Origin of the sequence: Streptomyces sp. NPDC014656, from assembly GCF_043084305.1 — a bacterium.
GTDB lineage: Bacteria > Actinomycetota > Actinomycetes > Streptomycetales > Streptomycetaceae > Streptomyces.
Map to the genome: position 1 here is coordinate 112,350 of NZ_JBIBZN010000014.1, position 111,757 is coordinate 224,106.

At 73.8% G+C, this 111,757-nt stretch carries 105 protein-coding genes and 1 tRNA gene (2 of these 106 only partly in view); 38 read left to right on the top strand and 68 right to left on the bottom strand.

What is annotated here, in order from left to right:
• The 8 genes from tmk to ACF1ED_RS28090 all read right to left on the bottom strand — a co-directional run.
• Positions 1-488 carry the 5' end (the start) of a dTMP kinase gene (gene tmk / locus ACF1ED_RS28055; RefSeq protein WP_391765065.1) on the bottom strand. It extends 2,896 nt beyond the left edge of the window, so the window shows 488 of its 3,384 coding nt (coding positions 1-488); it begins with the start codon at positions 486-488; its stop codon lies off the left edge, out of view.
• 172 nt (positions 489-660) lie between these two features.
• Complete coding sequence (gene topA, locus ACF1ED_RS28060) at positions 661-3,489, bottom strand: type I DNA topoisomerase (RefSeq protein WP_391765067.1); 2,829 nt, start codon at positions 3,487-3,489, stop codon at positions 661-663.
• Between the two features lie 312 nt (positions 3,490-3,801).
• Complete coding sequence (locus tag ACF1ED_RS28065; RefSeq protein ID WP_391765069.1) at positions 3,802-3,999, bottom strand: hypothetical protein; 198 nt, start codon at positions 3,997-3,999, stop codon at positions 3,802-3,804.
• A 183-nt stretch (positions 4,000-4,182) separates the two neighbouring features.
• Entirely contained in the window at positions 4,183-5,727 is a 1,545-nt protein-coding gene (locus ACF1ED_RS28070) for a methyltransferase (RefSeq protein WP_391765071.1), read from the bottom strand.
• Between the two features lie 127 nt (positions 5,728-5,854).
• Positions 5,855-6,514 (bottom strand): small secreted protein, encoded by a 660-nt coding sequence (locus ACF1ED_RS28075; RefSeq protein WP_391765073.1) that lies wholly within the window; start codon positions 6,512-6,514, stop codon positions 5,855-5,857.
• A 162-nt stretch (positions 6,515-6,676) separates the two neighbouring features.
• Positions 6,677-9,010: a sodium-translocating pyrophosphatase gene (locus ACF1ED_RS28080; RefSeq protein WP_391765075.1), complete on the bottom strand. Its 2,334-nt coding sequence runs from the start codon at positions 9,008-9,010 to the stop codon at positions 6,677-6,679.
• Between the two features lie 386 nt (positions 9,011-9,396).
• On the bottom strand, positions 9,397-9,855 hold the full coding sequence (locus ACF1ED_RS28085; protein ID WP_391765077.1) for an ATP-binding protein: 459 nt from the start codon (positions 9,853-9,855) through the stop codon (positions 9,397-9,399).
• 12 nt (positions 9,856-9,867) lie between these two features.
• Positions 9,868-10,221, bottom strand: coding sequence for an STAS domain-containing protein (locus ACF1ED_RS28090; protein WP_030749286.1), 354 nt, complete (start codon positions 10,219-10,221; stop codon positions 9,868-9,870).
• 80 nt (positions 10,222-10,301) lie between these two features.
• Here ACF1ED_RS28090 and ACF1ED_RS28095 point away from each other — a divergent pair, with 80 nt between their 5' ends.
• The gene (locus ACF1ED_RS28095) at positions 10,302-12,827 is read left to right on the top strand and encodes a DEAD/DEAH box helicase (RefSeq protein WP_391765079.1); all 2,526 of its coding nucleotides are present in this window, start codon (positions 10,302-10,304) and stop codon (positions 12,825-12,827) included.
• On the opposite strand, the gene ACF1ED_RS28100 is transcribed toward ACF1ED_RS28095, so the two are convergent.
• From ACF1ED_RS28100 to ssd, 7 genes are all read right to left on the bottom strand, one after another.
• The gene (locus ACF1ED_RS28100) at positions 12,721-13,248 is read right to left on the bottom strand and encodes an Rv3654c family TadE-like protein (RefSeq protein WP_391765081.1); all 528 of its coding nucleotides are present in this window, start codon (positions 13,246-13,248) and stop codon (positions 12,721-12,723) included. The genes ACF1ED_RS28095 and ACF1ED_RS28100 overlap by 107 nt on opposite strands.
• Positions 13,134-13,499 (bottom strand): TadE family type IV pilus minor pilin, encoded by a 366-nt coding sequence (locus tag ACF1ED_RS28105; protein WP_391765083.1) that lies wholly within the window; start codon positions 13,497-13,499, stop codon positions 13,134-13,136. The genes ACF1ED_RS28100 and ACF1ED_RS28105 overlap by 115 nt, the downstream gene beginning before the upstream one ends.
• Positions 13,486-13,707 carry a DUF4244 domain-containing protein gene (locus ACF1ED_RS28110; RefSeq protein WP_391765085.1) on the bottom strand — a complete coding sequence of 74 codons (222 nt, stop codon included), beginning with the start codon at positions 13,705-13,707 and terminating at the stop codon, positions 13,486-13,488. Before ACF1ED_RS28110 ends, ACF1ED_RS28105 begins: the two co-directional genes overlap by 14 nt.
• Before the next feature lie 44 nt (positions 13,708-13,751).
• Positions 13,752-14,351 carry a type II secretion system F family protein gene (locus tag ACF1ED_RS28115; protein ID WP_391765087.1) on the bottom strand — a complete coding sequence of 200 codons (600 nt, stop codon included), beginning with the start codon at positions 14,349-14,351 and terminating at the stop codon, positions 13,752-13,754.
• A gap of 202 nt (positions 14,352-14,553) precedes the next feature.
• On the bottom strand, positions 14,554-15,405 hold the full coding sequence (locus ACF1ED_RS28120) for a type II secretion system F family protein (protein WP_391765262.1): 852 nt from the start codon (positions 15,403-15,405) through the stop codon (positions 14,554-14,556).
• A gap of 5 nt (positions 15,406-15,410) precedes the next feature.
• Positions 15,411-16,628 carry a TadA family conjugal transfer-associated ATPase gene (locus ACF1ED_RS28125; RefSeq protein WP_391765089.1) on the bottom strand — a complete coding sequence of 406 codons (1,218 nt, stop codon included), beginning with the start codon at positions 16,626-16,628 and terminating at the stop codon, positions 15,411-15,413.
• On the bottom strand, positions 16,625-17,743 hold the full coding sequence (gene ssd / locus ACF1ED_RS28130; protein ID WP_391765091.1) for a septum site-determining protein Ssd: 1,119 nt from the start codon (positions 17,741-17,743) through the stop codon (positions 16,625-16,627). The genes ACF1ED_RS28125 and ssd overlap by 4 nt, the downstream gene beginning before the upstream one ends.
• A gap of 462 nt (positions 17,744-18,205) precedes the next feature.
• Between ssd and ACF1ED_RS28135 the strand changes: the two genes are divergently transcribed.
• Positions 18,206-19,060, top strand: coding sequence for an HAD family hydrolase (locus tag ACF1ED_RS28135; protein WP_391765093.1), 855 nt, complete (start codon positions 18,206-18,208; stop codon positions 19,058-19,060).
• Positions 19,061-19,393: 333 nt separating this feature from the next.
• Here ACF1ED_RS28135 and ACF1ED_RS28140 read toward each other — a convergent pair whose 3' ends face one another.
• Positions 19,394-20,212 carry an oxidoreductase gene (locus tag ACF1ED_RS28140; RefSeq protein ID WP_391765095.1) on the bottom strand — a complete coding sequence of 273 codons (819 nt, stop codon included), beginning with the start codon at positions 20,210-20,212 and terminating at the stop codon, positions 19,394-19,396.
• Between the two features lie 102 nt (positions 20,213-20,314).
• Here ACF1ED_RS28140 and ACF1ED_RS28145 point away from each other — a divergent pair, with 102 nt between their 5' ends.
• On the top strand, positions 20,315-21,298 hold the full coding sequence (locus ACF1ED_RS28145) for an ATP-binding protein (protein WP_391765097.1): 984 nt from the start codon (positions 20,315-20,317) through the stop codon (positions 21,296-21,298).
• Positions 21,299-21,626: 328 nt separating this feature from the next.
• On the opposite strand, the gene ACF1ED_RS28150 is transcribed toward ACF1ED_RS28145, so the two are convergent.
• Positions 21,627-22,955: a hypothetical protein gene (locus tag ACF1ED_RS28150; protein ID WP_391765099.1), complete on the bottom strand. Its 1,329-nt coding sequence runs from the start codon at positions 22,953-22,955 to the stop codon at positions 21,627-21,629.
• A gap of 268 nt (positions 22,956-23,223) precedes the next feature.
• On the opposite strand from ACF1ED_RS28150, the gene ACF1ED_RS28155 reads away from it, so the two are divergent.
• The 6 genes from ACF1ED_RS28155 (at position 23,224) to ACF1ED_RS28180 (ending at position 31,622) form a co-directional block, all read left to right on the top strand.
• Positions 23,224-25,632, top strand: a complete 2,409-nt coding sequence (locus ACF1ED_RS28155) for a SulP family inorganic anion transporter (RefSeq protein WP_391765101.1) — start codon at positions 23,224-23,226, stop codon at positions 25,630-25,632.
• A 486-nt stretch (positions 25,633-26,118) separates the two neighbouring features.
• Positions 26,119-28,131 carry an acetate--CoA ligase gene (gene acs, locus ACF1ED_RS28160; protein ID WP_391765103.1) on the top strand — a complete coding sequence of 671 codons (2,013 nt, stop codon included), beginning with the start codon at positions 26,119-26,121 and terminating at the stop codon, positions 28,129-28,131.
• A gap of 314 nt (positions 28,132-28,445) precedes the next feature.
• Entirely contained in the window at positions 28,446-29,828 is a 1,383-nt protein-coding gene (gene nhaA, locus ACF1ED_RS28165; RefSeq protein WP_391765105.1) for a Na+/H+ antiporter NhaA, read from the top strand.
• Between the two features lie 53 nt (positions 29,829-29,881).
• Positions 29,882-30,379 carry a phage holin family protein gene (locus ACF1ED_RS28170; protein WP_391765107.1) on the top strand — a complete coding sequence of 166 codons (498 nt, stop codon included), beginning with the start codon at positions 29,882-29,884 and terminating at the stop codon, positions 30,377-30,379.
• Positions 30,376-31,311, top strand: a complete 936-nt coding sequence (locus ACF1ED_RS28175; protein WP_391765109.1) for an alpha/beta fold hydrolase — start codon at positions 30,376-30,378, stop codon at positions 31,309-31,311. Before ACF1ED_RS28170 ends, ACF1ED_RS28175 begins: the two co-directional genes overlap by 4 nt.
• 119 nt (positions 31,312-31,430) lie before the next feature.
• Positions 31,431-31,622 carry a hypothetical protein gene (locus tag ACF1ED_RS28180; RefSeq protein WP_030749239.1) on the top strand — a complete coding sequence of 64 codons (192 nt, stop codon included), beginning with the start codon at positions 31,431-31,433 and terminating at the stop codon, positions 31,620-31,622.
• A 6-nt stretch (positions 31,623-31,628) separates the two neighbouring features.
• On the opposite strand, the gene ACF1ED_RS28185 is transcribed toward ACF1ED_RS28180, so the two are convergent.
• The 3 genes from ACF1ED_RS28185 to nth form a co-directional block, all read right to left on the bottom strand.
• Entirely contained in the window at positions 31,629-32,828 is a 1,200-nt protein-coding gene (locus ACF1ED_RS28185) for a MarP family serine protease (RefSeq protein WP_391765111.1), read from the bottom strand.
• Between the two features lie 69 nt (positions 32,829-32,897).
• Positions 32,898-33,602: an NUDIX hydrolase gene (locus ACF1ED_RS28190; RefSeq protein ID WP_391765113.1), complete on the bottom strand. Its 705-nt coding sequence runs from the start codon at positions 33,600-33,602 to the stop codon at positions 32,898-32,900.
• Positions 33,603-33,666: 64 nt separating this feature from the next.
• On the bottom strand, positions 33,667-34,758 hold the full coding sequence (nth, locus tag ACF1ED_RS28195; protein WP_391765264.1) for an endonuclease III: 1,092 nt from the start codon (positions 34,756-34,758) through the stop codon (positions 33,667-33,669).
• 270 nt (positions 34,759-35,028) lie between these two features.
• Between nth and ACF1ED_RS28200 the strand changes: the two genes are divergently transcribed.
• Positions 35,029-35,703 carry a Crp/Fnr family transcriptional regulator gene (locus tag ACF1ED_RS28200; RefSeq protein ID WP_030495802.1) on the top strand — a complete coding sequence of 225 codons (675 nt, stop codon included), beginning with the start codon at positions 35,029-35,031 and terminating at the stop codon, positions 35,701-35,703.
• Positions 35,704-35,769: 66 nt separating this feature from the next.
• Here the strand turns inward: ACF1ED_RS28200 and ACF1ED_RS28205 are convergent, their stop codons facing one another.
• The 5 genes from ACF1ED_RS28205 to ACF1ED_RS28225 all read right to left on the bottom strand — a co-directional run bounded on the left by ACF1ED_RS28205 (position 35,770) and on the right by ACF1ED_RS28225 (position 39,204).
• Entirely contained in the window at positions 35,770-36,657 is an 888-nt protein-coding gene (locus ACF1ED_RS28205) for a prohibitin family protein (protein WP_391765115.1), read from the bottom strand.
• 104 nt (positions 36,658-36,761) lie between these two features.
• Positions 36,762-37,592: an MBL fold metallo-hydrolase gene (locus ACF1ED_RS28210; protein ID WP_391765117.1), complete on the bottom strand. Its 831-nt coding sequence runs from the start codon at positions 37,590-37,592 to the stop codon at positions 36,762-36,764.
• Positions 37,589-38,452 carry an NUDIX hydrolase gene (locus ACF1ED_RS28215; RefSeq protein ID WP_391765119.1) on the bottom strand — a complete coding sequence of 288 codons (864 nt, stop codon included), beginning with the start codon at positions 38,450-38,452 and terminating at the stop codon, positions 37,589-37,591. Before ACF1ED_RS28215 ends, ACF1ED_RS28210 begins: the two co-directional genes overlap by 4 nt.
• 129 nt (positions 38,453-38,581) lie before the next feature.
• On the bottom strand, positions 38,582-39,052 hold the full coding sequence (locus ACF1ED_RS28220) for a RidA family protein (RefSeq protein ID WP_391765121.1): 471 nt from the start codon (positions 39,050-39,052) through the stop codon (positions 38,582-38,584).
• Entirely contained in the window at positions 39,049-39,204 is a 156-nt protein-coding gene (locus ACF1ED_RS28225; protein ID WP_158821993.1) for a DUF4177 domain-containing protein, read from the bottom strand. Before ACF1ED_RS28225 ends, ACF1ED_RS28220 begins: the two co-directional genes overlap by 4 nt.
• A 123-nt stretch (positions 39,205-39,327) precedes the next feature.
• On the opposite strand from ACF1ED_RS28225, the gene ACF1ED_RS28230 reads away from it, so the two are divergent.
• Positions 39,328-40,293: an ArsA family ATPase gene (locus ACF1ED_RS28230; protein ID WP_391765123.1), complete on the top strand. Its 966-nt coding sequence runs from the start codon at positions 39,328-39,330 to the stop codon at positions 40,291-40,293.
• A 32-nt stretch (positions 40,294-40,325) separates the two neighbouring features.
• On the top strand, positions 40,326-41,753 hold the full coding sequence (locus ACF1ED_RS28235; RefSeq protein WP_391765125.1) for an ArsA-related P-loop ATPase: 1,428 nt from the start codon (positions 40,326-40,328) through the stop codon (positions 41,751-41,753).
• A 282-nt stretch (positions 41,754-42,035) separates the two neighbouring features.
• On the opposite strand, the gene ACF1ED_RS28240 is transcribed toward ACF1ED_RS28235, so the two are convergent.
• The gene (locus tag ACF1ED_RS28240) at positions 42,036-42,380 is read right to left on the bottom strand and encodes a WhiB family transcriptional regulator (protein WP_351843979.1); all 345 of its coding nucleotides are present in this window, start codon (positions 42,378-42,380) and stop codon (positions 42,036-42,038) included.
• A 386-nt stretch (positions 42,381-42,766) separates the two neighbouring features.
• Here ACF1ED_RS28240 and ACF1ED_RS28245 point away from each other — a divergent pair, with 386 nt between their 5' ends.
• On the top strand, positions 42,767-44,995 hold the full coding sequence (locus ACF1ED_RS28245) for a transglycosylase domain-containing protein (protein ID WP_391765127.1): 2,229 nt from the start codon (positions 42,767-42,769) through the stop codon (positions 44,993-44,995).
• Positions 44,996-45,192: 197 nt separating this feature from the next.
• Here the strand turns inward: ACF1ED_RS28245 and ACF1ED_RS28250 are convergent, their stop codons facing one another.
• Positions 45,193-45,657, bottom strand: a complete 465-nt coding sequence (locus ACF1ED_RS28250) for a GatB/YqeY domain-containing protein (protein WP_391765129.1) — start codon at positions 45,655-45,657, stop codon at positions 45,193-45,195.
• 74 nt (positions 45,658-45,731) lie between these two features.
• Between ACF1ED_RS28250 and ACF1ED_RS28255 the strand changes: the two genes are divergently transcribed.
• The 7 genes from ACF1ED_RS28255 to ACF1ED_RS28285 all read left to right on the top strand — a co-directional run bounded on the left by ACF1ED_RS28255 (position 45,732) and on the right by ACF1ED_RS28285 (position 51,745).
• Complete coding sequence (locus ACF1ED_RS28255; protein ID WP_391765131.1) at positions 45,732-46,670, top strand: metallophosphoesterase; 939 nt, start codon at positions 45,732-45,734, stop codon at positions 46,668-46,670.
• A 41-nt stretch (positions 46,671-46,711) separates the two neighbouring features.
• Positions 46,712-47,395: a Pr6Pr family membrane protein gene (locus ACF1ED_RS28260; RefSeq protein WP_391765133.1), complete on the top strand. Its 684-nt coding sequence runs from the start codon at positions 46,712-46,714 to the stop codon at positions 47,393-47,395.
• A gap of 38 nt (positions 47,396-47,433) precedes the next feature.
• Positions 47,434-47,507 (top strand) — tRNA-Pro (locus tag ACF1ED_RS28265).
• A 79-nt stretch (positions 47,508-47,586) separates the two neighbouring features.
• Positions 47,587-48,645 (top strand): PucR family transcriptional regulator, encoded by a 1,059-nt coding sequence (locus ACF1ED_RS28270; RefSeq protein ID WP_391765135.1) that lies wholly within the window; start codon positions 47,587-47,589, stop codon positions 48,643-48,645.
• A 137-nt stretch (positions 48,646-48,782) separates the two neighbouring features.
• Positions 48,783-49,286 (top strand): hypothetical protein, encoded by a 504-nt coding sequence (locus tag ACF1ED_RS28275; RefSeq protein WP_391765137.1) that lies wholly within the window; start codon positions 48,783-48,785, stop codon positions 49,284-49,286.
• A gap of 106 nt (positions 49,287-49,392) precedes the next feature.
• Positions 49,393-50,952, top strand: coding sequence for an SPFH domain-containing protein (locus ACF1ED_RS28280; RefSeq protein WP_391765139.1), 1,560 nt, complete (start codon positions 49,393-49,395; stop codon positions 50,950-50,952).
• 76 nt (positions 50,953-51,028) lie between these two features.
• The gene (locus ACF1ED_RS28285) at positions 51,029-51,745 is read left to right on the top strand and encodes an alpha/beta fold hydrolase (RefSeq protein WP_391765141.1); all 717 of its coding nucleotides are present in this window, start codon (positions 51,029-51,031) and stop codon (positions 51,743-51,745) included.
• A gap of 114 nt (positions 51,746-51,859) precedes the next feature.
• Here the strand turns inward: ACF1ED_RS28285 and ACF1ED_RS28290 are convergent, their stop codons facing one another.
• Complete coding sequence (locus ACF1ED_RS28290) at positions 51,860-52,738, bottom strand: glycosyltransferase family 2 protein (RefSeq protein ID WP_391765143.1); 879 nt, start codon at positions 52,736-52,738, stop codon at positions 51,860-51,862.
• A gap of 357 nt (positions 52,739-53,095) precedes the next feature.
• Here ACF1ED_RS28290 and ACF1ED_RS28295 point away from each other — a divergent pair, with 357 nt between their 5' ends.
• Positions 53,096-54,265 (top strand): serine/threonine-protein kinase, encoded by a 1,170-nt coding sequence (locus ACF1ED_RS28295; RefSeq protein ID WP_391765266.1) that lies wholly within the window; start codon positions 53,096-53,098, stop codon positions 54,263-54,265.
• A 97-nt stretch (positions 54,266-54,362) separates the two neighbouring features.
• Here the strand turns inward: ACF1ED_RS28295 and ACF1ED_RS28300 are convergent, their stop codons facing one another.
• From ACF1ED_RS28300 to ACF1ED_RS28310, 3 genes are all read right to left on the bottom strand, one after another.
• Complete coding sequence (locus ACF1ED_RS28300) at positions 54,363-54,644, bottom strand: hypothetical protein (RefSeq protein ID WP_391765145.1); 282 nt, start codon at positions 54,642-54,644, stop codon at positions 54,363-54,365.
• 152 nt (positions 54,645-54,796) lie between these two features.
• Complete coding sequence (locus ACF1ED_RS28305; protein ID WP_391765147.1) at positions 54,797-55,810, bottom strand: YdcF family protein; 1,014 nt, start codon at positions 55,808-55,810, stop codon at positions 54,797-54,799.
• A 168-nt stretch (positions 55,811-55,978) separates the two neighbouring features.
• Positions 55,979-57,385 carry a tetratricopeptide repeat protein gene (locus ACF1ED_RS28310; protein ID WP_391765149.1) on the bottom strand — a complete coding sequence of 469 codons (1,407 nt, stop codon included), beginning with the start codon at positions 57,383-57,385 and terminating at the stop codon, positions 55,979-55,981.
• A gap of 214 nt (positions 57,386-57,599) precedes the next feature.
• Here ACF1ED_RS28310 and ACF1ED_RS28315 point away from each other — a divergent pair, with 214 nt between their 5' ends.
• The 3 genes from ACF1ED_RS28315 (at position 57,600) to ACF1ED_RS28325 (ending at position 59,934) form a co-directional block, all read left to right on the top strand.
• Positions 57,600-58,592, top strand: a complete 993-nt coding sequence (locus ACF1ED_RS28315) for an Lrp/AsnC family transcriptional regulator (protein WP_391765151.1) — start codon at positions 57,600-57,602, stop codon at positions 58,590-58,592.
• 222 nt (positions 58,593-58,814) lie between these two features.
• Entirely contained in the window at positions 58,815-59,114 is a 300-nt protein-coding gene (locus tag ACF1ED_RS28320; protein ID WP_391765153.1) for a DUF6191 domain-containing protein, read from the top strand.
• A gap of 70 nt (positions 59,115-59,184) precedes the next feature.
• Complete coding sequence (locus tag ACF1ED_RS28325; RefSeq protein ID WP_391765155.1) at positions 59,185-59,934, top strand: SURF1 family protein; 750 nt, start codon at positions 59,185-59,187, stop codon at positions 59,932-59,934.
• Positions 59,935-60,012: 78 nt separating this feature from the next.
• On the opposite strand, the gene ACF1ED_RS28330 is transcribed toward ACF1ED_RS28325, so the two are convergent.
• From ACF1ED_RS28330 to ACF1ED_RS28355, 6 genes are all read right to left on the bottom strand, one after another.
• Complete coding sequence (locus ACF1ED_RS28330; RefSeq protein ID WP_391765157.1) at positions 60,013-61,308, bottom strand: hypothetical protein; 1,296 nt, start codon at positions 61,306-61,308, stop codon at positions 60,013-60,015.
• Complete coding sequence (locus ACF1ED_RS28335; RefSeq protein ID WP_391765159.1) at positions 61,305-62,042, bottom strand: SigE family RNA polymerase sigma factor; 738 nt, start codon at positions 62,040-62,042, stop codon at positions 61,305-61,307. Before ACF1ED_RS28335 ends, ACF1ED_RS28330 begins: the two co-directional genes overlap by 4 nt.
• Before the next feature lie 351 nt (positions 62,043-62,393).
• The gene (locus ACF1ED_RS28340; RefSeq protein ID WP_031008796.1) at positions 62,394-63,662 is read right to left on the bottom strand and encodes an aspartate kinase; all 1,269 of its coding nucleotides are present in this window, start codon (positions 63,660-63,662) and stop codon (positions 62,394-62,396) included.
• A 127-nt stretch (positions 63,663-63,789) separates the two neighbouring features.
• Positions 63,790-64,446, bottom strand: a complete 657-nt coding sequence (locus tag ACF1ED_RS28345; protein WP_043221194.1) for a DUF5063 domain-containing protein — start codon at positions 64,444-64,446, stop codon at positions 63,790-63,792.
• A gap of 56 nt (positions 64,447-64,502) precedes the next feature.
• Positions 64,503-65,102 carry a recombination mediator RecR gene (recR, locus tag ACF1ED_RS28350; RefSeq protein ID WP_033202382.1) on the bottom strand — a complete coding sequence of 200 codons (600 nt, stop codon included), beginning with the start codon at positions 65,100-65,102 and terminating at the stop codon, positions 64,503-64,505.
• Between the two features lie 58 nt (positions 65,103-65,160).
• Positions 65,161-65,496, bottom strand: coding sequence for a YbaB/EbfC family nucleoid-associated protein (locus tag ACF1ED_RS28355; protein ID WP_391765162.1), 336 nt, complete (start codon positions 65,494-65,496; stop codon positions 65,161-65,163).
• A 289-nt stretch (positions 65,497-65,785) separates the two neighbouring features.
• Here ACF1ED_RS28355 and ACF1ED_RS28360 point away from each other — a divergent pair, with 289 nt between their 5' ends.
• Entirely contained in the window at positions 65,786-66,490 is a 705-nt protein-coding gene (locus tag ACF1ED_RS28360) for an SLATT domain-containing protein (RefSeq protein ID WP_391765268.1), read from the top strand.
• Between the two features lie 37 nt (positions 66,491-66,527).
• Here the strand turns inward: ACF1ED_RS28360 and ACF1ED_RS28365 are convergent, their stop codons facing one another.
• From ACF1ED_RS28365 to ACF1ED_RS28375, 3 genes are all read right to left on the bottom strand, one after another.
• Positions 66,528-67,178, bottom strand: coding sequence for a hypothetical protein (locus ACF1ED_RS28365; protein WP_391765164.1), 651 nt, complete (start codon positions 67,176-67,178; stop codon positions 66,528-66,530).
• A 149-nt stretch (positions 67,179-67,327) separates the two neighbouring features.
• On the bottom strand, positions 67,328-68,041 hold the full coding sequence (locus ACF1ED_RS28370; protein WP_391765166.1) for a GntR family transcriptional regulator: 714 nt from the start codon (positions 68,039-68,041) through the stop codon (positions 67,328-67,330).
• Positions 68,042-68,154: 113 nt separating this feature from the next.
• Positions 68,155-69,516 carry an aspartate aminotransferase family protein gene (locus ACF1ED_RS28375; RefSeq protein ID WP_391765168.1) on the bottom strand — a complete coding sequence of 454 codons (1,362 nt, stop codon included), beginning with the start codon at positions 69,514-69,516 and terminating at the stop codon, positions 68,155-68,157.
• A 167-nt stretch (positions 69,517-69,683) separates the two neighbouring features.
• Between ACF1ED_RS28375 and ACF1ED_RS28380 the strand changes: the two genes are divergently transcribed.
• The 3 genes from ACF1ED_RS28380 (at position 69,684) to ACF1ED_RS28390 (ending at position 71,678) form a co-directional block, all read left to right on the top strand.
• Positions 69,684-70,277, top strand: a complete 594-nt coding sequence (locus ACF1ED_RS28380) for a DJ-1/PfpI family protein (protein ID WP_391765170.1) — start codon at positions 69,684-69,686, stop codon at positions 70,275-70,277.
• Positions 70,274-70,741 carry a MarR family winged helix-turn-helix transcriptional regulator gene (locus ACF1ED_RS28385; protein ID WP_391765172.1) on the top strand — a complete coding sequence of 156 codons (468 nt, stop codon included), beginning with the start codon at positions 70,274-70,276 and terminating at the stop codon, positions 70,739-70,741. The genes ACF1ED_RS28380 and ACF1ED_RS28385 overlap by 4 nt, the downstream gene beginning before the upstream one ends.
• 196 nt (positions 70,742-70,937) lie before the next feature.
• A complete protein-coding gene (locus tag ACF1ED_RS28390; RefSeq protein WP_391765174.1) occupies positions 70,938-71,678 on the top strand; it encodes a hypothetical protein in 741 nt (246 codons plus the stop codon).
• Positions 71,679-71,683: 5 nt separating this feature from the next.
• On the opposite strand, the gene ACF1ED_RS28395 is transcribed toward ACF1ED_RS28390, so the two are convergent.
• Positions 71,684-72,565, bottom strand: coding sequence for a glycoside hydrolase family 19 protein (locus ACF1ED_RS28395; RefSeq protein ID WP_391765176.1), 882 nt, complete (start codon positions 72,563-72,565; stop codon positions 71,684-71,686).
• Positions 72,566-72,770: 205 nt separating this feature from the next.
• Positions 72,771-73,712: an NADP-dependent oxidoreductase gene (locus ACF1ED_RS28400; protein WP_391765178.1), complete on the bottom strand. Its 942-nt coding sequence runs from the start codon at positions 73,710-73,712 to the stop codon at positions 72,771-72,773.
• A 284-nt stretch (positions 73,713-73,996) separates the two neighbouring features.
• Here ACF1ED_RS28400 and ACF1ED_RS28405 point away from each other — a divergent pair, with 284 nt between their 5' ends.
• From ACF1ED_RS28405 to ACF1ED_RS28415, 3 genes are all read left to right on the top strand, one after another.
• Complete coding sequence (locus ACF1ED_RS28405; protein ID WP_391765180.1) at positions 73,997-75,553, top strand: PstS family phosphate ABC transporter substrate-binding protein; 1,557 nt, start codon at positions 73,997-73,999, stop codon at positions 75,551-75,553.
• A gap of 62 nt (positions 75,554-75,615) precedes the next feature.
• Positions 75,616-77,544 carry a serine/threonine-protein kinase gene (locus tag ACF1ED_RS28410; RefSeq protein WP_391765182.1) on the top strand — a complete coding sequence of 643 codons (1,929 nt, stop codon included), beginning with the start codon at positions 75,616-75,618 and terminating at the stop codon, positions 77,542-77,544.
• Positions 77,545-77,671: 127 nt separating this feature from the next.
• Positions 77,672-78,502 (top strand): oxidoreductase, encoded by an 831-nt coding sequence (locus ACF1ED_RS28415; protein ID WP_391765184.1) that lies wholly within the window; start codon positions 77,672-77,674, stop codon positions 78,500-78,502.
• An 84-nt stretch (positions 78,503-78,586) separates the two neighbouring features.
• Here the strand turns inward: ACF1ED_RS28415 and ACF1ED_RS28420 are convergent, their stop codons facing one another.
• Positions 78,587-79,870, bottom strand: a complete 1,284-nt coding sequence (locus ACF1ED_RS28420) for an adenylosuccinate synthase (RefSeq protein WP_391765186.1) — start codon at positions 79,868-79,870, stop codon at positions 78,587-78,589.
• 143 nt (positions 79,871-80,013) lie between these two features.
• On the opposite strand from ACF1ED_RS28420, the gene ACF1ED_RS28425 reads away from it, so the two are divergent.
• The gene (locus tag ACF1ED_RS28425) at positions 80,014-80,820 is read left to right on the top strand and encodes a diacylglycerol kinase (RefSeq protein WP_391765188.1); all 807 of its coding nucleotides are present in this window, start codon (positions 80,014-80,016) and stop codon (positions 80,818-80,820) included.
• 64 nt (positions 80,821-80,884) lie between these two features.
• On the opposite strand, the gene ACF1ED_RS28430 is transcribed toward ACF1ED_RS28425, so the two are convergent.
• Entirely contained in the window at positions 80,885-81,406 is a 522-nt protein-coding gene (locus ACF1ED_RS28430) for a GbsR/MarR family transcriptional regulator (protein ID WP_391765190.1), read from the bottom strand.
• 75 nt (positions 81,407-81,481) lie between these two features.
• Between ACF1ED_RS28430 and ACF1ED_RS28435 the strand changes: the two genes are divergently transcribed.
• Together ACF1ED_RS28435 and ACF1ED_RS28440 are read left to right on the top strand one after the other, a co-directional pair.
• Entirely contained in the window at positions 81,482-82,381 is a 900-nt protein-coding gene (locus ACF1ED_RS28435; protein ID WP_391765192.1) for an ATP-binding cassette domain-containing protein, read from the top strand.
• Positions 82,378-83,946, top strand: coding sequence for an ABC transporter permease (locus ACF1ED_RS28440; RefSeq protein ID WP_391765194.1), 1,569 nt, complete (start codon positions 82,378-82,380; stop codon positions 83,944-83,946). The genes ACF1ED_RS28435 and ACF1ED_RS28440 overlap by 4 nt, the downstream gene beginning before the upstream one ends.
• 5 nt (positions 83,947-83,951) lie before the next feature.
• On the opposite strand, the gene ACF1ED_RS28445 is transcribed toward ACF1ED_RS28440, so the two are convergent.
• The 17 genes from ACF1ED_RS28445 to ACF1ED_RS28525 form a co-directional block, all read right to left on the bottom strand.
• Positions 83,952-85,151 (bottom strand): cytochrome P450, encoded by a 1,200-nt coding sequence (locus tag ACF1ED_RS28445; RefSeq protein WP_391765196.1) that lies wholly within the window; start codon positions 85,149-85,151, stop codon positions 83,952-83,954.
• Positions 85,152-85,179: 28 nt separating this feature from the next.
• Positions 85,180-85,842, bottom strand: coding sequence for a response regulator (locus tag ACF1ED_RS28450; protein ID WP_391765198.1), 663 nt, complete (start codon positions 85,840-85,842; stop codon positions 85,180-85,182).
• Positions 85,839-87,119 carry a sensor histidine kinase gene (locus tag ACF1ED_RS28455; protein WP_391765270.1) on the bottom strand — a complete coding sequence of 427 codons (1,281 nt, stop codon included), beginning with the start codon at positions 87,117-87,119 and terminating at the stop codon, positions 85,839-85,841. The genes ACF1ED_RS28450 and ACF1ED_RS28455 overlap by 4 nt, the downstream gene beginning before the upstream one ends.
• A gap of 149 nt (positions 87,120-87,268) precedes the next feature.
• A complete protein-coding gene (locus tag ACF1ED_RS28460) occupies positions 87,269-88,027 on the bottom strand; it encodes a hypothetical protein (protein ID WP_391765200.1) in 759 nt (252 codons plus the stop codon).
• Positions 88,028-88,284: 257 nt separating this feature from the next.
• On the bottom strand, positions 88,285-89,154 hold the full coding sequence (locus ACF1ED_RS28465; protein WP_391765202.1) for an alpha/beta hydrolase family protein: 870 nt from the start codon (positions 89,152-89,154) through the stop codon (positions 88,285-88,287).
• Positions 89,155-89,288: 134 nt separating this feature from the next.
• Complete coding sequence (kynU, locus tag ACF1ED_RS28470) at positions 89,289-90,536, bottom strand: kynureninase (protein WP_391765204.1); 1,248 nt, start codon at positions 90,534-90,536, stop codon at positions 89,289-89,291.
• Positions 90,529-91,392 (bottom strand): tryptophan 2,3-dioxygenase family protein, encoded by an 864-nt coding sequence (locus ACF1ED_RS28475; protein WP_391765206.1) that lies wholly within the window; start codon positions 91,390-91,392, stop codon positions 90,529-90,531. Before ACF1ED_RS28475 ends, kynU begins: the two co-directional genes overlap by 8 nt.
• Before the next feature lie 121 nt (positions 91,393-91,513).
• Entirely contained in the window at positions 91,514-92,410 is an 897-nt protein-coding gene (locus tag ACF1ED_RS28480) for a DUF3152 domain-containing protein (protein WP_391765208.1), read from the bottom strand.
• Between the two features lie 195 nt (positions 92,411-92,605).
• Positions 92,606-93,019, bottom strand: coding sequence for a DUF3151 domain-containing protein (locus ACF1ED_RS28485; protein ID WP_383453822.1), 414 nt, complete (start codon positions 93,017-93,019; stop codon positions 92,606-92,608).
• A gap of 36 nt (positions 93,020-93,055) precedes the next feature.
• Entirely contained in the window at positions 93,056-94,507 is a 1,452-nt protein-coding gene (locus ACF1ED_RS28490) for an MFS transporter (protein WP_391765209.1), read from the bottom strand.
• Positions 94,508-94,585: 78 nt separating this feature from the next.
• Entirely contained in the window at positions 94,586-95,755 is a 1,170-nt protein-coding gene (locus tag ACF1ED_RS28495) for a MalY/PatB family protein (RefSeq protein WP_391765211.1), read from the bottom strand.
• Between the two features lie 68 nt (positions 95,756-95,823).
• Entirely contained in the window at positions 95,824-96,846 is a 1,023-nt protein-coding gene (gene fbaA / locus ACF1ED_RS28500; protein WP_391765213.1) for a class II fructose-bisphosphate aldolase, read from the bottom strand.
• A gap of 232 nt (positions 96,847-97,078) precedes the next feature.
• Positions 97,079-97,627, bottom strand: a complete 549-nt coding sequence (gene pyrE, locus ACF1ED_RS28505) for an orotate phosphoribosyltransferase (protein ID WP_359529726.1) — start codon at positions 97,625-97,627, stop codon at positions 97,079-97,081.
• Positions 97,628-97,652: 25 nt separating this feature from the next.
• Positions 97,653-98,444 carry an aldose 1-epimerase gene (locus ACF1ED_RS28510; RefSeq protein ID WP_391765215.1) on the bottom strand — a complete coding sequence of 264 codons (792 nt, stop codon included), beginning with the start codon at positions 98,442-98,444 and terminating at the stop codon, positions 97,653-97,655.
• A gap of 131 nt (positions 98,445-98,575) precedes the next feature.
• Positions 98,576-99,412, bottom strand: coding sequence for an SRPBCC family protein (locus ACF1ED_RS28515; RefSeq protein WP_391765217.1), 837 nt, complete (start codon positions 99,410-99,412; stop codon positions 98,576-98,578).
• Positions 99,413-99,486: 74 nt separating this feature from the next.
• Positions 99,487-101,172, bottom strand: coding sequence for a polyamine aminopropyltransferase (locus ACF1ED_RS28520; RefSeq protein WP_391765219.1), 1,686 nt, complete (start codon positions 101,170-101,172; stop codon positions 99,487-99,489).
• Positions 101,173-101,247: 75 nt separating this feature from the next.
• Positions 101,248-101,766 (bottom strand): DUF2617 family protein, encoded by a 519-nt coding sequence (locus ACF1ED_RS28525; RefSeq protein WP_391765221.1) that lies wholly within the window; start codon positions 101,764-101,766, stop codon positions 101,248-101,250.
• A 610-nt stretch (positions 101,767-102,376) separates the two neighbouring features.
• Between ACF1ED_RS28525 and ACF1ED_RS28530 the strand changes: the two genes are divergently transcribed.
• The gene (locus ACF1ED_RS28530) at positions 102,377-103,555 is read left to right on the top strand and encodes a pyridoxal phosphate-dependent aminotransferase (RefSeq protein ID WP_391765223.1); all 1,179 of its coding nucleotides are present in this window, start codon (positions 102,377-102,379) and stop codon (positions 103,553-103,555) included.
• A gap of 60 nt (positions 103,556-103,615) precedes the next feature.
• Here ACF1ED_RS28530 and ACF1ED_RS28535 read toward each other — a convergent pair whose 3' ends face one another.
• Positions 103,616-104,152: a YbjN domain-containing protein gene (locus ACF1ED_RS28535; RefSeq protein ID WP_391765225.1), complete on the bottom strand. Its 537-nt coding sequence runs from the start codon at positions 104,150-104,152 to the stop codon at positions 103,616-103,618.
• Positions 104,153-104,351: 199 nt separating this feature from the next.
• Positions 104,352-106,937 (bottom strand): ATP-dependent chaperone ClpB, encoded by a 2,586-nt coding sequence (gene clpB / locus ACF1ED_RS28540; protein ID WP_391765227.1) that lies wholly within the window; start codon positions 106,935-106,937, stop codon positions 104,352-104,354.
• Positions 106,938-107,064: 127 nt separating this feature from the next.
• Here clpB and ACF1ED_RS28545 point away from each other — a divergent pair, with 127 nt between their 5' ends.
• Positions 107,065-107,469, top strand: a complete 405-nt coding sequence (locus ACF1ED_RS28545) for a pyridoxamine 5'-phosphate oxidase family protein (protein WP_391765229.1) — start codon at positions 107,065-107,067, stop codon at positions 107,467-107,469.
• 253 nt (positions 107,470-107,722) lie between these two features.
• Here the strand turns inward: ACF1ED_RS28545 and ACF1ED_RS28550 are convergent, their stop codons facing one another.
• The gene (locus ACF1ED_RS28550; RefSeq protein ID WP_391765231.1) at positions 107,723-108,052 is read right to left on the bottom strand and encodes a (2Fe-2S)-binding protein; all 330 of its coding nucleotides are present in this window, start codon (positions 108,050-108,052) and stop codon (positions 107,723-107,725) included.
• A complete protein-coding gene (locus tag ACF1ED_RS28555) occupies positions 108,049-108,267 on the bottom strand; it encodes a hypothetical protein (protein ID WP_391765233.1) in 219 nt (72 codons plus the stop codon). Before ACF1ED_RS28555 ends, ACF1ED_RS28550 begins: the two co-directional genes overlap by 4 nt.
• Before the next feature lie 133 nt (positions 108,268-108,400).
• Between ACF1ED_RS28555 and ACF1ED_RS28560 the strand changes: the two genes are divergently transcribed.
• Together ACF1ED_RS28560 and ACF1ED_RS28565 are read left to right on the top strand one after the other, a co-directional pair.
• Positions 108,401-109,381, top strand: coding sequence for a helix-turn-helix transcriptional regulator (locus tag ACF1ED_RS28560; protein ID WP_391765234.1), 981 nt, complete (start codon positions 108,401-108,403; stop codon positions 109,379-109,381).
• Positions 109,382-109,386: 5 nt separating this feature from the next.
• Positions 109,387-109,857, top strand: a complete 471-nt coding sequence (locus tag ACF1ED_RS28565) for a hypothetical protein (RefSeq protein WP_391765236.1) — start codon at positions 109,387-109,389, stop codon at positions 109,855-109,857.
• A 144-nt stretch (positions 109,858-110,001) separates the two neighbouring features.
• Here ACF1ED_RS28565 and ACF1ED_RS28570 read toward each other — a convergent pair whose 3' ends face one another.
• The 3 genes in view from ACF1ED_RS28570 to grpE are tightly spaced (at most 34 nt apart) and all read right to left on the bottom strand, a layout consistent with a single transcriptional unit that may run on beyond the window.
• Positions 110,002-110,469 carry a heat shock protein transcriptional repressor HspR gene (locus tag ACF1ED_RS28570; protein WP_391765238.1) on the bottom strand — a complete coding sequence of 156 codons (468 nt, stop codon included), beginning with the start codon at positions 110,467-110,469 and terminating at the stop codon, positions 110,002-110,004.
• Between the two features lie 4 nt (positions 110,470-110,473).
• On the bottom strand, positions 110,474-111,652 hold the full coding sequence (gene dnaJ, locus ACF1ED_RS28575) for a molecular chaperone DnaJ (RefSeq protein WP_391765240.1): 1,179 nt from the start codon (positions 111,650-111,652) through the stop codon (positions 110,474-110,476).
• A 34-nt stretch (positions 111,653-111,686) separates the two neighbouring features.
• Positions 111,687-111,757, bottom strand: the 3' portion of a protein-coding gene (gene grpE, locus ACF1ED_RS28580) for a nucleotide exchange factor GrpE (RefSeq protein ID WP_391765242.1). Its footprint extends 544 nt past the window's final position; 71 of the gene's 615 nt are visible here — the last part of the coding sequence; the start codon falls outside the window, past its right edge — the gene reads right to left on this strand; the stop codon is at positions 111,687-111,689.

The window sequence follows — 111,757 nt, forward strand, 5'->3', positions numbered from 1 at the left end:
GTGCCGAGCAGGAACCACAGGGCGTTGTCGGGGGTCCAGTCGATCCACAGGGGCGCGACGACGAGCAGCGCGATCCGCAGTCCGTCGGCGCCGAGCATGGTCCACCGCCGGTCGAGGGCGGCGCCGGGCGCGGTCAGGGTGGTGAGGGGGCCGAGCAGGACGGCGCCGAAGAGGACGGTGGCGAGCAGCCGGGCGCCGACGACGGCGGCCACGGCGAAGGCGGGCCCCCGCCCTCCGCCGCCGAACGCGCCCTCGGCGAGCGCGGCCTGGAGGCCGAGCAGGACGAGGACGAGGAGGGCGAGCGCGTCGCCCACCCCGCCGACGGCCTGGGCGCTCCACAGCCGGCGCAGCGGCTGGTGGCGGACGAGGGCCCGTACGGCGCGCTCCCGGGAATCCGCGACGAGGGCCGCGTCGAAGACGGGGGCGGCGCCGGGGGCGGGTGCGGCTTCGGAGTCGCCCAGAAGCTCTGGCTGCTCTGCTCGCGTCATCCGTCCACCCTATCCGGACGGCCTGGCTCACCGGGCCCACAGTCGAACATATGGAGGAAGGGCGGGAGCACCGGCTCCCGCCCTTCCTCACGACCCGACCGTCCGGACGGCTCCGGCCCTCTCCGGACCGGTCCGACCCGCTCCGCTCCGATCCGGTCCGATCCGCTCCGGACTACTCCGGCTTGGCCGCCGCGGTCTTCTTCGCGGCGGCGGTCGTCTTCTTCGCCGCAGCCGCCGTCGTGGTCTTCTTCGCCGCGGTCTTCTTGGCCACCGTCGTCTTCTTCGCGGCCGTCTTCTTGGCCGCGGCCTTCTTCGCCGGGGCCTTCTTGGCGGTCTTCTTGGCCGGGGCCTTGGCGCGCTTCTCGGCGAGCAGCTCGTAGCCGCGCTCGGGCGTGATCGTCTCGACGCTGTCGCCGGTGCGCAGGGTCGCGTTGGTCTCGCCGTCGGTGACGTACGGGCCGAAGCGGCCGTCCTTGACGACCACGGGCTTCTCGCTGACGGGGTCGGTGCCGAGCTCCTTCAGCGGCGGCTTGGCGGCGGCCCGGCCACGCTGCTTGGGCTGGGCGTAGATCGCCAGCGCCTCCTCCAGCGTGATGGAGAAGAGCTGGTCCTCGCTGGTCAGCGACCGCGAGTCGGTGCCCTTCTTGAGGTACGGGCCGTACCGGCCGTTCTGCGCGGTGATCTCGACGCCCTCGGCGTCGGCGCCGACCACGCGCGGCAGCGACATCAGCTGGAGGGCCTCCTCCAGGGTGACGGTGTCCAGGGACATCGTCTTGAAGAGGGAGGCGGTGCGCGGCTTGACCGCGTTCTTGCCGGTCTTCGGGGTGCCCTCGGGGAGGATCTCGGTGACGTACGGGCCGTAGCGGCCGGCCTTGGCGACGATCTGGTGGCCGCTGACCGGGTCGGTGCCCAGCTCGAAGTCGCCGCTCGGCTTGGCGAGCAGCTCCTCCGCGTACTCCACGGTGAGCTCGTCGGGCGCGAGGTCGTCGGGGACGTCGGCCTTCTGGTAGCCCTCCTGCTCCCGCTCGCCGCGCTCGACGTAGGCGCCGTAGCGGCCGACGCGGAGCACGATGCCGTCGCCGACGGGGAAGGAGGAGATCTCCCGGGCGTCGATGGCGCCGAGGTCGGTGACGAGCTCCTTGAGGCCGCCGAGGTGGTCGCCGTCGCCGTTCCCGGCGTCGGCGGCGCCGCCCATCGCGGCCTCGCCCTCGCCGAAGTAGAAGCGCTTCAGCCACGGCACGGACTGGGCCTCGCCGCGGGCGATGCGGTCGAGGTCGTCCTCCATGCGGGCGGTGAAGTCGTAGTCGACGAGCCGGCCGAAGTGCTTCTCCAGCAGGTTGACCACGGCGAAGGAGAGGAAGGACGGCACGAGGGCCGTGCCCTTCTTGAAGACGTAGCCGCGGTCGAGGATGGTGCCGATGATCGAGGCGTACGTCGACGGGCGGCCGATCTCGCGCTCTTCCAGCTCCTTGACCAGGGTGGCCTCGGTGTAGCGGGCGGGCGGCTTGGTGGCGTGGCCGTCGGCGGTGATCTCCTCGGCGGAGAGCGCGTCGCCCTCGGCGACCTGCGGGAGGCGCCGCTCGCGGTCGTCGAGCTCCGCGTTCGGGTCGTCGGCGCCCTCCACGTAGGCCTTCATGAAGCCGTGGAAGGTGATCGTCTTGCCAGAGGCCGAGAACTCGGCGTCGCGGCCGTCGGCGGAGGTGCCGCCGATCTTGACGGTGACCGAGTTGCCGGTGGCGTCCTTCATCTGGGAAGCGACGGTCCGCTTCCAGATGAGCTCGTAGAGCTTGAACTGGTCGCCGGTCAGACCGGTCTCGGCCGGGGTGCGGAAACGATCGCCCGAGGGGCGGATCGCCTCGTGCGCCTCCTGCGCGTTCTTGACCTTGCCGGCGTAGACGCGCGGCTTCTCCGGCAGGTAGTCGGCGCCGTACAGCTGCGTCACCTGGGCGCGGGCGGCGGTCACGGCGGTGTCGGAGAGCACGGTGGAGTCCGTACGCATGTAGGTGATGAAGCCGTTCTCGTACAGCTTCTGCGCCACCTGCATGGTCGCCTTGGCACCGAAGCCGAGCTTGCGGCTGGCCTCCTGCTGGAGGGTGGTGGTGCGGAAGGGCGCGTACGGGGAGCGGCGGTACGGCTTCGACTCGACCGAGCGGACCGAGAAGCGGGTGTCGGCGAGGGCGGCAGCGAGCGCGCGGGCGTTCGCCTCGTCGAGGTGGAGCACCGCCTCGCTCTTCAGCCGGCCGTCGGCGCCGAAGTCACGGCCCTGTGCGACGCGCTTGCCGTCGACCGCCGCGAGGCGCGCGACCAGCGTGGACGGGTCGGAGGCGTCGCCGGCGCGGCCGGTGGAGAAGGTGCCGGTGAGGTCCCAGTACTCGGCGGAGCGGAAGGCGATGCGCTCGCGCTCGCGCTCGACGACGAGCCGGGTGGCGACGGACTGCACGCGGCCCGCCGACAGCTTCGGCATGACCTTCTTCCACAGGACCGGCGAGACCTCGTAGCCGTACAGCCGGTCGAGGATGCGACGGGTCTCCTGGGCGTCAACCATGCGCTGGTTGAGCTCGCGCGGGTTGGCGACGGCCTCGCGGATCGCGTCCTTGGTGATCTCGTGGAAGACCATCCGGTGGACGGGGACCTTGGGCTTGAGGACTTCCTGGAGGTGCCACGCGATGGCCTCGCCCTCGCGGTCCTCATCGGTGGCGAGGAAGAGCTCGTCGGACTCGGCCAGCAGGTCCTTGAGCTTCTTGACCTGCGCCTTCTTGTCCGCGTTGACGACGTAGATCGGCTGGAAGTCGTGCTCGACGTCGACGCCGAGGCGGCGGACCTCTCCGGTGTACTTCTCCGGCACCTCGGCGGCGCCGCTGGGGAGGTCACGGATGTGCCCGACACTCGCCTCGACCACGTAGCCGGGGCCGAGGTAGCCCTTGATCGTCTTCGCCTTGGCAGGCGACTCGACGATGACGAGTCGGCGGCCGCCGTGTGCGGTCTCGCTGGTCGGGGACAACTTCGCTCTTCTCTCCGGTCGACACTCTCCAGGCCCGGTGCGGGCCCGTGCGGCCCAGGGCTGGCCTGTACGGCGCTGGCGGCGCCACCGCAGCGCCGGTACGACGCTGGGCGCGCACGGCAACGCCACGGACGGTGACGCTCCCGTCGCTGCGGAGTGTGACGGTACAACCCGCCCCCGTGTCAAACAGGGAAAGCCCGCAACGGCCACTCGAACGGTAACCCGACTCCTGCCCTTCCTGCCGCCCGGACTGCCGGACCGGCGGGGCGGCCGGGTGTGGAGCGCGTCTCAGCGGGCGGCGCGGGCGGCGGTTCAGAGGCGGCCGAAGCACCAGACGCCGAGGGCGAGGAAGGCCGCCCCGGCCAGGCCCCCGAAGACGGCGGCGGCCCGGGGCGCGACGCCGAGCGCGACGGGCTCGCCGTGCCGGACGCGGACCGTGGTCCACAGCAGCAGCGCGCCTCCGAACAGCGCGAACGCCGTCCCCGCGAAGATCGCCGGCCCGCTCTCCATGCCCGTACCCGCTTCCCGTCCCGGCGCCGTACCCGCTCGGTGTGTCTCTCCCCGAGGTGTCCTCAGAGGGAGGCTGACAGCTTCCGGCGTCAGGGACGCGAATTCCGGGTGAACGACGCGGGCCGGGCCGTCCGGTTTCACGAAGATGGCCGGTAGTGCCCCACTACTCCGTCACCCTCCTCCTTACTTCTCCTCCGCCGGAAGCAGGGACTCCGGGGTGAGGAAGCCCTCCTCGACGAGGAGGCGGATGGCCTGCGGGGTGCGGTCCCGCAGCAGCACCGGGTCCTCGCCCATGAGCTGGGCGATCGCGTCGAGGATCCGGCCGGCGCTGAGGGAGCCGTCGCAGACGCCCGCGAAGCCCGCGCCCACGTGGTCGACCCGGGTGGCGCGGCGCATGCCCCGGTTCTGCCGGAGGACGACGTGCTCGGGGTCCTCCGCGCCGGGCAGCCCGACCTGCTCCTGGACCACCTCGGGGGCGAGGGTGAAGCTGTCCGCGAGCAGCGCGGCGTCGTCACGGGTCCGCAGGTAGTCCTGGCGCTCGAAGTGGGCGCGGACGGCCGGGCCGAGCGGCTGCTCCACGGGGTGCGGCCACTCCTCGATCACGATCGACGGCTCGGCCTCGCCCGCGGCCACCGCCGGATCGCGCCGCAGGGTGATCCAGCCGAAGCCGATCGACCGGGTCCCGCTCGCCTCGAAGGCGTCCAGCCAGCGGTCGTACGCCGCCCGGTACGCCTCGGGGTCGCCCCGGTGGTCGCCGGCGTCCCGCAGCCACAGCTCGGTGTACTGGGTGACGTCCTGCACCTCGCGCTGGACGATCCAGGCGTCGCAGCCGCGCGGCACCCAGGAGCGCAGCCGGTCCTGCCACTCCTCGCCGTCGACGTGCTGCCAGTTGGCGAGGAACTGCGCGTACCCGCCGTCGTTCAGCCGCTCGCCGGCCTGCTGGACGAGGGTGCGGCACAGGTCGTCGCCGCCCATCCCGCCGTCCCGGTAGGTGAGTCCGGAGCCGGGGGAGATCACGAACGGCGGGTTGGAGACGATCAGGTCGTACGTGTCGCCGTCCACCGGCTCGTACAGCGAGCCCTCCAGGAGCTCGGCCTCGCGGGCCCCGGAGAGGGCGAGCGTCAGCCGGGTGAAGTCCAGCGCCCGCGGGTTGAGGTCGGTGGCGGTGACCAGGGTGGCGTGCCGGGCGGCGTGCAGGGCCTGGATGCCGGAGCCGGTGCCGAGGTCGAGCGCGGTGGCGACCGGCGTGCGGACGGTGATGCCCGCGAGGGTGGTGGAGGCGCCCCCGACGCCGAGGACGACCCCCTCCTCCTTGCTGCCGATGCCGCCGGCGCCGCCGACGGCGCAGCCCAGGTCGGAGACGATGAACCAGTCCTCGCCGTCCGGGCCGCCGTACGGCCGCACGTCGACGGTCGCGCGCACGGCGCCGTCCTCCCGGACCACCCAGCCGTCGGCCAGGGCCTCCTCCAGCGGGAGCGCGGCGGCGGCCGGGCCGGACGCGACGGCCTCCTGGAGCAGGAAGAGCCGGACGAGGGTCTCCAGCGGCGAGTCGCCGCGGGTGGCGCGCAGGGCGGGCACGGTCTCGCTGCGGGCGAGTGCCGCGTAGGCGGGGGCGCCGAGCAGGTCGAGCAGGCCGTCGGCGGTGAAGTCCGCGGCGAGCAGGGCCTCGCGCAGTCGGGCGGCGTGCGCGGGCACCGGGAGGCTGGTGGTCAGGCTGGTCGTACTCACGGGTTCCATTGTGACGGCCGCCGCCGACAACCCGGTCACCGACAGCCCGACGGCGCGGGACGGCGCGACGGCGGGACGGCCGGCCCGGGAACGACCCGGGCCGGCCGGGGGAACACCTGTGCGGGGGTTACGACTCCGAGGAGGCGGAGGCGGATGCCTTGGCCTTCGGCGAGGCGGAGGTGGTGGGCGTGGCCGTGGCGCCCGCCTTCGGGGAGGCGGATCCGGTCGGCGTCCTCGGGACCGACGGGGTCGGCTTCTGGCAGCCCGGCTGCTTGGCCATGGCCTGGCCCAGCTCGCCGTTCTCCAGGTTGGCCAGCGCGTTCTGGTCCATCTTCTCGATCTTGGTGAGGCCGTCGGCGACGTCCTTCAGCCCCTCGGCGAACTTCTGCTGGTTCGTCGGGTCGAGCGCGTCGACCTGCTTCTTCAGCCCGTCGTAGGCGACGGCGGTCGCGTTGAGCTCCGCGATGACGTCCTTCTGGACCTTCTCGCCGTTCTCGATCGGCGGGACGCCGGCGGTCTCGACCGCCTTGGCCAGCGCCCGGTCCGCGTCCGCGATGTCCTTGAAGGCCTTGGAGTCCGCGGCCTGGATCTCCGCCGGACGGCTGTCGGCCGCGGTCGAGATGATGATCTGGTGGGCGTCGGCCCGCTTCTGGATCTGCGGCTTCGCCTGGTCGCAGAACGACTTGGCCCAGTCGTTGGCCTTGTCGCCCTCGTCCTCGCTGCAGCCGGACAGCACGAGCACCAGTACCGCACCGCCGGACAGCGCTGCCGCAAGCTTCTTGTTCACCGGATCGGTCCCTTCCAAGACTCTCGGCCCCGGAACATACACGCCGCGCGGGCGACTTCCACCTTTCGTACGAGTGATTCCTCCCGTGTTGAATCCGTTTGACCCAAGCGGCACCAGGGCTCCGGGCATCCCGCCCCTCCCGGAAATGAGACGGACGCCACGTCAGGCCACGGCCACCGGGCGCCGTTTGGAGGCCCAGACGGCGACGACCACCACGAGCAGCGCCAGGACCGCGATCCCGGCCCGCGCCCAGGCGTTCGCGTCCTCGCCGTAGCCGAAGCGCACGACGGCCGGGGCGATCAGCAGGGCCACGAGGTTCATCACCTTCAGGAGCGGGTTGATCGCCGGTCCCGCGGTGTCCTTGAACGGGTCGCCGACGGTGTCGCCGATCACCGTCGCCTCGTGCGCCGGGCTCCCCTTGCCGCCGTGGTTGCCGTCCTCGACCAGCTTCTTCGCGTTGTCCCAGGCGCCTCCGGAGTTGGCCAGGAAGACCGCCATCAGCGCGCCGGTGCCGATCGCCCCGGCGAGGTACGCGCCGAGCGGGCCGACGCCGAGCGCGAACCCGACCGCCACCGGGGCGGTGACGGCGAGCAGCCCGGGCGTGGCGAGTTCGCGCAGCGCGTCCTTGGTGCAGATGTCGACGACCCGCCCGTACTCCGGGAGTTCGGTGCCGTTCATGATTCCCGGGTGCTCGCGGAACTGCCGCCGCACCTCGTACACCACCGAACCGGCCGACCGGGAGACCGCGTTGACGGCCAGTCCGGAGAAGAGGAAGACGACCGCCGCGCCGAGGATCAGCCCGACGAGGTTGTTGGGCTGCGAGATGTCCATGGAGAGGGTGAGTTCGCCGGCCCGGGCGCCGACCTCGGCGACCGAGGTGGCGATGGCGTCCCGGTACGAGCCGAAGAGCGCGGCGGCGGCGAGGACGGCCGTCGCGATCGCGATGCCCTTGGTGATCGCCTTGGTGGTGTTGCCGACGGCGTCCAGCTCGGTGAGGACCTGCGCGCCGGCGCCCCGCACGTCCCCGGACATCTCGGCGATGCCCTGCGCGTTGTCCGCGACCGGGCCGAAGGTGTCCATGGCGACGATCACGCCGACGGTGGTGAGCAGTCCGGTGCCGGCGAGTGCGACCGCGAAGAGCGCCAGCATCACGGAGGCCCCGCCGAGCAGGAACGCGCCGTAGACGGCGAGGGCGATGAGCAGCGCCGCGTACACGGCGGACTCCAGGCCGATGGCGACGCCGGCGAGGACGACGGTGGCCGGACCGGTGAGCGCGGAGCGGCCGATGTCCTGGACGGGGCGCCGGCCGGTCTCGGTGAAGTAGCCGGTGAGCCGCTGGATGAGCGCGGCGAGCACGATTCCGATGGCGACGGCGACGAGGGCGAGGACCCGCGGGTCACCGTCGTGGCCGGTCAGCCCCGGCTCGGTGACGCCGGCCAGTCCGGCGTAGGACGACGGCAGGTAGACGAAGGCGGCGACGGCGACGAGGACGAGGGAGACGACCGCGGAGACGAAGAAGCCGCGGTCGACGGCGCGCATCCCGCCGCGGTCGGAGCGCCGGGGCGCGACGGCGAGGATGCCGATGACGGCGGTGAGGACTCCGATGGCGGGCACGACCAGCGGGAAGACCAGGCCGTGGTCGCCGAAGGCGGCCTTGCCGAGGATGAGGGCGGCGACCAGGGTGACGGCGTACGACTCGAAGAGGTCGGCGGCCATGCCCGCGCAGTCGCCGACGTTGTCGCCCACGTTGTCGGCGATGGTGGCGGCGTTGCGCGGGTCGTCCTCGGGGATGCCCTGCTCGACCTTGCCGACCAGGTCGGCGCCGACGTCGGCGGCCTTGGTGAAGATGCCGCCGCCGACCCGCATGAACATGGCGATGAGGGCGGCGCCGAGCCCGAAGCCCTCCAGGACCTTGGGCGCGTCGGCGGCGTAGACGAGGACGACGCAGGCGGCGCCGAGCAGCCCGAGACCGACCGTGGACATGCCGACGACCCCGCCGGTGCGGAAGGCGATCCGCATCGCCCGGCGGGCGGCCTCGGCCGGGTCACGGCCGGGCTCGCCGGGGCCCGGGGACGCCTCCCGCGCGGCGGCCGCGACCCGGACGTTGGCCCGGACCGCGAGGCGCATCCCGACGTACCCGGTGACCGCCGAGAACAAGGCCCCGACCAGGAAGAACAGCGAACGCCCGGCCCGCTGCGACCAGGAGTCGGCGGGCAGCGCCATGAGCAGGAGGAAGACGACGACGGCGAAGAGGCCGATGGTGCGCAGCTGGCGGGCGAGATAGGCGTTGGCGCCCTCCTGCACGGCGGCGGCGATCCGCCGCATCGCCGGGGTGCCCTCGTCGGCCTTGAGCACCTGCCGGCCGAAGAGCCGGGCGGTGACCAGTGCGGCGAGGGCGACCCCGGCGACGACGGCGACGATCGTCCGGTTCCCGCTGGTGAGCACCGCCGCGGCGAGGACGGCGGGGGCCTGGGCCAATTCCGGTTCCGGGTGCATGGGCACGGATCATAGGCAGCCGAAGCAGGACAAACCGCCTCCCGTAGGCGGCACCCCGCCGGAATCCATCGATTGCCCCGAGCCCCCACGCAAAAGAGGCCGCACGGGGCGGGGCGGACTGGGGGGGCAGGGTGGGCTGGGACGAGGCGGGCTGGGGCAGGGCGGGCCGGACTGGGACGGGCTGGGGCGGCCCGAGGCGAGGCCGGGCTGGGGCGGGCCCGGGCCAGGCGAGGCGAGGCGAGCGAGGCGGGCCGGAGCGAGGCGAGGCGGGCCAGGGGCATACGGGAAGAGGCCCCGCCATGGGCGGGGCCTCTTCCGGCACGTCTACATCTGCGTCCCGTGGCGCGCCCGCGCCTCGGGCGCGGGACGGACGGGACGGAACGGGGTCAGGACAGGACGTCCGCGTCCGTATCCGCCGGCGTGGTGGGCCAGCTCATCCGGATGGTGCCACCGTCCTCGCCGGCGGTCACCTCGACGTCGTCGACGAGCCCGCGGATCACCGCGAGACCCATCTCGTCCTCACCGTCGGCGTCGTCGGACTCCCCGGCCGGGGCCTCGGCGCGCGCGCCGGGGACACCGGCCGCCGCGCCCGCGACCGGCACTTCGTCACCGACCTCGATGGAGAACGTCTTCTCCTCCTCGGTCAGCACGACCCGGATGGGCGTGACGACGCCGTTGCCACGGTGCAGCCCGACGGCGCGGGAACACGCCTCGCCGACGGCGAGGCGCACCTCGTCGAGGACCGCCTCGTCCACCCCGGCCCGACGGGCGACCGCGGCCGCCACCAGGCGGGCCGTACGCACGTGCTCGGGCTGGGCGCTGAAGCGGAGTTCAACGGTGGCCATGGGATCCCCCGGTCAGTCGACCGCGTTGACGGCCTCGTCGACCGACGTGTGGATCGGGAAGACCTTGGTGAGGCCCGTGATCCGGAAGATCTTGAGGATGCGCTCCTGGTTGCAGACCAGACGCAGCGAGCCCTCGTGCGCGCGCACGCGCTTCAGCCCACCGACGAGCACACCGAGTCCGGTGGAGTCGAGGAAGTCCACTCCCTCCATGTCGACGACCAGGTGGTAACTGCCGTCGTTCACCAACTCGACCAACTGCTCGCGCAGCTTGGGCGCGGTATAAACATCAATCTCGCCACCGACCTCGACGACCGTACGGTCGCCGCCAGCTCCGGGCACAGTGCGAGTCGACAGGGACAGGTCCACGGATCCTCCAGCACCTTGCTATCGGGCGTTCGCCCCTCTGAGTCTCCCGGGCGGAGTCAGAGAACGAATCGCCAGCCGCGATGGCATTCAATCACTTACCAGCAGCCATGCACGACGCCTTGGGAGCATTGTCCGTCACGCCGGTGACACACTCGGTGCCGATGGCCAAGAATCACCGCACCGCTCGACCCGCCGGGGACACGGGCAGCCGCCCCTCCCCGCACCGGATCCTCGAACGGCTCACCCCGGGCGAGAGCCGCGCCGCGCGCATCACTCATATGGAGCACATGCCCGCTCGGACGGGACGGCATGCCGTCTGGCCGGACCGGATCCGTCCCGAAGTGATCGCCGCGGTCCAGGAGGCCGGGATCGACCATCCCTGGGCCCACCAGGCCGAGGCCGCCGAGCACGCCCTCGACGGCGAGTCCGTGGTGATCGCCACGGGAACCGCCTCGGGCAAGTCGCTCGCCTACCTCGCCCCCGTGCTCTCCACCCTCCTCGACGGCGCGGAGGCCGCGAACGGGCGCGGGACGACCGCCCTCTACCTCTCCCCCACCAAGGCACTCGCCGCCGACCAGCGGCGCGCCGTCCGGGAGCTCGCCGCCCCGCTCGGCAACCGGATCCGCCCCGCCGTCTACGACGGCGACACCCCGGTCGAGGAGCGGGAGTGGGTCCGCCAGTACGCGAACTACGTCCTCACCAACCCCGACATGCTGCACCAGGGGATCCTCCCCGCCCACCCCCGCTGGTCCTCCTTCCTGCGCTCGCTGCGCTACGTCGTCATCGACGAGTGCCACACCTACCGGGGCGTCTTCGGCTCCCACGTCGCCCAGGTCCTGCGCCGGCTGCGCCGGGTCTGCGCCCGGTACGGCTCCGATCCGGTCTTCCTCCTCGCCTCCGCCACCTCCGCCGACCCGGCCCGCGCCGCCGGCCGCCTCACCGGACTGCCCGTCACGGAGGTCTCCGACGACGCCTCCCCGCGCGGCGAGCTGCTCTTCGCCCTGTGGGAGCCGCCCCTCACCGACCTCCACGGCGAGCGCGGCGCGCCGGTCCGCCGCACCGCCACCGCCGAGACCGCCGACCTCCTCACCGACCTCACCCGGCAGGGCGTCCGCACGGTCGCCTTCGTCCGCTCCCGGCGCGGCGCCGAACTGATCTCGGTGATCGCCCAGGAACGGCTCGCCGAGACCGACCGGGCCCTCGCCCGCCGGGTCGCCGCCTACCGGGGCGGCTACCTGCCCGAGGAGCGGCGCGCCCTGGAGCGGGCCCTGCACTCCGGGGAACTCCTCGGCCTCGCCGCCACCACCGCCCTGGAGCTGGGCGTGGACGTCTCCGGCCTCGACGCCGTCCTCATCGCCGGCTACCCCGGCACCCGGGCCTCCCTGTGGCAGCAGGCGGGCCGGGCGGGCCGCTCCGGCGAGGGCGCCCTCGCCGTGATGATCGCCCGCGACGACCCGCTGGACACCTTCCTCGTCCACCACCCGGAGGCGATCTTCGACCAGCCGGTCGAGTCGACCGTCCTGGACCCCGACAACCCCTACGTCCTCGCCCCCCATCTGTGCGCCGCCGCGTCCGAACTCCCGCTCACCGAGACCGACCTCGCCCTCTTCGGTCCCGCCGCCCCCGGCCTCATGCCCCAGCTGGAGGCGGCCGGGCTGCTGCGCCGCCGCACCGGCGGCTGGTACTGGACCCGCCGTGAGCGGGCCGCCGACCTCGCCGACATCCGGGGCGGCGGCGGCAGCCCGGTCCGGATCGTGGAGGAGGGCACCGGCCGGCTCCTCGGCACGGTCGACGAGGCCGCCTCCCACACCGCCGTCCACCAGGGCGCCGTCCACCTCCACCAGGGCCGCACCTACCTGGTGCGGAAGCTGGACCTGGAGGACTCCGTCGCCCTCGTCGAGGAGGCCGTCCCGCCGTACTCGACCACCGCCCGCGACACCACCTCCATCCGCGTCCTGGAGACCGACTCCGAGATCCCCTGGGGCGCGGGCCGCCTCTGCTACGGCTCCGTCGAGGTCACCAACCAGGTCGTCTCCTTCCTGCGCCGCCGGCTGATCACGGGCGAGGTGCTCGGCGAGACCAAGCTCGACCTGCCGCCCCGCACCCTGCGCACCCGGGCCGTGTGGTGGACCGTCACCGAGGACCAGCTCGACGCCGCCCGGATCACCCCGGAGATCCTCGGCGGCGCCCTGCACGCCGCCGAGCACGCCTCGATCGGCATGCTGCCGCTCTTCGCCACCTGTGACCGCTGGGACATCGGCGGGGTCTCCGTCCCGCTCCACCCGGACACCCTGCTGCCGACCGTCTTCGTGTACGACGGGCACCCGGGCGGCGCCGGGTTCGCCGAACGCGCCTTCCACACCGCCCGGGCCTGGCTCTCCGCCACCCGGCAGGCGATCGCCTCCTGCGAGTGCGAGGCGGGCTGCCCCTCCTGCATCCAGTCCCCCAAGTGCGGCAACGGCAACGAGCCCCTCCACAAGCGGGGCGCCGTCCGCCTCCTCACGGAACTCCTCCGGGAGGCCCCGCAGGCGCCCGGGCCGGAGGAGGCCCCACCGGAGCCCGGGCCGGAGGAGGGCCCAGCGGGCCGGGTCCCGCCCGGGCCCTGACCGTCGGGGCCCACGCCCCGCGGACCACCCGCGCCGTCACCTCCGCCTCGGCGCCCGTCACCCCGCAGCGGACCAGCTCGGCGCCCTGCGCGGCGGCCACCCGGCCGGCCGCCGCGCACGCCTCCGCCTCGCCCCACAGGGCCCGGTCGGCGGCGGCGAGGGCCGCGAGGTCGGCGGCTCCGCCCGCCCGGTGCCGAGCGGCCACCGCCTGCCCGAGCGCCAGCACCGCCCCGAAGAGCACGCACAGGGCGCAGGCCGCGAAGGCCGTCCACACGCTCGCGGCACCCCGGTCTCCGCGTCCCCGCCTCACACCGGCCCACCTCCCCCGACCGAGTCCTCGGCGAGGGTCGCGGCCCCGGCCCGCAGGGTCACGCCGAGGCCGCCCGGCCCGGGCGCGGCGGACTCCACCGTCACCCGCCACAGGTCGCCCTCCCGCGCCACCGCCACCCGGGCCCCCTCGGGAGCCGTCGCCCGGGCCACGGCCGCCACGACCGCCGCGGGCTCCGACCTGGCCGCCGCCCGCGCCCCGGCCCTGGCGGCGTCCACGCACCGGATCTGCGCGGCGGACGCGGCCAGCGCCCACAGCAGCGCCATCGCGAAGAGCGCCAGCACCGGCAGCACGACCGCCGCCTCCACGGTCACGAAGCCCCGGTCCCGCTCAGAACGGCGCATCGAGGGCCTTCGTGACCATCGCCTGCAAGGCGCCCGAGACGCTCCCGCTCGTCATGACCCCGTAGAACAGGGCCGCCACTCCCGCCGCCGTCAGCAGCCCCAGGGCGTACTCGACGGTGCTCATGCCGGTGTCGGTCCGCAGGGCCGCCCGCCGGGTCGTCCAGAACCCCCGCAGCGCCTTCCGCGTCCACCTGTACGTCGTACCCATCTCCACTCTTCCTTCCGTTCGGTCGCTTCGTGTCATGTCGTCGTTCAAGGGCCGAGCAGGCCCCGCGCCAGGCCGATCACCACGGGGGCCACCCCGACCGCGAGGAACGCGGGCAGGAAGCACAGCCCCACCGGGGCGCTGATCAGCACCTGGGCCCGGCGGGCCCGTGCGGTGGCGGTGCGGGCGGCTGCGGCCCGCAGCACGGCCGCGTGCCGGGCCACCGCGTCCGCGGCGGGTGCTCCGGAGGCGCCGGCCCGTTCCAGGCAGCGCGCGAGCCCCTCGGCGCCCGGTATCGCGCCGAACGCCGCCCACACCCGGGCCGGTTCGCCGCCGAGCCGGAGCTCGGCGGCGGTCCGCAGCAGCCGCTCCCCGAGCGGGCCGCCCATCGACCGTCCGACGGCCTCCGCCGCCTCTCCGGGCCCGGCGCCGGCCGAGGCGCAGGCGGCCAGCAGATCGGCTGCCAGCGGTAGTTGACGCACGGCTTCGCGCTCCACGGCCGCTTCCCGGGAGACGGCGGCCCGCCGCAGCCACCACCGGGCGCCGAGCATTCCGCCCGCGCCCGCCGGCAGCACCGCCACCGCCCCGAACAGCGCCCCCGCGCAGAGCGTCGCGCCGACGACCGCGGCCCACACCGGGACCGGCACCGCCCGGAGCCCGGCCGCCAGCCGCGCCCTCCGATGCTCGGACGCCCCTGTGGGCTTCCCTGCGGGCCCACCGCCCGCGGCTGCCGTCAGCCCGCCGAGGCGGCGCCGGGCGCCCCTCACGCGCCGCTCCCGTGCCAGACGGAGCCAGGCCCTGCCGAGCAGCCAGCAACCCAGGAGCAACAGCGGCCCTGACCGCGTCAGTTCACTTCGCACCGCCGCCTCCCCGCACGATCCGCGCGGCCCACCACAGCCCGGCCGCCTCCAGCGCGCCTCCGAGGAGGAGGCAGGCCCCGCCGGCGGGGGTGTGGAGCATGACCCGCAGCGGGTCGGCGCCCAGGGCCGCGCCCATGCCGATCCCCGCCACCGGGAGGACGGCGAGCACGGCCACCGTGGCCCAGGCCCCGGCCAGTTCGGCCCGCAGCCCCTCGCGCCGCTCGTGCTGCTCGCGCAGGGCCGTCTCCAGCCGGCCGAGACCGGCGGCCAGGCCCGCGCCGCTGTCGACGGCCACCTGCCAGCAGGCCGCCAGCCCCGCGAGCCCCTCGGCGCCCTCCCGGCGGGCCGCCCTCCGCAGCGCCTCCGGCACGTCACCGCCGAAGCCGAGCGCGGCGAGCACCCGCGCCTCCTCCGGGCCGAGGGCGTCGGTGCGGCGGGCCGCGTAGGCGAGGGCCCGGCCGGGCTGGGCGCCCGCCCTCAGCTCACCGCCGGCGGTCTCGCACAGCGCCACCACCCGTCCGGCGAGCGCCTCGCGCTCCTTGCGCCGGCCCGCCGCCCGCAGCCGTCGTCGCGCGAGCGGGACGGCCAGCACGCCGGCGGCCAGCGGCAGCAACGACTCCCCCAGCAGCGCGATCAGCCCCGCGACGGGCAGGCACAGCCACTCGGGCCGCGCCCGGGCCGCCGCCCACCGGCGGGCCAGGGCCTCCCGGCGGCCGGCGCCGCGTCCGGCCCCCTCCCCCGGGAGCAGGGCCCGCGCCCGCAGGACGGCCCGGCGGTGCCCCACCGTCCGCCACCCGGCGAGCAGGGCGGCCGGGAGGAGCCAGAGCCCGGAGTGCGACACGGCCGTCACGAGGCACCTCCGACGAGCGAGCGCAGCCGGGGCCAGCCCCGCTCCCGCTCGAAGCCGGCCGGGTCCCAGCGGAGTGCGGGCACCGTGCGCACCAGGCCCTCCCGGTCCCGCTCCAGGACGTGGACCTCGGCGATCCGGCGCCGCCCGTCGGGGTCCCGCACCAGGTGCAGGACGGCGGACAGGCCCGCGCCCAACTGGCTGTGCAGGGCGGCCCGGTCGAGTCCCGCCGCGGTGCCGAGCGCTTCGAGCCGGGCGGGGACGTCGGAGGCCGTATTGGCGTGAAGCGTGCCCGAGCCGCCCTCGTGTCCCGTGTTCAGGGCCGCGAGCAGGTCGACGGCCTCGCCGCCGCGGACCTCGCCGACCACCAGCCGGTCGGGCCGCATCCGCAGGGCCTGGCGGACCAGGTCCCTGAGGGTGACGAGTCCGGCGCCCTCCTGGTTCGGCGGCCGGGCCTCCAGGCGCACCACATGGGGGTGGTCCGGGCGCAGCTCGGCCGAGTCCTCCGCGAGGACGATCCGCTCCCGCTCGCCGACCAGGCCGAGCAGGGCCGCGAGGAGCGTCGTCTTCCCGGTGCCGGTGCCCCCGCTGACCAGGTACGACACCCGGGCGTCGATCAGTGCGCGCAGGATCCGGTCGCCGCCGGGCGGCACCGTCCCGGCGGCGGTCAGCTCCTCCAGGGTGAAGGCCCGGGGGCGCACCACCCGCAGCGAGAGGCAGGTGGAGCCCACGGCGACCGGCGGGAGGACCGCGTGCATGCGGGTGCCGTCGGGCAGTCGCGCGTCCACCCACGGCCGGGCGTCGTCGAGGCGGCGTCCGGCCACCGCCGCGAGCCGCTGGGCGAGCCTGCGGACGGCGGCGGCGTCCGCGAAGACGACGGGAGCCCGCTCCAGGCCGGCGCCCCGGTCGACCCACACCCGGTCGGGCGCGGAGACGAGCACGTCGGTGACGTCGGGGTCGGCCAGCAGGGCCTCCAGCGGCCCCGCGCCGGTGAGTTCGCAGCGCAGTTCCTCGGCGGCGCCCAGCACCTCGGCGTCCCCGAGGAGCCGTCCCTGGGCCCGCAGGGCGGCCGCCACGCGGGCCGGGGTCGGCTCGGCGCCGCTCGCCGCGAGCCGCTGGCGCACGGCGTCGAGCAGCCCCGCTCCGCCCGTCCGGGCGGCCGGACCGCCACCGGGGACGGTCGCCGTCCCGCCCTCCAGCGCGCCCGCCGCGGTCATGCCGCACCGCCGGCGGGCAGCGCGCGCTCCCAGAAGGCGGCGCAGAAGCGGCCCAGCGGTCCGCGGGGTTCGGCGCCGGGCGGGCCGCCGGTGTCCTGGTCCGCCAGGATGCCGGGGTCGTAGGGGAGTTCACCGGCGAGCGGCAGCCGCAGGGCGTCGGCGACCCAGCGCTCGTCGAGCCCCGCCGCGTACGGCCCCCGGACCACGGCCCGCAGGTCGCGGACGGCCATGGAGAGGGTGCCGGTGATCCGATGGGCCGCGGCGACCGCCCGCAGTTCGCCGGGGACGACGAGGAGTCCGAGGTCGAGCTGGGCCAGGGCCTCGGCGCCGGCCTCGTCGACGGCGCGCGGCAGGTCGACCACGACCACCCCGCCCCCGCGGCGCGCGGCGGCGAGCACGGACCGGACCGCGTCGGGCGGCACGGCTCCGGTGGGCTCCCGGCCCCAGCTGAGCACCCGCACGCCCCGGGCGGCGGGCAGCGACTCCTCCAGGGCGCCGCCGGCCAGCCGTCCCTTGGAGGCGGCGAAGTCGCCCCACCGCCTGCCCCGCTCCCGCTCGGCGCCGAGGAGCACGTCGAGGCCCCCGCCGAGCGGGTCGCCGTCGACGAGCAGGCTCCGCCTTCCGGTGCGGGCGGCGGCGAGCGCGAGCCCGCAGGCCAGGGTGGATGCGCCGGCGCCGCCCCGGCCTCCGATGACGCCGACGGTCAGCGCCGTGCGGCCGACTCCTTCGGCGGCGTCGGCGATCCGCTCGACGAGCAGGGACTCGGCGCCCGGCAGCCGGAGCACGCTGTCCGCGCCGAGCTCGACGGCGAGCCGCCACACCTCCGGGTCCTCCTGGGCGCGCCCGACCAGGACGACCCCGGGCCGGCGCACGGAGCCCCGGCAGCGGGCTGCCGCGTCCTCCCCGACCAGGACGAGCGGGGGATCGCTCCAGCTCGCCCGCCGCTCGGGCACCCGGTGGTGCACCTCGGGCTCGACGCCGGCCGCGGCGCAGAGCCGCAGCAGGTCGTCGAGGAGGACGACGTCCTCGGTGACGATCAGCGGGCCGGGGCCGCGCACTCCCCGCCCGTCCCGCGCCGCGTCCTCGTGATCCGTTCCTCCCGTGCGGGAAGTCATCGGTTCCTGCATCGCGCACGCTCCTCTCGTGATTCCTGCGGGCCGCGAACTTCGCGACGGGAATCACCGTGAGGCCGTACGGGAAATCGTGCGGACTCCACCGAAAAACTGTGGACAATCCACTGCCTGTGAATAACTCGACCACCCGCACGAGGGCTGCCCGGAACGCAGTCCGACGGCTACGCTGAGTGACGAATCGGGAGGCCGCCGCGTCCGGAACGACTGTGCGGATGAGGGCGCGAGAGAGGGGAGCGAGCGATGGCTCGGCGTATGAAAACGGCTCCGGACATGCGACGACCCCCGCCGGGGGGGAGAGCGGGGGTCGTCTCTCCGGCCGACTCGGGGGGGGAGGAGCCGGACCGGGTTAGCACGGTCGCGAACGATCCGTGACTTCCATGGTGTACCCGAGAGCCTTCTCAGGCAAACCCACGCGCCCCAGCGTACGCCGAATGGCGGGCACCTATGCTCAGCGTTGTGGAAAACCACTCCTTGCCGCGCACAGCCGCCTTCTTTGACCTGGACAAGACGGTCATTGCGAAGTCCTCGACGCTGACCTTCAGCAAGTCCTTCTACCGGGGCGGTCTCATCAGCCGCCGCGCCGCCCTGCGGACGGCCTACATCCAGTTCGTGTTCCTCGTCGGCGGGGCCGATCACGACCAGATGGAGCGGATGCGCGAATATCTTTCCGCGCTCTGCAAAGGCTGGAACGTGGCCCAGGTCAAGGAACTCGTCGCCGAGACCCTGCACGACCTGATCGACCCGATCATCTACGACGAGGCCGCCTCCCTCATCGAGGAGCACCACGCCGCCGGCCGCGACGTCGTGATCGTGTCCACCTCCGGCGCCGAGGTGGTCGAGCCGATCGGGGAGATGCTCGGGGCCGACCGCGTCGTCGCCACCCGGATGGTGGTCGGCGAGGACGGGTGCTTCACCGGGGAGGTGGAGTACTACGCCTACGGCCCGACGAAGGCCGAGGCGGTCCGCGAGCTGGCGGAGTCGGAGGGGTACGACCTCTCCCGCTGTTACGCCTACAGCGACTCGGCGACCGACATCCCCATGCTGGAGGCCGTCGGGCACCCGTACGCGGTCAACCCGGACCGGACGCTGCGCCGCGAGGCGGTCGCCCGGGAGTGGCCGGTGCTGGCCTTCGACCGGCCGGTGCGGCTGAAGCAGCGGCTGCCGGCGCTCCGGATGCCGCCCCGTCCGGCGCTCATGGCCGCCGCGGCCGTGGGCGCGGCGGCGGTCACCGCCGGGCTCGTCTGGTACGCCGCCCGTCGGCGTCACAGGGCCGCCGCGGCGGTCCTCGCCGGGCCCTGACCGCTCGTCCCGGTTTCAGGCGGTACGGAAACCACGCGAAGAAGCGGATCCACCACTTTCGCTTACCGGCTGACAGGAGTAGAAAGGAATCAGGCCCGCGAGACCTGGGACATCCGAGAGGATCACCTGTTGAGCATCAAGGCCCCACGGACCTGACGCACAAAAACCTGGCACCCACGCGACGTCGACCCGTCGATTACGGGCCAGCCGCACCAGGCGAAGGGCAAAGCACCCCGCCTGATGGGCACATATCGAGGACGCTTGGTAACTGGGTGGACGTGCCAGCGGCGGTACTGATCATCGGTACCGCCGCAACCCATGTCCGGGGTCTTCTCAGGCCGCGCCGCGCTGGAGCGCCTCGCAGACCGCCGTCGACTCCCTGACCCCGAGCCCCACCGATCGCCCGCAGTGCGCGATCCAGCCGCCGACGCCCTCGGGGGTGCCGGTGAGGTATCCCTCGAAGGCGGCCGCGTAGGCGGCCCGGCCCTGCTCCGCGTGGCCGACCTCGGCGGGGCAGATGCCCTTCGGGTCGAGGCCGCTCCCCTCCAGGACGATCCGCTCCGCGGCGCGGGCGACCAGGCCGTTGTGCGAGGTGAAGGGGCGCAGGGCGAGCAGTTCGGCGTGGACCACCGCGGAGACGACCAGCGCGGGGGCCTCGCTTCCCGCGACGACGAGTTCCGCGAGGCCGTCGAGCCGGGCGGCGACCTCGTCGGGGCCCGGCAGCGGGGCCTCGATCAGCGGCTCGGCCACGGTCTCGCCGAGCCGGCGGGGGCGGCCCGTCGCATCCTCCTGCTCGCCCGCGGCGACCAGGTGCAGCCGGGCCAGCACCCGCAGCGGCGACTGGCGCCAGATGGAGAGCAGCTGGCCCGCCTCGGCGCTCAGGCGCAGGGCGGCGCCGACGGTGCGGGCCTCGGGGTCGGCGCTGAAGTCGGTCCTGCGGCGGACCTCCTCCAGGGCCCAGTCCGCGCCGGCCAGCGCGGCCGAGCCGCGGGCGCCGCGGAGCGCAGCCTCGGAGGCGATCTCGTTGCTGCGGCGGCGCATCACGCGGTGGCCGTAGACCCGGTCGACGGCCTTGCGTACGGAGTCCACCGCGTCGGCGACGCCCGGCAGGGAGCCGAGGGCGGCCAAGGGGTCAGAGGCGTGCGTACTCATAGGTAAGGAGGCTACGCGCCCCGGCGTCCCGCCCCACGAAGGAGTGGTCTTCTTCATAGACCGCGACCACACGCCGCGTTCATGCCACTACGCTAGGTGAACATGAAGATCGCTTTCGTCGGGAAGGGCGGCAGCGGCAAGACGACGCTGTCCTCGCTCTTCGTCCGCCACCTCGCCGCCACGGAGTCGCCGGTCATCGCCGTCGACGCGGACATCAACCAGCACCTGGGGGCCGCGCTCGGCCTCACCGAGGCGGAGGCGGCCGCCCTGCCCGCGATGGGCGCGCACCTGCCGCTCATCAAGGAGTACCTGCGCGGCAGCAATCCGCGGATCGTCTCGGCCGAGACGATGATCAAGACGACACCGCCGGGGGAGGGCTCGCGGCTGCTGCGGGTCCGCGAGGACAACCCGGTGTACGAGGCGTGCGCCCGTCCGGTCCGGCTCGACCCCGGCGAGGTGCGGCTGATGGCGACGGGCCCGTTCACCGAGGCGGACCTCGGCGTGGCCTGCTACCACTCGAAGGTCGGCGCGGTGGAGCTGTGCCTGAACCACCTGGTGGACGGGGCCGGCGAGTACGTGGTCGTCGACATGACGGCCGGCTCGGACTCCTTCGCCTCGGGCATGTTCACCCGCTTCGACATGACCTTCCTGGTCGCCGAGCCGACCCGCAAGGGCGTGTCGGTGTACCGCCAGTACAAGGAGTACGCGCGGGACTTCGGCGTCGCGCTGAAGGTCGTCGGCAACAAGGTGCAGGGCCCGGACGACCTGGACTTCCTGCGCCAGGAGGTCGGCGAGGACCTGCTCGTCACGGTCGGCCACTCGGACTGGGTCCGCGCGATGGAGAAGGGCCGTCCGCCGCGCTTCGAGCGGCTGGAGCCCGAGAACCACCGCGCGCTGCGGACCCTGCGGGAGGCGGCGGACGACTCGTACGCCCGCCGCGACCGGCACCGCTACACCAGCCAGATGGTCCACTTCCACCTCCGCAACGCGGAGAGCTGGGGCAACGCGAAGACCGGGGCCGACCTGGCGGCGCAGGTCGACCCCGACTTCGTCCTCGGCGAACCGGCCACCGCGGCGGCCCACTGAGCCACCCGGCACCCACCGAACCGGACCGGGCCGGACCACCACCCTCCGCCGACGAACCCGGCAGACCACCGCCGGACGGAGTCCGGCACGCCCCCCCGAAGCCCGGGAGGCGCCCCGGCGCCGAGCGGTGCGAGCGGGGGCCGCCGGAAGAGGGGGCCGGGGCCGACCTGGCGGCGCAGGTCGACCCCGACTTCGTCCTCGGCGAACCGGCCACCGCGGCGGCCCACTGAGCCACCCGGCACCCACCGAACCGGACCGGGCCGGACCACCACCCTCCGCCGACGGCTCCGGCGCTCCTCGCGAAGCAGCCGTCGGCGGCGGCGGGGGGTTAGCCGCGGGCGGGCTGCTGCGCCGGGGCGGCGGCGGGGGCCGGGGGCCGGGCCGCCAGGAAGGCGGGCCAGCCGCCGGCGGGGGCTTCGCCGACCTTCAGGGTGCGCATCTTGGCGATGACGGCGGGGTCCTGGGCGTCGAGCCAGTCCGCGAGCTGGCGGAAGGAGACGCACTTGACGTCCTTCTGGACGCAGACGGTGGCGATGGTCTCCTCGATGGCGCGCATGTAGGTGCCGCCGTTCCAGGACTCGAAGTGGTTGCCGATCACGACCGGCGCCCGGTTGCCCCGGTAGGAGCGCTCGAAGGCCTGGACGAGGCCGTCACGCATCTGGTCGCCCCAGTAGCGGTGCATGCCGGGGTCGCCCTGGGTCGTGCCGGGCGACTGGTTGACCATGAAGTTGTAGTCCATCGACAGGGTCTGGAAGGCGCGGCCGGGCACCGGGACCAGGTGCATGGAGAGGTCCCAGAGGCCCTCGTCCTTCTTCGGCCAGATCTGGTCGTTGACGCCACTGGTGTCGTAGCGGAAGCCCAGTTCGGCGGCCGCCTTCACGAAGTTCGCGCGCCCCTCCAGACAGGGCGTGCGGGCGCCGACGAGCTCCTTGTCGTAGTCGAAGGGGAGCGGCTGCTCGGCGCGCAGGCCGGCGTTGGTCTTCCAGTTCTTGACGAAGGACTTGGCCTGCCGGATCTCGCTCTTCCACTCCTCCACGGACCACGTGCCCACGCCGCCGTCGGCGCCGCAGAAGTGCCCGTTGAAGTGGGTGCCGATCTCGTTGCCCTCCAGCCACGCGCCGCGCAGTTCGCGGACGGTGTCGCGGATGCCCTCGGTGTCGTTGAAGCCGATGTCGGAGCGGCCGGCGGAGTGCTGGGGCGGGTCGTACATCGCCCGCTTCTCCTCCGGCAGGAGGTACACGCCGCTGAGGAAGTACGTCATGGTCGCGCCGTACTTCTTGCCGACGTTCCGGAAGTGCGAGAAGAGCTTCTGGCTGTCCTCGCCGGCGCCGTCCCAGGAGAAGACCACGAACTGCGGCGGGGCCTCGCCGGGCTTCAGCTTCTTCCAGACCGGCTGGTGGGGCTGGGCGCCGGTGTAGGCGGTGGAGCCGTCGCCGATCAGCCGGACGGCGCTCTCCGGCGCGGCGGCGGGATCCTTCTTGGCGCCGGCCCCGGCCCCGGCTTCGGCACCGGCCCCCGCGCCGGTGGCGCCCTCGGCACCCGGGCCGGAGGGGGCCGGCTCCGAGCAGCCGGCCAGACCGCCGACCAGGGCGACGGTGAGGGCGCCGGCGGCCAGCGCCTTCCTCCGGAACGTACTTCCTCGCACGGCGGCTGACATCCGCCCACCTCTCCTCTGGCGACTACCGGTCTGGCGACATGAACTGCGAGCTGCGAGCCACGAGCTGCGAGCCACGAGCTACGAGCGGCGTCAACGTCGCACCCGGCCGGCCGGAGCGATGAAACGACAAGCGGCAATACGCGGCCCATTCACCGGAACCGGTGAACCATTGCCCTGTTTGCCCCGAAAATAATGCCGGAGACTTTACTCTCCATTACGATTCGTTTACTCAGAGTTGAGGTACCCGTTCGGCCCCGGAGGAGACCGGATGACCCTCTGCACCCCCGCCCGCACGCCCAACCGACCCCGCGTCCAGCGGCCCCACAGCCCACCCGGAGGCGCCCGCCGCCTCCGCCCCGCCGGCGCGGACGTCTCCGCGTCGATCGCCGTCTTCCTGATCGCGCTGCCGCTCTCCCTCGGCATCGCCCTCGCCACCGGAGCCCCGCTCCAGGCAGGCCTCGTCGCCGCCGCCGTCGGCGGTCTGGTCGCCGGCCGCCTCGGCGGTTCCCCGCTCCAGGTGAGCGGGCCCGCCGCCGGCCTCACCGTCGTCACCGCCGAGCTGATCCAGCGGTACGGCTGGCGCACCACCTGCGCCATCACGGTCCTCGCCGGCCTCGCCCAGCTCGCCCTGGCCGCCCTGCGGGTGGCCCGCTCGGCGCTCATGGTCTCGCCCGCCATCGTGCACGGCATGGTGGCCGGCATCGGCGTCACCATCGCGCTGGCCCAGCTCCACATCGTCCTCGGCGGCACCCCGCAGAGTTCCGCCGTCTCCAACGCCCTTCGTCTGCCCGCCCAGTTGGCAGACGCCAGACCCGCCGCGCTCGTCATCAGCGGGCTGACCATCGCCGTCCTGCTCGGCTGGCCCCGCCTCCCCGGCCGCGTCGGCCGGTCCCTGCGGAAGGCCCCTGCCGCCCTGGTCGGCGTCGGCGGCGCGACCCTGCTCGCGCTGGCCGCCGGACTCACCGTGCCCCGCGTCGACCTGCCGTCCTGGAGCAGCCACGCGCTCCCCGGGCTTCCCGACGGGCCGGTCCTCGGCATCGCCGCCGGAGTCCTGACGATCACCTTGGTCACCAGCGTGCAGTCGCTGCTCTCGGCCGTCGCCGTCGACAAGCTCGTCGCCGCCCGCCCCGACCGGGGCAAGGGAGTTCCGCGCTCCGACCTCGACCGCGAGCTGGCCGGCCAGGGCGCGGCCAACATGGTCTCCGGGGCACTCGGCGGCCTCCCGGTCGCCGGGGTGGCGGTCCGCAGCGTTGCCAACGTCTCGGCGGGCGCGGTCAGCCGCGCCTCCACCATGCTGCACGGCCTGTGGATCGTGCTCGCCGCGCTGCTGCTGGTCCCCGCCATCGACCTGATCCCGCTGGCCGCGCTCGCCGCGCTGGTCATGGTGGTCGGCATCCAGATGGTGAGCATCACCCACATCCGTACGGTGACCCGGCACCGCGAGGTCGCGGTGTACGCGGTGACCGTGACCGGGGTCGTCCTGGTCGGCGTGCTGGAGGGCGTCGCCCTCGGCATCGCGGTCGCGGTCGCGGTCGCCATGTCCCGGCTCGCCCGGACCCGGATCACCCGGGAGGACCGCGACGGGCGCCAGTTGCTGCGCGTGCGCGGCCAGTTGACCTTCCTCGCGGTGCCCCGTCTGAGCCGGGCGCTGCACCAGATCCCCGCCGGTTCGGAGGTGACCGTGGAGCTGGACGGCTCGTTCATGGACCATGCCGCGTACGAGACGCTGAACGACTGGACGGCCGGTCACCGGGCGCACGGCGGCAGGGTGGAGCTGACCGGCCCCACCGGAGGCCGCATCACCGGCTCCTCCGCAGGCCACGCCCCCGGCGCCGACACCGACGCCGAATCCGATACGGACGGCGGGCCCGACGCCTCCCCGCACGCCTCCCCGCACGCCTGCTGCCGCCCCTGGACCCCCTGGCACAACCACCAGTGCGCCGAGCGGCCCGCGCCGCCCGTCGCCCCGGCCGAGGAGCCGCCGGTCCGGACGGGGCACCAGCTCGCCCACGGCATCGGCAAGTTCCAGCGGAACACCGCGCCACTGGTCCGCGACGAGCTGGCCCGGCTGGCCCGGGAGGGCCAGACCCCCTCGCAGCTCTTCCTCACCTGCGCCGACTCCCGGCTGGTCACCAGCATGATCACGTCCAGCGGCCCCGGCGACCTCTTCACCGTGCGCAACGTCGGCAATCTGGTGCCGCTACCCGGCGAGGAGAGCGGGGACGACTCGGTGGCGGCGGCGATCGAGTACGCGGTGGACGTGCTGCGGGTGCAGTCGATCACCGTCTGCGGCCACTCCGGCTGCGGCGCCATGCAGGCCCTGCTCGGCGCCGGGCCGGACGAGCCCGCGACCCCGTTGCGCCGCTGGCTGCGGCACGGCCGGCCGAGCCTGGAGCGGATGGCGAGCCGCCGCCACGCGTGGGCGAGGATCTCCGGTCGGCTGCCGGCCGACGCGGTCGAGCAGCTGTGCCTCACCAACGTGGTGCAGCAGCTGGAGCACCTGCGGGCGTACGAGTCGGTGGCCCGGCGGCTCGCGGACGGCAGCCTCACCCTCCACGGGATGTACTTCCACGTGGGCGAGGCACAGGCGTACCTCCTCTCCGGCGACGAGGTGCGCGGCTACGACGACGTCTTCGACAGCGTCCCCCCGGCGATCCTGGCGGCCAAGGCCTCCTGACCCCCGGGTCTCCGGCCGGCACCGGGCCCTCATGGCAGGACTCCGGCCGACACCAAGCCCGCAGGCCAGGGTCCCGGCCGACACCAAGCCCACGCGCCGGAGTTCCGGCCGACACCGAGCCCGCGCCAGGGCTCCGGCCGGCACCCGCCCCGCGTGGCAGGGCTCCAGCCGACACCGGGCCCGCAGGCCAGGGTCCCGGCCGACACCAAGCCCACGCGCCGGAGTTCCGGCCGACACCGAACCCACGCGCCGGAGTCCCGGCCGGCACCGAGCCCGTGCCAGGGCTCCGGTCGGCACCCGCCCCGCGTGCCGGGGCTCCGGCCCCGCGCCCGGGTCCGCGCGTCCTGAACCTTTCCCGGCGCGCGTCCGTGAGACTGTGTGGCCCCTCCGTCCCTCCGCTCGGGAAGGAGGGGCCCCCGTCCGTCAAGACACTCACAGGTCTAAACCAATTACCCGGGAACTCTTGTCACCCGGGGTCTCGGGCTGATGAGGTATGACACGGGACACATACGCACAGAGGACGCCCTGGGAAAGGGAGATGTCGTGAGCAACGAGAGCCTGGCCAATCTGCTCCGGGAAGAGCGCCGCTTCGCGCCGCCCGCCGAGCTGGCCGCGCACGCCAACGTGACGGCGGAGGCGTACGAGCAGGCCGAGGCGGACAGGCTGGGCTTCTGGGCCGAGCAGGCCAAGCGCCTGACCTGGGCCACCGAGCCGACCGAGACCCTCGACTGGTCGAACCCGCCGTTCGCCAAGTGGTTCGCCGACGGCGAGCTCAACGTGGCGTACAACTGCGTCGACCGGCACGTCGAGGCCGGTCACGGCGACCGCGTCGCCATCCACTTCGAGGGCGAGCCGGGCGACAGCCGCGCGATCACCTACGCCGAGCTCAAGGACGAGGTCTCCAAGGCCGCCAACGCCCTGACCGAGCTGGGCGTCGGCAAGGGCGACCGGGTCGCCGTCTACCTGCCGATGATCCCCGAGGCCGCGATCACGATGCTGGCCTGCGCCCGCGTCGGCGCCGCCCACTCGGTCGTCTTCGGCGGCTTCTCCGCCGACGCGGTGGCCTCCCGCATCCAGGACGCCGACGCCAAGGTGGTCGTGACCGCCGACGGCGGCTACCGCCGCGGCAAGCCGTCCGCCCTCAAGCCGGCCATCGACGAGGCCGTCGCCAAGTGCCCGACGGTCGAGCACGTCCTGGTGGTCCGCCGCACGGGCCAGGACACCGCCTTCACCGAGGGCCGGGACGTCTGGTGGCACGACGTCGTCGAGCGCCAGTCCGCCGAGCACACCCCCGAGGCGTTCGAGGCCGAGCAGCCGCTCTTCATCCTGTACACCTCCGGCACCACGGGTAAGCCGAAGGGCATCCTGCACACCTCCGGCGGCTACCTCACCCAGGCCGCGTACACCCACCACGCCGTCTTCGACCTCAAGCCGGAGACCGACGTCTACTGGTGCACCGCCGACATCGGCTGGGTCACCGGCCACTCGTACATCGTCTACGGCCCGCTGGCCAACGGCGCCACCCAGGTCATGTACGAGGGCACCCCCGACACCCCGCACCAGGGCCGGGTCTTCGAGATCGTGCAGAAGTACGGCGTCACCATCCTCTACACGGCGCCGACGCTGATCCGCACGTTCATGAAGTGGGGCGACGACATCCCCGCGAAGTTCGACCTGACCAGCCTGCGGGTGCTGGGCTCGGTCGGCGAGCCGATCAACCCCGAGGCCTGGGTCTGGTACCGCAAGCACATCGGCGCCGACCGCTGCCCCATCGTGGACACCTGGTGGCAGACCGAGACGGGCGCGATGATGATCAGCCCGCTGCCCGGCGTCACCGAGACCAAGCCGGGCTCCGCCCAGCGCCCGCTGCCGGGCATCTCCGCCACCGTCGTCGACGACGAGGCGCACGAGGTGCCGAACGGCGGCGGCGGCTACCTGGTGCTCACCGAGCCGTGGCCGTCGATGCTCCGCACCATCTGGGGCGACGACCAGCGCTTCATCGACACCTACTGGTCCCGCTTCGAGGGCAAGTACTTCGCCGGCGACGGCGCCAAGAAGGACGACGACGGCGACATCTGGCTGCTCGGCCGCGTCGACGACGTCATGCTCGTCTCCGGCCACAACATCTCGACCACCGAGGTCGAGTCGGCGCTCGTCTCCCACCCGGCGGTGGCCGAGGCGGCCGTCGTCGGCGCCGCCGACGAGACCACCGGCCAGGCGATCGTCGCCTTCGTCATCCTGCGCGGCACCGCCAGCCAGGACGACAGCCTCGTCGCCGAGCTGCGCAACCACGTGGGCGCCACCCTCGGCCCGATCGCCAAGCCCAAGCGGATCCTCCCGGTGGCCGAGCTGCCGAAGACCCGCTCCGGCAAGATCATGCGCCGCCTGCTGCGGGACGTGGCCGAGAACCGCGAGGTGGGCGACGTCACCACCCTGGCCGACTCCTCGGTCATGTCGCTCATCCAGACGCAGCTGCCCGCCGCCTCCGACGAGGACTGAGCACCGCGGCCGGTTCGCGAGGAGGCCCGCCCCGACACCCCGGGGCGGGCCTTTCCGCGTCCCCGCCCCGCGTCCCGGCGCCTCCGCCCCCCGTTCCCGCCCCGCGTCCCGGCGCCTCCGCGCCGCGTCCCCGCCCGGCGCTCCGCCCGGCGCGACGAAGGGTGCATACCGCCCTAAAGTAATCCTCGCCGGACACGCCCCGGGCTCGTTAGGTAAGGTAAGGACCGCGTCAGGAACGCGACAGCAAGACCCAGGTGCGCCGGGAAGTCTGGTCGGCATGTGCTGTGTGCTGCCCACCCGACCGGAGGCTTCCCGTGTCCACCGACCGCACGTTCCTCGGCCGGCTCTCCCTCCCGGAGCGCCGCCACCTCGCCGACGCCCTGCGCACCGAGACCGTCGGCGGCGTGCTGCTGCTCTTCGCCGCCGTCGCCGCGCTCGTCTGGGCCAACACCTTCCACGACAGCTACGAGGCCGTCTCCGGCTTCCACATAGGCCCCGCCTCCCTCGGCCTCGACCTCTCGATCGAGCACTGGGCCGCCGACGGCCTCCTCGCGGTCTTCTTCTTCGTCGCCGGCATCGAGCTCAAGCGCGAACTGGTCGCGGGCGAACTGCGCGACCCGAAGGCCGCCGCCCTCCCCGTCATCGCGGCGATCTGCGGCATGGCCACCCCGGCCCTGGTCTACGTCCTGGTCAACGCCGTCGGCGGCGGCTCCCTGGACGGCTGGGCCGTGCCCACCGCCACCGACATCGCCTTCGCGCTCGCCGTCCTCGCCGTCATCGGCACCTCGCTCCCCTCCGCGCTGCGCGCCTTCCTCCTCACCCTCGCGGTCGTCGATGACCTCTTCGCGATCCTGATCATCGCGGTCTTCTTCACCAGCGACCTGAACTTCGCCGCCCTCGGCGGCGCCTTCGCCGGCCTCGCCCTCTTCTGGTTCCTGCTCCGCAGGGAGGTCCGCGGCTGGTACGTGTACGTCCCGCTGGCCCTGGTCGTCTGGGCGCTGATGTACAACAGCGGCGTCCACGCCACCATCGCCGGCGTCGCCATGGGCCTCATGCTCCGCTGCACCACCCGCGACGGCGAGGAGCACTCCCCCGGCGAGCACATCGAGCACCTGGTCCGGCCGCTCTCCGCGGGCGTCGCCGTCCCCCTCTTCGCGCTCTTCTCGGCCGGCGTGGCCATGTCCAGCGAGGCGCTGCGGGACGTGTTCACCCAGCCCGTCACCCTCGGCGTCGTCCTCGGCCTGGTCGTCGGCAAGGCGGTCGGCATCTTCGGCGGCACCTGGCTGACCGCCCGCTTCACCAGGGCGGAGCTCAACCCCCAGCTGGCCTGGCCGGACGTCTTCGCCGTGGCCACCCTCGCCGGCATCGGCTTCACCGTCTCCCTCCTCATCGGCGAACTCGCCTTCGCGGGGGACCCGGCGCTCACCGACGAGGTGAAGGCCGCCGTCCTCATGGGCTCGCTCATCGCCGCCGCGTGCGCCGCGCTCCTGCTCAAGCTGCGCGTCCGGAAGTACCAGCTCCTGGTCGCCGAGGAGGACCGGGACGACGACGAGGACGGCATCCCGGACGTGTACGAGGAGGGCACCGAGGCGTACCACCTCCGGATGGCGGAGATCCTGGAGCGGAAGGCCGCGGAGCACCGCGAGCGCGCCCGACTGGCGGGGGCACCGCGCGACGGGGCCGACCGTCCGGCATGATCTGAGGCGGACCGTACAAGAGACTCGGACCGTACAAAAGGAGAGGGAGAGCGATGAGCGACCCGTTCGACGGAACCGAGCGCAGCCTCGGCCAGCTGGTCGCCTCGGCGACCGCCGAGATGTCCGCACTGGTGCACGACGAGATCGCCCTGGCCAAGGCCGAGCTCCGACAGGACGTGAAGCGCGGTGGCATCGGCGCCGTCCTCGGCATCGGCGCGGTGGTCGTGCTGCTGTTCTCGCTGCCGATGCTGAGCTTCGCGCTCGCCTACGCCATCAACACCTGGACCGGCGGGCACAACGGCAACGGCGGCTGGAACCTCGTCTGGTGCTTCCTGCTGTCCTTCGCCTTCAACGTGATCGTCGCCGCCCTGCTCGGGCTGATCGGCTGGTCGCAGTTCAAGAAGGTCAAGCCGCCGGAGAAGTCCATCGCCTCCGCCAAGCAGACCGCCGCGATCATGCAGAACGTGAAGCCGCACCCCCGTCCGGAGGGCGTCCCGGCCGCCGAGGTGACGATGGCCAAGGCCCAGTCTGTGGCACGCTCGTCCGTATGACCCTCCCCGACAGCAGCGCCCCCGGCGGCGGGCCCGTACGCCTCGACGGTCCGTGGACCCACCGTGACGTCGCGGCCAACGGCGCCCGCTTCCACATCGCCGAGATGGGCGACGGCCCCCTGGTGCTGCTGCTGCACGGCTTCCCGCAGTTCTGGTGGACCTGGCGCCACCAGCTGCCGGCGCTCGCCGAGGCCGGCTTCCGGGCGGTCGCGATGGACCTGCGCGGGGTCGGCGGCAGCGACCGCACCCCCCGGGGCTACGACCCCGCCAACCTGGCCCTCGACATCACCGGCGTGGTCCGCTCGCTGGGCGAGCCGGACGCCGCGCTCGTCGGCCACGACCTGGGCGGCTACCTCGCCTGGACGGCCGCCGTCATGCGGCCCAAGCTGGTCCGCCGGCTCGTGGTGTCCTCGATGCCGCACCCCCGCCGCTGGCGCTCGGCGATGCTCTCCGACTTCTCCCAGTCCCGTGCCGGTTCGCACGTCTGGGGCTTCCAGCGGCCGTGGCTGCCGGAGCGTCAGCTGGTGGCGGACGACGCCGAGCTGGTGGGGCGTCTGATCCGGGAGTGGTCGGGCCCGCGCCCGGTGGAGGACGAGGAGGTCGACGCGTACCGGCGGGCGATGCTCGTGCCGTCCACGGCGCACTGCTCGATCGAGCCGTACCGCTGGCTGGTCCGCTCGCTGGCCCGCCCCGACGGCATCCAGTTCAACCGGCGCATGAAGCGGCCGGTCCGGGTGCCGACGCTGCACCTGCACGGCTCGCTGGACCCGGTGATGCGGACCCGCAGCGCGGCCGGTTCGGGCGAGTACGTGGAGGCGCCGTACCGCTGGCGGCTCTTCGACGGCCTGGGGCACTTCCCGCACGAGGAGGACCCGGCCGCCTTCACGACGGAGCTCGTCAACTGGCTGAAGGACCCCGAGCCCGACCGCTGAGCACGGGGCGCGACCGCGCCCGCACGGGCGTGCGACGAACGGCCATGTGCCCGGCGCATACTCCAATTGGCGGGCCCCGGAGCGGTTACGGGCCCCGGACCCCGGGCACACGTCCCGGTATGGGCTGGACGCACGACTACGGTGACACGGCACGCGACCGCCGCTCCGCCTCCGGGCCGGGCTCCCGTGAGCGGGGAGGACCGCCGGACCAGGGCCGCGCTCCCGGCGGGCAGGTCGGGATCTCACGCATCCTCAGGCGGCGGGCCCGCTGGGTGTCGGCCCGGCTCCGCCACCCGCGCGACACCGCGTAGGGGGCATCAGAGGGCGCAGTTGTCGGTGTCCACCTGCTGGTTGGCGGTGCGGCCGCGCTCGATGTCGTCGCGGATCTCCTTGACCGTCAGCGCGTATCCGGTGTTGGCGTCGTCGCGGGAGCGGGCGAAGATCACGCCCGAGACCGTGCCGTCCTCGGTGAGCAGCGGGCCGCCGGAGTTCCCCTGACGGACCGTCGTGTACAGCGAGTAGACCTCCCTGCGCACCTCGCCCCGGCGGTAGAGGTCGGGGCCGACGGCGCTGATCCGGCCGCGGACGCGGGCGGAGCGGACGTCGTACGAGCCGTTCTCGGGGAAGCCGGCGACGATGGCGTCGTCGCCGCTGTGCGCCTCCCGTTCGGTGAAGCGCAGCGGGGTGGCCTTCAGGTCCGGCACGTCGAGGACGGCGATGTCCCGGTGCCAGTCGTAGAGCACCACCTTGGCGTCGTACATCCGGCCCTCGCCGCCGATCTGCACGGTGGGCTCGTCGACGCCGCCGACCACGTGCGCGTTGGTCATCACCCGGCGGTCGGAGAAGACGAAGCCGGTGCCCTCCAGGACCTTGCCGCAACTCGGGGCGGTGCCGACCACCTTGACGATGGAGCGCTGGGCGAGGGTGGCGACGGGGCTGCCGGCGAGCGCCGGGTCCGGGGGGAGCACCTCGGTGATGGGCTCGTTGGCGTAGGGGCTGAAGACCTGCGGGAAGCCGCTGCGGGCGAGGGTGTTGGTGAAGTCGGCGAACCACTCGTCCGCCGGGTCGGGCATCGCCTCGTTGAGCCCCTGGAGCACCTTGGAGTCGCGGACCTCCCTGGCCAGGGTGGGCATCGAGGTGCTGCCCAGCGCCAGGCCGATCAGCCAGGCGACGAGCAGCATGGCGACCACGTTGACCAGCGCGCCGCCGGTGGCGTCGAGGGCGCGGGCCGGGGACCAGGTGATGTGGCGGCGGAGCTTGTTGCCGAGGTGGGTGGTGAGCGCCTGGCCGACGGAGGCGGAGACGATGACCCCCATCACGAAGATCACGGTGACCGAGGTGGAGACCTCGCTCTTGTCGGTGAGCTGGTCCCACAGGATCGGCAGCAGCCACATGGCGACGAACCCGCCGCCGAGGAAGCCGGTCACGGAGAGGATGCCGACCACGAAGCCCTGGCGGTAGCCGATGATCGCGAACCACACGGCCGCGAGCAGCAGCAGGATGTCCAGCACGTTCACGGTCCTCAGCCTCGCAGGTTCGTTCTTCCGGTCGCCGTTTCGTCTCCGGTCGCCCGGGGGGTCAGCCTGTCATGACCGCCAGTCGAGCGGGACCTTCCGCGAGGTGTCCCAGGGACGCTCCCAGCCCGCGAAGTGCAGGAGCCGGTCGATCACTCCGGCGGTGAAACCCCAGACCAGAGCGGACTCGACGAGGAAGGCGGGGCCCGCGTGGCCGGCCGGGTGGACGGCGGTGGCGCGGTTGGCCGGGTCCGTGAGATCCGCCACGGGCACCGTGAAGACCCGGGCGGTCTCGGCGGGGTCGACGGCGCCGACGGGGCTCGGCGCGCGCCACCAGCCGAGCACGGGCGTGACGACGAAGCCGCTGACCGGGATGTAGAGCCGGGGCAGCACGCCGAAGAGCTGGACGCCGGCCGGGTCGAGGCCGGTCTCCTCCTCGGCCTCGCGCAGGGCGGCGCGCAGCAGTCCGCCGTCGGCCGGGTCGCCGTCCTCGGGGTCGAGGGCGCCGCCGGGGAAGGAGGGCTGTCCGGCGTGCGAGCGGAGGCTGCCGGCCCGCTCCATGAGCAGCAGCTCGGGCCCGCGCTCGCCCTCGCCGAAGAGGACGAGCACGGCGGACTGCCGTCCCGCTCCGCCGGCGGGCGGCAGGAAGCGGCTCAGCTGTTCGGGCGCGACGGTGCGCGCGGCGCGGTCGACCGGCACGAGCCAGTCGGGCAGGCCGTCCCGGTCCAGCAGGCCGCCGGTGCCGGGGCCGTAGATCTCTTCGTCCGTGCGTGTCATGGGCACCCCCGTGTCGTCCAACGCCGTCGTCGTGTCCCTTCGTTCCCGGATGGGCGTGCCGTGCTCACTCCGCTCCGGAGGGGCGCTGTGCGGCCCCCGGGGCCACGCCGGGCGCGGGCGGTGCCGGACGGCCGGGGTAGTCGGCGGGCGGGTTGAGCCGCTGGCCGGGGAAGCCGCCCTTCTCGTACTTGAGCAGCTTCGCCGCCTTCTCCGGGTCGGTCTCGCCCTCGCCGTAGGAGGGGCAGAGGTGGGTGATCGGGCAGGCGCCGCAGGCGGGCTTGCGGGCGTGGCAGATCCGGCGGCCGTGGAAGATCACCCGGTGCGAGAGCATCGTCCAGTCGCTCTTCGGGAAGATCTCCGCGATCTCGGCCTCGATCCTGACCGGGTCGTCGGAACCGGTCCACCCGAAGCGGCGGGCGAGGCGCATGAAGTGGGTGTCGACGGTGATCCCGGGGACGCCGAAGGCGTTGCCGAGGACGACGAAGGCGGTCTTGCGGCCGACGCCGGGCAGCTTGACCAGGTCCTCCAAGCGGCCGGGGACCTCGCCGTCGTGCTCGTCCCGGAGGGCGGCGGCCAGGCCCATGATCGACCTGGTCTTGGCGCGGAAGAAGCCGGTCGGGCGGATCAGCTCCTCGACCTCCTCGGGGACGGCCGCGGCCAGGTCCTCGGGGGTCGGGTACCGGGCGAAGAGCGCGGGGGTCGTCTGGTTCACCCGCAGGTCGGTGGTCTGCGCGGAGAGGACCGTGGCGACCAGCAGCTCGAAGGGGTTGCGGAAGTCGAGCTCGGGATGGGCGTACGGGTACACCTCCGCGAGCTCCCGGTTGATCCTCCGCGCCCGCCGCACCATCCCGAGCCGCGACTCCGGCCTGCCACCGGCGACGGCCGTTTTGGCCACGGGCTTCTTGGCTGCGGCCTTCTTCGCCGCGGGCTTCTTGGCTGCGGCCTTCTTCGCCGCAGGCTTCTTCACCGCGGGCTTCTCGGCTGCGGCCTTCTTGGCTGCGGCCTTCTTCGCGGCGGTCTTCTTCGCCGCGGGCTTCGAAGCGGCGGGCTTCGGGGCGGTCTTCTTCGGGGTCGCCGGGTTCGCGGGCGCCGGCTTCGAAGGGCCGTTCGCACGCGGGGAATCAGTCCGATTCGTCCCGTTCGACCGCTTCGACACGCCGTGTTCGCCCACAGCGGAATTACCTTCGGCCGGCACTCTCCCAGCCCCCTTGGCCTGCGTTCTCACCGGTGAGTTGGACACCCGGCCAGCCTAGGGGCCGGGGCCGACATCCGCCCCGCTCGGCACCGATCGGCCCCCGATCGGGCCCCTGACGTTCGGCAATGGCGTCCGGTGCGTCAAACTTGTTGTGATTGATCGCACTGTTTGGCACGTCCGGCATCATGGGAGCCAGGTTCCCGTGAGCAGGTCGACAGTAGGAGTGAACTCGTGGACGACGTTCTGCGGCGCGCCCCGCTCTTCGCGGCGCTCGATGACGAGCAGGCCGCCGAGCTGCGCGCCTCGATGAGTGAGGTGACGCTCGCCCGTGGCGACGCGCTCTTCCACGAGGGCGACCCCGGTGACCGCCTGTACGTGGTCACCGAGGGCAAGGTGAAGCTGCACCGCACCTCCCCCGACGGCCGCGAGAACATGCTGGCGGTCCTCGGCCCCGGCGAGCTCATCGGCGAGCTGTCCCTCTTCGACCCGGGCCCGCGCACCGCGACCGCGACGGCGCTGACCGAGGTCAAGCTGCTCGGCCTCGGCCACGGCGACCTCCAGCCCTGGCTGAACGCCCGGCCCGAGGTCGCCGGCGCCCTGCTGCGGGCCGTCGCCCGCCGGCTGCGCAAGACCAACGACCAGATGTCCGACCTGGTCTTCTCCGACGTGCCGGGCCGGGTCGCCCGCGCGCTCCTCGACCTGTCGCGCCGCTTCGGCGTGCAGTCGGAGGAGGGCATCCACGTCGTCCACGACCTCACCCAGGAGGAGCTGGCCCAGCTCGTCGGCGCCTCCCGCGAGACCGTGAACAAGGCGCTCGCCGACTTCGCCCAGCGCGGCTGGCTGCGCCTGGAGGCCCGCGCCGTGATCCTGCTGGACGTGGAGCGCCTCGCGAAGCGCTCGCGGTAACCACGCGCGCGTACGCACGGAGAAGGGGGCCGCCCGGTCGAACCGGGCGGCCCCCTTCCGTACGGCTCAGCGCTTCGAGCCGTCCACGATCACCGGGGCCGAACCGGCGCCGTTCCCGCAGGGCACCGCGTAGACCGGGTTCTTGGCCGCGGCCTCCTTGAAGGCGTCGATGCACTGGTTCGCGAGGACCTTGTCGGTCAGCGAGTCGTTGAGGATCTTGTTGGCGCGGGCGATGCCCTCCGCCTCGATGCGGCGCCGGTCCGACTCCGCCTTGGCCGTACGGGCCGCCTCCAGGGCGCGCTCGGTGGCCTGCTGCTGCTGGATCTTGCGGTCGATCTGGCCCTGGAGCGCGTCCGAGGGCTTCACGTTCCGCAGGTTGACCGTGGTGACGACGATGCCGCGCGGCTCAAGGCGCTCCGTGATGAGCTTGGCGATCTCGGCGTTGATCTTCTCGCGGTCGGAGGCGTACCCCTGCTCGCTGCTGTAGCGGGCGAAGACGTTCCGGACGATCTCGCGGCTGTCCGGGTAGACCAGCCGCTGCTGGATGGCGTCCTCGCTGCCCGCGAGCTTGTACAGCTCGACGGCCTTGGCCGGGACCACGGCCCACTTCACCGTGACCTCGGCGTACATGACGCCGCCCTGCGAGGAGCGGACCTCGACCACGTCCTTGTCGGAGAGGTTGAGGTCGACCGGGCGGGTGGAGAAGGTGGTGACGTCGGTGAACGGCGACTTCACGTGCATGCCGGAGGTCATCGGCGACCCGACCTTGCCGAAGGCGACCGGCACGCCGACCTCGTACGCGCTGATCACGTACGTCATGCTCACGATCACCGAGAAGACACCGGCGACGAGCGCGCCGGCGGCTCCCAGCTTCCAGCCGGTCGAGTCCTGCGACCGGCCGACGAACCAGAGCACCACCGCGACGATGACCAACAGGATGGCTATGACGAACATGGGCATTCCCCCCGAGAGCTGCGGCCTGATGTAAGCGGAGCGTAAGACACTCGGGGGAGCCGGAGGGTTCCCGGGGTACCGGTCGGGTTCCCCGGGGCGCCGGGTCAGATCGCGCCGCGCTCCCGGAGGTACTCCAGCTGTGCCCGTACGGACAGTTCCGCCGCGGGCCACAGCGAGCGGTGCACGTCCGCGTACACGTGCGCCACGACCTCCGGCGCCGTCCGGTGCCCGAGCTCCACCGCGGCCTCCACCTGCGCCAGCCGGCCCGCCCGGTGCGCCAGGTAGAAGTCCACGGCCCCCTGGGCGTCCTCCAGGACCGGCCCGTGGCCCGGCAGGACCGTGTGGACGCCGTCGTCGACGGTCAGCGAGCGCAGCCGCCGCAGCGAGTCCAGGTAGTCGCCGAGGCGCCCGTCCGGGTGCGCCACCATCGTCGTGCCGCGCCCCAGGATCGTGTCGCCGGTGAGCACCGCGCGGTCGGCCGGCAGGTGGAAGGAGAGCGAGTCGGAGGTGTGGCCGGGCGTCGGCACCACCCGCAGCTCCAGGCCGCCGACGGTGACCACGTCGCCCTCCCCCAGGCCCTCGTCGCCGAGGCGGAGCGCCGGGTCGAGCGCGCGGACGGACGTGCCGGTCAGCTCGGCGAAGCGGCCCGCGCCCTCGGCGTGGTCCGGGTGACCGTGCGTCAGCAGGGTGAGCGCGATCCGCTTGCCCAGCTTCTCGGCGGTGTCGATCACGTGCCGGAGGTGGCCCTCGTCGAGCGGCCCCGGGTCGACGGCGACGGCCAGTCCGGAGCCGGGCTCGGAGAGGAGCCAGGTGTTGGTGCCGTCCAGGGTCATCGCGGACGGGTTGGGCGCGAGCACGTTCACGGCCCGCTCGGTCGCGGGCCCGGAGGTGACGAGCCCCCGGGGCTGGCCCGGCAGGGCGGCGGCGTCGGTCACGCGGCGCCTCCCCCGACCCGCTTGGTGAACTCCTCGTGGCCGGGCCAGGTGAGCACCACCTGGCCGCCCTCCACGCGCGCGTGGGCGAGGACCGGCGTCATGGACTGCTTCCCGGCCGCCGTGAGCGCCTCCGCGGCCGTGGCGCAGGGCTGGAGGGACCTCAGGGTCGCGATGGTCGGCGGCATCATGGTCAGCTCGCCCCGGTCATAGCCGTCCGCCGCGTCGGCCGGGCGGATCCACACGGTGCGGTCGGCCTCCCCGGAGACGTCCCGGGTGCGCTGCCCGGCCGGCAGGACGGCCACGAAGAACCAGGTGTCGTAGCGGCGCTGCTCGAACTCGGGGGTGATCCAGCGGGCCCACGCGCCGAGCAGGTCGGAGCGGAGCGCGAGGCCGCGCCGGTCGAGGAAGTCGGCGAAGGACAGTTCGCGGGCGACCAGCGCCCGCCGGTCACGCTCCCAGTCCTCGCCGGTGGTGTCGCCGACGACGGTGTCCGCGGTCTCGCCGGCGAGCAGCACGCCCGCCTCCTCGAAGGTCTCGCGGACGGCGGCGCAGACCACGGCCTGGGCCTGCGCGGGCTCGTCGAGGCCGAGCCGCTCCGCCCACTCCTCCAGCGCGGGCCCGGCCCAGCGCACCGGCTGCTCGTCGCGCGGGTCGACCCCGCCGCCGGGGTAGGCGTACGCGCCGCCGGCGAAGGCCATGGAGGTGCGGCGGCGCAGCATGTGGACCTCGGGGCCCGCGCCGGCGTCCCGCAGCAGGAGCACCGTGGCGGCGCGCCGGGGCGTCACCGGCACCAGTTCACCGGCGGCGAGGGCGCGGATGCGGTCGGGCCATTCCGGCGGGTACCACTGACCATTCGACATGGGCGGATGCTATGCGCAACGAACGGAATGCACGAGAGCCGGCCGCCCCGGGAAGGGACGGCCGGCTCTGTGTACGGGGCTGCCGCGAGGCCCCGGACGGACCTCCGCCGGGGCTCGGTCAGACGCCGGTCAGACCTCGGTCAGCTCGACCTGGACCTCGACCTCGACGGGGGCGTCGAGCGGCAGGACGGCGACGCCGACGGCGCTGCGGGCGTGCACGCCCTTGTCGCCGAGGATCTCGCCGAGCAGCTCGCTGGCGCCGTTGACGACGCCGGGCTGGCCGGTGAAGTCCGCGGCGGAGGCGACGAAGCCGACGACCTTCACGACCCGCTTGATCCGGTCGAGGTCACCGGCGACCGACTTCACGGCCGCGAGCGCGTTCAGCGCGCAGGTGGCGGCGAGGGCCTTGGCCTCCTCGGCGGTCACCTCGGCGCCGACCTTGCCGGTCACCGGAAGCTTGCCCTCCACCATCGGGAGCTGGCCCGAGGTGTAGACGTACACGCCGGACTGCACGGCCGGCTGGTAGGCGGCGAGCGGGGGGACGACCTGGGGCAGCTTCAGGCCCAGCTCGGCGATCCGCGCCTCGACGGCCCCGCTCACGACTGCGGCCGCTTCATGTAGGCCACGAGCTGCTCCGGGTTGGGCCCGGGCACGACCTGGACGAGCTCCCAGCCGTCCTGGCCCCAGTTGTCGAGAATCTGCTTGGTCGCGTGCACCAGAAGCGGCACCGTGACGTACTCCCACTTGGTCATGGGCCCGACTGTAGCCGCTGCGGCGGGGTGCTCCGCCGAGGCTCCCCCTAGGGCCCGGGCTCGGGGGCTTCTCCGGGGCGGTCCGCTGATTGGGCGGGCCCGCCAGTGGTTAGGCTCGACAACGTGAGCAGGCTCCAGGTCGTCAGCGGCAAGGGCGGTACCGGTAAGACGACGGTCGCCGCCGCCCTCGCCCTCGCCCTCGCGACGGAGGGGAAGCGCACGCTCCTCGTCGAGGTCGAAGGCAGACAGGGCATCGCACAGCTCTTCGAGACGGAGGCGCTTCCCTACGAGGAGCGCAAGATCGCCGTGGCTCCGGGCGGCGGCGAGGTGTACGCGCTGGCGATCGACGCCGAGCGCGCCCTCCTCGACTACCTCCAGATGTTCTACAAACTGGGCGGCGCGGGCCGGGCCCTGAAGAAGCTCGGGGCGATCGACTTCGCGACGACGATAGCCCCGGGGGTGCGGGACGTCCTGCTCACCGGGAAGGCGTGCGAGGCGGTCCGCCGGCGGGAGCGGGACGGCCGCCCGGTCTACGACCACGTGGTGATGGACGCGCCGCCGACCGGCCGCATCACCCGCTTCCTGAACGTGAACGACGAGGTGGCCGGGCTGGCCAGGATCGGCCCGATACACAACCAGGCGCAGGCCGTGATGAAGGTCCTCAAGTCCCCCGACACGGCGGTGCACCTGGTGACCCTCCTGGAGGAGATGCCGGTCCAGGAGACGGCGGACGGCGTCGCCGAACTGCGCGCGGCGGGGCTGCCGGTGGGCCGGGTGGTGGTGAACATGGTCCGCCCGCAGGTGCTGGACGAGGCGGCGGTGCGGGCCGTCTCCGGCGACCACCGCGAGGCGGTCGCGCGGACGCTGGTGTCGGCCGGGGTGGCGGGCGGCGCCGCGCTGGTGGAGCCGCTGCTCGACCAGGCGGCCGAGCACGCCCGCCGGGTGGAGCTGGAGCGGGAGCAGCGGGCGGTCCTGGACGGCATCGGCCTGCCCGCGTACGAGCTGCCGTACCTGGGCGACGGGGCGGACATCGCGGGCCTCTACCGCCTGGCGAAGGAACTGCGGAGGCAAGGGGTGGGTGCGGCGTGACGGAGAGGACCCCCCATCCGGAGAGGACCCCCATGCCGGAGAAGAGGACCGGGGCGGAGAAGGATTCCGGGGCGGGGAAGGCCGCGGCCGCCGCCGGGGGCGGGCTCGACGCCGTGCCCGTCCTGGAGATCGATCCGATCCTCGACGACCGGGGCACCCGGATCATCGTCTGCTGCGGATCGGGCGGCGTCGGCAAGACGACCACGGCGGCGGCGCTGGGCGTGCGGGCGGCGGAGCGGGGCCGGCGGGTGGTGGTCCTCACCATCGACCCGGCCCGCCGGCTGGCCCAGTCGATGGGCATCGACGCGCTCGACAACACCCCGCGCAAGGTCGACGGCATCAAGGGGTCGGACGGCGGCGAACTGCACGCCATGATGCTGGACATGAAGCGGACCTTCGACGAGATCGTCGAGGCGCACGCGGATCCCGCGCGGGCGCGGGCGATCCTGGAGAACCCCTTCTACCAGTCCCTGTCGGCCGGATTCGCCGGTACGCAGGAGTACATGGCGATGGAGAAGCTGGGCCAGCTCCGGGCCCGGGACGAGTGGGACCTGATCATCGTCGACACCCCGCCGTCCCGGTCGGCCCTGGACTTCCTGGACGCGCCGAAGCGGCTGGGGTCCTTCCTGGACGGGAAGTTCATCAAGCTGCTGATGGCGCCGGCGAAGGTGGGCGGCCGGGCCGGGATGAAGTTCCTCAACGTCGGCATGTCGATGATGTCGGGGACGCTGGGGAAGCTGCTCGGCGGTCAGTTCCTGGGGGACGTGCAGACCTTCGTCGCCGCGATGGACACGATGTTCGGCGGCTTCCGGACGCGGGCGGACGCCACGTACCGGCTGCTCCAGGCGCCGGGCACGGCCTTCCTGGTGGTCGCGGCTCCGGAGCGGGACGCGCTGCGGGAGGCGGCGTACTTCGTGGAGCGGCTGGCCTCGGAGGGCATGCCGCTGGCCGGTCTCGTCCTCAACCGGGTCCATGGCAGCGGTGCGGCCCGGCTGTCGGCCGAGCGGGCGCGGGCGGCCGCGGAAAATCTTGACGAGGGCCGCATTGTGGATCAGGGGCCCGGGAAGACTGGACTGCGTGGCGTCCCGGCCACGTCGTCCGAGCCGTCGCACCCCGCCACCGCCGCCGACTCCTCCGCACGTCCTTCCGCCACGCCCCCTTCCGCCGCACGTCCTTCCGTCGCACCCGAGGCCGCCCCCACGGCCGACGCGGCCGAAGAGCACAGCAGCACCGACCACGGCACCGATCCGGATCTCGCGGGGCTCACCGCGGGTCTGCTCCGGCTGCACGCCGAGCGGATGCGGGTGCTCGCGCGCGAGCAGCGCACGCGGGACCGCTTCACGGCCCTCCACCCCGAGGTGGCGGTGACCGAGGTGGCCGCCCTGCCCGGCGATGTGCACGACCTCGCCGGGCTGCGGGCCATCGGTGAGCGCCTCTCCTCCCCGCGCGACCGGCCCTGACGGGACCTCACACGGCGAGCCTCACGACACGGAAGCCCCACCGCACGGGCACCCCGCAGCACGGGCACCCCGCAGCACAGGGGCCTCACCGCACGGGGAGCTCACGGCACACGGGCACCCGCGACACAGGGGCCTCACGTCACGCGGGCCTCATCACGCGCGGGCCTCACGTCACGCGGGAGCCTCACGTCACGCGGGCCTCCTCACGCCGGAGTCTCACGGCGCGGGGGCCTCACCGCACGGGATCCCGCCTCGTGGGTGGGGCGACCGGCTGGGCGGGGCCTAGCCGACCGCGGCGTACTCCGCGTACGTGGCGTCGTCCTCCATGGCCACGGGCAGCAGGCCCGCGCCGCGCTCGTACTCGGTGCGGGCGGTCTCCAGGAGCCGCCGCCACGAGGTGACCGTGGGGCGCCGGCGCAGCAGGGCGCGGCGCTCGCGCTCCGTCATGCCGCCCCACACACCGAACTCCACGCGGTTGTCCAGGGCGTCGGCGAGGCACTCGGTGCGTACCGGGCAGCCGGTGCACACCGCCTTCGCCCTGTTCTGTGCCGCTCCCTGCACGAAAAGTTCATCCGGATCGGTAGTGCGGCAGGCCGCCTGCGCACTCCAGTCAGCTACCCAGCCCATACCGGCGCCGTCCTCTCCCGAATCGAGGCTCCCCCACGGCGGCAGCGGCATATTCACCGCTGCCAGTTGGGACGTTACGGAAGGCAGGGACAGCGCAACACCCCCTTCGGGCCCAATCTTGAATGGCCCGAACGGACTATGCGTACGCGTCAGATCACCCAGGGGAGTGAGCGAAGGACATGCGTGTGTTATAGGGCACTTCCCGACACACGCGCCGGAATCGGACAGACGATTCCCGCGCATTCGGGGACGCGGGAACTCGTGCCGGAAATCAGGCGAATGTCACGCACGGGGGTTGATGCCGGACCGCACTCCTGTGACAGTTGGGAGCAGCTTAGGCCAAGGCATATACGTGTGTCCGGCGATTGAGAACGTAGGCTGCCCCCATGGCAAAGAAGCGCTCGGGCGGTGGTCTGACCGGGACCCAGCAGGCCGCCAAGTTCCTCGGTGTCAGTGTGCTCTCCGGAGCCGTGCTGGCGGGCATCGCCCTGCCCGCGGCCGGCGCACTGGGTCTGGCGGCGAAGGGGACGGTCGAGGGGTTCGACGAGATCCCCTCCAACCTGAAGACCCCGCCGCTCAGTCAGCGCACCACGATCCTGGACTCCAAGGGCGGGCTGATCGCCACCGTCTACTCCCGGGACCGCAAGGTGGTGCCGCTGGAGAAGATCTCCCCCTACATGCAGAAGGCGATCGTCGCGATCGAGGACGCGCGCTTCTACGAGCACGGGGCGATCGACCTCAAGGGCGTGCTGCGCGCGATCAACAAGAACGCGCAGTCGGGCGGGGTCTCCGAAGGCGCCTCCACGCTCACCCAGCAGTACGTGAAGAACGTCTTCGTCGAGGAGGCCGGTGACGACCCGGAGAAGGTCGCGCAGGCCACCCAGCAGACGATCGGCCGCAAGGTCCGCGAGCTGAAGTACGCGATCCAGGTCGAGGAGGAGCTGGGCAAGAAGAAGATCCTGGAGAACTACCTCAACATCACGTTCTTCGGGCAGCAGGCGTACGGCATCGAGGCCGCCTCGCAGCGCTACTTCTCCAAGCCCGCGGCCAAGCTGACCCTGGGCGAGTCCGCGATGATGGCCGGCCTGGTGCAGTCGCCGAGCCGCTTCGACCCCATCAACGACCTCCAGGAAGCGACCAAGCGGCGCAACATCGTCCTCCAGCGGATGGCGGACGTCGGCGACATCAGCCAGGCCGAGTTCGAGAAGGCCAAGGCCGCGCCGATCAAGCTGAAGGTGAAGACGCCGAGGAACGGCTGCATCACCGCCGTGGACGGCGCCGGCTTCTTCTGCGACTACGTCCGCAAGACGATCCTCAGCGACCCGGTCTTCGGCAAGACCGCGGAGGACCGCCAGAAGCTGTGGAACCTGGGCGGTCTGACCGTCCGGACCACGCTCGACCCGAAGGCGCAGGCGGCGGCGAACGAGGCCGCGGTGGCCAAGGTGAACAAGGACGACGGGGTCGCGACCGCCGTCGTGCAGGTGCAGCCCGGCACCGGCAAGATCCTGTCGATGAGCCAGTCCCGCCCCTACGGCCTGGACCAGAAGCAGCACCAGACCACGCTCAACCTCGCCGTCGGCAGCAAGATGGGCGGCACCACGTACGGCTTCCCGGTCGGCTCGACCTTCAAGCCGATCACCGCGGCCGCGGCCCTGGAGAAGGGGCTGAGCCCCGCCCAGAGCTTCGACACGCCGTGGAAGATCACGATGAAGGAGAGCGACTACACGCGCTGCGACGGCAAGCCGTCCGGCTACGCGGACTGGTCCGTGCAGAACGAGCTCAAGACGGAGAAGGGGGCGTACGACATGACGAGCGCCCTCGGGAAGTCGATCAACACCTACTTCGCCAAGCTGGAGCAGATGGCCGGCCTCTGCGAGACGCTGACCATGGCGAAGAAGGTCGGTTACGAGCGCGAGCTGGGCAAGCCGATCAAGCAGAGCCCGTCCGCGACCCTCGGCTCCCTGGAGAGCACGCCGCTCGACATGGCCAACGTCTACGCGACCTTCGCCAACCGCGGCATCTACTGCGTCCCGGTGGTCATCGACTCCATCAAGGCCGCCAACGGCGACAAGCTGAACGTGCCGCAGACCAAGTGCACGCGGGCGATGTCCGACCGCACCGCCGACACGATCAACCAGATGCTGAAGGGCGTCGTCGAGGACGGCACCGGTACCCGGGCGGGCCTGAGCGACCGGGACAACGCGGGCAAGACCGGTACCACCGAGGGCCGCAAGGACGCCTGGTTCGTCGGCTACACCCCGGACCTGTCCACCGCCGTCTGGGTCGGTGACGACGTCGGCAAGCGCGACGAGATGTTCGACCTCACCATCGGCGGCGAGTACTACGAGAAGGTCTGCGGCGGCTGCCTCCCGGGCCCGATCTGGCGGATCGCCATGACCGGCGCGCTCGGTGACGAGGCCCCGTCCTTCGTGGACATCAAGGTCCCGCGGGCCGAGAAGCCGAAGGAGAAGAAGAAGCCGGAGGACGACAAGCCCGCCGACCGGGAGGACGACAAGCCGGCCGACAAGCCGGTCGTCCCCTTCCCCGACATCACGCTCCCCGACCTGACGGGCGGGGACACGGGCCGGGGCGGCCACGGCCGCGGCAACCGCTAGGACACGAGAAGGGCGCCCCACCGGAGAGATCCGGTGGGGCGCCCTTCTCGTGATCCGGGGCCGTGATCCGGGGCCGTGATCCGGGGCCGTGATCCGGGGCCGCGGCTGGGAGCCGCAGCCCCGGATCAGTGGGCCGGAGCCGCAGCCGTGGGCCGCGGCTGGGAGCCGGGAGCCGAACCAGTGGGCCGGAAGCGGCCTCAGCCCGCGAGGAGCTTCTTCACCGAGGCGGCGACGCGGCCGCCCTCGGCCTGGCCCGCCACCTTCGGGTTCACGATCTTCATGACGGCGCCCATGGCGCGCGGCCCCTCGGCGCCGGCGGCCCTCGCCTCCTCGACGGCGGCGGCGACGATGCCGTCCAGCTCCTCGTCGGATAGCTGCTTCGGCAGGTACGCGTCGAGCAGGACGCCCTCCGCCCGCTCGCGCTCGGCGGACTCCGCGCGACCGCCCTGCTCGAAGGCGTCCGCGGCCTCGCGCCGCTTCTTCGCCTCCTTGGCGATCACCTTCTGCACCTCGTCCTCGGAGAGCTCGCGCTTGGTCTTGCCCGCGACCTCCTCCTTGGTGATCGCGGCGATGGTCAGCCGCAGGGTCGACGAGCGCAGCTCGTCGCGGTCCTTGATCGCGGCGTTGAGGTCGTCCTTCAGTCGTGCCTTGAGCGTGGTCATGGCAGCAAGTGTCGCAGGTGCCCACGGCACCCCGCCCGTCCATTTCCACGCCGCGGGTCTGGAACGATGGGGGGATGCGCGCACGGTACGGGATCCCCCTGAAGATCACGGCAGGCGTCGCGGCCACGGCCGCGGCCGGACTCGTCTACGCGGCGGGGTTCGAAGCCCGCTCCTTCCGGCTCCGCCGGATCACCGTCCCCGTCCTGCCACCGGGCATGGACGACCTGCGGGTCCTCCAGGTCTCGGACGTCCACATGGTGTGCGGCCAGGACAAGAAGCGCGCCTGGCTGCAGAAGCTCGCCGGTCTCCGCCCCGACTTCGTCGTGAACACCGGCGACAACCTCTCCGACACCGACGCCGTGCCGGAGCTGCTGGACGCGCTGGGCCCGCTGATGGAGTTCCCCGGTGTCTACGTCTTCGGCTCCAACGACTACTACGGCCCCCGCTTCCGCAACCCGGCGCGCTACCTGCTGGAGAAGGTCCAGGGCCGGCACGGGCTGAACGGCAACAAGCCGGTCGTCGGCGCCGTCCACAACCCCTGGGAGGGGATCAAGGACGCCTTCGACGCGGCCGGCTGGGTGGACCTCACCAACACCCGCGGGGCGCTCAAGCTGCCCCAGGCCGACCTGGCCTTCACCGGCCTCGACGACCCGCACATCAAGCGGGACCGGTACGAGCGGGTGGCGGGCGGCCCCGACGCCTCGGCGGACTTCTCGATGGGCATCGTCCACGCGCCGTACCTGCGCGCCCTCGACGCCTTCACCGCCGACGGCTACGAGCTGGTCCTCGCCGGGCACACCCACGGCGGGCAGCTGTGCGTCCCCTTCTACGGCGCCCTCGTCACCAACTGCGACCTCGACACCGACCGGGTGAAGGGCCTCTCCACCCACACCGCCGGCGGGCACACCTCCTACCTGCACGTCTCCGCGGGCTGCGGCACCAACCGCTTCACCCCGGTCCGCTTCGCCTGCCCGCCCGAGGCGACGCTGCTCACCCTGACGGCACGCGCCTGAACCCCGGGCGGGGACGCGCCCGCCCTCGTACCGTGAGCGCCATGCCGAACCGTTTCACCGCCGCCGTCCGCGGTCTGATCGCCCTGGCAGCGGCGGCGGGCGTCGCGATCGAGTGCGCCCACGGGAACCCCCTGGTCGTCTTCAGCTTCTTCACGATCTGGTCCAACACCGCCGTCGCCGTCGTCCTCGGCCTGGGCGCCGCCCGCGCCTGGACCGGCCGCCCGCCACCGCCGGCCGTGTGGACCGGCGGGACGCTGCTCTGCGTCTCGATCGTGGGGCTCGTCTTCCACCTGGTGCTCGACAACCCGTCGAGCCCCTTCAACCAGGCCGCCGGCATCGCCCGCCTCACCGGCGCCCGCGCCGTCGCCAACCAGCTCCTGCACACCGTGACCCCGCTCGGCGTCGCCCTCGACCGGCTGCTCCTCACCCCGCCCGGCGCGCTCCGCCCCCGCCACGCCGTGCTGTGGCTCGCCGCGCCCGGCTCCTACCTGGTCTTCGCCCTCGTCCGCGGCGCGCTGCTCCCCGACGGCGCCCGGGCCCGCTACCCGTACCCCTTCGTCGACGTCACCGCCCACGGCTACGCCGACGTCCTGCTCAACGCCCTCGTCCTCGGTCTCGCCTTCTGCGCCCTCGGCCTGCTCCTCGTCGCGGCGGACCGCTTCCGACCGGCGCCGGCGGGGCGCCGTAACCGGATTTCGTCTCTGGGCGCCGGTGGGCTAAAGTAATCGATGTCGCCGCGACGTGAAGAACAGAACAGCGACATCGGGGTGTAGCGCAGCTTGGCAGCGCGCTTCGTTCGGGACGAAGAGGTCGTGGGTTCAAATCCCGCCACCCCGACAGCCAGAGGTTCAGGGCCTGATCCGCGCAAGCGGGTCGGGCCCTGAGTCGTTTCCGGAGGCCGGGGGCGGAGCCGACCATGACCGAACAGTACGAGGCGTACCTCGACGGGTACGCCGGGATCCTGGCCGGGGTGTGTGCCACCGGCCGGCGGCTGGGCCGCGAGGAGCTGGAGGGGCTGCGGGCGCGCGGGGAGCGGGCGGCCGAGGCGGGGATCGGGCTGCGGGCGCTGGTGCGGGCCCACCTGGCCGCCGCCCGGGCCGTGCGGGGCGGGCTGCCCCGGGGGACCGATCCCGATCTGCTGCTCGGCGCGGTCGAGCAGGCCGTCGACGCCTTCGCCGAGGGGCACGAGCGGGCGCAGAAGCTGGCGGTGCGGCAGGAGGAGGCCGCGCGGCGGGAGTTCGTGGACGACCTGCTGTACGGGCGCAGCGACCTGGGGCGCCTCGCGGAGCGGGCCGAGCGGTTCGGGCTGCTGCTGTCGCACGCGCACGCGGTGGCCGTGGCGCAGGCGCCCGAGCCCTTCGAGGACGGGGCGCCGGTCTCGCGGAGCGTGGAGTCCTCGCTGCTCGCCCGCTTCGGCACCCGGCGGATCCTGCTCACCACCAAGGACGGACGGCTGATCTGCGTCGCCCCGGCCGACGAGCCCGAGGTCCTCGCCCACTTCGCCAAGCAGACGTACGCCGCCGCCGACGGCAGCCTCGTCGCGATCGGGCGCGCGCACCCGGGCGCCGGCGGGGTCGTCCACTCGTACGAGGAGGCGCTCGGCGCGCTCGACCTGGCCGGCCGCATCGGGCTCGACGGGCCGGTGCTGTACGCCGCCGACCTGCTGGTCTACCCGGTTCTCGGGCGGGACCGGCAGGCCATGGCCGACCTCGTCGGGACCGTGCTGGGGCCGCTCGCCGACGCCCGGGGCGGCGCCCGCCCCCTGCTCGACACCCTGCACGCCTACTTCGACGCGGGCTGCGTCACCACCGAGGCCGCCCGCCGGCTCGCGCTGAGCGTGCGGGCCGTCGCGTACCGGCTCGACCGGATCCACCGGCTCACCGGCTCGGACCCCGGCGACCCGACCCAGCGGTACACCCTCCAGACCGCCGCGATCGGGGCGCGGCTGCTCGGCTGGCCGGACGAGGAGCTGTGAGCAGTCCCGTCCCGGGCGACGGACACGGCATCAAGAACGCATAAAGATTGCCGGTCACCGGCAATGCGGGCGACGCGCTCGCGATGAAACGATCCTCTGGACGGCGGACAGGGCACGGCGGCCGAAGGAGCGGGGACATGGTCTGGTTTCTTGGTCTCGGCATCGGCGGTCTGCTGCTACTCGTCCTGAGCCTGGCCTTCGACGGGGTCCTGGAGGGACTCCTCGACGGCTTGGGGGGGCTGGACGGGGTCCTGTCGCTGCCGGTGATAGCCGGGTTCCTCTCGGCACTCGGCTTCACGGGGGCGCTCGTGCTCGGCACGACCGGCACGGGGGCGGGGGTCGCCACCGGTGCGGGCGCGGTCGCGGGGATCGGCGTCGGGTGGGTGACCTGGCGGTTCGGCCGGGTCCTGCTGCACGACACGAGCGCGCCCGCACCGCGCGGCGAGGACCTGGCCGGCAGCTCCGGATCGGTGGTCACCGCCGTACCGGCGGACGGCTACGGCGAGGTGCTGCTGTACCTGGCCGGCCAGCCCGTGAAGTACGCGGCCCGGGCGGACCGGGCCGTCCCGCGCGGCACCGAGGTGTGGGTCGAGTCGGTGCTCTCACCGACCTCCGTCCTCGTGCGCCCCGTCGACCGCTGACCGTCGACCCGGTACCCGGTACCCGGTACCCGGTACCCGTCACCCGCCGGCTGTCGACAGCCGGCCGCCGTTCCTTTCGCTGAAACCGACCGAAGGGGGTTTCGTCATGAGCCCTGTCCTCACCGCTGTGGTGGGCATCGTCGTCCTCGTCGTCCTGCTCGCCCTCGCCGTCGTCACCCGCTACAAGGTCGCGGGACCGAGCGAGGCGTTCATCATCACCGGCCGGCGCGGCCAGAAGGCCACCGATCCGGCGACCGGCCGCGTCTACACCGACAACAGCGGCCAGAAGGTCGTCGTCGGCGGCGGCGTCTTCGTCGTGCCGTTCGTGCAGCAGAAGTTCACCCTCGACCTCTCCAGCCGGCACATCCCGATCGCGGTCCGCGGCGCCGTCACCCTGCGCGGCGTGAAGGCCAACCTGGAGGGCGTCGCGATCGTCAAGGTCGGCGGCACCGAGGACTCCATCCGCGCCGCCGCCCAGCGCTTCCTGATGCAGCAGGACGGCATCGTCGGCTTCACCCAGGAGGTGCTGTCCGGCGCGCTGCGGTCCATCGTCGGCCGGATGTCCGTCGAGGACATCATCCGCGACCGGGCCGCCTTCGCCGGGCAGGTCGCCGAGGAGGCCGAGGCGAGCCTCTCCGGGCAGGGCCTGGTCCTCGACGCCTTCCAGATCCAGGACATCACCACCGAGGGCTCCTACCTGGAGGACCTGGGCCGGCCCGAGGCCGCCCGCGCCAAGCAGGAGGCCGACATCGCCGAGGCCGAGGCCCGGCGCGCGGCCGAGCAGGCCCGGCTGAAGGCCGAGGAGGAGATCGCGGTCGCCCAGCGGACGCTGTACCTGAAGCAGGCCGAGATCAAGGCGCAGACCGACGAGGCCGCCGCCCAGGCCAACGCGGCGGGCCCGCTCGCCGAGGCCGCCCGCCAGCAGGACATCCTCGCCGAGCAGGAGAAGGTCGCCGCCCGGCAGGCCGCGCTCACCGACCGCCAGCTCGACACCCAGGTCCGCAAGCCCGCCGACGCCAAGCGGTACGAGGCCGAGCAGCAGGCGGAGGCCCAGCGCACCGCCCGGGTGAAGCAGGCCGAGGGCGAGCGGACGGCGTCCATCGCGGCCGCCGAGGCCGAGGCCGAGCGGGCCCGGCTCACGGGTGAGGGCGAGAAGCAGCGCCGCCAGGCCCTCGCGGAGGCCGAGGCCATCGAGGGCGCCAAGCGCGGCGAGGCCGAGCGGGCCCGCCGCGCGGCCATCGCGGAGGCCGTCCGGCTGGAGGGCGACGCGGAGGCCGGCGCCATCGCGGCGAAGGGCGCCGCCGAGGCGGAGGCCATGCACAAGCGGGCCGACGCGTTCGAGCGGTACGGCGACGCGGCCGTGCTCCAGATGCTGGTGGAGGTCCTGCCGCAGGTCGTCGCCAAGGCCGCGGAGCCGCTGGCCGCCGTCGACAAGATGACCGTCATCTCCACGGACGGCGCGAGCCGGCTGACCCGCACCGTGACGGACAACGTCGCCCAGGGCGTCGAACTCCTCTCCTCCACCACGGGAGTCGACCTGGCCTCCCTCCTCCAGGGGTTCGCGGCCAAGGCCGCCCCCGCCGCCCCGGCCGACCCGTCGGTGTCCCCGTCGGTGTCCCCGTCCGTGTCCTCGCCGGTGAACGGGAAGGTGGAGATCACCGACTGACCCGTACGACGCGGCCCCGCTCCCGCCGTGATAGGCAGGGGCGGGGCCAAGTCGTGCGTACGGGTGAGGGGTTGTCGTGACGGGGCTGTTGCTGGTGCACGGGGCCGGGGGGAGCGTCGAGGGGCACTTCGGGGGGCTCACGAGGCGCCTGGGGGACCGGTTCCGGTACGTCCGGGGGCAGTTGCCCGACCGGACCGGGATCGGGGCGGACGAGGTCGTGGACGGCTTCGTGGCCGCCGCGGACGCCGCCGGGGCCGGGACCTTCGCCGTCTGCGGCTACTCGCTCGGCGCCCCGCTGGCCGTACGGCTCGCGGTGCGGCACCCGGAGCGGGTCACCGCCCTGGTGCTGACCGCGCCGTTCGCGTACCCCGACCACCGGATGCGGCTGGCCCTCTCCCTGTGGCGGGGGCTGCACGGGACCGGACGGCACCGGCTGCTCTCCGAGCACCTGGCGCTGAACGGGCTCGGCGGCACCTTCCTGGACGCGACCGACCCCGACCGGCTGCGGGCCATGCTGGGGTTCGCGCCCGCCCCGCCCGCCGGCACCCCGGCCCACCTGGAGCTGGCCGGGCGGATCGACGTACGGGAGGACCTGGGGCGGCTCGCGGTGCCGGTGCTCGTCGTCGTCACCGCCGAGGACCCGCTCGTCTCCCCCGCCCGCCAGCGGGAGTTCGCCGCCGCGGTCCCGGGAGCCGGGACCGCCGAACTCGCCACCGGACACCTGCCGTTCTGGGAGGACCCGGAGGGCTGGGCGGACGCGGTGGAGAAGTTCCTGACGCCGGAGGCCGGATGACGGGGTGTCAGCTGGCGGCCGGTGGTGGGCGTCTGGAGGGTGACGGGTCTCTGGACGGTGGCAGGGGACCGGCCGGTTCCAGATGATCGGCCGGGGCCAGATGACCGGCCGGTGTCAGATGATCGGCGGGCGGCCCAGCTTCGTCATGCGGAGCACCGTCGACCAGCGCATCGGACGGCGCGGACCCGCCGGGGCCTTCAGGCCCTCCGCGAAACCGGCGAACCAGGAGCGCAGGCCGCGGACCGAGCGGGTGCGGGCGACCGTCAGGAGGACCCAGACCACCAGGTAGAGCGGGACCAGCGGGGCCGGGAGGTTCCGCTTCGCCAGCCACACGCGGTTGCGGGCGGTCATCCGGTAGTAGACGTCGTGCCGGGCCGGGCTGGTCTTCGGGTGCTGGAGCAGCAGCTCGGGCGCGTACCGGATCCGCCAGCCCGCGTCGAGGGCGCGCCAGGCCAGGTCGGTCTCCTCGTGCGCGAAGAAGAAGTCCTCCGGCCAGCCGCCGATCCGGTCGAGCATCGGCATCGACAGGCCGTGGCCGCCGCCGAGGAAGGTGGTGACCTCGCCGCCGCGCATCGGGTCCTTCGCGCCCAGCCGGGGGATGTGCCGGCGCTGGGTCTCGCCCGTCTCGTCGGCGATCCGGAAGGAGACGACGCCGAGCTCCGGCTCGGTCTCGTACAGGTCCACCAGGCGGCGGAAGACGTCCGTGTCGACCAGCAGGCCGTCGTCGTCGAGGTCGACCAGGACGTCCACGTCGCCGAAGGAGCGGAGGGTGTCGATCGCCACGTTCCGCCCGCCGGTGACCCCGCGGTTCTCGGTCAGCTCCACTCCGGTGACGCCGTCGGGGAGCGCGGGCAGCGAACCCGTGCCGTTGCCGACCACGACGATCCGGGCGGCGGGCTCGTCCTGCATCGCCACCGAGTCGAGCAGCGCGCCCAGCTCGGCGGGGCGGGTGCCCATCGTCAGTACCGCCACGCCCACTCGCGGTCGCGCCACGGTCCACTCCGTTCCAGATCGGGGTCGGGTCTCGCGTACGGGCCGGCAGCCACCGGCCCCACGGCACCCATTGTTCACCCTCCGGGAACCCCGGCGGAACCCGGAAGGAACCCGGGGGGCCGCGACCGGGGGAAACGGGGCCGTCCGGCGCGCGGAACCCGCCGCCGGGCGGAACCCCGGGGGCCCTCCCGGACGTCCGTGCGTACGGCGGCGGTTCTCCCCCGGTTCCGCTTCGGCTTCCGTCCGGGCCCGCGCCCGGGCCTCCGCTTCGGGGGGAGCGCGGCGAGCACGCACAAGCGGCGGCTCTACCCTGGTCCTCTGCCGTCAAGTGATCGATTGTCGAAAGGGCGTCTCCTGGTGCTGGTCGCGGACCGATATCGGCTTCACGGGTGTATCGGCCGTGGCGGCATGGGCGAGGTGTGGCAGGCCACCGACGAGGTACTCGGCCGCCCCGTCGCCGTGAAGCTGATGCTGGCGCAGTCCACCGACCCGTCGGGCGCCGACCGCTTCCGTCTGGAGGCGCAGACCGCCGCCCGGCTCAGCCACCCGCACGTCGTCGGCGTCTTCGACTTCGGCACCTGGGACGGGAAGCTCTTCCTGGTGATGGAGCTGGTCGAGGGCGACAGCCTCGGCTCCTCCCCCGCCAACCCGCTGGTCCTGCCCGCCGAGCGGGTCGCCGTGGTCGCCGCGCACGCCGCCGCCGGCCTCGCCGCCGCCCACCGGCAGGGCGTGGTCCACCGCGACATCAAGCCCGGCAACCTGCTGATGGACGCCGAGGGCACGGTCAAGCTGGCCGACTTCGGCATCGCCCGCTTCGTCGACGACCCCTCGGCCGGACTGACCACGACCGGGCAGATCGTCGGCACCGGCCTGTACCTGGCCCCGGAGCGGGCCCTCGGCAAGCCCGCCTCCCCCGCCTCGGACGTCTACTCGCTGGGCTGCGTGCTCTACCAGCTGCTCACCGGCCACCCGCCGTTCCGCGCCGACACCGCGACCGCCCTGCTGTACCAGCACATCGACAGCGCCCCGACCCCGCCGAGCCGGCTCGGGGTGGTCCTCACACCCGCCTTCGAGGCGTACCTGCTGAGCCTGCTGGCCAAGCAGCCCGAGCAGCGCCCGCCGGCGCAGGCCATCGCCGACTGGTTCGGCTCCGGCGCCTGGCGGGAGTACGCACCCCGGCCCGCCACGGCCGGCGCCATGCCCGGGGTCGTCCACGCCCCGCCCGCCCAGGCCGCCCCCCGCGCCCCGCACGCGCCCCACTCGTCGCCCGCGCCCGCGCACACCGCGCCCCCGCTGGCCGCCATGCCCGCCCCGCGCACCCCCGGCCCGGCGTCCGGGCCGACGGCCGCGTCCGCCCCGGCGGCCACCGGGTCCCGGCGGCGGGCGCCCGAGCGGGCCGGGAACTCCGGCTCCACCGGCGGCGCGCTCGCCGAGCTGTCCCGGCGGCGGCCGCGCAAGACGGCCGCCGTCGCCGGGATCGTCGCCTTCGTCGTCTTCCTCTTCATCGGCATGGCCTGGCTCTCCTGACCGGGCCGGGCCGGGCTGGGGCGGGCCGGGCCGCTGGGCCGGGGCGGGCTGGGCCGGACCGGGCTGGGCCCGGGCGGGGCGCTGGGCAGGGGCGGCCTCAGTACAGCCGCGGCGCCATGACGTGCGGATCCGCGTCGCCCTCGGCGAGCAGGAGGCAGCGGGGCACCCCGGGCCCCGGGGTGGCGCGCACGGTCGCCGGCGTCGGCGGATCGGTCGGCAGCTCGATCGGGACGGCCACCGGGCGGTCGTCCCGGATCGTCACGTGTCCGGTCTCCTTGCCGTCGACGAGGACCTCGACCATCGGCCGCAGGCCGGTCTCCACCGTCGCCGAGACCGAATGGCCCCGGTAGTCGATGTGGAAGTGGTGGCGTCGCCTCATGGGGGTCACCTCCGTCCCTCCAGCGTAGGGACCAGCGGCCGGACCCGCCCGTCCGGCGCCGCGGCGCGGCCCGCCTCCTCCGTACGCCCCTCCCCTCCCCTCCCCTCCCCTCCCCTTTCTCCCCTTTCTCCCCGTCCCTGGCTTCCCGGTCGTCACGCCGTGACCGCGAGCCCCAGGCAGCCGATGGCCAGCAGCACCGCGCAGACCGTCACGTTGACCGCCCGGTACTCCAGGAAGACGGCGGCGAACTCGCGGATGGTGGCGCTCGGCCAGAAGTACGCGGCGGTCGGCGAACCCACCACCTGGCCGTCCACCCCCGCCTTCCGGGCCATCAGCGCGGCCCGGAAGGCGTGGAAGTTGTTGGTGACGACGACGCAGCCCGCGCCCGGCCGCTCCGCGTCCATCAGCTCCTTGCTGAACAGCAGGTTCTCCTCGGTGCTGCGGGAGCGGTCCTCGCGGAGGATCCGGTCCTCGGGAAAGCCCCGCTCCACCAGATAGGCGGCCATGGCGTGGGACTCCGGCAGCTCCTCGTCCGGCCCCCGGCCGCCGGAGACGACGAGGAACGGCGGCCCGTCCTGGCCGCGCGCGGCCAGCAGCTCGTACACCTCCCGGCCCCGGTCGAGCCGGCTCGCGAGGAGCGGCGGCACCCGGCGGCCTCCGATCAGCCCGGAGCCGAGGACCACCACGAAGCCGGCGTCCCGGCGCAGTCTCATGCGGCCGTACAGGAAGGCGTACCCCACGAAGCACAGGAAGAGGAAGGAGACGTAGCCGAGGACGAGGAGCAGGGTGACGGAGACGACGCCGAGGACCCGGGAGCGGGTGAGGACCGCGACCGCCGTCAGCCCGAGCACGCCGAGGATGCCGAGGCCGGCGAGGAGCGAGAGCAGGTTGGCCGGGCGTCTGCCCTCCTTGCGGACCATCTTGACGCCGTTGGCGCAGAGCAGGCCCGCGAGGACCACCGGGCCCAGGCCGAGGACCAGCAGGAGCAGCACCAGGACCGTCTCCGTCAGGCCGTGCGGCAGTTCGTCGACGGCCGAGAGCAGGCCGAGGCCGAGGAAGGTGACGGCGAGACCGAGGTACACCGCGTTCCCGAAGCGGCGGCGGTCGCGCAGCACACCGGCCCCGAAGCAGAGGAGGAACAGGGCGGACACCGCGAAAGCGATCATGCCGTCATCGTAGGCAGCGCGCCCCGCGGCCGGACGGACGGCGGACGAAACTGTGGACAACTCTCCGGCGGGCCGCCCGTCCCCACCCCGGACGGGTGGCGCGGACCCCCACCCCGGGCGGGTGGCGCGGCCCCGCCCCGGACGGATGGCCCCACCCCGCCCGCTCCCTCACCGCTCCCGGGAGAGCTCGAACAGGCCCTTCCGCGCGCCCTCTTCGTACGCCTCCCGCAGCTCCGGGTCGTCGAGGAGCGCCCGGAGCGCCTCGTCGCTGCGGGCCCGCGCCACCGTGCAGTAGCGCGCCGGCCGGTAGGAGGTGTCGAAGAGGGAGGTGCGCAACAGGTCGACGGCGCCCAGGAGATGGGCAGCCCGGTCGGGGCGGCCGTCGAGCAGCCGCATCTGGGCGAGGAGTTCGGCCGCGCAGGAGGCGCCGGTGGCGCAGCCGAGCCGCAGGTGCTCGCGGAGCGCCCGGCGGGCGTGCTCGGCGGCCCTGGCCCGCTCCCCGTCCCAGGCGAGGAGTTCGGCCCGGGCGTGGTCGGCCCACGCGTCGGCGAACAGGTCGCGCCCCACCCAGGTCCGCCGCCCCGCCCCGTCCAGCTCCAGCTGGTCCAGCGCCTCCTGCGCGGCCTCCGGGTCGGTGCGGCTGTAGCAGAGCGCCAGCGACGCCCAGCATGCCTCCCGGGTCGGGCCGAAGTCGGGTGCGTCACCGATCTGGTCCAGCGCCTCCCGGAACTCGCCCGCAGCCGCCCGGGGGCGGCCCTGGTAGAGGGCGATGGCGCCGCGCAGATGGGCCAGGAGCCCCAGGCACCGCTCGTCCCCGTCCCGCACCGCGCTCGCCCACGCCTGGACGAGAAGCGGGTCGGCGTCCTCGGGGCGGCCCGACTCCAGCTCCAGGAAGGCGGCCAGCCACAACGCGCGTGCGGGCGGCGGGCCCTGATGCAGCGACAGCGCGTGCCGCAGCCGGGTCCGCCCCTCGGCGGTCCGCCCGCAGGCCACCCACAGGAACCACAGCGAGACCGCGATCTCCAGGGCCGTCCCGGCCTCGTCCCCGGGGGCGAGCGGCGCCGTCGTCGGGTCCATGGCGGCGGCCAGGTCGGGCAGTTCGCGCAGGGCCAGGTCGCGGGCGTCCAGCTGACGGCCCCGCTGCCACCACTCGGCGGCCCGCCGGGCGACCTTCACGCACCACCTCCGGTGGTGCAGGACGACGATCCAGCGGTCGCCCCGGGCGGTGAGCCGCCGGGCGCCCACGGCGCGCATCGCGTGCGGCATCCAGTGGCGCGGCCCGCCGTCCTCCCCGTCGAACAGGTCGTCCACCGGCAGCAGAGCCAGCGGCGCCAGCCGCTCCAGGACGGCCCCGACGTCGGTGGCGGCCAGCGCGCCGTACCCGCAGACCTCCTCCACCGCCCGCAGGTCGAAGGCGCCCTCGAAGACCGAGAGCCGCTCCCACAGCAGGCGCGCGGCGGGGCCGGCGGCCGCGTACCCCTCCTCGGCGGCGGCGAGTTGACCGGTTCCGACGTGCTCGCCCCACAGCACCTCGTACTCGGGCGGTTCCCCCGCCGCGCGCCTCATGCCGTCCATCCCCCGTGTGTCCCCGTTCTTCCGGCCGGCGCCGCCGCCGGATGTCGTCGCTGTGGCATTGGGCCGATGTTGTGGCCACCGGGCGCCGGGGCGGCTTGAATGCATATGCCCTGGTCCACATCCTGGGGTGCGCTCGGAGCCACGGCCAAGGTTTTCCGGGGATCGGCCAAGGAGGAAAATGCGTACCGGGGAATCCGTCCTGGCGGAGGCGGATATGTCACTGATCCACGCCCTCCAGATCCTGCCGCGAGCGAGCTGGACCCAGCTCTCCACCGTCCTCGGGGCCGGGCCCGACACCCTCGCGCGCCGCTGGGAGCACCTCAGCGCCGGCGGCTACGCCTGGACCTCGCTGCTCATCGCCCGGCGCGGCACCGAGTCCGCACTGTACGCCTGGGTCGAGCTGGAGTGCACCGCCGACAGCACCGAGGCCACCGCGCTCGAGCTGGCCGGCGACCCGGGCACCCTCGGCGTCCACGCGGTGACCGGCGGCGCCGACCTGGTCCTGCTGCTGATCGCGCCGGACCTGCCCGCCCTCGACGCCTACGTCACCGGCCGGGTGCGCCGGCTGCCCGGCGTGCTGCGGGCCCGCACCCAGGTCGTCACCCGGATGCACAACCGCCCCTACCGCTCCCGGATCGAGCAGCTCACCCCCGCGCAGGCCCGGCTCCTCACCGACGTGAGCGCCCTGGAGCGGCGGGACGGGGCACGCGCGCGCGTGGCCCCCCAGGTGACGGACCTGGACCGGCGGCTCGTCGCGGAGCTGGCCGGCGACGCCCGCCGGAGCGCCGCCGAGCTGGCCCGGCAGTGCGGCACCAGCGAGTCGACGGTGCGCCGCAGGCTGGACGTCCTGGCGGCGGGCGGCGCGCTCCACCACCACTGCCAGCCGGCCCCCCGTTTCTCCGGCCGCCCGGTGTGGGCCATGGTGACGGCGCAGGTGGCGCCGCTGGACGAGCCGGGCACGGTGGCAGCGCTCACCCGGGTGCGGCGCACCCAGGTGATCACCTCGGTGACCGGGCCGCACAACCTGGTGGTGGCGATGTGGCTGGGCTCGGTCGAGGAGCTGCACGAGATCACGGCGGGGCTCGTCCGGGCCGCCCCGGCGCTGCGGATCACGGGGACGGCGGTCAGCCTGCGCACGTACAAGATCGGGGCGCAGGTGCTGGGTTCCGACGGCCGCCGGCTGCACCACGTCCGGCCGGAGGCCTGACCCGAACCCGGCCGGACGCCCGCCCCTCGACCGATCGGAGGCCCGACCCGAACCCGGCCGGATGCCCGCCCCTCGACCGATCGGAGGCCCGACCCGAACCCGGCCGGACGCCCGGCCCTCGACCGGCCGGACGCCCGGCCCGTGTCCGCGCTCGCGCCCGCGCCCGCCTCCGCGCCCGCCGGAGCCTTCCGGGGCGCCGGGCCCGCGTGGTCTCCTGGGGGCATGGGGTTCGCCGTGTTCGTGACGCTGCCGGGGCTGGTCATCCTGCTGACCGTGATCGCCTTCGCCGACCAGTTCCTGCGCATGACCGGCCGGGGCAAGCGCCGGGGCACGGTCTCCTCGACCGGCTTCGAGCAGCTGCACGCCACCTTCTCGCCCGGCAAGCAGAGCGAGCTGAAGGAGCGGCAGAGCGCCCTGCTGCTCCGTGACGACGAGGAGGACGGCGCCCCGCCGCACCGGACCACGGTGGACCTGGCGGGCGGCCGCGCCGTGATCCGCCTCCGGCCGGACGCGCGGGGCTAGCCGCCCCCGTCAGGCCCCACCGGGCCCCCTCCTGGCGGGGGCCCGGGTCCGCCCCCGTACCGTGGGGGGCGTGTACCGGTTCCTGAGGACCCCCCGCTGGTGGGGAATCAATCTCTTCGTCCTGCTGGCCATCCCGTTCTGCGTCTTCATGGGGACCTGGCAGCTGGGCAAGTTCGAGGATCGCGTCGACTCCCACGAGGAGGCCGGGCGGAAGCCGGCCGCGAGCGCGCCGGAGGCCGCGCCGCTGGCCTCGCTGCTGCCCGTGGACAAGGAGACCTCCGGCCGTACCGCCGAGGCCCGCGGCCGCTACGGGGAGCAGTTCCTGGTGCCGGACCGCGAGCTGGACGGGAAGCCCGGCGCGTACGTGCTGACGCTGCTGCGGACGGACGCGGGCCGCTCGCTGCCGGTCGTCCGCGGCTGGCTGCCGGCGGGCGCCGAGACCCCGGCCCCGCCGTCCGGCGAGGTCACGGTCGTCGGCGCGCTGCAGGCCTCGGAGAACCAGGGCTCGAAGGGCGTGCGGGCGGCCGGCGGGCTGCCCGAGGGGCAGCTCGGCATGATCAGCGCGGCCTCGCTGGTGAACGTGGTCGACGACGAGGTGTACGACGCCTGGGTCACGCTCGCCGACTCGCCCGCCGGTCTCACGCCGGTGCCGGCGGCCGCGGCGGCGGGCACGGGCCTGGACGCCAAGGCCTTCCAGAACCTGGGCTACACCGCCGAGTGGTTCGTCTTCGCCGGCTTCGTCGTCTTCATGTGGTTCCGGCTGCTGCGCCGGGACGCGGAGGCGGCCCGTGACGAGGCACTGGGCCTGGCGGGCGTCTGACGGGGCCCGCACGGTACGGCGAAGGGGCCGGGGGGAGATCGCTTCCCCCGGCCCCTTCCGCGTGCCTGGCGGGCGCCCTCAGTCCTGGAGCATGCCCGTCCGGTAGATCGTGCCGGCGCAGACGCCGTTGAGGACCGTGGTGACGGTCGGGTCGCCGGGCTCCGCGGTGTAGCTGACGGCGACGCTGCCTCCGGCCGGTTCGGCGCGCAGGAGCTGGGTGCTCAGACCGGAGTCCGTGCCGGTGCCGCTCCCGGTGCCCGTGCCGGTGCCGCCGGCGTCGGCGCCGCCCGCGTCGGTGCCGCCCGCGTCGGCGCCCTCGCCGCCGCCGGTGGGCGTGGGGGTCGGCTCGGTCGGGACCTCGGTGGGCTCGGTCGGCGTCGGGGTCGGCTCGGTCGGGACCTCGGTGGGCTCGGTCGGCGTCGGGGTGGCGCCGCCGCCGTCGGTCGAGCAGCTCGCGGACGGCACCCAGGCGAACTTCAGCCGGTACGAGGCGCCCGGTTCGAGCACCAGCGGTTTGATGTCCGCCGAGGGGTCGGGCAGGCCGGTCGCCGGGTCGCCGCTGGTGTGGCGGATGACGGCGATCCTGCTCTGGTCGGCGGCGCCGCTCGCCGTGACGTGGACCAGTCCGGATCCGTCGACCCGGCAGGTCTTCCCGGAGCCGTTGACGATGGTGAAGCCGCCGTAGACGACTCCGGTGGAGTCGGGGCCGCTGTTGTACCCGCCGGCCGACTGGAGGTCCCCGCGGCCACAGCTCCGCAGGGAGCCGGAGCCGCCGTCGGAGCCCTGGCCGGAGCCGGAGCCGGTCCCGCCGCCCTTGGGGTCCGGCTTGTCCTCGCCCTTGTCGGTGGCGCCCTTGGTGGGGCCCGTGGTGGGCGAGACCTTGACGGAGGGCGCCTTGGTGCCGGCCGGGTCGCCGCCCTCGGCCTCGGCGCCGGTGCCGCCCTGGGCCTGCTCGCCGTGGCCGGCGAGGGCCGGGTTGGCGGCGGTGAGCCCCGGGGAGCCGGCGACGTGGATGAGGGCGGGGACGGCGGTGCCGATGAGGACCGCCGCGGCGGCGGCGCCGACGAGCGCCTGCCGCTTGCGGGCGCGGCGGGCGGGCACGGCGCGGCGCAGGTGGTCGAGGGACGCGGTGGACGGTTCGAGGCCGGAGACGGCGCCGTGGAACAGCCGTCGCAGTGCGAGCTCGTCCTCCCCGTCGTCCTCGCCGGGGCCGTGCTCGAAGTCCGTCATCACTCGTCCACTCAGCTCGTCACGTCCGACGCGGGCCTGTCCGGCGCCGCGTCCGCTGCGTTCGTCGGGGTCGTGGCGCTCCTCGCCGTCACCGAGCCCGTCCCGCACGTCCGGGGTCAGGTCGTCCTCGTGGTCGCGGCTCATGCCTTGGCCTCCATGACGACGCGGAGGGCGGCTATGCCGCGGGAGCCGTACGCCTTCACGGAGCCGAGCGAGATCCCGAGGGTCTCGGCGACCTGGGCCTCGGTCATGTCGGCGAAGTACCGCAGGACGAGGACCTCGCGCTGGCGGCGCTGGAGGCCCTTCATCGCCTTGATGAGGTCGTCGCGCTCCAGCTGGTCGTACGCCCCCTCCTCGGCGCTGGCCATGTCCGGCATCGGCTTGGACAGCAGCTTGAGGCCGAGGATGCGGCGGCGCAGCGCGGACCGGGACAGGTTGACCACGGTCTGGCGCAGGTAGGCGAGGGTCTTCTCGGGGTCGCGGACGCGCCGGCGGGCCGAGTGGACGCGGATGAAGGCCTCCTGGACGACGTCCTCGCAGGAGGCGGTGTCGTCGAGCAGGAGGGCGGCGAGGCCGAGCAGCGACCGGTAGTGGGCGCGGTAGGTCTCGGTGAGGTGGTCGACCGTGGTGCCGGCCCCGGTGTCGGTGCCGGTGTCTTCGGCGGCCTTGCGCGGCGTCGGGATGCCGCGCACTCTCGCGCGGGAATCGGTGGGCACGGCGGTGGTCACCGGAGGGCCGTCGAGGAGGCGCGGGCGCCCGAGCGGACGGACCGCGGCGCGTCCGGGCACGGCGCCGGTGCCGGGTTCCCTCGGGGGGAGCACGGCCGTGCGTCCCCCGCGGAGAGGGGAGAACGCGGGAAGGTCGAGTACGTCTGCCACGCCTGTTTGACTCGTGTTCCCCCGGAATGGTTGTACGCCTTCGCCGCCGTTCTCACCGGCGAGCTGTTCGTCCTCATGCGCAACCGTTCTCCCCCATTGCCCCGTTCCATCGCGCGCTCCGCTCCCCGTTCGTGGGTGAACGCGGAGACGCGCCCCGCCCAACTACTAGTTGCAGGAAGGGGGAAGAGCATCGTCCGTCACCACATCACCGCAGTTCAAGGGGGTTACGCCGCCGAATTGCTCACAGGATGTCCACAGATCCTCCGAAGCCACCGCAATCGGATACGACGACCGCGCCCGGCCGCTGGGGAGCGGCCGGGCGCGGTGCGGGACGGGTCGGGTCCGGGCGGGTCAGCGCCCGGTGCCGCCGTAGACGACGGCCTCGTCCGAGTCGCTGTCCAGGCCGAAGGCGGAGTGGACGGCGGTCACGGCCTCGTTGACGTCGTCGGCGCGGGTGACGACCGAGATGCGGATCTCGGAGGTCGAGATCAGCTCGATGTTGACGCCCGCGTCGGACAGGGCGCGGAAGAAGTCCGCGGTCACGCCCGGGTTGGTCTTCATGCCGGCGCCGACGAGGGAGATCTTGCCGATCTGGTCGTCGTAGCGGAGCGAGTCGAAGCCGATGGCGCCCTTCGCCTTCTCCAGGGCGTCGATGGCCTTGCGGCCCTCGGCCTTCGGGAGGGTGAAGGAGATGTCGGTGAGACCGGTGGAGGCCGCCGACACGTTCTGCACGATCATGTCGATGTTGATCTCGGCGTCCGCGACGGCCCGGAAGATGGCCGCGGCCTCGCCCGGCTTGTCCGGCACGCCGACGACGGTGATCTTCGCCTCGGAGGTGTCGTGGGCGACACCGGAGATGATGGCCTGCTCCACCTTGTCCCCTGTCGGTTCGTTGCTGACCCACGTGCCCTGGAGTCCGGAGAAGGACGAGCGGACGTGGATCGGGATGTTGTAGCGGCGTGCGTACTCGACGCAGCGGTGCAGCAGCACCTTGGAGCCGGAGGCGGCGAGCTCCAGCATGTCCTCGAAGGAGATCCAGTCGATCTTCTTCGCCTTCTTCACCACGCGGGGGTCGGCGGTGAAGACGCCGTCGACGTCGGTGTAGATCTCGCACACCTCGGCGTCGAGCGCGGCGGCGAGCGCCACGGCCGTGGTGTCGGAGCCGCCGCGGCCCAGCGTGGTGATGTCCTTCTTGTCCTGGGACACGCCCTGGAAGCCGGCGACGATGGCGATGTTGCCCTCGTCGAGGGCGGTGCGGATCCGGCCCGGCGTGACATCGATGATGCGCGCTTTGTTGTGGACCGAGTCGGTGATGACACCCGCCTGGCTGCCGGTGAACGACTGGGCCTCGTGGCCCAGGTTTTTGATCGCCATCGCCAGCAGGGCCATGGAGATCCGCTCTCCGGCGGTCAGCAGCATGTCGAACTCACGTCCGGCAGGCATGGGAGAGACCTGCTCGGCGAGATCGATCAGCTCGTCCGTCGTGTCGCCCATCGCGGAGACCACGACGACCACCTGGTGGCCGTTCTTCTTGGCTTCCACGATCCGCTTGGCGACGCGCTTGATGCCCTCGGCATCGGCAACGGAGGAGCCTCCGTACTTCTGCACGACAAGGCCCACGTGCGCTCCTCGCTCGGTCGGTGCCGCAGCCCGTGCTGCGGTCGGCTCAGTCTAACGAGCGACCGAAAAACACCGGCCGGCTATCACATCCTGAGACACGGTGCTCAGAAAGTGATCACATGGCGATCTAGAGGCCCTTCATCCCCAGCGGCCCCGCGATCTCCTGGATCATCACGCGGCCGGCCTCCTCCGCCAGGTCGTCCTCGGTGAGGTCCTCGTCGGTGTCGAGGCCGTCGAGGGCCGCGAGGGGCTGGTCGAGGCGGACGTGGGCGACCAGGGACTGCAGGGCGCGCAGGGTGGCGGAGGCGGTGGGGCCCCAGTTGGAGAAGTAGGAGAACTGCCACCACCACAGCGCCTCGGAGGTGCGGCCGGCCCGGTAGTGGGCGAGGCCGTGGCGGAGGTCGGCGACGATGTCGGCGAGGTTGTCCGAGATCCGGGCCGGGACGGGCGCCTTGCGGGGCTCGTACGGGTCGAAGACCTCGGAGAAGACGTCCACCGGGTCGAGCATCGCGGCGAACCGCTCCCGCAGGTCGTCCACGTCCGGCTCGGGGCCCGTGTCGGTCTCGTACCGCTCGTCCGGGACGATGTCCTCGTGCGCGCCCAGCCGGCCGCCCGCGAGGAGCAGCTGGGAGATCTCCAGGAGCAGGAAGGGCACCGCGCTGTCCGGCTCGTCGCCCTTGGCGACCTCGGTCGTGGCGACGATGAAGCTCTCGACGGAGTCGGCGATCTGGACCGCGAAGTCGTCGGGACTCTGCGTGATGGAGTGCAGCGTGGGGTCAGACATCGAGGAGCCTCCCTGAGAGCTCACCGGCACCGGCCCGGTCCTCCCGCGCCCGGTCGTCATACATCTAGCAGCCTCCGCCCCTCGAAGGCACGGCCGAGCGTCACCTCGTCGGCGTACTCCAGGTCGCCGCCGACCGGCAGGCCGCTCGCGAGCCGGGTGACCTTCAGCCCCATGGGCTTGATCATCCGGGCCAGGTACGTGGCGGTGGCCTCGCCCTCCAGGTTGGGGTCGGTCGCCAGGATCAGTTCGGTGACCGCGCCGTCCGCGAGGCGGGCGAGCAGCTCCCGGATCCGCAGGTCGTCCGGGCCGACGCCCTCGATCGGGCTGATCGCGCCGCCGAGGACGTGGTACCGCCCCCGGAACTCGCGGGTCCGCTCGATCGCGACGACGTCCTTCGGCTCCTCGACCACGCAGATGACGGTCAGGTCCCGGCGCGGATCGCGGCAGATGTTGCACTGCTCCTGCTGTGCCACGTTCCCGCAGACCGCGCAGAACCGGACCTTCTCCTTGACCTCCAGGAGCGCGTGCGCGAGCCGGCGCACGTCCGTCGGCTCGGCCTGGAGGACGTGGAAGGCGATCCGCTGCGCGCTCTTGGGACCGACGCCGGGCAGCCTGCCCAGCTCGTCGATCAGGTCCTGGACCACGCCTTCGTACAACGGAACGCCCTTTCCGGGTGTGCTCTTGCCTTCTTACGGTAGTGGCTGGACGTGCCCGCTAGAAGCCCAGGCCCGGCATTCCGCCGAGACCCTGCGCCAGCGGGCCCAGCTTGGCCTGCTGGAGCTGCTGCGCGTTGTCGTTCGCGGCCTGCACGGCGGCGACCACCAGGTCCGCCAGGGTCTCGGTGTCCTCGGGGTCGACGGCCTTCGGGTCGATGACCAGGCCGCGCAGCTCCCCGGAGCCGGTCACGGTGGCCTTCACCAGGCCGCCGCCCGCCTGGCCCTCGACCTCGGTCTCGGCGAGCTCCTGCTGGGCGCGGGCGAGGTCCTGCTGCATCTTCTGCGCCTGCTGGAGGATCTGCTGCATGTTGGGCTGGCCGCCACCGGGGATCACGGTCACTCCTCGTGCTCGAAACTCGGCCGGTCCACGTGCGGTACCGGTGATCCGAGCCTACGCGGTCACGGACCGCCCCGCCGCGACAACTCTTTCGAGTGAGAAACTGCGGGCTCCTCTACCTGATCAACACCCTCTTGCGGGCGGAAATCCCGGGATTCCGGGCCCGCCGCCCACCATTCGGCGGTAGGAAGGGCAGGCACCACGTGCACCGCACGTCACAGAAGGACACGAGCGACACGAACGCTGGGCTGAACAGAGGAGTCCCCCGGTGAGCCACCAGCCGGAGATGCAGCCGCCGGGGCAGCCCGGGGAAGACGTCCACAGAGATCTGACGGGGAAGCCCTTCCCCCTGGGCGACTGGGGAGAGCCCGCGGAGCGCCTCGACGAGCTCTACCGGTGGGTGGAGGCCGGCGCCCTGCGGACCGCGGAGTGGTACCTCTCGGACCGGGTGTGGAAGCGCCGCTGCGCCCGCGGGCTGCGGATCGGCACCGCGCTCGGCGTGATCGCGGGGGCGGCGCTGCCGCTGCTCGACCTGACCGGGGTCGCCGAGGGCACGGCCGGCTGGGGCTACCTCTCGCTGCTGCTCGGCGCCGCCTGCATCGCCTGCGACCGGTACTTCGGGCTGACCTCCGGCTGGATAAGGGACGTGGCGACCGCCCAGGCCGTGCAGCGGCGGCTCCAGGCCCTCCAGTTCGACTGGGCCTCGGAGAGCGTGCGGGAGGTCCTCGGGCCGACGGAGGGGACCGCCAGCGAGGCCGCCGAGCGGTGCCTGGGGGTGCTGCGCCGCTTCTCGGAGGACGTCACGGAGCTGGTGCGGGCGGAGACCGCGGACTGGATGGTCGAGTTCCGCTCGGGGCCGGCGCCGCTGGCGCTCCAGTCGGTCGGGGTCGTACCGGCCAGGCCGGAGGCGGCGCACCCGTCCGGCCGCTTCCCGCTGCCGCCGGGCACCCGGCCGAACATGCCGCGCCAGCGGCCCCCGGAGGCCCGCTGAGGCTCCTCCGGGACGGCCGCGGCGGGGGCGGGCCCCGTCAGCTGAGCATGATCATCGATCCCTGGGCGAGGCTGCGGGTCGCCGCCGCGTGCAGCCCGAGCCAGACGTGCCGCTCCCGGGCGAAGGGGCCGTCGTCGTACGGCACCGGGGCGGCGGGCTCCTCCAGCTCGGTGGGCCGGGCGGGCGGGGCCGGGGCGGCCGGCGGGTTCGCCGGGTCGATGCCGAGGGCCGGGGCGACGAACTCCAGTTCCCGCAGCAGCCCGTACGAGGAGCCGAGCGGGCCGCCGCCCTCCAGGAGCCGGTCGTTGGAGAGCGGCACCGGGAAGTCGACCGGCACGTAGGCGCCCGCGTGGTCGTAGTGCCAGACCAGGTGGGACTGCTGGGCGGTCGCCTCGAACATCTCCAGGAGCTGCTCGTAGTCCCCGCCGAGCTCGCCGACGGGTTCGACCGGCAGCCCGCAGATCGCGAGCAGGTAGGCCCTGCGCAGGAAGTGCAGGGCCTCGTAGTCGAAGCCGGCGACGGGCGCGACGTCGCCGGAGAGCCCCGGCATGTACGCGTACACGGGCACGGTCGGCAGTCCCGAGGCGCTCAGCACGGCGTCGTACTCGGCGAGGTCTTCGGCGAAGGGGTTGTCGGGGCTGTGGCACAGCACGTCGACGAGGGGGACCAGCCACAGGTCACAGGCCAAGGGAGGCTCGCTCTCCGTCAGTTCCGGGGAGGGCCAGGGTAGTCGGCGGCGCCGACGACGCCCACCCGTGGGAGGCCTGCCCCGGGAAGCGGGGCCTCAACCCGGCGGCGGGTCACCGGGTGGGCCGGGCCCCGTCCCCCGGCGGCGGGTCACCGGATGGGCCGGGTCTCCAGGCGGTCGGCCCATTCCAGCGAGTGGGCGTTGTAGGCGCGGACGACCCCGATGGCGGCCTCGGCGTCGCCGCGGGTGACGGCGTCGATCAGCTCCACGTGTCCGGACCAGAGCCGGCCGTGGAGTTCGCGCTCGGCCCGCAGGTGGGGCACGGAGAAGACCCAGGCCTGGACGCGGAGCCGGTGCAGGAAGTCGGCGATGTGGCCGTTGCGGGCGACGAGCCGGCCCAGCTCGTGCCAGTAGCGCAGGTCGTAGCCGATCAGGACGTCCAGGTCGCCGGCGCGGGCGGCGCGGACGGCGGCCTCGCCCCGGCGGCGTATCGACACCAGGACGACCCCGAGGCCGGGGTCGGGCTCGGGGAGCGCGGCGCGGGCCTCCGGCGCGTGGCGGCGGAAGATGCCGTCGACGACGAGCATCCGGGCCTCGACCATCTCCCGGTAGTCGGCCACCGAGAAGCGGTGGACCCGGAAGCCGCGGTGCTGGTCGGAGTCGAGCAGGCCCTGGGCGCAGAGCTCGACGAGGGCCTCGCGGACGGGGGTGGCGGAGACGCCGTACTGCTCGGCGATCTGCTTGACGGTGAACTCGCGGCCGGGCTGGAGACGCCCCGCGAGGACCTCGTCACGGAGCGCGTCCGCGATCTGCCGGCTGAGGGTGCTGCGGGTGACGGCGCTGTTCGCGGACGTGCCGGGCATGCGGATGGGGCCCCCTCCATGAGGTTCCGGAAGACTCTAGTCCAGACCTGGTCCCTCGGGAGGAGGCCCTCGTCACACGGGGTGACGCCGGCCGGTGCCGTCGGCGGGCGGCGTCAGACCGTGTGCTCGTCGGCGACGGTGAGCGCCGCGTCCAGGGCCGCCAGGCCCTCCTTGACCTCGTCGTCCGTGACGTTGCAGGCGGGGACGGCGTGGGTGCGGTTCATGTTGACGAAGGGCCACAGGCCGTTCTTCTTGGCCGCGGCGCCGAAGGCGGCCATCGGCGCGTTGGCCTCGCCGGCCGCGTTGTACGGAACGAGCGGCTCGCGCGTCTCCTTGTTCTTGACCAGGTCGAGCGCCCAGAAGACGCCCGTGCCGCGGACCTCGCCGACGGACGGGTGGCGCTCGGCGAGCTCGCGCAGGCCGGGGCCGAGGACCTGCTCGCCGATCCGGGCGGCGTTCTCGACGACCTTCTCGTCCTCCATCACCTGGATGGTGGCGACGGCGGCGGCGCAGGCCAGCGGGTGGCCGGAGTAGGTGAGGCCGCCCGGGTAGGGGCGGGTCTCGAAGGTGGCCGCGATCCGCTCGCTGATGGCGACGCCGCCGAGCGGCACGTAGCCGGAGTTGACGCCCTTGGCGAAGGTCATCAGGTCGGGGACGACGTCGAAGTGCTCGGCGGCGAACCACTTGCCGGTGCGGCCGAAGCCGGCCATGACCTCGTCCAGGACGAAGACGATGCCGTACTTGTCGCAGATCTCGCGGACGCCGGTGAGGTAGCCGGGCGGCGGAGTCATGATGCCGGCGGTGCCGGGGATCGTCTCCAGGATGATCGCGGCGATCGTCGCCGGACCCTCGAAGGCGATGGTGTCCTCCAGGTGCGCGAGGGCGCGCTCGCACTCCTGCTCCTCGGTCGTCGCGTAGAACGGCGAGCGGTAGAGGAAGGGCGCCCAGAAGCGCACGACGCCGGCCGAGCCGGTGTCGGAGGCCCAGCGGCGGGGGTCGCCGGTGAGGTTGATCGCGGTGGAGGTGGCGCCGTGGTACGAGCGGAAGGCGGAGAGCACCTTGTGGCGGCCGGTGTGCAGCCGGGCCATCCGGACGGCGTTCTCGACGGCCTCGGCGCCGCCGTTGGTGAAGAAGATCTTGTCCAGGTCGCCGGGGGTGCGCTCGGCGATGAGGCGTGCGGCCTCGGAGCGGACGTCGACGGCGAAGGCGGGCGCGAAGGTGGTGAGCTTCGCGGCCTGCTCCTGGATGGCGGCGACCACCTTGGGGTGCTGGTAGCCGATGTTGGTGTAGACGAGGCCGCTGGTGAAGTCGAGGTAGCGGTTGCCGTCGTAGTCCCAGAAGTACGACCCCTCCGCGCCGGCCACGGCGAGCGGGTCGATCAGGCCCTGGGCGGACCAGGAGTGGAAGACGTGTGCGCGGTCCGCGGCCTTGACGGCGGCGCCGGCCCGGGGGTCGGGTACGACATGAGGGGTCATGCACCGAAGGGTAAGGAACCCCAGGTGGGACGGCCATCACCATCTTGTCCACCGAGAGCGCGCCGGACACGACACTGTGCTTCGCCGGGCGGGGGCCGCGGATTCCGTCGCGGTGCGCCGGAGGCGAACCGATTGACAGCATCTTGTCGATTGGACAGGATGCTGTCATGACCTCGAAGACCGTTCACCTCGCCGTGTACGACACCCTCGCCGACTGGGAGACGGGGCACGCCACCGCGTGGCTCGCCCGCGCGGGCTTCACCGTGCGGACCGTGGGCCTCGACGCCGGAAGGCCCGTCACCACGATCGCCGGGATCCGGATCGTGCCCGACCTCGCGCTGGACGGGCTGCGCCCCGGGGACAGCGCCCTGCTGATCCTCCCCGGGGCCGAGAAGTACGACGAGGGCGACGGGCTCGCCCCCTTCACCGCCGCCGCGCGGACCTTCCTGGACGCCGGGGTGCCGGTCGCCGCCATCTGCGGGGCCGTCGCCGGGCTCGCCCGGGAGGGACTGCTCGACGACCGGGGGCACACCGGCGCCGCCTCCTCCTACCTCGCCGCGACCGGCTACGCGGGCGCGGAGCGGTACGTGGAGGCCGACGCCGTCACCGACGGGGACCTGATCACCGCGGGGCCGACCGAGCCGGTCGCCTTCGCCCGCGAGGTCTTCGCCCGGCTCGGCGCGTACGAGGGGAAGCGGGACGCCTGGTACCGGCTCTTCCAGCACTCCGACCCGGCGGCCTTCGCCGAGCTGAACGGATGAGCCGGCGCACCGGGCAGGACGCCCTGAGCCGGACCGCCCTCCGCGTCTTCCGGCTCAACGGACAGTTCCTCTCCGTCGCGGAGAAGCTGGCCGAGCCCGCCGGGCTGACCGCCGCGTGGTGGCAGGTGCTCGGCGCGGTGCTGCCCGAGCCGCTGCCGGTGGCGGGGATCGCCCGGGTCATGGGCATCACCCGGCAGAGCGTCCAGCGGATCGCCGACCTGCTGGTCCGCGACGGCCTGGCCGCCTACGCCCCGAACCCGGCGCACCGCCGCGCCAAGCTGCTCGTCCCCACGGAGGCGGGCCGGGCGGCGATCGCCCTGATCGACCCGGGCCACGCGGAGCTGGCCGCCCGGCTGACGGCCGAACTCGGCGGCCCCGACGCCTTCGAGGAGACCGTACGGGCCCTCGACCGGCTCTCCGCGGCGCTGGAGGCGGTCGAGGCGGGGGCGGAGCGGGAGGGGTAGCCTTCCGGGCGCTCGGGGCGCCTATGCTGCGCGCCATGGACAGGTCGGGGGGAACGGCCGCCACCAGGGGGTTCGGGTGGGGGATGGTCGTCGGCGCGGTCGGCGCCGTGGGGTGTTCGCTGGGCGGGGTGTCGGCGTACCCGCCACTGGTGCCGGAGGTGGCGCTCGCGGGGGTGTCGGCGCTCTGCGCGGCCGGGTGGGTGACGGCCTCGTACCGGGCGCGGGGGCGGGGCCCCTCGACGCGCCGCCGCGCAAGGACCGGCCGGACAACAGGGTGCTGCCGTACCTCTTCGCCTTCGGGATCCCGGTGGCCACCGTGGCCGCCTTCCTCGTGGTCCTCACCCCGAGCGGCGCCCGGGGGCAGTGGGAGGAGCGGATGGAGGCGGCGGGGTACGGGGAGTACGCGGTGCCGGTCGTACGGCTGGCGGGGAAGCCGGAGTACGTCCCCGAGGGCGAGGACAACGACCCGTACTACCTGGCCGACGTCGTGGTGCGCGTGCCGTTCCGGGACGGGCCGCGCGAGGTCACCCTGGAGGGGTACTCCACCGCGCCCGAGCCGCCGGCGCCGGGCACGGAACTGACGGTGTACTACGCGCCGGGCGCGTCGGACGGGCCGGTGGGCGAGCACGACGAGGTCGGCGGGGCGGGATCGATCCTGTCCTGGGCCATGGCGATCTGGGTCTGGCCGTGGGTGATCATCGCCGGGTGCTGCATGAAGTCGTACATGGAGGTCTCCGACCTGCGGCGGATGCGCCGCTTCCGGCCGGCGGTCCATCTGCCCGCCCTCGGGATCCTGCTGGCCGGGGTGGTGCTGCTGCTGCCGAAGGCGCTGGAGTTCCAGGTGGCGGGGTACGACGAACTGCCCGCGTTCGTCGCGGCGTTCACGCCCGCGCTCGCCCTGACCTGGGCGGCCAAGGCGAGCTGGCGGACGTACTGACGGTCTCAGCAGTACAGGTTCGCGCCGGTCGGGACGCCGAGGATCTGGGCGAACTGCTGGTACTTGGTGACGCGGCTCTGGACCTGGGCGGGGTTGCCGCCGTTGCACTCCAGGGAGCCGTTGATCGCCCAGATGGTCTGGCCGAAGCCGGCGCCGTTGACCATCGCGTTGTGGGCGGTCATGGTGCCGGGGCCGTTCTGGGTGTTCCAGTACCAGAGGCCGGTCATCATGGCGACGTCCGGCTCGCGCTCGACGCGCCAGGGGTTGTTCAGGAGGTCGAGGCCGAGGGCCTCGCCGGCGGCCTTGTAGTTGAAGTTCCAGGAGAGCTGGATCGGGCCGCGGCCGTAGTAGGCGGCCTGGCCGGCGGGGCAGCCGTAGGGCTGGTTCGCGTCGCAGTAGTGCGGGTAGTTGGCGGTGTTCTGCTCGACGACGTGGACGAGGCCGCCGGTCTCGTGGGAGACGTTGGCGAGGAAGGCCGCGGCCTCCTGCTTCTTCACGGTGTCGCTGCCGGTGCCCGCGAAGGCCGGGTACTTCTTGGTGGCGGCGACCAGGCCGGCGTACGTGTAGAAGGGGTTCCGGTTCGGGAACATCTGGTTGAACTGGGCCTCGGTGACGACGAATCCGGAGGGGTCGGGGGTGCCGCCGCCGCCCGTGCCGCAGGCGCCCTCGTCGCGCCAGACGTCGCTGGAGCCGGGACGCTCGTTCTGCGTCCACCACTTCGCGTACCAGTTGTGGCCGTTGTACGAGGCGGTCATGCCGCCGGTGTAGACCTGGCCCGAGTTCCAGGCGCCGACGCAGGCGGGGGCCGCGCCGGCGGTGGCGGGGAGCAGGACCGCGAGCCCGAGTGCCGCGCACAGGGCGGCGAACAGGGCGAGGAGACGTCGCATGCGCTGTCGTCCTTCCGGTGGGGGGAAGGACAGCGAAGCGATAATGGTCTGTACCTGTCAAGGTCTAGACCAGAACTGGCGGGTTCGGGACGGCGGCACGAATCCGCCCCTCCGCGCCGGAAGCGCGGAGGGGCGGAAGGAGCAGAAGGGCGGACGGAGCAGAAGGGCGGGAGAGGGGAACGGGAGGGCGGGAGCCGAGGGCCCGTCAGATCATCAGTACGATCCGGCCCGGCCGGTGGCCCGCCTCCGCGCGCCGGTGCGCCTCCCCCGCCTGCTCCAGCGGCAGCACGTCGGCCACCCGGGTCGCCAGCCCGCCCGCGCCGACCAGCTCCAGGAGCTCCTTCAGCCGGGCCGCGTCCGGGCGGCCCTCCACCACGTCCACCCGGACGTCCCGCTCGGCCACCGGCACCCGCTCGCCGGAGGCGGAGACGAAGACCCCGCCGTCCTTGACCGCGGGCAGCAGCGGGTCGGCGATCAGGGCCGCGTCGAAGACGCCGTCCACCCGGTCCGGCGCGAAGCCCAGCACCCCGGTGATCACCTCCTCCGGCGCCCCGCGCGGCACCGTCCCGTCGGCGCCCAGGAGCCGCAGCTCGTGCGCGTCGTCGGCGTCGCCGAGGGCGATCACCCGGAGGCCCGCCCGCGCCGCCAGCTGCACCGCGAACCGGCCCACCACCCCGCTCGCGCCGGTGACCAGCAGCGTCGCGCCGTCCGGCAGCGCCATCAGGTCCAGCGCCTGCGCGGCGGTCAGCGCGGAGAGCGGCAGCGAGGCCGCCGCCGTGAAGTCCACCTCGTCCGGGACCGGGGCCAGCCAGCCCGGCTCCACCAGGATCGTCTCCGCGTAGGTCCCCGCGCCGGCCCCCTCCGCCACCCAGGGCACGAAACCGGCCACCCGGGTGCCCGCGGGGAGGCCGGGCGCCGGGTCCGCCAGGGTGCCGGCGAAGTCGTAGCCGAGCACGAAGGGCGGGGCCAGCGGGTCGAGCGCGGCCGCGAACCGGCCGGAGCGGATCTTGAGGTCCGCCTGGTTGACCCCGGCGGCCTTGAGCCGCACCCGGACCCGCCCCGGGGCGTCCGCGGGGTCCGGCTCCGGACGGCGCGCGGATCTGAGGACCTCGGGTCCGCCGTAGGCGGTCACTTCGACGACACGCATGGGGTTCCTCCTCCGGAAGGGCCCCCTCACGGCCATTACATCCACGCTCCTCCGGCCCGGGCAACCCCGGCCGGGCCACCCGGACGACCCCGCCCCGGACCCTCCGGGCACCCCGGCCCGGGCCACCGGCCGTCCCGGGCCCGGGCCCTCCGGGCGCCCCGCTCCCGGCCACCCGGACCAGCCCGCTGCCGCCCCCTCGGGCCCGGCTGAACGAGCGGCGAAATCCAGGTGTCGGGCCGCTACGCCGCCCGCGGCCTCGCACACCCGTCCGTACCGTCCCGGTCATGGAGTGGATAACCGCCGAGAACGTGGTCGCCGTCGCCACCGCCCTGCTCGGCGTCCTCGTCTCGGTCGGCGCCGTCTGGATCGACCGTTTCAAGCCACAGCGCAAGCGGCTCGGCTACCGCGTGCAGCTGAACACCCCGCTGCACAAGGAGGGCGACGACCAGGACGGCGGCGCGATGACCGTGCGCGCCGGCGAGGTGCTGGGCAGCGCCGCTGCCGGCGCCACGCTCGTCCTGCTCCGCATCGAGAACGACCGCGACCTCGACATCGGCGTCGACGACTACGGCGTCACCCCCGCCGAGCACGCGCTGCGCATCACCTTCGGCACCCCCGCGGTGACCGTCCGGGGCGTCGTCGCCACCGTCCCGGCCGGCTGGAACCCGGTCCGCGACGACCTCGACGGCGCCCCCGGGCTCGGCCGCGAGGGCAACGCCGTCCTCGTCCCCCGGGTCGCCCTCGACCCCGGCCAGTACTTCAAGCTGCTCGTCCAGCTCTCCGGCCCCGTCGCCGACCGCGACATCAAGGTGCACGGCACCGTCGCCGGCGGCTCCATCCGCCGCAACCGCTCCACCACCCCCGACGACCAGGCCGGCCGCTTCAGCACCGCCGCCCGCTCCGTCACCGTCGTCCTCACCGCCTGCGTGGTCGCGCTCGCCGCGATCATCGTCCGCGAGCAGACCCCGCCCCCGATCGGCTGCGCCCGCGGCAGCCTCACCGTCACCGGCTCCACCGCCTTCGCACCGGTCGTCCGGGAGGTGGCGAAGGCGTACGAGAAGGACTGCGCGGGAGCCACCGTCACCGTCGACGCCGACGGCTCCACCTCCGGCGTCCGCGCCCTCGCCGAGGCGGGCGCCCGCGCCAAGGGCTCCCCCGCCGTCATCGCGCTGTCCGACGGCCACGGCCCGGGCGGCCACCCGCGGCTGCGCGAACACATGGTGGCCGTCTCCCTCTTCACCGTCGTCGCCCACGACGCCGTCCCCGTCCGGAACCTCACCCTGGAGCAGATCCGCGCCCTCTACCGCGGCGACGTCGCCCGCTGGAACCGGCTGACGGGCCCCGGCCTGCCCGCGGACCTCCCCGGCCTGCCCGTCCTCCTCGTCAGCCGGGACGCCGACTCCGGCACCCGGGAGGTCTTCCAGCGCCGGGTCCTCGGCCGCAACGAGCCCGCCAACTCCTCCCGCGACTGCGCCACCGTCGACGACCGGGAGGCGAAGGTCGTCCGCTGCGAACTCGACTCCACCGAGCAGGTCCTGGCCGCCGTCGCCCGCCTCCCCGGCGCGATCGGCTACGCCGAACTCGGCGCCGTCTCCGAGGCGGAGGGCCTGCACCCCGTCACCCTCGACGGCCGCGCCCCGGTCCTGGACGAGCTGGGCGCGTCCCCGTACCCCTACCGGGAGATCGAGTACGCCTACACCTGGGGCGACCCGGCGAGCGACTCCCTCACCGCGAGCTTCCTCGCCTACCTCGCGCGCGGGCGGGGCCAGGACGTCGTGCGCGCCCGCGGGCACCTGCCGTGCGCGACCCCGAAGGGGCTGCGGATCTGCGGGGAGGGCTGACACCGGACCGTGACCCGGAGCGTGCCCCGGCTCCTCCGCCCGGTCTGGCATCCTCTTGCCACGTGGAGCCATTGAACGCGGAAGACCCGGTCGCCATCGGCCCGTTCCGACTCATCGGCCGGCTCGGGGTCGGCGGGATGGGCCGGGTGTTCCTCGCGCGTTCGGCCGGCGGGCGGACCGTCGCCGTCAAGGTGGTGCACGCCGAACTGGCCGCCCAGGACGAGTTCCGGCGGCGCTTCGCCCGTGAGGTCGAGGCCCTGGAGCGGGTCGGCGGCACCGGCACCGCGCCCGTCCTCGGCTCCGACACCACCGCCGCCTCCCCGTGGGTGGCCATCGGCTACGTGCCCGGCCCCTCGCTGCGGACCGTCGTCGGCGACGAGTACGGGCCGCTGCCGCCCGCGACCGTACGGACCCTGGGCGCCGGGCTCGGGCAGGCCCTGGACCACATCCACCGGGCCGGGCTCGTCCACCGCGACCTCAAGCCCTCCAACGTGCTGCTGACCGTCGACGGCCCCCGGATCATCGACTTCGGCATCGCCCGGGCCGTCGACACCGTCACCGACGGCGGGCTCACCAGCACCGGCGCCGTCGTCGGCTCCCCCGGCTTCATGTCGCCCGAGCAGGTGCGCGGCGAGAAGCTGGGGCCGGCCTCCGACGTCTTCTGCCTGGGCTCGGTCCTCGCCTACGCGGCGACCGGCCGCTCCCCCTTCGGCACCTCCGACAGCGGCGTCCACGCGCTGATGTTCCGGATCGCGCACGACGACCCCGACCTGACGGACGTGGCGCCCGCGCTGACCGGGCTGATCCGGGCCTGCCTCGCCAAGGACCCGGCGGCCCGGCCGACGGCGGCCGAGATCGCCGGGACGCTGCCGGTCTCCGACCCCTGGCTGCCCGCCGACGTCCTGGCCCGCCTCGGCCGGCACGCCGCCCGGATCCTGGAGGCGGAGGGCACGGAGGGCGCCGCCGGGACGGCGTACGCCTCCGAGCGCGCCCCCGACCGCACGGCGGGCGACCCGACGCCCGGGCCGTCCGCCACCGGGGGCACCTCCGCGCCCGCGCCCGCCCCGGCCCCGGAGCCGCCGCGCTCCCGCTCCCGCCGCCGGGTGCTGACCGCCGCGCTCGCGACGGCGGCCGTCGCGGCCGCCGCGGGCGTCGGCTACGCCTTCTGGCCGCTGGGCGGACCGGACGGCACCCCCGGCGGAGACGGCAGGGGCACCGGCTCGTCCTCCGCCTCGTCCTCCACCGGCTCCCGGCCCGCAGGGGCCGTGCCCGACGCCTTCCTCGGCGCCTGGGAGGGGGTCCTCCAGGGCACCCCCGAACACCCCCGCGAGACCGTCCGCATCGAGCTGTCCCAGGGGCCCGCCGGAGCCAAGACCGCCGTGTACACCCACGTGGGCGACGGCCGCCTGTGCATGGGCCGCTCGCGCCTGGTCTCCGCCGACGAGGACAAGGTCGTCCTGGGCGAGTCGACCGTCACCACGAGCGTGCCCGCCCAGCGGTGCACGGCCGCCGCGCACCAGACCCTCACCCTGCGCTCCCCCGAGGTCCTCGAATGGACCTCGGGCGCCGCGAGGACCACCTTCCACAAGGCCCGCACCGGCTCGGAGATCCTCCCGGAGGAGTACCTCGGCCGCTGGAAGGCGAAGCCCCTCGTCGAGGGCCCCGAGGCCGACCGCTACACCGACGAGGTGACCGTCGCCCAGGGCGCGGTCGGCGCCGCCGTCCTGCGCACCCTCAGCGTCTACCCGCGCACCGACGAGCAGGGCAACACCCTCTCGGACGCCGTCAACTGCACCTGGACCGCCATCCTGGCCACCACGACGGCCCCGTACGTCACCGGCCCCATGACCCTCGAACCCGGCGCCGACCCGGACTGCGTCCGCGACGACCTGGGCAGCTACCTGGTCCTGACCACGTACAAGGGCGAGAAGATCTTCCAGGTCTACCCGATGACGGACACCGAACCGGCCGAGTACCGCCGGCCCGACTGACGGGCCTCGCTCCCCCCGCCCCCGCTCCTCCTGGCCCGTTCTCGCCCGCACAACCCCCGCACAGGGCAAGCTGGTTGTGCCACGGCGGTGGGCCGGGCGACACCTTCGGTCACAGGGGGAAGTACGGATGAGCAGGGTATGGCTGATCACCGGTGCGAACAGCGGCTTCGGGCGCGCCTTCACCGAGGCGGCGGTCGCCGCCGGTGACCTCGTGGTCGCGGCGGCCCGCCGCGCGGAGACGCTGGACGACCTCGTCGCCGCCCACCCGGGCCGGGTCGACCCGGTCGCCCTGGACGTCACCGACGGCGCGGCGGTCGACCGGGTGGTGGCGGGGGTCGTGGAGCGGCACGGCCGGGTCGACGTCCTGGTGAACAACGCGGGCCGCACCCACGTGGGCTCGGTGGAGGAGACCGGCGACGAGGAGCTCCGCTCCCTCTTCGACGTCCACGTCTTCGGCCCCGCCGCCCTCGTCCGCGCGGTCCTGCCGCACATGCGGGCCCGCCGCAGCGGCGCGATCGTGCAGCTCAGCAGTGTGGGCGGGCAGATGTCGCTGCCCGGTTTCGGTGCGTACAGCGCGACGAAGTTCGCCCTGGAGGGCATGTCGGAGGCGCTGGCCACGGAGGTCCGCCCGCTCGGCATCGACGTCCTGATCGTCGAGCCCGGCGCCTTCCGCACCAGTCTCTTCGTCAACGGCGGCCTCAGCGGTGCCGGCATAGCCGACTACGCCGACACGGTCGGCGCCACCCGTGCCTACGTGGAGTCCGGCGACGGCACCCAGCCCGGCGACCCGGCCAAGGCCGCCGCCGCCGTCCTCGCGGCGCTCGCCGCCGAGGAGACCCCGCTGCGGCTCGCCCTCGGCGACGACGCGATCGACGCGGTCCACGCCCACCTGGACCAGGTCCGCGCGGACCTGACCGCCTGGGACAAGGTCGGCCGGGACACGAAGCTGGACGGCTGACGGCTGACGGCTGACGGCTGACGGCTGACGGGAACGGCGAAGGGCCCGCGCCTCCAGGAGACGCGGGCCCTTCGTACGTACCGCCTACAGGAAGGAGTTGATCTCGATGGTCTCGGTGCGGCCGGGGCCGACGCCGATGGCGGAGATCGGGGCGCCGGACATCTCCTCCAGCGCCTTCACGTAGTTCTGCGCGTTCTTCGGGAGGTCCGCGAAGGTCTTGGCCTTCGTGATGTCCTCCGACCAGCCGGGCAGGGTCTCGTAGATCGGCTTCGCGTGGTGGAAGTCGGTCTGCGAGTACGGGAGCTCCTCGACGCGCTTGCCGTCGATCTCGTACGCGACGCAGACCGGGATCTCCTCCCAGCCGGTCAGGACGTCCAGCTTGGTGAGGAAGAAGTCGGTCAGGCCGTTGACGCGGGTCGCGTAGCGGGCGATGACCGCGTCGAACCAGCCGCAGCGGCGGTCGCGGCCGGTGGTGACGCCCCGCTCGCCGCCGATGCGGCGCAGCGCCTCGCCGTCCGCGTCGAAGAGCTCGGTCGGGAACGGGCCGGCGCCGACGCGGGTCGTGTAGGCCTTGAGGATGCCGATGACCCGGTTGATCTTCGTCGGGCCGACGCCCGCGCCGGTGCAGGCGCCGCCGGCGGTCGGGTTCGAGGAGGTGACGAAGGGGTACGTGCCGTGGTCCACGTCCAGGAGGGTGCCCTGGCCGCCCTCGAAGAGGACGACCTTGCCCTCGTCGATGGCGTTGTTGAGGATCAGGGTCGTGTCGGCCACGAAGGGCTTGATCTGCTCCGCGTACTGGAGCATCTCCTCGACGATCCGGCCGGACTCGATGGCGCGGCGGTTGAAGACCTTGGCGAGGAGCTGGTTCTTCTGCTCCAGGGCCGCCTCGACCTTCTGCTCCAGGATCGACTCGTCGTAGAGGTCCTGGACCCGGATGCCGACGCGGTTGATCTTGTCGGCGTAGGTGGGGCCGATGCCGCGACCGGTGGTGCCGATCTTGCGCTTGCCGAGGAACCGTTCCGTCACCTTGTCGAGGGTGACGTTGTACGGGGTGATCAGATGGGCGTTGCCACTGATCAGGAGCTTCGACGTGTCCACGCCTCGCTCGTTCAGTCCGCTCAGCTCGGAGAGCAGGACCGCCGGGTCGACGACGACACCGTTCCCGATCACCGGGGTGCACCCCGGAGAGAGGATTCCGGAAGGGAGGAGGTGGAGCGCGTACTTCTGGTCGCCGACGACGACCGTGTGGCCGGCATTGTTGCCGCCCTGGTAACGCACCACGTAGTCCACGGATCCACCGAGCAGGTCGGTGGCCTTTCCCTTGCCCTCGTCACCCCACTGAGCACCGAGCAGCACAAGTGCGGGCACAGGCGTACACCCCTTCCGGGTGGGGCATGTCCAAGGTCAGGGGGCGTACGCCGCCTCACCGGTGTGCCCCGGAATAGACGAAGCCCCTGGCGCAATAGCGCAAGGGGCTCTTGCACAAAGATGCTACCCGAGGAAGGACCGAGGTGTCGGATCACGACCAGCTGCTGGTCATCGTCGACCCGGTCGCCCGCCGAAGTGACGGCGAGTCCGTGCGGATCGCGAAGGATGTCCTGTCCGCCGGCGCGGAGGCGAAGATCTGCCTGCCGGACTCCCCCGAGGAATTCTCCCGCGCCCTGTCCCGGCGCGGCTCCCGGCGTCCCGTCGTCCTCGGGGACGACCGGGCGCTGCTCCGCGCGGTGACCCTGCTGCAGCGGGACCGGGCGCCGCTCGCGCTCGTCCCGATCGGCCCGCCGGACGCCCTGGAGGTCGCGTACGGCCTCGGCGTGCCGCGCACCGCGGTGGCCGCAGCCCGGACGGTCCTGGACGGGGCGGTGCGGAGCCTGGACCTGCTGGTCGACGACAGCGACGGGGTGGTCCTGGGCGACCTGCGGGTGCCCGCCGTGCCCGTCCCCGCCGCCGGGGCCGCCCCCTCCGTCTGGGGCACCTGCCGCTCCCTGGTGCGCACCCTGGTGCGGCCCGCGCCGCCGCATCCCGGCGTCCTGGTGCACCGGCTGCGGGTGGAGGCCGACGGGGTGCTGCTGGCCGACGTGGACGCGCCGGTGACGGCGGTGACGGCCCGCCCGGACGGCGGTGGCGGCACGGCGCGGGTGACCGTCCACCCGGCCGGACCGGCCGCTTCCCCGCGCCGCGCCTCCGCCGGCGTCCTGACCGTCTCCGGTCCCGACTTCCGCTACCGGGCCGACGGCCGCGTCGCCGGCCCGGTCCGCCGCCGCACCTGGACGGTCCACCCGGAGGGCTGGGGCCTGACACTGCCGCGCGGCGACGCCTGACACCGGCCCGGCGCGTGCGCTGGATCTGCGGGAGACCGCCGGTGGGGGCCCCGCCGGAGGGGCTTCAGGGGGCGGCCGGATCCTGGGGGTCGCCGTCGGCCGCCTTCCTCGTCCTCCGTTCGCGCCAGCGGTCCATCAGGGTGAGCATCTCCTCCTGCATGAAGGCGAAGAAGTCGGCGGTCTCGGTGGTGCGGGCGCCGGCGGCCGTGTCGGGGCCGAGGGTGGCGGCGCCGTCGCGGAGGACCTTCTCCCAGCGGAGGAGGATCTGGTCGCGGCGGGTGAAGGTCTCGTACCAGATCTCGTTGTGGAGCACGTACCGCTCGCGCCGGGTGCCCGGTTCGCGTTCGCGGGCGACCATGCCGACCTGGGTGAGGTAGCGGATGGCGCCGGAGACGGCGGCGGGGCTGATCCTGAGCTGTTCGGCGAGCTCGGCCGAGGTCAGCGAGGCGGTCTCGGAGGCGAGCAGGGCGGCGAAGACCCGGGAGGCCATCCGCTGCATGCCGGCCTCGGTCAGCTCGCCGGCGAAGCGTTCCACGAAGCGGGAGACGGCCTCCTCCTGCGCGGGGGTGCCTTCGGTGCTGGTCATGGGCCGACTCTATACCGTCTCTTTTTACGGTTCCTTAACTTCACAAGTTTGTGAAATGAGCGTACGTTCCGAAGCATGACGAACGCCATCAGCGTCACGGGGCTCCACAAGTCCTTCGGCCGCACCCACGCCCTCGACGGACTCGACCTCACCGTCGCCACCGGCGAGGTCCACGGCTTCCTCGGCCCCAACGGCGCCGGGAAGTCCACCACCATCCGGGTCCTCCTCGGGCTGCTGCGCGCCGACTCCGGCACCGTCCGGCTGCTCGGCGGCGACCCCTGGGCCGACGCGGTCGCCCTCCACCGGCGCCTGGCGTACGTCCCCGGCGACGTCACCCTCTGGCGGAACCTCTCCGGCGGCGAGGTCATCGACCTGTACGGGCGGCTGCGCGGCACCGGCCTCGACCGGGCCCGCCGCGCGGAGCTGGTCGAGCGCTTCGAGCTCGACCCCACCAAGAAGGGCCGCACCTACTCCAAGGGCAACCGGCAGAAGGTCGCCCTCGTCGCCGCCTTCGCCTCCGACGCCGAACTCCTCGTCCTCGACGAACCCACCAGCGGCCTCGACCCGCTGATGGAGGAGGTCTTCCAGGACTGCGTCCGCGAGGCCCGCGACCGGGGGCGGACCGTCCTGCTCTCCAGCCACATCCTCAGCGAGGTCGAGACCCTCTGCGACCGGGTCAGCATCGTCCGCAAGGGCCGCACCGTCGAGTCGGGCTCGCTCGCGCAGCTGCGCCACCTGACCCGCACCAGCGTCACCGCCGAGCTCGCCGGCGCCCCCGAGGGCCTGGACCGCCTCGCCGGCGTCCACGACCTGCGCGTCGAGGGCCGCAAGGTCCGGCTCCAGGTCGACACCGACAAGCTCGACCCGGTCCTCGCCGCGCTCCTGGCCGCCGGCGTCCGCTCGCTCACCAGCACCCCGCCCACCCTGGAGGAGCTCTTCCTCCGCCACTACGCGGACACCGAGGCGGCGTCATGACCTCCCTCGCCGGCACCGGCACCCTCACCCGGCTCGCGCTCCGCCGCGACCGCCTCGCCCTCCCCCTCTGGACCCTGGCCACCGGCGGCCTCGTCGCCTCCGGCCCCGGCTCCCTCGGCGGCCTGTACGACACCGCCGCCGCGCGCGCCGAACTCGCCGCCTCCATGACCGCCAACAACTCCCTGCGCTCGCTCTACGGGCCGGTCTTCTCCGACTCCCTCGGCGGGCTCGTCGCCTGGCGCTTCGGCACCTTCGCCGCCGTCCTCGCGGCCGTCGCGAGCCTGATCACCGTCGTCCGGCACACCCGCGAGGAGGAGGAGACGGGCCGTCAGGAACTGCTCTCCGCCGGAGCGGTCGGCCGCCGCGCGCCGCTCACCTCCGCGCTCCTCGCCGCGCTGGCCCTCAACTCCGCCACCGCCCTGATCGTCTTCGCCGGGCTCGCCGGCCAGGGCACGGCCGGGGCGCTCGCCCTCGGCCTCGCCGTCGGCGGCACCGGCATGGTCTTCGCGACCGTCGCCGCGCTCGCCGCGCAGCTCACCGAGAGTGCCCGGCTCGCCAAGGGCATCGCGGGCGGCGTCCTCGGCCTCGCGTTCGTGCTGCGCGCGGCGGGCGACTCGGGGGACGCCTCCGGGGGCTCCGTCCTCACCTGGCTCTCGCCCGTCGGCTGGGCCGAGAACGTCCGCGCCTACGCCGACGAGCGGTGGTGGGTGCTGCTCCTGATCGCCGCCGCCGTCGCCGCGCAGACCGTCCTCGCGTACGGACTCGCCGCCCGGCGCGACGTCGGCGCGTCCTTCCTCGCCACCCGGCCCGGCCCCGCCGCCGGCCGGCTCGCCGGCGCCGGGGCCCTCGCCCTGCGGCTCCAGCGCGGCGCCCTGACCGGCTGGGGGGCCGGCTTCCTCCTCGGCGGGCTGGTCTTCGGCGGCATGGCCGAGGGGGCGGCGGAGCTCGTCGGCGACAACGAGAAGGCCCGCGAGATCTTCGAGCGGATGGGCGGCCAGACCGCGCTCACCGAGGCCTTCCTCGCCACGATGGTCTCCCTCTTCGGCATGCTCGCCGCGCTGTACGCGGTCGGCGCGGTGCTCCGGGCGCACACCGAGGAGACCTCCGGGCGCGCGGAACCCCTCCTCGCGGGCTCCCTGGGACGGCTGCGCTGGGCGGCCGGCCACCTCGTCCCCGCCTTCGGCGGCTCCGCGCTGATCCTCCTCGCGGCGGGCCTCGGCCTCTCCCTCGGCTTCGGCGGCTCGTACGGCCCCGTCGTCGGCGCCGCCCTCGCCCAGCTCCCCGCCGTCTGGACGCTCGCGGGCGTCGCCACCCTCCTGTGGGGCGCGCTGCCCCGGGCGGCGGGCGCCGGGTGGGCCGCCGCCGGGCTCTGCCTGGCGCTCGGCTGGATCGGCCCGGCCCTGAACCTGCCCCAGGCGGTCCTGAACGTCTCCCCCTTCGCCCACCTGCCCCGGCTGCCGGGCCCGGAGACGGCCTGGACCCCGCTGATCGTGCTCACCGCGTCGGCGGCGGCCCTCACCGCGGCCGGCCTGGCGGGGCTGCGCCGCCGCGACCTCCAGGTCTGACGCGCTCAGACCTCCACGAGGAGGGACTCGAAGCCGCGGATCACGTAACCGGGCTTCCGGACGGGGTCCGCGGCGAGCCGCAGCCCGGGCGCCCGCTCCCGCAGGGCGCGGAAGACCTCGGCGAGTTCGAGGCGGGCCAGCGGGGCGCCGAGGCAGTAGTGGACGCCCGCGCCGAAGGTGACGTGCGGGTTGTCGGCGCGGGTCAGGTCCAGCTCGTCCGCCGTGGGGCCGAAGCGGTCCGGGTCGCGGTTGGCGGAGCCGAGGAGGAGGGCGACCTCCGAGCCCCGGGGGATGACGGTCCCGCCGACCTCGACGTCGTCGAGGACCCAGCGTTCGAACAGGTGCAGCGGGGTGTCGTACCGCAGGAGTTCGTCCACGGCCGTGGACGGGTCCGCCGGGGGGAACGGGGCCCACGCCCCGTGCCGCAGCAGCGTCCACACCCCGCCGACGGTCGAGTTGACGGTCGCCTCGTGCCCCGCGTTGAGCAGCAGCACGCAGGTGGAGACCACCTCCTGCTCGGTCAGCTCCGCCACCCCGATCAGCGCCGAGACCAGGTCGTCGCCCGGCTCGGCCCGCCGCCGCGCGATCAGCTCCCGCAGGTAGCCGGAGAACTCGACCGAGGCGCGGACGGCCGCCCGGGCCGTCTCCTCCGAGGGGTTCAGCTCGAACATCCCGCAGATCGCCGCCGACCAGGGCCGCAGCATGGCCCGCTCCTCGTCCTCCTCCGGGACGCCCAGCACCGCGGCGATGACCGCGACCGGCAGCGGTTCGGCGACCGCCGCCTGGAGGTCGCCGCCGCCCGCCGCGACCAGCTCCCCCACCAGGCCCTCCGCCAGCCCCCGTACCGTCGGCGCCAGCCGCTCCACCGTCCTCGGGGTGAACGCCTTCGACACCAGCCGCCGGATACGGGCGTGGTCGGCGCCCTCCAGGTCGAGCAGCCCGTGGTCGTTGAGGGTGTGGAAGGGCTCGTGGCGGGGGTCCGGCGCCGGGCGCCCGAACTCCTCGTGGGTGAAGCGGTGGGTGTACGTACGCCCCAGGCGCCGGTCCCGCAGCAGCGCCGACACGTCCTCGTGGCGCGGGATCAGCCACTGGCGGGTGGGCCCGTACCAGTGGGCGCGCCCGGCGGCGCGCAGCTCCGCGTAGGCCGGATACGGGTCGGCGACGAACTCCGGGGACCAGGGGTCGAAGGCGGCGACGGCGTCCATGCCCGGACGCTACCCCCGCCCGCCCCGTTCAGCGACCGACCTGCACCAGCCGTGCCTCGTACGCGAAGACCGCCGCCTGCGTCCGGTCGCGCAGGCCCAGCTTCACCAGGATCCGGCTGACGTGGGTCTTGATGGTCGACTCGGCGACGACGAGGTGACCGGCGATCTCCTGGTTGGACAGGCCCTGGGCGATGAGGACCAGGACCTCCGTCTCGCGCTCGGTCAGCTCGCCGATCTGGGCGACGGCGGGCGCCTTCGGCGCGGTGTCGGCGGACTTCGCGAACTCGGTGATGAGCCGCTTCGTCACGGTCGGCGCGAGCAGCGCCTCCCCCGCCGCGACGACCCGGACGCCCTCGGCGAGCTGCCGGGCGGAGGCGTCCTTGAGGAGGAAGCCGGAGGCGCCGGCGCGCAGCGCCTGGTAGACGTACTCGTCGAGGTCGAAGGTGGTCAGGACGAGCACCTTGGCGTCCGCGTCGGCGGCGACGATCTCCCGGGTGGCCTCGATGCCGTTCAGCTCGGGCATCCGGATGTCCATCAGGACCACGTCCGGGCGGAGGGCGGCGACCTGCGCCACGGCCTCCCGGCCGTTGACGGCCTCCCCGACGACCTCGATGTCCGGCATCGCGCCGAGCAGTACGGAGAAGCCCTCCCGGACCATGATCTGGTCGTCGACGATCAGCACCCTGATCACTGGTCGGTCCCTTCGTGCCGGATCTCTTCCCGCTGGACGGGGACGAAGACGGCGACCTCGTAGCCGCTGTCCTCGGTCGGTCCGTCGGTCATCTCGCCGCCGAGCATCGTGACACGCTCCCGCATGCCCGTGATGCCGTGGCCCGCCCCCGGCGAGGGCTTCACCAGGCCGCGCGCCGGGCCGTTGGCGATCCGCAGGCCGAGACCGCCGAGTACATGGCTGACCTCGACCTTCGCCGGGGCGCCGGGCGCGTGCCGCAGCACGTTCGACAGGGCCTCCTGGACGATCCGGTACGCGGACAGCTCCACGCCCTGCGGCAGCTCGCGCACCGCGCCGGTCACCGTCATGGTCACGTCGAGCCCGGCCTCCCGGACGTTGCCGACCAGGCCGTCGAGGTCGGCGAGGGTCGGCTGCGGGGCGTCGGGGGCCTCGTAGTCCTCGGCGCGGACGACGCCGAGGATGCGGCGCAGCTCGGTGAGGGCGGCCACCGCGTTCTCCCGGATGGTGCGGAAGGCCTGCTCCAGCTCGGGCGGCGGGTTCTCGACCCGGTAGGGCGCGGCCTCGGCCTGGATGGCGACCACCGACATGTGGTGGGCGACGACGTCGTGCAGCTCCCGGGCGATGGTCGTCCGCTCCTCCAGGAGGGTCCGCTTCGAGCGCTCGACGGCGGTGACGGTCTGCTGGGCGGTGACCTCCCGGTCCGCCTGGCGGCGGATCTGGACGACGGCGATGACCAGCAGGAAGAGCGCGGAGAAGAAGAGCATCTCGGCGCCGTTGAAGCCGTATCCCGAGCCCATGCCCAGGAAGAAGGCGGTGAAGGTGGCGTACCCGGCGGTGAGGACCCACATCCAGGCGGCGGCCCGGGGCCCGGTCCGCAGCGCGACGATCACCAGGACGAAGAGGTGGGCGCCGAAGGAGTTCGGCGCCCAGGGCCAGCCGTCGTACCCGGTCAGATAGGCGACGAACGGCGTCGAGCCCAGCGAGAGCCAGAAGGCCGGCGCGGGCCGGATCAGGGTCAGGAGCACGGCGGCGACCGGCGTCAGGCAGGAGACGAGGGCGACCGGGCCGGTGCCGCCGATGTTGTCGAAGCCGAGGAGGAAGGTCACCAGGGCGAGGAAGCAGATCACCGCGTGCGGCAGCAGCCCGGCGTGCGGGCGTATCCGCCGGGGCAGGAAGCGCAGGGCGGGGCTGTCCGGCGCGAGCCGGGGCAGCGGGCGGTAGGAGAGGGCGTCGCCCGCGAGGTCCGCGCGCAGACCGCCGAGGGCGTCCAGCGTCATGCGGAGCTCGGGGCTGCGGCTGCCCGTGTCGGGGGTCTGTGTCGGATTCACGCCGCCCACGGTACGGAACGGCCGGGGACGCCCGCGTCCCGCTGGATACGGATCCCGGGCCGTCCCCCTTGAGTACTACGCGCTCCTCCGCGTCCCGGTCAGGGCTTCTTGGGCCAGACGTAGAGGGTGCCGCTGGCGGTGGCCTCGCCGCCGATGCCGCTGTCGCTGATGTGGTCGATCGTCGCCATGGCGACGGCGCCCTCGGCCGTCACGGAGCAGATGGCGGCGCCGACGACGAAGCCGGCCCGCTCGATCGTCCCGGAGTCGTTCAGGTCCATCGGGGGCAGGCCGGTGTTCGAGACCTTCCGGCAGTGCTCGGCGGTGTGCGGGTCGTCGGCCCGCAGGAGGCCCACCCGGGTGTTGGGGACGCCCCTCAGGCGGTAGTCGGCGCTGCCCGTGCAGTTCTCCGGCCAGTAGTGGAGCTCGGCCCCGCCGGGCTCTTCGATCCTTCCGTTGTCCTCGCTCTCGACGCGGCTCAGGCCCGTGTCGAGGTCGATCAGCTGCTGCTCGTGGTTGGTGCAGGGCGCGGGGGCGAGGCCCCACGAGGACTCGCGCGCCGGGCCGTGCCCCGGGGGAGGGGCCAGGGCCACCTGGGTCGCCGGCGCGCCGGACCCGCTGGGGAGGGGGCTGTCGGGCGGGTCGAGGGGCGGCGCCGTGCTCTCGTCGCCGGAGGCGGAGTCGGAACCGGAGGCGGACGGGGTCGGTTCCGTCGGCTCTTCGGAGGAGACCGAGTCCGGGGAACCCGAGGAGTCCGAGGAGGCCGGGGGCGGGGCGGCCGCCGGGGAGGCGGCGTCGCGGTCCATGCCCACCACCAGGCTGGCCACGATGCCCAGCAGGGGCAGGGCGATCCCGGCCACCCACCACGCCCACCGGGGCTGCTCCGACCGGGGCGGGCCCGGCGGCGGCTGCGGGGGCGGGACGGCGGGCGAGTGCTGCGGGGGCGGGGAGGAAGGCGGGTACTGCGGAGGGGGCGGAGGCACCGCGCCTGTCTGATCGTCGGTTCCCATGAGCCTCTGTCCCCCCTGTGGTCACACACGTCGCAGAACTCAGAGAATATCCAGAGCCGTTGACGACGGTTCGGGAAAAAGAACCCGGCGGGACCGCCGGGTCCCCCTCAGAAGGCGAGCTGCGCGAGCTCCTCCGCGACCACCGCGCACGCGTCGGCCGCCGGGTCGATCAGCGGGAAGTGGCCGACGTCCTCCAGGAGCGTCAGTCCGACCGTCTCGCCGGCCTTCGCCGCCGCCTCCACGAAGGCGTCGGCGACCTCGGCGGGGACGGTGAGGTCCGCGCGGCCCTGGACGAGGGCGGTGGCGATGCCGGTGGGCAGCAGCCGCGCCGGGTCGGTGACCGCGGCCCGCTCGTCGTACGCCTCCCCGCCGCCGAGCAGCTGGGTCACCGCGCCGCCGCACACGTCGAGTTCGCGGGCCCGGTCGAAGTGCCCGATCGGGGCGAGGGCGACGACTCCGCGCAGCGCGGGCGGGGCGGGCAGCCGCCAGGGGGAGCCCGCGGGCAGCACGTGCCGGGCGGCGGCCCACAGGGCGAGCTGGCCGCCGGCCGAGTGCCCGGTGAGGACCGTGCGGTGCGGGTCGGCCCCCGGCAGGTGGGCGGCGGCCAGAGCGGGCAGGGCGTCGAGGGCGGCGGCCACGTCGTCGAAGGTCTCCGGCCAGCGGCCCGCGACCGGCGCGGTGCCGTCCTGGTGGGGCAGACCGGGGCCGCGCCGGTACTCGACGCTGGCGACGGCGAAGCCGCGGCGGGCGAGGAAGTCCGCGAAGGGGCTGATGTGCAGGCGGTCGTAGGGGGCCCGCCAGGCGCCGCCGTGCAGGACGACGACGAGCGGGGCGCGGCCGCCGCCGGTCCTGGGGGCGTACAGGTCGACGATCTGGTCGGGGTGCTCGCCGTACGCGGCGGTGGCGTCGGGGGGGACGGCCGGGTGCGAGAAGGCCGACGCCTCTTCGGCGGCATCGCGCGCGGCGGGGTCCGGCATGGGGTTCCAACCTCTCGGTGACGGGGCCGAATCGGCCTGACCTGCGGGGACCGTATCAGGGACACGGGCCCCGCGGATCAGCTGAAGATCCGACCTGACGACCGGTCACCGGCCGTTCGCCACCGGCGAGTCGGCTACGCCGTGGCGGGCGTCCCGGCCAGTACGTCGGCGAGGACGCGGGCCGCGCGCTCGGCGTCCGCGAAGCCCACGTACAGCGGGGTGAAGCCGAAGCGCAGCAGGCCGGGGCGCAGGTCGCCGACGACCCCCCGCCTGATCAGCTCGGGCATCACGGCGGGGGCGTCCGCGCAGGCCAGCGCCACCTGGCTGCCGCGCTCGCCGTGCGCCTCCGGGGTGATCGGGGTGACCCGGCCCTCGGGGACGTACGCCCGCACGCACTCCAGGAAGAAGTCCGTGAGGGCGAGGGACTTGGCGCGGACGGATTCGATCGCGACCCCGTCCCACACGTCGAGCGCCGCCTCCAGGGCCAGCATGGACAGGATGTCCGGGGTGCCGACGCGGCCGCGGACGGCCCCGTCGGCGGCCCGGTAGCCGGGCTCCATGCCGAAGGGGTCGGCGTGCGAGGTCCAGCCGGGCAGCGGCGAGTCGAAGCGGTCCTGGTGGCGCTCGGCGACGTACACGTACGCGGGCGAACCGGGGCCGCCGTTGAGGTACTTGTAGGTGCAGCCGACCGCCAGGTCGACGCCGTGCGCGTCGAGGCCGACGGGCAGGGCGCCGGCGCTGTGGCACAGGTCCCAGACGGCCAGCGCGCCCGCCGCGTGGAGGGCGGCGGTGGTGCCGGGCAGGTCGTGCAGCCGGCCGGTGCGGTAGTCGACGTGGTTGACGAGCGCGAGCGCCGTCCGCCCGCCGGCCGCGGCGGGGATGTCGGCCGGGTCGAGGGGCACGATCCGGTGACCGGTCATCCGGGCGGCGGAGGCGGCGATGTACCCGTCCGTGGGAAAGGTCGACGCGTCCACCAGGATCTCGTCGCGTCCCTCCCCGGCGATCCGGGCCGCCGCGACGACCGCCTTGAAGACGTTCACGCTGGTCGAGTCGCCGGCGACGATCTGCCCGGCGGCGGCGCCGACGAGCGGGGCGATCCGGTCGCCGATCCGCTCGGGGGCGGTCCACCAGCCCGACTCGTCCCAGGACCGGATCCGCAGCTCGCCCCACTCGCGGCCGATGACCTCGGCCATCCGGGCGGGGACGTGCGCGGGCAGCGCGCCGAGCGAGTTGCCGTCGAGGTAGACGGTGTCGTCGTCGAGGGCGAACTTCGCGCGGTGGCCGGCGAGCGGGTCGGCGGCGTCGAGGCGCGCGGCCTCCCCGCGGAGGGCGGACGCGGGCGCGGGGGCGGGCTCCTGGGCCCGCTCGTACAGGTCAGACATGGCTGCGCGCCGTCCACAGCTCGGGGAAGACGTTCTTCTGGGCGCGCTTCTCCAGCCAGGCCACGCCCGCGGAGCCGCCGGTGCCGGTCTTGGACCCCATCGCGCGGCGGGTCGCCACCAGGTGGTCGTTGCGCCATCGCCAGACCAGTTCGGCGACGTCGCTGAGCGCCTCGCCGAGGCGGACGAGCTCGGCGTTGCCGTCGGCCTCGGGCTCCGCGTAGAGCGCCGTCCAGACGGCCTCGACCTGCGGCGAGGGCTCGTACCGCTGCGCCAGGTCACGGGTGAGCACGGAGGCGGGCACGGGCAGGCCGCGGCGGGCGAGGAAGCCGAGCGCCTCGTCGTACAGGCTCGGCTCGTGCAGCGCCTTCTCCAGCTCGGCGTGGACGCGGGGCGCGCCCCGGTGCGGGACGAGCATGGACGCCGACTTCTCGCCGAGCAGGAACTCCATGCGCCGGTACATCGCCGACTGGAAGCCGGAGCCCTCGCCGAGCGCGCCGCGGTAGGCGTTGAACTGGGCGGGGGTGAGCTGGGAGAGCGGGCGCCAGGAGTGGTTGAGCGTCTCCAGCTCGCGCACCGAGCGCTTGAGCGCGTCGATCGCGACCGGCAGGCGGTCCTCGCGCAGGGCGCGGCTCGCGGTCTCCCACTCGTGCACGATCACCGTGAACCACAGCTCCATGACCTGGGTGGTGACCAGGAAGACCATCTCGCCGGGGTCGTCCGAGCGGAGGTGCTGGAGGTGGGTGAGGACGTCCGCCTGGACGTAGTCCTCGTAGGGCGTCGTCCCCGCGAAGTCGAGGTTCGGGGCGTCGACGACAGAGCCGGCTCCGGAGGCGCCGGGAGGGGGGGTGGATGACATTGCTGTCTCCTCGGTACGGGCTACCGGGTAGCGGTCCGCTCCACCGCGCGCACGCTGCGGTGCGCCGCGGGAGCTCCGGTCCCCTCGGGAGGCGTGCTTCTTCGCGCGCGTCCCACGCGCATCATGACACGATCGGACCGGTGATGTAGATCCCGTCTTCGCTGTACGGAAATTCGTTCGAACGACAGCCGTTGAGGCCCTTGATCTGCTGCATCATCGCGGGCGCCGGCTTCCCCGGGCCTCCGCAGCCCATGTGCTGCCGGATGCCGATCTCGTGCCCGACCTCGTGGTTGATGATCAGGTGCCGGTACCGCTCCGGCGGTCCGGCGAAGGTCGGCGAGCCCAGCATCCAGCGCTTGAGGTTCACCACGACGCCGTCCGTGGTCTCGCAGTTCAGCTCGCCGTGCGTGTTGAGGCCCTGCCGGGCGCAGAGCGCGTCGGCGGTGTCGGGGGTCGCGATCCGGATCACGAAGTCGGCGTCCGACGCGACCAGCTGGAAGCGGCCCCGGCCGTGCGCGGCCCAGCTCCGCGGGTGGGCGAGGATCGCCTCGATCTCCTCGGCGGTCCCGCGCGCCGACAGGTCGACGCCCTCCTCGATCTGCACCCGGTAGCGGCGCAGCGTGCCGCTCGTGCCGGTGATCTTCCCGGAGGCGGTGGCGGTGGTGAAGGTGCCCGGCCCGGACTGCGGCACGGTCGGGGGCTTCTTCTTCGTCGCGGTCGGCTTCGGCGACGGCTTGGGCTTCGGCTTCTTGCTCGGGGTCGGCTTCGGCGACGGCGTCGGCGCCGGTTCCGACGGGGCCGGGGACGACGCGGACAGCGGGGCGCCGGCGGCGGGGGCGGCGGAGTCCTGGAGGCCCTGGAAGTGGGCGAGCGCCACGCCCGCGCCGAGCGAGACGCCCATCAGCACCAGGGTCGACAGGACGAGCCGGCCGCGGCGCGTGACACGCGTCCCGCCGCGGCGGCCCCGCCCACTATGTCGGTTCTGTCGGCGCCGGTCGGTCGCCCCCCGCTTGCCCATGACAGTTCCCCCCTGTTCAGGCCGGTCCGGGGATCGTACCGGCCTGAGGCCGACGGCCCGCCCGGGGGCACGGCGGCCGGGAAGGGGCCGGCCGGCCCGCGGCACGGCAGCCGGGGGCCGGCCGGGAGGGGCCGGTGGGCCGAGGAGCGCGGCGGCCCGGAGGGGCGGGGGCGCGGCGGCCCGGAGGGGCGGGGGTCAGCCCAGGGTCTCGGCGGCCGTCTCGGAGGAGTCCCGCAGGAAGGTCGTGCACCGCTCGTACTCGGCCTGCTCGCCGATCTCCCCGGCGGCCCGCGCCAGCGCGTGCAGCGCCCTCAGGAAGCCGCGGTTCGGCTCGTGCTCCCACGGCACCGGGCCGTGGCCCTTCCACCCGTTGCGGCGCAGCGCGTCCAGCGCCCGGTGGTAGCCGGTGCGGGCGTAGGCGTACGACTCCACCACGCGGCCGGCCTCGAAGGCGTCGTCCGCGAGCTGCGCCCAGGCGAGCGAGGACGTCGGGTACTTCGCGGCGACTTCGGCGGGGGCGGTGCCCTGCGCGAGCGCCTCGCGGGGACCGGGGTCGTCGGGCAGCAGGGTGGGCGCGGGCCCGCCCAGCAGATTCTCATGCGTAACCATCCCCCCAGTCTGCCCCAGAGCCCCCGGGGGCGGGGGTCACGGGGTGCCCGGGTCCAGGGGCGGGGCGGAGACGGCGCAGTGGGTCCTGCAGGTGGGGTGGCAGGCGGCCGGCCGGGGGGTGCGCAGGGTGGTCCAGGCGAGGGCGGCGCCCAGGAGCAGCACCGCCGCGCACATCGGCATCGCCTTCCCGAACGTCTCGTCGAACTCCGCCGGCGAGCGGTACGCCTCCGGCCCCATCCCCGTCAGCAGCGGCAGCGCCGCCACCGCGACCAGCCCCGCCGCCCGGGCCGCCGCGTTGTTGACGCCGCTGGCGAGCCCGGCGCGGGAGACGTCGACGGAGGCGAGCACGGTCGCGGTCAGCGGCGCGACCAGGACCGTCATGCCCAGGCCCAGCACGACGAGGGCCGGCAGCACGTCGCGCGCGTACGAGGCGTCCGCCCCGACCCGCAGCATCAGCAGCATCCCGGCCGCGCACAGCAGCGGCCCGACGGTCAGCGGGACGCGCGGCCCGATCCGCTCGCCCAGCTCGCCGGACTTCGCGGAGAGCAGCAGCATCAGCACGGTGGTCGGCAGCAGCGCCGTCCCGGCGGCGAGGGCGGAGTAGCCGGAGACCACCTGGAGCTGGAGCGCGGCGAGGAAGAAGAAGCCGCCGAAGGCCGCGTACACGCAGAGCGTCACGAGGTTCACCGCCGTGAAGAGGCGGGACCGGAAGATCGACGGCGGCACCATCGCCCGCTCGCCGCGCCGCCGCTCCACCAGCACGAACCCGGCGCCGGCCAGCAGGCCCGCCGCCCCCGCCCACCACACCGCGTCGATCAGCGCGTAGGTGACGAGGGCGAGCGCCGCCGCGCCGAGCACCGCCCCGAGCACGTCGAAACGGCGGCCCCGCGCCGCCTCGTCGCGGGACTCGGGGACGTGCCGCAGCGCGACCGGCACGCAGAGCGCGGCGAGCGGCACGTTCAGGAGGAAGACCCACCGCCAGCCGGGTCCGTCGACGAGCCAGCCGCCGACGAACGGCCCGACCGCCGCGCCGACGCCGCCGAAACCGGACCACAGGCCCACCGCCCGGGCCCGGTCGTCCGGGTGGAAGCTCGCCTGGATCAGGGCGAGCGACCCGGGGGTGAGCAGCGCCCCGCCGACGCCCTGGAGGGCGCGGGCGGCGACGAGCACGCCCGCGTCCGGGGCGAGTCCGCACAGCAGCGAGGCGAGGGCGAACCAGACCACGCCGACGACGAAGACCCGCCGGCGCCCGTACCGGTCACCGAGCGAGCCGCCGAGCAGGATGAGCCCGGCCAGCGTCAGCATGTACGCGTTCACGGTCCACTGGAGGACGGCGAGGTCGGCGCCGAGGTCCTCGCCGATGTGCGGCAGCGCGACGTTGACGACGGTCGAGTCGAGCAGGGCCATCCCGGAGCCGAGGACGGTGGTGAGGACGATCCACCGCCCGCTTCGGGAGGCCATCCGCACTTCGGGGCCGGCCGCGCTCATGCCTGCATGGTCCCCCGGACCCGCGCTCCCCGCCTCCCCGGTCACGGGGCCGGCGGGTCCGCGTCCGTGGTCACGGGCTCAGCGGGTCCGCAGCCGTGCCGCCGCCCCGACCAGCGCGTCCACGCCCCGCTCGGCCTTGGACCGGGGGCAGCCGACGTTGAGCCGGACGAAGCCGGGGGTGCCGTACGTCCCGCCGGGCATGATGGCGACCTTCTCGGTGCGGATCAGCTCCTCCTGGAGCCGGTCCTCGTCGATGCCGAGCGGCCGGAGGTCGATCCAGGCGAGGTAGCCGGCCTGCGGGGGGCTCCACTCGACCCCCGGCAGGCCCTCGCGGAGCCGCCGGGCGAGCATCGTCATCGTCCCGGCGACGTAGTCGCGCAGCCCGTCGAGCCAGGGCGCGCCGTGCCGGTAGGCGGCGATGTGGGCGGTGAGCGAGAGGACGGCCGGGGAGGCGAGGCCCTCGGCGGTCTCCATCCGCCGCAGGAACTCCGCGCGCTCGGCGGGGTCGCCGACGATGCCGTACGAGCCGGAGAGGGCCGGGAAGTTGAAGGCCTTGGTCCCGGAGGTGATCAGGGCCCAGCGGCGCCCCGGGCCGGGCTCCGCGATCCGGCTCCACGGGACGTGGCGGTGGCCGTCGGCGGTCAGGTCGGCGTGGATCTCGTCGCTGACCACGCTCACGCCGTGCCGTTCGGCCAGCTCGTGGAAGCCGGTGAGCTCCTCCTCGGTCCACACCCGGCCGGTCGGGTTGTGCGGGGAGCAGAGCAGCAGCATCCGGCTGTCCGGGCGGGCCAGCTCCCGCTCCAGCGCCTCGCCGTCCCCGACCGGGACCCCGCGCAGTTCGCGCCCGAGCCCGGTGACGGCCTTGCGGAAGCCGTCGTAGGTGGGGGTGTGGACGACGACGCCGTCGCCGGGCTCCGTCCACATCTGGAGGAGCTGGGAGAGCTGGCTGAGCACCGAGGGCGCGTACACGAGGGCGTCGGTGTCGATCGCGGTGTCGTACCGGCTCGCGTACCAGTGGCGTATCGCCTCCCGGAAGCCGTCGTCGCCGCCGAGCCGCCAGTCGGTGTAGCCGAAGACGCCGTGGCCGACCCGGTCGCGCAGCGCGTCGAGGACCACGGGCGGGGAGGCGAAGTCCATGTCGGAGATGGTGAAGGGCAGCAGGTCGGGGACGCCGAAGCGGTCCGCTACGCCGTCCCACTGCACGGACCAGGTGCCCCGCCGGTCCCGCACCTCGTCGAAGTCGTCCATCGTCCCTCCTGCGGGTGTGCGAGGGGCCCGGCACCCTCCTCGGATGCCGGGCCCCTCGGTCACGGTCGTTACTTCAGCTTCTTGCCGGCCGAGCGCAGCGCCTCGCACGCCTCGGTGACGCGCTTGGCCATGCCCGCCTCGGCGAGCTTGCCCCAGGTGCGCGGGTCGTAGGTGGACTTGGTGCCGACCTCGCCGTCGACCTTCAGGACGCCGTCGTAGTTGCGGAACACGTGGTCCACGACCGGACGGGTGAAGGCGTACTGGGTGTCGGTGTCGAGGTTCATCTTCACCACGCCGTTCTCGATGGCGGTGGCGATCTCCTCGGCGGTCGAGCCCGAGCCGCCGTGGAAGACGAAGTCGAACGGGGACGCCTGGCCGAACTTCTCGGCGACGCCGGCCTGGAGGTCCTTGAGGAGCTCCGGGCGCAGGACGACGTTGCCCGGCTTGTAGACGCCGTGCACGTTGCCGAAGGAGGCGGCGAGCAGGTAGCGGCCCTTCTCGCCCAGGCCCAGGGCCTCGGCGGTGCGGATCGCGTCGTCGACGGTGGTGTACAGCTCGTCGTTGATCTCGTGGCTGACGCCGTCCTCCTCGCCGCCGGTCGGGGTGATCTCGACCTCAAGGATGATCTTGGCGGCGGCGGCCTTCGCGAGCAGCTCCTGGGCGATGGCCAGGTTGTCGGCGAGGGTCTCGGCGGAGCCGTCCCACATGTGCGACTGGAACAGCGGGTTCTCGCCGCGCGCGACGCGCTCGGCGGAGACCTCCAGGAGCGGGCGGACGTAGCCGTCCAGCTTGTCCTTCGGGCAGTGGTCCGTGTGCAGCGCGACGGTGACGTCGTACTTCGCGGCGACGATGTGGGCGAACTCGGCCAGGGCGACGGCGCCCGTGACCATGTCCTTGCTGTACTGGCCGCCCAGGAACTCGGCGCCACCGGTCGAGATCTGGATGATGCCGTCGCTCTGGGCCTCGGCGAACCCGCGCAGCGCCGCGTGGAGGGTCTGGGAGGAGGTCACGTTGATGGCCGGGTAGGCGAACTTGCCAGCCTTCGCCCGGTCGAGCATCTCGGCGTAGACCTCGGGGGTTGCGATGGGCATTCGTCCGCTCCTTGTGATGTGCGGGTGTGCGTTGCTGTATCCCTGACCTAGGGCGACGTCATCGTCGGTGCCATCTTTCCAGACTCTCGTACGGGCTCCCACGGGCACCGCGTGCCGAAAGGCGGGGTGTTTCACGTGAAACACCCCGCCTTTCGGTAAAAGCGCAGGTCAGAACCGCACGGGGCGGGGTCCGGGACCTAAGTCACGACTTCGCGGCGGTTCGTCCGTGCGACTAGGAGAGTCCGAGCTCGTCGAGAGCGAAGGCGTAGAGGTACGGGACGCCCGCCGTGCCGCTGATCTTCTCGCCGGCGCCGGTGGCGCGGTCCACGATCGTGGCGACGGCGACGACCTCGGCACCGGCCGCGCGGGCCGCCTCGACGGCGGTCAGCGGGGAGCCGCCGGTGGTCGAGGTGTCCTCGACGATCAGGACCCGGCGGCCCTTGATGTCCGGGCCCTCGACCTGGCGCTGCATGCCGTGGGCCTTGGCGGCCTTGCGGACGACGAAGGCGTCCAGGCGCTCGCCGCGCGCGGCGGAGGCGTGCAGCATCGAGGTGGCGACGGGGTCGGCGCCCAGGGTGAGGCCGCCGACCGCGTCGAAGTCGAGGTCCTTGACCAGGTCGAGCATGACCTGGCCGACCAGCGGCGACGCCGCCCCGTCCAGCGTGATCCGGCGCAGGTCCACGTAGTAGTCGGCTTCCAGACCCGAGGAGAGGGTCACCTTGCCGTGCACCACGGCCTTGTCCTTGATCTGCTGGAGCAGTTCAGCGCGTACGTCAGTCATGCCCCCGAGCTTAAGGGCGCCGGGCTCACAGCCGCCGCCAGGCCCAGACGCTCTCGACCTCCAGGGGGTCGATGGGGGTGACCAGGCGCGGGTGGGTGTTGAGGCCGTTCGGCGGGCCGGACTGCGGCTCGACGCAGACGGTGTCCTCGGGCTCGTCGTAGATCACGACCCACTCGGCGCGGCTGGTCACCCCGATCTCCAGCTCGCCCGGCCAGGTGAGGGTGACGTCGACACCGTCGGGCATCCCGAAGCAGTCGTCCCAGGGGCCGGGGAGGGGGGCGACGCGGCGGCCGGTGGGCAGGTGGTTCTCGCCGCGCTCCTCCTGCCAGGCGGGGGTGAAGCCGATCGTCACGTCCTCGCCGCCCCCGCCGAGGTTCCGCAGGAACCAGGGGTGCCAGCCGGCCTGCGCCGGGAAGGAGTCGTCGTACGCCTCCACGCCGAAGCGCAGCGTCAGCCGGTCCTCGGCCAGTTCGAAGACCTGGGTGACCCGGCCCTTGTACGGCCACGGGTCGTCGAGCTCGCAGGTGAGGACGGCCTCGGTGGCGGAGGACCGGGCCAGGGTCCAGGCACGGTCGCGGACGGTGCCGTGGATGGCGTGCGGGGCGGCGTTGACGGGCAGCTGGTGGGTGGTGGCCCCGTCACGGAACCGGCCGTTCTCGGTCCGGCCGCACCAGGGCACCATCGGGAAGCTGCCGTAGCGCTCGCCCTGCTTCAGGACCTCGGTGCCGGCGATGCGCAGGCTCTCGATCCGGCCGCCGTGCTCGGGGTTGATGGTCAGCTCGGCGTCGCCCGCCGTCAGTCGCGTCAGGTTGCTCACGCCCCGACCCTAAGTCCTGGGGACCGCTGGATTGGACCGTTTCAACGCGGACTTTCCCCGCGGGCTTTTCCACCCGGACGCCCGGGGCCGCCGCCGGGGGCCGCCGTCCGGGCCGTCATCGCGGCGGGCCCTCAGCGGCGCCGGCGCAGCGCCCGGGTGACGATGACCGCGGAGGCGAGGGCGAGGGCGGCGGCGGGGGCGACCCAGCGGAGGGTGGCGCCGGCGCCGCCCTGCTCGGGGGCGGGCACGGGGGCGTACCGTCCGCGCGGCGGCGCGTGGTCGACCTCCTCGGCGCTGCGGCCGATCATCGTCCGCCGGGCGTGGGCGGCCTCGGCGGGCTTCGCGGCGGGGAACTCCGGGGGCGCGGCGGGCTTGGGGAACACGTCCTCCTCGAAGCCCGGTCCGCCGTCGAAGGCCCCGGTCCCGAAGGCGGTCCGCCCCTCGGGACCGGCCTCCTCCACGGACTCGGCGGACTCGGCGGGATCCCCGGGCTCGGGCGCCGTCCCGGCGGGATCCGCTTGCCCGACCGCGCCCGCCGTCTCCGCCGTGAGGGCGGCGGCGGCCTCCACGAAGGCGTCGAGGAGGCGGTCACGGGCGGCGTCCCGGGCCTCCTCGGGCTCCTCGGCGAGCCGTCCGGTGGAGGCGAGGGCGCCGGTGAAGCTGAGCCCGGTGCCTTCGGCCGCCGGGGTGAGGACGACGGTCAGGGAGATCTCGACGACGCCCTTGCCGCGGGCCTCGGTGCCCTCGCCCTCGTAGGTGATGGCGCCGTCCCGTTCGACGATCCGCAGACCGCCCCGGTAGGTGATGGTGTGGCCGCCGACCCGGAGCCGGAACCGGCCGACGAGGTCCTCGCCCGCCTCGGAGGCGTCGCGCTGGAGGCCGGGGACGCAGCGCGCCACCCGCGCCGGGTCGGTGAGGGTGGCCCGCAGGGCCTCGGCCGGGACCGGGACGAACACCTCATGCTCCATGGGAGCCGAGCCTACTCAGCGGGGCGCCCGGCGTCGCCCGTTCGACCCGGGAGGGCCCCTCCCGGGTCGCCCGCTCAGCTGCCGTAGCGGGGGTGCACCAGCGTCGACGGCGGCAGCCCGGTGAGCCGGGTGCGCTCGGCGCGCCGGGCGGCGGCGGGCAGGTCGCGGGGGGCGAGGGAGCGGAGCGGGGGCGCGTCGGCGGCGAGCGCGAGGACGGGCGGCCGGTGGCCGCGGACGGCGAGCAGGAAGCCCCAGTCGTCGGGCTCGTGGCGGCTGCCGCTGGTCCGGTCGGCGCGGTCGGGGCCGGCGGCGAAGCCGGGGGCGCGGCCCTCGGTGCTGTACGGCCGGGTGGCGTAGCCGGCGGCGCGCAGGGTGGCGTCGGCGGTCCAGTAGGTGCGGGGCCGGTCGGTGGCGGTCCCGGCGTGCACGACGAGCCGGCCGCCGTCGGCGAGGACGCCGGCGGCGAGGCCGTAGAACTCCTGGGCGTACAGCTTGGTGCTGGGGGTGATCCCGGGGTCGGGCAGATCGGAGATCACCACGTCGTACCGTTCCTGCACACGCCCGGCGGCGCCCCTCAGCCAGTTGAAGGCGTCGGCGTGGACGACCCCCACGCGCGGGTCGCGGAAGGCCTGTCCGTTGAGCGCGGCGAGGGCGGGGTCGGTGCGGGCGAGCCGGACGACGCCCGGGTCGAGTTCGACGACGGTGACGGAGCGGACGCCGGGGTAGCGGAGGACTTCGCGGGCGGCGAGGCCGTCGCCGCCGCCGACGATGAGGACGCGCGCGTGCGGGCCGTTCATCGCGGGGTGGACGAGCGCCTCGTGGTAGCGGTACTCGTCCGCTCCGGCGACCCGCAGCCGGCCGTCGAGGTAGAGGTCGGGCGGGCCCTCGCGGCCGCCGGTGACCACCACCTCCTGGAGGTCGGTGTGGACGGCGACCCGCACCCGCTCCCCGTACACGGCCCGGCGGGCGGCCTCCTCGAAGTCGTCGACGAGGACGGTCGCGGTGGCGAGCACGCCGAGGACGGCGAGGTTGACGCCGACGACGAGCGCGCGGGTGCGGGCGGTGAGGTCGCGGCGGAAGAACCAGAGGACTAGGGCGGCGCCCGCGACCGCGTTGACCGCGCCGGTGACGAGCGCGCCGGTGAGCTGGCCCAGCCAGGGCAGCAGCAGGAACGGGAAGGCGAGGCCGCCGACGAGCGCGCCCACGTAGTCGGCGGCGAAGAGGTCGGCGACCGTGCCCGCCGCGTCGTCGGGGTCGCCGGGCCGGGACGCCCGGCCGGCCCGGGGGGTCCGGCCGCCGGCGCCGGACCGCTCCGGGGCCCGCTGGATGAGCGACATCAGCAGCGGGATCTCCGCGCCGATGAGCACCCCGATGCCGAGCGAGAAGACCACCAGGACCCAGCGCGACTCCCCGAGCCAGGCGAAGCACGCGTACAGCACCAGGGCCGAGGTGCCGCCGATGAGCGCGAGCGCGCCCTCGACCAGGCCGAAGCCGACGGCGGCACGGCAGCGCAGCCGCTTGGCGAGGAGCGAGCCCAGGCCCATCGCGAAGACCATCACGGACAGCACGACGGACGCCTGCGTGACCGAGTCGCCGATCAGGTACGAGGCGAGGGCGACGAGTTCGAGCTCGTAGACGAGACCGCAGGCGGCGCAGACGAAGACCACCACGAGGATCGGCCACCGCACCGTGTCGCGCGGCCGCGGCGGCGGCCGGCGTCGCACCCTCGTGGGTGGCAGGGTCACGGTCGGCTCGATCATGCTCGTAACGCTACGTCACGACCCCCTCGCCCCTTGTCACCCACACGAGTGCACCTGGGGCAAGGGGGAGGCGCGTCAGAGCGTGGCGGGCATACGGGCGCCGATCCTGGTACGGGTGACCACGAGCTGGCCCTCCTGCGGGTAGGCGTGCCAGGTCCGCCAGCGCACCTGCCCCTCGTGACGCTGCGCCAGCATCGCGGTGAAGGCGTGCGGCGAACCGGGGAACGTCCCGGCCAGGCCGTGGGGATGGTCGGCGACCAGCGCGAGCAGCTCCTGCGCCCGGCCCGCGAAGGAGCCCTGCGTGAGCGTCTCGACGCGGGCCGCGAATTCGTACTCCCATTCGCCGACGCGCTTGGAGACGCCGAGCGGCAGCGGGGTGCTGCTGCCCGGCATGCAGGCGACGGTCTCGGAGCAGGCCCGGCCCTCTTCCTCCAGGAGGACCTGATGGGAGGCGCCGAGCAGTCTCAACTGCAGTTTCGCACCGGATAGTTCGAGGTCGAGCACGGCGAGCGCGGGCAGCGGTTCGCGGCCCAGCGCCCAGGCCAGGTCGGCCGCGCGCGTGTCGGTGTAGGAGGTCTTCAGGGTGGTGAGCATGGGTCGGCTCCGCAAACACGGTTTGACGGGTGGGCCGGGGGCGCCCCGGAGAGGGTTTCAACGGGAGTGGGGGATCGCCGGCTCGGGTCCACACACGGTCCGAGGGCTGTCTCTGACAGGAGCGAGAGAACCACGGACGCCGGACGACTCGCAGCGTTTTTACCCAACTTGCCGTGGTTTCCATCCCCTTCGGGGACACCACAGTTCACTTGTTCAAACGGAATCGATCGGCGATCGAGCGGAAATGCCCTCCGGAACGCCAATCCCGCCCCGTGCCGGGCTCGTTGTCACACCAGTCCCGTCAGTCACCCCCGCCACCACCGCCACAACCGCCGCCCCCACAGCCGGAGCTGGAACCGCACGAGCTGGAGCCGCAGCCGCCGCTCCCGCCGTCGGACCACCCGCCGCGCCGCCGCTTCCGCCCGCCGCCCCTGGTGCCCCCGACTCCCGCCAGGAGCAGACCGACCACCAGCACGCCCATGACCACCGTGATCAGGATTTCCATCGTCATCGCCCCCGTTCGGCGGCGCCCTGCCGCCTTCGCCCGGGGGATTCCCGCCCCGCGCCGGCCCCAAAGCGCACTTGAGCAAGTCCAGAGCTTCGGCCCAGGATGACCGGCATGACAAGGCCACCGCTCAACCGCCGGCTCGCGGAGTTCGGGACGACGATCTTCGCCGAGATGTCCGCCCTCGCCGCCAGGACCGGATCGATCAACCTCGGTCAGGGCTTCCCCGACACCGACGGCCCCGAGGAGGTGCGCGAGGCCGCCGTGCGCGCCCTGCGCGACGGCCGCGGCAACCAGTACCCGCCCGGCCCCGGCGTCCCCGAGCTGCGCCGGGCGATCGCCGGCCACCAGCGCGCCCGCTACGGCCTGGAGTACGACCCCGACAGCGAGGTCCTGGTCACGGCCGGTGCCACCGAGGCCATCGCCGCGGCCCTGCTCGCCCTGGTCGAGCCCGGCGACGAGGTCATCGCCCTGGAGCCTTACTACGACTCGTACGCGGCCTGCGTGGCGATGGCCGGCGGCACCCGCGTCCCCGTCACCCTCCGCCCCCACGAGGGCCGCTACGTCCTGGACCTCGACGAACTGCGGGCTGCCGTCACCCCGCGGACCCGGCTGATCCTCCTCAACACCCCGCACAACCCCACCGGCACCGTCCTCACCCGCGCCGAGCTGGCCGCCGTCGCCGAGCTGGCCGTCGAGCGGGACCTGCTCGTCGTCACCGACGAGGTCTACGAGCACCTGGTCTTCGACGGCGCCGAGCACCTGCCGCTCGCGACCTTCCCCGGCATGCGGGACCGCACCATCACCATCGGCTCGGCCGGCAAGACGTACTCCTTCACCGGCTGGAAGGTCGGCTGGACCACCGCGAGCCCGGAGCTGACCGCGGCCGTCCGCTCGGCGAAGCAGTTCCTCACCTACGTGTCGTCGGGGCCGTTCCAGTACGCGGTCGCCGAGGCCCTGCGCCTGCCCGACGCCTACTACGACGGGCTGCGCGCCGACCTCCAGGCCAAGCGGGACCTGCTGAGCGAGGGGCTCGCCCAGGCCGGGTTCACCGTCCACCGCCCGCAGGGCACGTACTTCGTCACCACCGACATCCGCCCCCTCGGCACCGGCGACGGCTTCGCCTTCTGCCGCGCGCTGCCCGAGCGGGCGGGCGTCGTCGCCATCCCGAACGCCGTCTTCTACGACGACCGCGAGGCCGGCGCCCCCTTCGTCCGCTTCGCCTTCTGCAAGCGGACCGACGTCCTCCAGGAGGCGGTGGACCGGCTCAAGCGGCTGGGGTGAGGAAACGGCGGAAGCCGGGCCCCCACGAGGGGGACCCGGCTTCCGCGCGGGGGACGGGGCTCAGGCCTCGTCGGCCTCGCCCTCGGCCTTGTCCTCGGGGGACTCCAGGCCGAACTGCTCGACGATCCACTTGTCGAACTCGATGGAGGCGCGGACCCAGCTCACCGTGGAGGAGACGAAGTGCTCCAGGGCGACGCCGGTGCCGATCAGCATCTGGGCCTCACCGATGAGACGGAGGGTGGCGGAGCCGTCCTCCTCCTCGTGCAGGTGGGTGTAGACCTTCGGCCACAGGGTCCGGCGGTTCCAGTCGTCGATCGCGTCGAGGATCCTGGCGCGGTCGTCGGCCGAGTGCGGCCGGTCGTAGAACGTGCGCACCGAGAACACCTGCTGCTCGTTCTCGCCGCGGAACATGAAGTACGTGCGGAAGTCCTCCCACGGCGCCGCGAGGTCACCCTCGTCGTCGACGACGTACTTGAGCTCCATCTGCTCCAGGAGCTGCTTCACCAGGTCCTGGTCGGGGACGACGGGGCCCGCCGGTCCTGCCTGAGGCTGGGGCTGTCCCCCGAAATTCGGAATCGAGGACGGGTCGATGCTCACCGTGAATTTCCCTTCGTACGGATGTTGCCATCCTCCCCCATCCCGGCCGGTCCGTGGCAAGCCCCGCCGGGGCGGATCCGCTGCGGGCTGACAGGACGCGGTTCCGGACGCCGGGACGGGGGCGGGGACGGGGGCGGGCTCCCGGCCGGAGACCGCCCGCCCGGCAGCCGTACCCGGGCGCCCGGCCCCGGCCCCCGTCCTACTGCGCCGCGCCGACGATCAGTCCGTCCTCGAAGCGGTCCACGCGGACGGTGTCGCCGTCGCGGACCTCGCCGGCCAGGATCTCCCTGGCGAGCCGGTCGCCGATGGCCGTCTGGATGAGGCGGCGCAGCGGCCGGGCGCCGTACGCCGGGTCGTTGCCCTCCTCGGCCAGCCAGTCCAGGGCCGCCGGGGTGACGTCCAGGGTGAGCCGGCGGTCGGCGAGCCGCCGGGCGAGCCGGTCGATCTGGAGGCGGGCGATGCGGCCCAGCTCGGCGCGGTCGAGGGCGGAGAAGACCACCAGGTCGTCGAGGCGGTTGAGGAACTCGGGCTTGAAGCTGGCCCGGACGACCTCCAGGACCTGCTGCTTCTTCTCCTCGTCGCTGGTCAGGGGCTCGACCAGGTACTGGCTGCCCAGGTTCGAGGTGAGGATCAGGATGGTGTTGCGGAAGTCGACCGTCCGGCCCTGGCCGTCGGTGAGCCGGCCGTCGTCGAGGACCTGGAGCAGGATGTCGAAGACCTCCGGGTGCGCCTTCTCCACCTCGTCGAGCAGGACGACGCTGTACGGGCGGCGGCGGACGGCCTCGGTGAGCTGGCCGCCCTCCTCGTAGCCGACGTAGCCGGGAGGCGCGCCGACCAGCCGGGCGACGGAGTGCTTCTCGGAGTACTCCGACATGTCGATGCGGACCATGGCCCGCTCGTCGTCGAAGAGGAAGTCCGCGAGCGCCTTCGCCAGCTCGGTCTTGCCGACGCCGGTGGGGCCGAGGAAGAGGAAGGAGCCGGTGGGCCGGTCGGGGTCGGCGATCCCGGCGCGGGTGCGGCGCACCGCGTCGGAGACGGCCCTGACGGCCTCGGTCTGGCCGATGAGCCGGCGGCCGAGCTCGTCCTCCATCCGGAGCAGCTTCTGCGTCTCGCCCTCCAGGAGGCGGCCGGCGGGGATGCCGGTCCAGGCGCCGACGACGTCGGCGATGTCGTCCGGTCCGACCTCCTCCTTGACCATGGTGTCCTTCTGGACCTCGCGCTCGGCCTCGGTGGCCGCCTCCAGCTCGCGCTCCAGGGTGGGGATCTCGCCGTAGAGCAGCTTGGACGCGGTGTCGAAGTCGCCGTCGCGCTGGGCGCGCTCGGCGCGGCCGCGGGTCTCGTCGAGCCGTTCCTTCAGCTCGCCGACCCGGTTGAGGGACTGCTTCTCCTTCTCCCAGCGGGCGGTGAGGCCGCGCAGCTCCTCCTCGCGGTCGGCGAGGTCGCGGCGGAGCTTCTCCAGGCGCTGGACGCTGGCCGGGTCGGTCTCCTTGGCGAGGGCCAGCTCCTCCATGCGGAGCCGGTCGACGGAGCGCTGGAGCTCGTCGATCTCGACCGGGGAGGAGTCGATCTCCATGCGGAGCCGGGAGGCGGCCTCGTCGACGAGGTCGATGGCCTTGTCGGGGAGGAAGCGGGAGGTGATGTACCGGTCGGAGAGGGTCGCGGCGGCCACCAGGGCGGAGTCGTTGATCTGCACCTTGTGGTGGGCCTCGTACCGGCCCTTGAGGCCGCGGAGGATGGCGACGGTGTCCTCGACGGACGGCTCGGCGACCAGGACCTGCTGGAAGCGGCGCTCCAGGGCGGGGTCCTTCTCGATCCGCTCGCGGTACTCGTCGAGGGTGGTGGCGCCGACCATGCGGAGCTCGCCGCGGGCCAGCATGGGCTTGAGCATGTTGCCGGCGTCCATGGCGGAGTCGCCGCCGGCCCCCGCGCCGACGACGGTGTGCAGTTCGTCGATGAAGGTGATGACCTGGCCGTCGCTCTCCTTGATCTCGGAGAGGACGGTCTTCAGCCGCTCCTCGAACTCGCCGCGGTACTTCGCGCCGGCGACCATCGCGCCGAGGTCCAGGGAGACCAGCCGCTTGTTCCGCAGCGACTCGGGGACGTCGCCCTTCACGATCCGCTGGGCGAGGCCCTCGACGACGGCGGTCTTGCCGACGCCCGGCTCGCCGATGAGGACGGGGTTGTTCTTGGTGCGGCGGGACAGGACCTGCACCACGCGCCGGATCTCGTGGTCCCGGCCGATCACCGGGTCGAGCTTGCCCTCGCGGGCGGCGGCGGTGAAGTCCGTGCCGAACTTCTCCAGGGCCTTGTACGAGCCCTCCGGGTCGGCGGTGGTCACGCGACGGCCTCCCCTGGCCTTCTCGAAGGCGTCCTGGAGCCGGCGGGCGGTCGCGCCCTGCCGGTCCAGGACCTGGCCGGCCTGTCCGCCCTTGGCGGCGAGACCGATGAGCAGGTGCTCCGTGGACAGGAACTCGTCGCCGAGCCTCTTCGCGCGCGCGTCGGCGTCGGCGATGACGGCGAGCAGGTCCCGGTTGGGCTGCGGGGGCGCGACGGTGGAGCCGGTGACGCTGGGCAGGGCGGCGAGCAGCCGCTCCGCACCCGTGCGGACGGCGGCCTGGTCGGCCTCGACGGCGGCGAGCAGGTCGGTGATGTTCTCGTTGTCCTGACCGGCCAGCAGTGCGAGCAGAAGATGGGCGGGGGTCAGGTCGGCGTGCCCCTGGGACACGGCGCGGCTGCTCGCCGCGTTCAGCGCGTCCCGGCTCCTGTTGGTCAGTTCGGCGTCCACGTGCGGGGTCTCCTCCTGGGTGCGGTCCTCTGGGTCCTTGTCTGTACTGACTCATACAGCGTACATAAAGTTGAGTCTATTCCGCTCAAGGTATCGGCGCCGGGGGCGGCGGCGGTAGTTTCCGGGCATGGCGACTGACCCGAGGAACCCCACGGACTCGTACCTCAGCTTCTGGCGCGAGTACCACATGTGCACCCTGACCACCCCGCGCCCGAACGGCACCCCGCACGTGGTGGCCGTCGGCGTCACGTACGACCCCGAGAACGGCCTGGCGCGGGTCATCACCAACAAGCACAGCAGGAAGGTCGCGAACGTCCTGGCGGCGGGCGCGGAGGGCGCGCCGGTCGCGGTCTGCCAGGTCGACAAGGGCCGCTGGGCCACCCTGGAGGGCGTCGCCCGGATCCGCACGGAGGAGGCGGAGGTCGCCGACGCGGTGGCCCGCTACGCGGACCGCTACGGCCGCACCCCGACGCCCAACCCCGACCGGGTCGTCATCGAGATCACCCTCACCCGGGCGATGGGCCGCGCGTAGCGGGAACGGGACCGGGGGCCGGGGCCGGGCCGGACCGGGGGCGGAACCGGACCGGGAACGGGACCGGGTCCGGGGGCCGAGGGCGAGGCCCGAACGGGGGCAGGACCGGATCGGGCCGGATCGGGCCGGGGCCGGGCCGGATCGGGCCGGGGCCGGAACGGAGAAGCACAACGGCGCCATCGCGTTTCAGGTCCGCGATGGCGCCGTTGTGTGGGGGAAGCACCTGGGCGATCTACAACGACGGGGGAATCGCTCAGGCGCTGCGGGGGGTGGCGGTGATGGTCTCGGGCTCGAACCTCGCCCCGACCGGCTGGTGGTCGCGCTGGTCCAAGTTGACGAAGATCATGCCGTACCTGATGGCACAGCGGACGGGCTGCGGGGCGCCGCGCGGGCGGCGGAGGCATCGATAGGCGCGAATGTCCTCGTCGTCCTCGCGGACGATGACGATCGGCTCACCGAAGAGGGTGACCTTCAACGACTCGCCACGGCGCGGCACCGCGGTGACGAGGTCGATGAAGTGCCACCCGGACCGGTAGGCACTCGCCATCTCGCGTCGGAAACGAGGGTCTTCGGGAACCGTCATGCCCTCACGGACCCCCATCCGGGATCGGCGGCCGGCGCCACACCCCAACCGGGATCGGCGAGGGCGACGACCTGGCGCAGACCCCAACCCGGGTCCGCCTTCACGACCTTCGTCTGCGAACCCCACCCCGGGTCCTGGGTCACCGTGACCGCGCCCACAGCTGCAGCAGCCACCAGCGCGACACCGACTACGGTGCGTATGAGCTTCTTGGACATGACCGAGCAACCTCACTCGAAGGTGTGTAACTACCTGCTCCCCCGCAAGTCACGACGATCGCTCACTCGTCCCGTTTCCACCACTCGCCCAATGCATCATGTTCCTGTAATGCAAGAGCCTGGGGGTGTACGTATGCGGATAGAGCCCGACGAAAAGGTGCATTCTCACACGCACGCAGACCTGTGCGAACCGGGCACTCGGCTCTACGCGGAGGCCCTCAGAGGAGGCCGGATCGCCCGTTCCGACATCTCTTCCGCTCCCTGCCTGATGGAGCTGGACCTGCTGCGTCCCGACCCCGACGACGCCGAATGGCTCCGTCCAGTGGCCCCTTCGGCCGCCCTCGCCCGCCTCCTCGACCCGCTGGAGAAGGAGATACAGGAGCGGCGGCGCCAGACCGTCACCCTCGCCGACGCCTTCGAGCCCTTCATGGCCCTCGGCGCACGCGACCCGTCGATGACCCACGCCATCACCGTCCTCGAAGGACTGGAGCGGATCAACGACAACCTGGACCGCGCCGTGGCCGAATGCACCTCGGAACTGCTCACGGTACAGCCGGGGAAGGGCCGCAGCGCGCACACCTTCGGCGAAGCCCTGCGCCGGGTGCGGCCGTTGCTCGGCCGGGGCATCAAGATGCGCACGCTCTACCAGCACACCGCGCGCCACCAGCCCATCACCCTGGCGTACCTGGAGCGCATCGGACCCGAGGTCGAGGTCCGCACGCTGGAGGAGATCATCGACCGGCTCATCATCGTCGACCGCAAGGTCGCCTTCGTGCCGGCCAGCCGCGACCGCACCATCGCCCTCGAACTGCGCCACCAGGGGCTCGTCGAGTACCTCGGCGGGGTCTTCGACCAGTTCTGGCTCCAGGCGACCCCGCTGGACGCGCCCGTCACGTACCAGCCGCAGCTCAGCGGCATCAGCGGCGTCCAGCGCTCGATCGCCGCGCTCCTCGTCGAGGGCCACGTCGACGAGGCCATCGCGCGCCGGCTCGGCATGAACGTCCGGACCTGCCGGGCGCACATCGCCAAGCTCGCGGCCACCCTGGGGAGCGGCAGCCGGGCCCAGCTCGGGTACCTCATCGCCCGCTCCGGCATCCTCGAACGGGACAACTGACCATCGTGCACGCACACGTCGCGCTCGACGGCCCCGCGGGCACCCTCCGGGTCACCGGGGCCGGGCTGCCCCCCGTGGAGCTCGTACGGGCCCCGGGGACGCCCCCCGACGCCCACACGCCCATCGGCACCCGCAGGGCCGCCCTGCTGACGCTCACCGTCGACGGCGCGCCCGCCGTGATCCGGCCCTCCCGCGGGCGGCTGCTGCGGCGCTCGTACCGGGTGGACGTCCGCGCCGGCGGCCACCGCTACCGGCTCGTGCCCTGCTCCTACGGGGAGAGCCGGCTCAGCCGGGACGGGCGGCGGATCGGCACCCTGAGCTCCGACGGCGACGGACGGGTCGTCGACGACTGGGACGGCGGTCCCACCCCGCTCGACCTGGCCGTCGGCACCGCGCTGGCCGCCGCCTTCGGCACCGGCGCCGCGCCCTGGTGGGAGACGGCGGGCGACATCGTCGGCGAACTCATCGCACCCTGACCGCCCGGACGTCCGACGCGAGGACGGGCGGATGCGAGGACGGCCCGACTCGGGGGCAAGGGGGCGGGGACGGGCGCGCGGGGCCCCGGAAAGCCGGAACGGCCCCCTTCGCCGGAAGGGGGCCGTACGGAGTCGGGCCGGAGGCTACTCGCCGCGCTTGGGCGCCGGGCGCCAGACCACCAGCGCGCTCGCCTGCTGCACGTCCTGGTACGGGACCAGGTCGCGCCGGTAGGAGGCGTGCACCTGGGCCTCGCGCTGCCGCATCGCGGCGGCCGCGCCCTCGACGGCCGAGGAGAGCTCGGCGACGCGGGCCTGGAGCGCGGCGACCTGGTTCTCCAGCTCGATGATGCGCTTGATGCCGGCCAGGTTGATGCCCTCGTCCTGCGACAACTGCTGCACCTGGCGGAGCAGTTCGATGTCACGGGCCGAGTAGCGGCGGCCGCGGCCGGCCGTGCGGTCCGGGGAGACCAGACCCAGCCGGTCGTACTGCCGCAGGGTCTGCGGGTGCAGACCCGACAGCTGGGCCGCCACCGAGATGACGTACACCGGGGTCTCGTCGGTCAGTTCGTACGCCCTGGCGCCGAAGCCCGGCTGCCGTCGTCGTCCTTCCACCGCGTCACGCTCCCTTCGCCGCCTGGAACAGCTCCGCCCTGGGGTCCGTCGAGGCGGTCGCCTCGCGGTAGGTCTCCAGGGCCTCGCGGGCCTTGTCGTCCAGCTCCGCCGGCACCGCGACCTCGATCGTCACCAGCAGGTCGCCGCGCGTGCCGTCCTTGCGGACCGCGCCCTTGCCCCGGGCGCGCATGGTCCGGCCGTTCGGGGTGCCCGCGGGCAGCTTGAGAGTGACCGCGGGGCCGCCGAGGGTCGGGACCCTGATCTCGCCGCCGAGCGCGGCCTCCGTGAAGGAGACCGGCACGGTGACGGTGAGGTTGTCGTCCTTGCGCCCGAAGACCGGGTGGGCGTCGACGTGCACGACGACGAACAGGTCGCCGTGGGGTCCGCCGCGCTCGCCCGGGGCGCCCTTGCCGCGCAGCCGGATCTTCTGGCCGTCGGAGACGCCCGCCGGGATCCGGACCTGCATGGTCCGCGAGGACTTGGCCCGGCCGGAGCCCTTGCAGACCTCGCAGGGGTTCTCGGCGATGAGGCCGCGGCCCTTGCAGTCCACGCACGGGTCGGTGAGAGAGAAGCCGCCGCCGCTGCCGCGCGAGACCTGGCCGGTGCCGACGCAGGTGGGGCACACCCGGGGGGTGCCGTTCTTGTCGCCGGTGCCGGAGCAGGCCGTGCAGGGCTGCTGGCTGGACATCCGCAGGGGCACGGTCGCGCCCTCGATGGCCTCGGTGAAGCTGAGCGTCACCTCGGACTCGATGTCCTGGCCGCGCCGGGGCTGGGTGCGGGCACCCGCGCCGCCGCCGCGGTTGAACAGGCCGCCGAAGACGTCCCCGATGCCGCCACCGCCGCCGAAGCCGCCGGCCCCGCCCTGGGCGCCGCCCCCGAAGAGGTCGCCCAGGTCGAAGTTGAACGAGCCGCCGCCCCCGGGGCCGCCGGCCCTGAAGCCGCCGTTCCCGAAGAGGGCGCGCGCCTCGTCGTACTCCTTGCGCTTCTTGGGGTCGCCGAGGACGTCGTTCGCCTCGGAGATCTCCTTGAAGCGCTCCTCGGCCTTGGTGTCGCCCTTGTTGGCGTCCGGGTGGTTCTCGCGGGCGAGCTTCCGGTACGCCTTCTTGATCTCGGCCTCGGTGGCGTCCTTGGGGACGCCGAGGACCTTGTAGTAGTCCTTCTCGACGAAGTCCTTCGTGCTCATCGACGTCCCTCCTCCCGCGCGCGGGTGTGGCTGCTTACTCGCTGTCCTTCTCGGCGGAGTCTTCCGACTCCTCGGCCTTCGCCTGGGCGCCCGGCTGGGGCTCGG

Bases quoted from the DNA above. Each gene is read 5' to 3' on its own strand.
- ACF1ED_RS28320 (WP_391765153.1), top strand. From the start codon at position 58,815: ATGGGGTTCGCCGTGTTCGTGACGCTGCCGGGGCTGGTCATCCTGCTG.
- ACF1ED_RS28380 (WP_391765170.1), top strand. From the start codon at position 69,684: ATGACCTCGAAGACCGTTCACCTCGCCGTGTACGACACCCTCGCCGAC.
- ssd (WP_391765091.1), bottom strand. From the start codon at position 17,743: ATGACTTCCCGCACGGGAGGAACGGATCACGAGGACGCGGCGCGGGAC.
- ACF1ED_RS28245 (WP_391765127.1), top strand. From the start codon at position 42,767: ATGGCAAAGAAGCGCTCGGGCGGTGGTCTGACCGGGACCCAGCAGGCC.
- ACF1ED_RS28105 (WP_391765083.1), bottom strand. From the start codon at position 13,499: ATGCGCCGTTCTGAGCGGGACCGGGGCTTCGTGACCGTGGAGGCGGCG.
- ACF1ED_RS28065 (WP_391765069.1), bottom strand. From the start codon at position 3,999: ATGGAGAGCGGGCCGGCGATCTTCGCGGGGACGGCGTTCGCGCTGTTC.
- ACF1ED_RS28310 (WP_391765149.1), bottom strand. From the start codon at position 57,385: ATGGACGGCATGAGGCGCGCGGCGGGGGAACCGCCCGAGTACGAGGTG.
- ACF1ED_RS28385 (WP_391765172.1), top strand. From the start codon at position 70,274: ATGAGCCGGCGCACCGGGCAGGACGCCCTGAGCCGGACCGCCCTCCGC.
- ACF1ED_RS28495 (WP_391765211.1), bottom strand. From the start codon at position 95,755: ATGGACGACTTCGACGAGGTGCGGGACCGGCGGGGCACCTGGTCCGTG.
- dnaJ (WP_391765240.1), bottom strand. From the start codon at position 111,652: ATGAGCACGAAGGACTTCGTCGAGAAGGACTACTACAAGGTCCTCGGC.
- ACF1ED_RS28270 (WP_391765135.1), top strand. From the start codon at position 47,587: ATGACCGAACAGTACGAGGCGTACCTCGACGGGTACGCCGGGATCCTG.
- ACF1ED_RS28110 (WP_391765085.1), bottom strand. From the start codon at position 13,707: ATGGGTACGACGTACAGGTGGACGCGGAAGGCGCTGCGGGGGTTCTGG.
- ACF1ED_RS28405 (WP_391765180.1), top strand. From the start codon at position 73,997: ATGGAGTGGATAACCGCCGAGAACGTGGTCGCCGTCGCCACCGCCCTG.
- ACF1ED_RS28125 (WP_391765089.1), bottom strand. From the start codon at position 16,628: ATGACCGCGGCGGGCGCGCTGGAGGGCGGGACGGCGACCGTCCCCGGT.
- ACF1ED_RS28455 (WP_391765270.1), bottom strand. From the start codon at position 87,119: ATGACGCTGGACGCCCTCGGCGGTCTGCGCGCGGACCTCGCGGGCGAC.
- ACF1ED_RS28400 (WP_391765178.1), bottom strand. From the start codon at position 73,712: ATGCGTGTCGTCGAAGTGACCGCCTACGGCGGACCCGAGGTCCTCAGA.
- ACF1ED_RS28145 (WP_391765097.1), top strand. From the start codon at position 20,315: ATGAAGATCGCTTTCGTCGGGAAGGGCGGCAGCGGCAAGACGACGCTG.
- ACF1ED_RS28305 (WP_391765147.1), bottom strand. From the start codon at position 55,810: ATGATCGCTTTCGCGGTGTCCGCCCTGTTCCTCCTCTGCTTCGGGGCC.
- ACF1ED_RS28215 (WP_391765119.1), bottom strand. From the start codon at position 38,452: ATGTCGAATGGTCAGTGGTACCCGCCGGAATGGCCCGACCGCATCCGC.
- pyrE (WP_359529726.1), bottom strand. From the start codon at position 97,627: ATGACTGACGTACGCGCTGAACTGCTCCAGCAGATCAAGGACAAGGCC.
- ACF1ED_RS28150 (WP_391765099.1), bottom strand. From the start codon at position 22,955: ATGTCAGCCGCCGTGCGAGGAAGTACGTTCCGGAGGAAGGCGCTGGCC.
- ACF1ED_RS28225 (WP_158821993.1), bottom strand. From the start codon at position 39,204: ATGACCAAGTGGGAGTACGTCACGGTGCCGCTTCTGGTGCACGCGACC.
- ACF1ED_RS28445 (WP_391765196.1), bottom strand. From the start codon at position 85,151: ATGGACGCCGTCGCCGCCTTCGACCCCTGGTCCCCGGAGTTCGTCGCC.
- ACF1ED_RS28085 (WP_391765077.1), bottom strand. From the start codon at position 9,855: ATGGCCACCGTTGAACTCCGCTTCAGCGCCCAGCCCGAGCACGTGCGT.
- ACF1ED_RS28235 (WP_391765125.1), top strand. From the start codon at position 40,326: ATGCCGGAGAAGAGGACCGGGGCGGAGAAGGATTCCGGGGCGGGGAAG.
- ACF1ED_RS28525 (WP_391765221.1), bottom strand. From the start codon at position 101,766: ATGCTCACCACCCTGAAGACCTCCTACACCGACACGCGCGCGGCCGAC.
- ACF1ED_RS28435 (WP_391765192.1), top strand. From the start codon at position 81,482: ATGACGAACGCCATCAGCGTCACGGGGCTCCACAAGTCCTTCGGCCGC.
- ACF1ED_RS28480 (WP_391765208.1), bottom strand. From the start codon at position 92,410: ATGGGCAAGCGGGGGGCGACCGACCGGCGCCGACAGAACCGACATAGT.
- ACF1ED_RS28250 (WP_391765129.1), bottom strand. From the start codon at position 45,657: ATGACCACGCTCAAGGCACGACTGAAGGACGACCTCAACGCCGCGATC.
- ACF1ED_RS28485 (WP_383453822.1), bottom strand. From the start codon at position 93,019: ATGGTTACGCATGAGAATCTGCTGGGCGGGCCCGCGCCCACCCTGCTG.
- ACF1ED_RS28440 (WP_391765194.1), top strand. From the start codon at position 82,378: ATGACCTCCCTCGCCGGCACCGGCACCCTCACCCGGCTCGCGCTCCGC.
- ACF1ED_RS28175 (WP_391765109.1), top strand. From the start codon at position 30,376: ATGACCCTCCCCGACAGCAGCGCCCCCGGCGGCGGGCCCGTACGCCTC.
- ACF1ED_RS28415 (WP_391765184.1), top strand. From the start codon at position 77,672: ATGAGCAGGGTATGGCTGATCACCGGTGCGAACAGCGGCTTCGGGCGC.
- ACF1ED_RS28300 (WP_391765145.1), bottom strand. From the start codon at position 54,644: ATGAGGCGACGCCACCACTTCCACATCGACTACCGGGGCCATTCGGTC.
- ACF1ED_RS28375 (WP_391765168.1), bottom strand. From the start codon at position 69,516: ATGACCCCTCATGTCGTACCCGACCCCCGGGCCGGCGCCGCCGTCAAG.
- ACF1ED_RS28330 (WP_391765157.1), bottom strand. From the start codon at position 61,308: ATGAGCCGCGACCACGAGGACGACCTGACCCCGGACGTGCGGGACGGG.
- ACF1ED_RS28260 (WP_391765133.1), top strand. From the start codon at position 46,712: ATGCCGAACCGTTTCACCGCCGCCGTCCGCGGTCTGATCGCCCTGGCA.
- ACF1ED_RS28255 (WP_391765131.1), top strand. From the start codon at position 45,732: ATGCGCGCACGGTACGGGATCCCCCTGAAGATCACGGCAGGCGTCGCG.
- acs (WP_391765103.1), top strand. From the start codon at position 26,119: ATGAGGTATGACACGGGACACATACGCACAGAGGACGCCCTGGGAAAG.
- ACF1ED_RS28530 (WP_391765223.1), top strand. From the start codon at position 102,377: ATGACCGGCATGACAAGGCCACCGCTCAACCGCCGGCTCGCGGAGTTC.
- ACF1ED_RS28475 (WP_391765206.1), bottom strand. From the start codon at position 91,392: ATGTCATCCACCCCCCCTCCCGGCGCCTCCGGAGCCGGCTCTGTCGTC.
- ACF1ED_RS28555 (WP_391765233.1), bottom strand. From the start codon at position 108,267: ATGTCCAAGAAGCTCATACGCACCGTAGTCGGTGTCGCGCTGGTGGCT.
- ACF1ED_RS28545 (WP_391765229.1), top strand. From the start codon at position 107,065: ATGGCGACTGACCCGAGGAACCCCACGGACTCGTACCTCAGCTTCTGG.
- ACF1ED_RS28095 (WP_391765079.1), top strand. From the start codon at position 10,302: ATGGCATTCAATCACTTACCAGCAGCCATGCACGACGCCTTGGGAGCA.
- ACF1ED_RS28520 (WP_391765219.1), bottom strand. From the start codon at position 101,172: ATGATCGAGCCGACCGTGACCCTGCCACCCACGAGGGTGCGACGCCGG.
- ACF1ED_RS28170 (WP_391765107.1), top strand. From the start codon at position 29,882: ATGAGCGACCCGTTCGACGGAACCGAGCGCAGCCTCGGCCAGCTGGTC.
- ACF1ED_RS28430 (WP_391765190.1), bottom strand. From the start codon at position 81,406: ATGACCAGCACCGAAGGCACCCCCGCGCAGGAGGAGGCCGTCTCCCGC.
- ACF1ED_RS28275 (WP_391765137.1), top strand. From the start codon at position 48,783: ATGGTCTGGTTTCTTGGTCTCGGCATCGGCGGTCTGCTGCTACTCGTC.
- ACF1ED_RS28155 (WP_391765101.1), top strand. From the start codon at position 23,224: ATGACCCTCTGCACCCCCGCCCGCACGCCCAACCGACCCCGCGTCCAG.
- kynU (WP_391765204.1), bottom strand. From the start codon at position 90,536: ATGTCTGACCTGTACGAGCGGGCCCAGGAGCCCGCCCCCGCGCCCGCG.
- ACF1ED_RS28180 (WP_030749239.1), top strand. From the start codon at position 31,431: ATGGGCTGGACGCACGACTACGGTGACACGGCACGCGACCGCCGCTCC.
- ACF1ED_RS28465 (WP_391765202.1), bottom strand. From the start codon at position 89,154: ATGCCGGACCCCGCCGCGCGCGATGCCGCCGAAGAGGCGTCGGCCTTC.
- ACF1ED_RS28280 (WP_391765139.1), top strand. From the start codon at position 49,393: ATGAGCCCTGTCCTCACCGCTGTGGTGGGCATCGTCGTCCTCGTCGTC.
- ACF1ED_RS28205 (WP_391765115.1), bottom strand. From the start codon at position 36,657: ATGTTCGTCATAGCCATCCTGTTGGTCATCGTCGCGGTGGTGCTCTGG.
- ACF1ED_RS28345 (WP_043221194.1), bottom strand. From the start codon at position 64,446: ATGTCTGACCCCACGCTGCACTCCATCACGCAGAGTCCCGACGACTTC.
- fbaA (WP_391765213.1), bottom strand. From the start codon at position 96,846: ATGCCCATCGCAACCCCCGAGGTCTACGCCGAGATGCTCGACCGGGCG.
- ACF1ED_RS28395 (WP_391765176.1), bottom strand. From the start codon at position 72,565: ATGCGACGTCTCCTCGCCCTGTTCGCCGCCCTGTGCGCGGCACTCGGG.
- ACF1ED_RS28140 (WP_391765095.1), bottom strand. From the start codon at position 20,212: ATGAGTACGCACGCCTCTGACCCCTTGGCCGCCCTCGGCTCCCTGCCG.
- ACF1ED_RS28240 (WP_351843979.1), bottom strand. From the start codon at position 42,380: ATGGGCTGGGTAGCTGACTGGAGTGCGCAGGCGGCCTGCCGCACTACC.
- ACF1ED_RS28080 (WP_391765075.1), bottom strand. From the start codon at position 9,010: ATGCACCCGGAACCGGAATTGGCCCAGGCCCCCGCCGTCCTCGCCGCG.
- ACF1ED_RS28515 (WP_391765217.1), bottom strand. From the start codon at position 99,412: ATGGAGCATGAGGTGTTCGTCCCGGTCCCGGCCGAGGCCCTGCGGGCC.
- ACF1ED_RS28370 (WP_391765166.1), bottom strand. From the start codon at position 68,041: ATGCCCGGCACGTCCGCGAACAGCGCCGTCACCCGCAGCACCCTCAGC.
- ACF1ED_RS28550 (WP_391765231.1), bottom strand. From the start codon at position 108,052: ATGACGGTTCCCGAAGACCCTCGTTTCCGACGCGAGATGGCGAGTGCC.
- ACF1ED_RS28135 (WP_391765093.1), top strand. From the start codon at position 18,206: ATGCTCAGCGTTGTGGAAAACCACTCCTTGCCGCGCACAGCCGCCTTC.
- ACF1ED_RS28315 (WP_391765151.1), top strand. From the start codon at position 57,600: ATGTCACTGATCCACGCCCTCCAGATCCTGCCGCGAGCGAGCTGGACC.
- ACF1ED_RS28360 (WP_391765268.1), top strand. From the start codon at position 65,786: ATGCAGCCGCCGGGGCAGCCCGGGGAAGACGTCCACAGAGATCTGACG.
- ACF1ED_RS28490 (WP_391765209.1), bottom strand. From the start codon at position 94,507: ATGAGCGCGGCCGGCCCCGAAGTGCGGATGGCCTCCCGAAGCGGGCGG.
- ACF1ED_RS28560 (WP_391765234.1), top strand. From the start codon at position 108,401: ATGCGGATAGAGCCCGACGAAAAGGTGCATTCTCACACGCACGCAGAC.
- ACF1ED_RS28190 (WP_391765113.1), bottom strand. From the start codon at position 33,602: ATGACACGCACGGACGAAGAGATCTACGGCCCCGGCACCGGCGGCCTG.